General features: G+C 46.0%; 111 protein-coding genes and 1 other RNA gene. 62 read left to right on the top strand and 50 right to left on the bottom strand.

Going from position 1 to position 107,909, the window contains the following annotated elements; all coding sequences use genetic code 11:
• The first annotated feature begins 292 nt into the window (after window positions 1–292).
• The 5 genes from K2Q26_07795 (at window position 293) to K2Q26_07775 (ending at window position 3,446) form a co-directional block, all read left to right on the top strand.
• Complete coding sequence (locus tag K2Q26_07795) at window positions 293–1,066, top strand: PD-(D/E)XK nuclease-like domain-containing protein (GenBank protein ID MBY0315406.1); 774 nt, start codon at window positions 293–295, stop codon at window positions 1,064–1,066.
• Window positions 1,067–1,257: 191 nt separating this feature from the next.
• A complete protein-coding gene (locus K2Q26_07790) occupies window positions 1,258–1,560 on the top strand; it encodes a hypothetical protein (GenBank protein MBY0315405.1) in 303 nt (100 codons plus the stop codon).
• Entirely contained in the window at window positions 1,541–1,750 is a 210-nt protein-coding gene (locus K2Q26_07785) for a hypothetical protein (GenBank protein MBY0315404.1), read from the top strand. Before K2Q26_07790 ends, K2Q26_07785 begins: the two co-directional genes overlap by 20 nt.
• 32 nt (window positions 1,751–1,782) lie before the next feature.
• Complete coding sequence (locus tag K2Q26_07780; GenBank protein MBY0315403.1) at window positions 1,783–2,337, top strand: hypothetical protein; 555 nt, start codon at window positions 1,783–1,785, stop codon at window positions 2,335–2,337.
• A 101-nt stretch (window positions 2,338–2,438) separates the two neighbouring features.
• Window positions 2,439–3,446, top strand: coding sequence for a tyrosine-type recombinase/integrase (locus K2Q26_07775; GenBank protein MBY0315402.1), 1,008 nt, complete (start codon window positions 2,439–2,441; stop codon window positions 3,444–3,446).
• Window positions 3,447–3,550: 104 nt separating this feature from the next.
• Here the strand turns inward: K2Q26_07775 and K2Q26_07770 are convergent, their stop codons facing one another.
• The 6 genes from K2Q26_07770 to K2Q26_07745 form a co-directional block, all read right to left on the bottom strand.
• Window positions 3,551–4,753 carry a hypothetical protein gene (locus tag K2Q26_07770; GenBank protein ID MBY0315401.1) on the bottom strand — a complete coding sequence of 401 codons (1,203 nt, stop codon included), beginning with the start codon at window positions 4,751–4,753 and terminating at the stop codon, window positions 3,551–3,553.
• Entirely contained in the window at window positions 4,741–5,325 is a 585-nt protein-coding gene (locus K2Q26_07765; GenBank protein ID MBY0315400.1) for a hypothetical protein, read from the bottom strand. The genes K2Q26_07770 and K2Q26_07765 overlap by 13 nt, the downstream gene beginning before the upstream one ends.
• Window positions 5,322–5,654 carry a helix-turn-helix domain-containing protein gene (locus K2Q26_07760; GenBank protein MBY0315399.1) on the bottom strand — a complete coding sequence of 111 codons (333 nt, stop codon included), beginning with the start codon at window positions 5,652–5,654 and terminating at the stop codon, window positions 5,322–5,324. The genes K2Q26_07765 and K2Q26_07760 overlap by 4 nt, the downstream gene beginning before the upstream one ends.
• A gap of 283 nt (window positions 5,655–5,937) precedes the next feature.
• Window positions 5,938–6,429 (bottom strand): hypothetical protein, encoded by a 492-nt coding sequence (locus K2Q26_07755; protein MBY0315398.1) that lies wholly within the window; start codon window positions 6,427–6,429, stop codon window positions 5,938–5,940.
• 11 nt (window positions 6,430–6,440) lie between these two features.
• A complete protein-coding gene (locus tag K2Q26_07750) occupies window positions 6,441–7,754 on the bottom strand; it encodes an adenylate/guanylate cyclase domain-containing protein (protein ID MBY0315397.1) in 1,314 nt (437 codons plus the stop codon).
• Between the two features lie 128 nt (window positions 7,755–7,882).
• Complete coding sequence (locus K2Q26_07745) at window positions 7,883–8,389, bottom strand: recombinase family protein (GenBank protein ID MBY0315396.1); 507 nt, start codon at window positions 8,387–8,389, stop codon at window positions 7,883–7,885.
• 134 nt (window positions 8,390–8,523) lie between these two features.
• On the opposite strand from K2Q26_07745, the gene K2Q26_07740 reads away from it, so the two are divergent.
• Complete coding sequence (locus tag K2Q26_07740; protein MBY0315395.1) at window positions 8,524–8,721, top strand: hypothetical protein; 198 nt, start codon at window positions 8,524–8,526, stop codon at window positions 8,719–8,721.
• A 1-nt stretch (window position 8,722) separates the two neighbouring features.
• Complete coding sequence (locus K2Q26_07735; GenBank protein ID MBY0315394.1) at window positions 8,723–9,937, top strand: hypothetical protein; 1,215 nt, start codon at window positions 8,723–8,725, stop codon at window positions 9,935–9,937.
• On the opposite strand, the gene K2Q26_07730 is transcribed toward K2Q26_07735, so the two are convergent.
• Entirely contained in the window at window positions 9,934–10,095 is a 162-nt protein-coding gene (locus K2Q26_07730; GenBank protein MBY0315393.1) for a hypothetical protein, read from the bottom strand. The two genes, K2Q26_07735 and K2Q26_07730, sit on opposite strands and share 4 nt — an antisense overlap.
• Before the next feature lie 595 nt (window positions 10,096–10,690).
• Between K2Q26_07730 and K2Q26_07725 the strand changes: the two genes are divergently transcribed.
• Window positions 10,691–11,827 (top strand): hypothetical protein, encoded by a 1,137-nt coding sequence (locus tag K2Q26_07725; GenBank protein ID MBY0315392.1) that lies wholly within the window; start codon window positions 10,691–10,693, stop codon window positions 11,825–11,827.
• A gap of 43 nt (window positions 11,828–11,870) precedes the next feature.
• On the opposite strand, the gene fghA is transcribed toward K2Q26_07725, so the two are convergent.
• The 3 genes from fghA to K2Q26_07710 all read right to left on the bottom strand — a co-directional run bounded on the left by fghA (window position 11,871) and on the right by K2Q26_07710 (window position 14,472).
• Window positions 11,871–12,707, bottom strand: a complete 837-nt coding sequence (gene fghA / locus K2Q26_07720) for an S-formylglutathione hydrolase (protein MBY0315391.1) — start codon at window positions 12,705–12,707, stop codon at window positions 11,871–11,873.
• A gap of 11 nt (window positions 12,708–12,718) precedes the next feature.
• Complete coding sequence (locus K2Q26_07715) at window positions 12,719–13,828, bottom strand: S-(hydroxymethyl)glutathione dehydrogenase/class III alcohol dehydrogenase (GenBank protein ID MBY0315390.1); 1,110 nt, start codon at window positions 13,826–13,828, stop codon at window positions 12,719–12,721.
• Between the two features lie 101 nt (window positions 13,829–13,929).
• A complete protein-coding gene (locus K2Q26_07710; protein MBY0315389.1) occupies window positions 13,930–14,472 on the bottom strand; it encodes a porin family protein in 543 nt (180 codons plus the stop codon).
• A gap of 279 nt (window positions 14,473–14,751) precedes the next feature.
• On the opposite strand from K2Q26_07710, the gene K2Q26_07705 reads away from it, so the two are divergent.
• The 4 genes from K2Q26_07705 (at window position 14,752) to K2Q26_07690 (ending at window position 21,063) form a co-directional block, all read left to right on the top strand.
• Window positions 14,752–16,158, top strand: a complete 1,407-nt coding sequence (locus K2Q26_07705; protein ID MBY0315388.1) for a hypothetical protein — start codon at window positions 14,752–14,754, stop codon at window positions 16,156–16,158.
• Window positions 16,159–16,161: 3 nt separating this feature from the next.
• The gene (locus K2Q26_07700) at window positions 16,162–19,254 is read left to right on the top strand and encodes an efflux RND transporter permease subunit (GenBank protein ID MBY0315387.1); all 3,093 of its coding nucleotides are present in this window, start codon (window positions 16,162–16,164) and stop codon (window positions 19,252–19,254) included.
• Window positions 19,238–19,843 (top strand): hypothetical protein, encoded by a 606-nt coding sequence (locus K2Q26_07695; GenBank protein ID MBY0315386.1) that lies wholly within the window; start codon window positions 19,238–19,240, stop codon window positions 19,841–19,843. Before K2Q26_07700 ends, K2Q26_07695 begins: the two co-directional genes overlap by 17 nt.
• Window positions 19,844–19,920: 77 nt before the next feature.
• Window positions 19,921–21,063 carry an OmpA family protein gene (locus tag K2Q26_07690; protein ID MBY0315385.1) on the top strand — a complete coding sequence of 381 codons (1,143 nt, stop codon included), beginning with the start codon at window positions 19,921–19,923 and terminating at the stop codon, window positions 21,061–21,063.
• Window positions 21,064–21,102: 39 nt separating this feature from the next.
• Here K2Q26_07690 and K2Q26_07685 read toward each other — a convergent pair whose 3' ends face one another.
• From K2Q26_07685 to K2Q26_07650, 8 genes are all read right to left on the bottom strand, one after another.
• Window positions 21,103–21,471 carry a hypothetical protein gene (locus K2Q26_07685; protein ID MBY0315384.1) on the bottom strand — a complete coding sequence of 123 codons (369 nt, stop codon included), beginning with the start codon at window positions 21,469–21,471 and terminating at the stop codon, window positions 21,103–21,105.
• A 40-nt stretch (window positions 21,472–21,511) separates the two neighbouring features.
• On the bottom strand, window positions 21,512–22,093 hold the full coding sequence (locus K2Q26_07680) for a 4'-phosphopantetheinyl transferase superfamily protein (protein ID MBY0315383.1): 582 nt from the start codon (window positions 22,091–22,093) through the stop codon (window positions 21,512–21,514).
• 11 nt (window positions 22,094–22,104) lie between these two features.
• Window positions 22,105–22,698, bottom strand: coding sequence for a gliding-motility protein MglA (locus K2Q26_07675; GenBank protein MBY0315382.1), 594 nt, complete (start codon window positions 22,696–22,698; stop codon window positions 22,105–22,107).
• A complete protein-coding gene (recR, locus tag K2Q26_07670) occupies window positions 22,698–23,315 on the bottom strand; it encodes a recombination mediator RecR (protein ID MBY0315381.1) in 618 nt (205 codons plus the stop codon). Before recR ends, K2Q26_07675 begins: the two co-directional genes overlap by 1 nt.
• Window positions 23,316–23,334: 19 nt before the next feature.
• Window positions 23,335–23,661 (bottom strand): YbaB/EbfC family nucleoid-associated protein, encoded by a 327-nt coding sequence (locus K2Q26_07665; protein ID MBY0315380.1) that lies wholly within the window; start codon window positions 23,659–23,661, stop codon window positions 23,335–23,337.
• The gene (gene dnaX / locus K2Q26_07660; GenBank protein MBY0315379.1) at window positions 23,658–25,304 is read right to left on the bottom strand and encodes a DNA polymerase III subunit gamma/tau; all 1,647 of its coding nucleotides are present in this window, start codon (window positions 25,302–25,304) and stop codon (window positions 23,658–23,660) included. Before dnaX ends, K2Q26_07665 begins: the two co-directional genes overlap by 4 nt.
• Before the next feature lie 21 nt (window positions 25,305–25,325).
• Window positions 25,326–25,422, bottom strand: an RNA gene (ffs, locus tag K2Q26_07655) — signal recognition particle sRNA small type.
• A 710-nt stretch (window positions 25,423–26,132) separates the two neighbouring features.
• Window positions 26,133–27,047, bottom strand: a complete 915-nt coding sequence (locus tag K2Q26_07650) for a TIGR02147 family protein (protein MBY0315378.1) — start codon at window positions 27,045–27,047, stop codon at window positions 26,133–26,135.
• A 257-nt stretch (window positions 27,048–27,304) separates the two neighbouring features.
• On the opposite strand from K2Q26_07650, the gene K2Q26_07645 reads away from it, so the two are divergent.
• Entirely contained in the window at window positions 27,305–28,177 is an 873-nt protein-coding gene (locus tag K2Q26_07645; protein ID MBY0315377.1) for a DUF1684 domain-containing protein, read from the top strand.
• Here the strand turns inward: K2Q26_07645 and K2Q26_07640 are convergent.
• Window positions 28,140–28,874 (bottom strand): PHP domain-containing protein, encoded by a 735-nt coding sequence (locus K2Q26_07640; GenBank protein ID MBY0315376.1) that lies wholly within the window; start codon window positions 28,872–28,874, stop codon window positions 28,140–28,142. The two genes, K2Q26_07645 and K2Q26_07640, sit on opposite strands and share 38 nt — an antisense overlap.
• 136 nt (window positions 28,875–29,010) lie before the next feature.
• On the bottom strand, window positions 29,011–31,035 hold the full coding sequence (gene metG, locus K2Q26_07635) for a methionine--tRNA ligase (GenBank protein ID MBY0315375.1): 2,025 nt from the start codon (window positions 31,033–31,035) through the stop codon (window positions 29,011–29,013).
• Between the two features lie 110 nt (window positions 31,036–31,145).
• On the opposite strand from metG, the gene K2Q26_07630 reads away from it, so the two are divergent.
• Both K2Q26_07630 and nth read left to right on the top strand, forming a co-directional pair.
• Window positions 31,146–31,634 (top strand): DUF4920 domain-containing protein, encoded by a 489-nt coding sequence (locus K2Q26_07630; protein ID MBY0315374.1) that lies wholly within the window; start codon window positions 31,146–31,148, stop codon window positions 31,632–31,634.
• Window positions 31,634–32,287 (top strand): endonuclease III, encoded by a 654-nt coding sequence (gene nth, locus K2Q26_07625; GenBank protein MBY0315373.1) that lies wholly within the window; start codon window positions 31,634–31,636, stop codon window positions 32,285–32,287. The genes K2Q26_07630 and nth overlap by 1 nt, the downstream gene beginning before the upstream one ends.
• Window positions 32,288–32,413: 126 nt before the next feature.
• On the opposite strand, the gene K2Q26_07620 is transcribed toward nth, so the two are convergent.
• From K2Q26_07620 to K2Q26_07605, 4 genes are all read right to left on the bottom strand, one after another.
• Window positions 32,414–32,692: a metal-sensitive transcriptional regulator gene (locus K2Q26_07620; protein MBY0315372.1), complete on the bottom strand. Its 279-nt coding sequence runs from the start codon at window positions 32,690–32,692 to the stop codon at window positions 32,414–32,416.
• 360 nt (window positions 32,693–33,052) lie between these two features.
• Window positions 33,053–33,334, bottom strand: coding sequence for a cation transporter (locus K2Q26_07615; GenBank protein MBY0315371.1), 282 nt, complete (start codon window positions 33,332–33,334; stop codon window positions 33,053–33,055).
• Window positions 33,335–33,343: 9 nt separating this feature from the next.
• Window positions 33,344–33,961, bottom strand: coding sequence for a hypothetical protein (locus K2Q26_07610; GenBank protein MBY0315370.1), 618 nt, complete (start codon window positions 33,959–33,961; stop codon window positions 33,344–33,346).
• 100 nt (window positions 33,962–34,061) lie between these two features.
• Entirely contained in the window at window positions 34,062–34,655 is a 594-nt protein-coding gene (locus K2Q26_07605) for a hypothetical protein (protein MBY0315369.1), read from the bottom strand.
• A gap of 143 nt (window positions 34,656–34,798) precedes the next feature.
• Here K2Q26_07605 and K2Q26_07600 point away from each other — a divergent pair, with 143 nt between their 5' ends.
• Complete coding sequence (locus K2Q26_07600; GenBank protein MBY0315368.1) at window positions 34,799–35,590, top strand: DsbA family protein; 792 nt, start codon at window positions 34,799–34,801, stop codon at window positions 35,588–35,590.
• On the opposite strand, the gene sfsA is transcribed toward K2Q26_07600, so the two are convergent.
• Together sfsA and K2Q26_07590 are read right to left on the bottom strand one after the other, a co-directional pair.
• A complete protein-coding gene (gene sfsA / locus K2Q26_07595) occupies window positions 35,587–36,324 on the bottom strand; it encodes a DNA/RNA nuclease SfsA (GenBank protein ID MBY0315367.1) in 738 nt (245 codons plus the stop codon). The two genes, K2Q26_07600 and sfsA, sit on opposite strands and share 4 nt — an antisense overlap.
• Window positions 36,325–36,326: 2 nt before the next feature.
• Window positions 36,327–37,061 carry a M15 family metallopeptidase gene (locus K2Q26_07590; GenBank protein ID MBY0315366.1) on the bottom strand — a complete coding sequence of 245 codons (735 nt, stop codon included), beginning with the start codon at window positions 37,059–37,061 and terminating at the stop codon, window positions 36,327–36,329.
• 63 nt (window positions 37,062–37,124) lie between these two features.
• On the opposite strand from K2Q26_07590, the gene K2Q26_07585 reads away from it, so the two are divergent.
• Complete coding sequence (locus K2Q26_07585) at window positions 37,125–38,066, top strand: tetratricopeptide repeat protein (protein MBY0315365.1); 942 nt, start codon at window positions 37,125–37,127, stop codon at window positions 38,064–38,066.
• A 12-nt stretch (window positions 38,067–38,078) separates the two neighbouring features.
• Here K2Q26_07585 and K2Q26_07580 read toward each other — a convergent pair whose 3' ends face one another.
• Window positions 38,079–38,615, bottom strand: coding sequence for a hypothetical protein (locus tag K2Q26_07580; GenBank protein MBY0315364.1), 537 nt, complete (start codon window positions 38,613–38,615; stop codon window positions 38,079–38,081).
• 149 nt (window positions 38,616–38,764) lie between these two features.
• On the opposite strand from K2Q26_07580, the gene lipA reads away from it, so the two are divergent.
• The 4 genes from lipA to lipB all read left to right on the top strand — a co-directional run bounded on the left by lipA (window position 38,765) and on the right by lipB (window position 43,369).
• Window positions 38,765–39,760, top strand: coding sequence for a lipoyl synthase (lipA, locus tag K2Q26_07575; protein MBY0315363.1), 996 nt, complete (start codon window positions 38,765–38,767; stop codon window positions 39,758–39,760).
• Window positions 39,753–41,063, top strand: a complete 1,311-nt coding sequence (locus tag K2Q26_07570; protein MBY0315362.1) for a 2-oxo acid dehydrogenase subunit E2 — start codon at window positions 39,753–39,755, stop codon at window positions 41,061–41,063. The genes lipA and K2Q26_07570 overlap by 8 nt, the downstream gene beginning before the upstream one ends.
• A 147-nt stretch (window positions 41,064–41,210) precedes the next feature.
• Window positions 41,211–42,665: a dihydrolipoyl dehydrogenase gene (gene lpdA / locus K2Q26_07565; protein ID MBY0315361.1), complete on the top strand. Its 1,455-nt coding sequence runs from the start codon at window positions 41,211–41,213 to the stop codon at window positions 42,663–42,665.
• Window positions 42,662–43,369, top strand: a complete 708-nt coding sequence (gene lipB / locus K2Q26_07560) for a lipoyl(octanoyl) transferase LipB (protein MBY0315360.1) — start codon at window positions 42,662–42,664, stop codon at window positions 43,367–43,369. The genes lpdA and lipB overlap by 4 nt, the downstream gene beginning before the upstream one ends.
• Here lipB and K2Q26_07555 read toward each other — a convergent pair.
• Window positions 43,332–45,413 carry a hypothetical protein gene (locus K2Q26_07555; GenBank protein MBY0315359.1) on the bottom strand — a complete coding sequence of 694 codons (2,082 nt, stop codon included), beginning with the start codon at window positions 45,411–45,413 and terminating at the stop codon, window positions 43,332–43,334. The genes lipB and K2Q26_07555 overlap by 38 nt on opposite strands.
• A 173-nt stretch (window positions 45,414–45,586) precedes the next feature.
• On the opposite strand from K2Q26_07555, the gene K2Q26_07550 reads away from it, so the two are divergent.
• The 5 genes from K2Q26_07550 to K2Q26_07530 all read left to right on the top strand — a co-directional run bounded on the left by K2Q26_07550 (window position 45,587) and on the right by K2Q26_07530 (window position 51,223).
• Window positions 45,587–46,210 carry a hypothetical protein gene (locus K2Q26_07550; GenBank protein MBY0315358.1) on the top strand — a complete coding sequence of 208 codons (624 nt, stop codon included), beginning with the start codon at window positions 45,587–45,589 and terminating at the stop codon, window positions 46,208–46,210.
• A gap of 73 nt (window positions 46,211–46,283) precedes the next feature.
• On the top strand, window positions 46,284–47,252 hold the full coding sequence (locus K2Q26_07545) for a TolC family protein (GenBank protein MBY0315357.1): 969 nt from the start codon (window positions 46,284–46,286) through the stop codon (window positions 47,250–47,252).
• A 3-nt stretch (window positions 47,253–47,255) separates the two neighbouring features.
• Window positions 47,256–47,567, top strand: a complete 312-nt coding sequence (locus K2Q26_07540) for a hypothetical protein (GenBank protein ID MBY0315356.1) — start codon at window positions 47,256–47,258, stop codon at window positions 47,565–47,567.
• The gene (locus K2Q26_07535; GenBank protein MBY0315355.1) at window positions 47,564–50,671 is read left to right on the top strand and encodes an efflux RND transporter permease subunit; all 3,108 of its coding nucleotides are present in this window, start codon (window positions 47,564–47,566) and stop codon (window positions 50,669–50,671) included. Before K2Q26_07540 ends, K2Q26_07535 begins: the two co-directional genes overlap by 4 nt.
• Before the next feature lie 9 nt (window positions 50,672–50,680).
• A complete protein-coding gene (locus tag K2Q26_07530) occupies window positions 50,681–51,223 on the top strand; it encodes a hypothetical protein (protein MBY0315354.1) in 543 nt (180 codons plus the stop codon).
• On the opposite strand, the gene K2Q26_07525 is transcribed toward K2Q26_07530, so the two are convergent.
• The 3 genes from K2Q26_07525 to K2Q26_07515 form a co-directional block, all read right to left on the bottom strand.
• Window positions 51,220–51,384 (bottom strand): hypothetical protein, encoded by a 165-nt coding sequence (locus K2Q26_07525; GenBank protein MBY0315353.1) that lies wholly within the window; start codon window positions 51,382–51,384, stop codon window positions 51,220–51,222. The genes K2Q26_07530 and K2Q26_07525 overlap by 4 nt on opposite strands.
• A 158-nt stretch (window positions 51,385–51,542) precedes the next feature.
• A complete protein-coding gene (locus K2Q26_07520; GenBank protein ID MBY0315352.1) occupies window positions 51,543–51,953 on the bottom strand; it encodes a biopolymer transporter ExbD in 411 nt (136 codons plus the stop codon).
• Window positions 51,954–51,957: 4 nt separating this feature from the next.
• On the bottom strand, window positions 51,958–52,662 hold the full coding sequence (locus tag K2Q26_07515; protein MBY0315351.1) for a MotA/TolQ/ExbB proton channel family protein: 705 nt from the start codon (window positions 52,660–52,662) through the stop codon (window positions 51,958–51,960).
• Here K2Q26_07515 and K2Q26_07510 point away from each other — a divergent pair.
• Together K2Q26_07510 and kdsA are read left to right on the top strand one after the other, a co-directional pair.
• A complete protein-coding gene (locus K2Q26_07510; protein MBY0315350.1) occupies window positions 52,661–54,439 on the top strand; it encodes an LTA synthase family protein in 1,779 nt (592 codons plus the stop codon). The genes K2Q26_07515 and K2Q26_07510 overlap by 2 nt on opposite strands.
• Before the next feature lie 159 nt (window positions 54,440–54,598).
• Window positions 54,599–55,450: a 3-deoxy-8-phosphooctulonate synthase gene (gene kdsA / locus K2Q26_07505; GenBank protein ID MBY0315349.1), complete on the top strand. Its 852-nt coding sequence runs from the start codon at window positions 54,599–54,601 to the stop codon at window positions 55,448–55,450.
• Window positions 55,451–55,491: 41 nt separating this feature from the next.
• Here kdsA and K2Q26_07500 read toward each other — a convergent pair whose 3' ends face one another.
• From K2Q26_07500 to K2Q26_07475, 6 genes are read right to left on the bottom strand one after another with little or no spacing between them, the layout of a single operon-like run.
• Complete coding sequence (locus tag K2Q26_07500; protein MBY0315348.1) at window positions 55,492–56,214, bottom strand: hypothetical protein; 723 nt, start codon at window positions 56,212–56,214, stop codon at window positions 55,492–55,494.
• Window positions 56,214–58,199: an FHA domain-containing protein gene (locus K2Q26_07495; protein ID MBY0315347.1), complete on the bottom strand. Its 1,986-nt coding sequence runs from the start codon at window positions 58,197–58,199 to the stop codon at window positions 56,214–56,216. Before K2Q26_07495 ends, K2Q26_07500 begins: the two co-directional genes overlap by 1 nt.
• Entirely contained in the window at window positions 58,180–59,202 is a 1,023-nt protein-coding gene (locus K2Q26_07490) for an FHA domain-containing protein (GenBank protein ID MBY0315346.1), read from the bottom strand. Before K2Q26_07490 ends, K2Q26_07495 begins: the two co-directional genes overlap by 20 nt.
• A complete protein-coding gene (locus K2Q26_07485) occupies window positions 59,199–60,863 on the bottom strand; it encodes an FHA domain-containing protein (protein MBY0315345.1) in 1,665 nt (554 codons plus the stop codon). Before K2Q26_07485 ends, K2Q26_07490 begins: the two co-directional genes overlap by 4 nt.
• The gene (locus K2Q26_07480; protein ID MBY0315344.1) at window positions 60,850–61,191 is read right to left on the bottom strand and encodes a DUF192 domain-containing protein; all 342 of its coding nucleotides are present in this window, start codon (window positions 61,189–61,191) and stop codon (window positions 60,850–60,852) included. Before K2Q26_07480 ends, K2Q26_07485 begins: the two co-directional genes overlap by 14 nt.
• On the bottom strand, window positions 61,191–62,090 hold the full coding sequence (locus K2Q26_07475; GenBank protein ID MBY0315343.1) for a type II secretion system F family protein: 900 nt from the start codon (window positions 62,088–62,090) through the stop codon (window positions 61,191–61,193). The genes K2Q26_07480 and K2Q26_07475 overlap by 1 nt, the downstream gene beginning before the upstream one ends.
• 29 nt (window positions 62,091–62,119) lie before the next feature.
• On the opposite strand from K2Q26_07475, the gene K2Q26_07470 reads away from it, so the two are divergent.
• Together K2Q26_07470 and K2Q26_07465 are read left to right on the top strand one after the other, a co-directional pair.
• The gene (locus K2Q26_07470) at window positions 62,120–62,737 is read left to right on the top strand and encodes a Maf family protein (GenBank protein ID MBY0315342.1); all 618 of its coding nucleotides are present in this window, start codon (window positions 62,120–62,122) and stop codon (window positions 62,735–62,737) included.
• Window positions 62,718–63,533: a pyrroline-5-carboxylate reductase gene (locus K2Q26_07465; GenBank protein MBY0315341.1), complete on the top strand. Its 816-nt coding sequence runs from the start codon at window positions 62,718–62,720 to the stop codon at window positions 63,531–63,533. Before K2Q26_07470 ends, K2Q26_07465 begins: the two co-directional genes overlap by 20 nt.
• A 48-nt stretch (window positions 63,534–63,581) precedes the next feature.
• On the opposite strand, the gene K2Q26_07460 is transcribed toward K2Q26_07465, so the two are convergent.
• Entirely contained in the window at window positions 63,582–64,037 is a 456-nt protein-coding gene (locus K2Q26_07460; protein ID MBY0315340.1) for a hypothetical protein, read from the bottom strand.
• A gap of 159 nt (window positions 64,038–64,196) precedes the next feature.
• Between K2Q26_07460 and K2Q26_07455 the strand changes: the two genes are divergently transcribed.
• From K2Q26_07455 to K2Q26_07430, 6 genes are all read left to right on the top strand, one after another.
• A complete protein-coding gene (locus K2Q26_07455; protein MBY0315339.1) occupies window positions 64,197–65,201 on the top strand; it encodes a hypothetical protein in 1,005 nt (334 codons plus the stop codon).
• A gap of 106 nt (window positions 65,202–65,307) precedes the next feature.
• Window positions 65,308–65,910 (top strand): DivIVA domain-containing protein, encoded by a 603-nt coding sequence (locus tag K2Q26_07450; protein MBY0315338.1) that lies wholly within the window; start codon window positions 65,308–65,310, stop codon window positions 65,908–65,910.
• 51 nt (window positions 65,911–65,961) lie between these two features.
• A complete protein-coding gene (locus tag K2Q26_07445) occupies window positions 65,962–67,197 on the top strand; it encodes an MFS transporter (GenBank protein MBY0315337.1) in 1,236 nt (411 codons plus the stop codon).
• Window positions 67,194–69,878: a valine--tRNA ligase gene (locus K2Q26_07440; GenBank protein ID MBY0315336.1), complete on the top strand. Its 2,685-nt coding sequence runs from the start codon at window positions 67,194–67,196 to the stop codon at window positions 69,876–69,878. Before K2Q26_07445 ends, K2Q26_07440 begins: the two co-directional genes overlap by 4 nt.
• Before the next feature lie 251 nt (window positions 69,879–70,129).
• Window positions 70,130–70,882, top strand: a complete 753-nt coding sequence (locus K2Q26_07435; protein ID MBY0315335.1) for a flagellar motor protein — start codon at window positions 70,130–70,132, stop codon at window positions 70,880–70,882.
• A 2-nt stretch (window positions 70,883–70,884) separates the two neighbouring features.
• Entirely contained in the window at window positions 70,885–71,718 is an 834-nt protein-coding gene (locus K2Q26_07430) for an OmpA family protein (GenBank protein ID MBY0315334.1), read from the top strand.
• A gap of 6 nt (window positions 71,719–71,724) precedes the next feature.
• Here K2Q26_07430 and K2Q26_07425 read toward each other — a convergent pair whose 3' ends face one another.
• Genes K2Q26_07425 through aroF form a run of 3 tightly spaced genes read right to left on the bottom strand, consistent with a single transcriptional unit; the run spans window position 71,725 to window position 74,070 of the window.
• Window positions 71,725–72,525, bottom strand: a complete 801-nt coding sequence (locus K2Q26_07425) for a DUF2799 domain-containing protein (protein MBY0315333.1) — start codon at window positions 72,523–72,525, stop codon at window positions 71,725–71,727.
• Between the two features lie 29 nt (window positions 72,526–72,554).
• On the bottom strand, window positions 72,555–73,286 hold the full coding sequence (gene ubiE, locus K2Q26_07420; GenBank protein ID MBY0315332.1) for a bifunctional demethylmenaquinone methyltransferase/2-methoxy-6-polyprenyl-1,4-benzoquinol methylase UbiE: 732 nt from the start codon (window positions 73,284–73,286) through the stop codon (window positions 72,555–72,557).
• The gene (aroF, locus tag K2Q26_07415) at window positions 73,279–74,070 is read right to left on the bottom strand and encodes a 3-deoxy-7-phosphoheptulonate synthase (protein ID MBY0315331.1); all 792 of its coding nucleotides are present in this window, start codon (window positions 74,068–74,070) and stop codon (window positions 73,279–73,281) included. The genes ubiE and aroF overlap by 8 nt, the downstream gene beginning before the upstream one ends.
• Before the next feature lie 142 nt (window positions 74,071–74,212).
• On the opposite strand from aroF, the gene K2Q26_07410 reads away from it, so the two are divergent.
• The 16 genes from K2Q26_07410 to K2Q26_07335 all read left to right on the top strand — a co-directional run bounded on the left by K2Q26_07410 (window position 74,213) and on the right by K2Q26_07335 (window position 88,570).
• Window positions 74,213–75,265, top strand: a complete 1,053-nt coding sequence (locus K2Q26_07410; GenBank protein MBY0315330.1) for a chorismate-binding protein — start codon at window positions 74,213–74,215, stop codon at window positions 75,263–75,265.
• A complete protein-coding gene (gene menD, locus K2Q26_07405; GenBank protein ID MBY0315329.1) occupies window positions 75,262–76,809 on the top strand; it encodes a 2-succinyl-5-enolpyruvyl-6-hydroxy-3-cyclohexene-1-carboxylic-acid synthase in 1,548 nt (515 codons plus the stop codon). Before K2Q26_07410 ends, menD begins: the two co-directional genes overlap by 4 nt.
• Complete coding sequence (locus tag K2Q26_07400; GenBank protein ID MBY0315328.1) at window positions 76,797–77,522, top strand: alpha/beta fold hydrolase; 726 nt, start codon at window positions 76,797–76,799, stop codon at window positions 77,520–77,522. The genes menD and K2Q26_07400 overlap by 13 nt, the downstream gene beginning before the upstream one ends.
• A gap of 40 nt (window positions 77,523–77,562) precedes the next feature.
• Window positions 77,563–78,390 (top strand): 1,4-dihydroxy-2-naphthoyl-CoA synthase, encoded by an 828-nt coding sequence (menB, locus tag K2Q26_07395; protein MBY0315327.1) that lies wholly within the window; start codon window positions 77,563–77,565, stop codon window positions 78,388–78,390.
• A gap of 11 nt (window positions 78,391–78,401) precedes the next feature.
• Window positions 78,402–79,283 (top strand): 1,4-dihydroxy-2-naphthoate octaprenyltransferase, encoded by an 882-nt coding sequence (gene menA, locus K2Q26_07390; protein MBY0315326.1) that lies wholly within the window; start codon window positions 78,402–78,404, stop codon window positions 79,281–79,283.
• On the top strand, window positions 79,280–80,224 hold the full coding sequence (locus tag K2Q26_07385) for a hypothetical protein (GenBank protein MBY0315325.1): 945 nt from the start codon (window positions 79,280–79,282) through the stop codon (window positions 80,222–80,224). The genes menA and K2Q26_07385 overlap by 4 nt, the downstream gene beginning before the upstream one ends.
• Entirely contained in the window at window positions 80,221–81,378 is a 1,158-nt protein-coding gene (locus K2Q26_07380; GenBank protein MBY0315324.1) for an AMP-binding protein, read from the top strand. Before K2Q26_07385 ends, K2Q26_07380 begins: the two co-directional genes overlap by 4 nt.
• A 93-nt stretch (window positions 81,379–81,471) precedes the next feature.
• Window positions 81,472–81,822 (top strand): hypothetical protein, encoded by a 351-nt coding sequence (locus K2Q26_07375; GenBank protein MBY0315323.1) that lies wholly within the window; start codon window positions 81,472–81,474, stop codon window positions 81,820–81,822.
• Between the two features lie 167 nt (window positions 81,823–81,989).
• Window positions 81,990–84,530 carry a trypsin-like peptidase domain-containing protein gene (locus tag K2Q26_07370; GenBank protein ID MBY0315322.1) on the top strand — a complete coding sequence of 847 codons (2,541 nt, stop codon included), beginning with the start codon at window positions 81,990–81,992 and terminating at the stop codon, window positions 84,528–84,530.
• 57 nt (window positions 84,531–84,587) lie between these two features.
• Window positions 84,588–85,052: a hypothetical protein gene (locus K2Q26_07365; GenBank protein MBY0315321.1), complete on the top strand. Its 465-nt coding sequence runs from the start codon at window positions 84,588–84,590 to the stop codon at window positions 85,050–85,052.
• Window positions 85,049–85,870, top strand: coding sequence for a 1-acyl-sn-glycerol-3-phosphate acyltransferase (locus K2Q26_07360; protein MBY0315320.1), 822 nt, complete (start codon window positions 85,049–85,051; stop codon window positions 85,868–85,870). The genes K2Q26_07365 and K2Q26_07360 overlap by 4 nt, the downstream gene beginning before the upstream one ends.
• Window positions 85,871–86,047: 177 nt before the next feature.
• On the top strand, window positions 86,048–86,227 hold the full coding sequence (locus tag K2Q26_07355; GenBank protein MBY0315319.1) for a DUF1328 domain-containing protein: 180 nt from the start codon (window positions 86,048–86,050) through the stop codon (window positions 86,225–86,227).
• Window positions 86,228–86,303: 76 nt separating this feature from the next.
• A complete protein-coding gene (locus K2Q26_07350; protein MBY0315318.1) occupies window positions 86,304–86,525 on the top strand; it encodes a hypothetical protein in 222 nt (73 codons plus the stop codon).
• Between the two features lie 4 nt (window positions 86,526–86,529).
• On the top strand, window positions 86,530–87,132 hold the full coding sequence (locus tag K2Q26_07345) for a porin family protein (protein MBY0315317.1): 603 nt from the start codon (window positions 86,530–86,532) through the stop codon (window positions 87,130–87,132).
• Window positions 87,133–87,194: 62 nt separating this feature from the next.
• Window positions 87,195–88,025 carry an alpha/beta fold hydrolase gene (locus K2Q26_07340; GenBank protein ID MBY0315316.1) on the top strand — a complete coding sequence of 277 codons (831 nt, stop codon included), beginning with the start codon at window positions 87,195–87,197 and terminating at the stop codon, window positions 88,023–88,025.
• Entirely contained in the window at window positions 88,022–88,570 is a 549-nt protein-coding gene (locus K2Q26_07335) for a superoxide dismutase family protein (GenBank protein MBY0315315.1), read from the top strand. Before K2Q26_07340 ends, K2Q26_07335 begins: the two co-directional genes overlap by 4 nt.
• A gap of 57 nt (window positions 88,571–88,627) precedes the next feature.
• On the opposite strand, the gene K2Q26_07330 is transcribed toward K2Q26_07335, so the two are convergent.
• The 5 genes from K2Q26_07330 to K2Q26_07310 form a co-directional block, all read right to left on the bottom strand.
• The gene (locus tag K2Q26_07330) at window positions 88,628–89,170 is read right to left on the bottom strand and encodes a hypothetical protein (protein MBY0315314.1); all 543 of its coding nucleotides are present in this window, start codon (window positions 89,168–89,170) and stop codon (window positions 88,628–88,630) included.
• Window positions 89,171–89,223: 53 nt separating this feature from the next.
• Window positions 89,224–90,177 (bottom strand): glycosyltransferase family 9 protein, encoded by a 954-nt coding sequence (locus tag K2Q26_07325; protein ID MBY0315313.1) that lies wholly within the window; start codon window positions 90,175–90,177, stop codon window positions 89,224–89,226.
• Complete coding sequence (locus tag K2Q26_07320; protein MBY0315312.1) at window positions 90,174–90,521, bottom strand: DUF1820 family protein; 348 nt, start codon at window positions 90,519–90,521, stop codon at window positions 90,174–90,176. Before K2Q26_07320 ends, K2Q26_07325 begins: the two co-directional genes overlap by 4 nt.
• Before the next feature lie 43 nt (window positions 90,522–90,564).
• Complete coding sequence (locus K2Q26_07315) at window positions 90,565–90,903, bottom strand: hypothetical protein (protein ID MBY0315311.1); 339 nt, start codon at window positions 90,901–90,903, stop codon at window positions 90,565–90,567.
• A gap of 81 nt (window positions 90,904–90,984) precedes the next feature.
• Window positions 90,985–91,566, bottom strand: a complete 582-nt coding sequence (locus tag K2Q26_07310; protein ID MBY0315310.1) for a DNA-3-methyladenine glycosylase — start codon at window positions 91,564–91,566, stop codon at window positions 90,985–90,987.
• Window positions 91,567–91,606: 40 nt separating this feature from the next.
• On the opposite strand from K2Q26_07310, the gene ung reads away from it, so the two are divergent.
• Genes ung through aroC form a run of 5 tightly spaced genes read left to right on the top strand, consistent with a single transcriptional unit; the run spans window position 91,607 to window position 97,362 of the window.
• On the top strand, window positions 91,607–92,320 hold the full coding sequence (ung, locus tag K2Q26_07305; GenBank protein MBY0315309.1) for a uracil-DNA glycosylase: 714 nt from the start codon (window positions 91,607–91,609) through the stop codon (window positions 92,318–92,320).
• Window positions 92,307–93,359, top strand: coding sequence for a 3-dehydroquinate synthase (locus K2Q26_07300; GenBank protein ID MBY0315308.1), 1,053 nt, complete (start codon window positions 92,307–92,309; stop codon window positions 93,357–93,359). Before ung ends, K2Q26_07300 begins: the two co-directional genes overlap by 14 nt.
• Window positions 93,352–94,542, top strand: a complete 1,191-nt coding sequence (locus K2Q26_07295; protein MBY0315307.1) for a 3-phosphoshikimate 1-carboxyvinyltransferase — start codon at window positions 93,352–93,354, stop codon at window positions 94,540–94,542. Before K2Q26_07300 ends, K2Q26_07295 begins: the two co-directional genes overlap by 8 nt.
• Window positions 94,539–96,314, top strand: a complete 1,776-nt coding sequence (locus K2Q26_07290) for a hypothetical protein (GenBank protein ID MBY0315306.1) — start codon at window positions 94,539–94,541, stop codon at window positions 96,312–96,314. Before K2Q26_07295 ends, K2Q26_07290 begins: the two co-directional genes overlap by 4 nt.
• A complete protein-coding gene (gene aroC / locus K2Q26_07285) occupies window positions 96,304–97,362 on the top strand; it encodes a chorismate synthase (protein MBY0315305.1) in 1,059 nt (352 codons plus the stop codon). The genes K2Q26_07290 and aroC overlap by 11 nt, the downstream gene beginning before the upstream one ends.
• On the opposite strand, the gene K2Q26_07280 is transcribed toward aroC, so the two are convergent.
• From K2Q26_07280 to K2Q26_07265, 4 genes are all read right to left on the bottom strand, one after another.
• Window positions 97,363–98,232, bottom strand: coding sequence for a hypothetical protein (locus tag K2Q26_07280; GenBank protein MBY0315304.1), 870 nt, complete (start codon window positions 98,230–98,232; stop codon window positions 97,363–97,365). It lies immediately after the preceding gene.
• 170 nt (window positions 98,233–98,402) lie between these two features.
• On the bottom strand, window positions 98,403–99,011 hold the full coding sequence (locus tag K2Q26_07275) for a hypothetical protein (GenBank protein ID MBY0315303.1): 609 nt from the start codon (window positions 99,009–99,011) through the stop codon (window positions 98,403–98,405).
• A 9-nt stretch (window positions 99,012–99,020) separates the two neighbouring features.
• Window positions 99,021–100,400: a c-type cytochrome gene (locus K2Q26_07270; GenBank protein MBY0315302.1), complete on the bottom strand. Its 1,380-nt coding sequence runs from the start codon at window positions 100,398–100,400 to the stop codon at window positions 99,021–99,023.
• 1 nt (window position 100,401) lies between these two features.
• Window positions 100,402–101,526: a hypothetical protein gene (locus tag K2Q26_07265; protein MBY0315301.1), complete on the bottom strand. Its 1,125-nt coding sequence runs from the start codon at window positions 101,524–101,526 to the stop codon at window positions 100,402–100,404.
• Window positions 101,527–101,791: 265 nt separating this feature from the next.
• On the opposite strand from K2Q26_07265, the gene K2Q26_07260 reads away from it, so the two are divergent.
• The 5 genes from K2Q26_07260 (at window position 101,792) to K2Q26_07240 (ending at window position 107,822) form a co-directional block, all read left to right on the top strand.
• On the top strand, window positions 101,792–102,787 hold the full coding sequence (locus tag K2Q26_07260; protein ID MBY0315300.1) for an extracellular solute-binding protein: 996 nt from the start codon (window positions 101,792–101,794) through the stop codon (window positions 102,785–102,787).
• 24 nt (window positions 102,788–102,811) lie between these two features.
• Entirely contained in the window at window positions 102,812–104,146 is a 1,335-nt protein-coding gene (locus K2Q26_07255) for an imelysin family protein (GenBank protein ID MBY0315299.1), read from the top strand.
• Window positions 104,146–106,350: a TonB-dependent receptor gene (locus K2Q26_07250; GenBank protein MBY0315298.1), complete on the top strand. Its 2,205-nt coding sequence runs from the start codon at window positions 104,146–104,148 to the stop codon at window positions 106,348–106,350. The genes K2Q26_07255 and K2Q26_07250 overlap by 1 nt, the downstream gene beginning before the upstream one ends.
• Window positions 106,340–107,263 carry a sterol desaturase family protein gene (locus tag K2Q26_07245; GenBank protein ID MBY0315297.1) on the top strand — a complete coding sequence of 308 codons (924 nt, stop codon included), beginning with the start codon at window positions 106,340–106,342 and terminating at the stop codon, window positions 107,261–107,263. Before K2Q26_07250 ends, K2Q26_07245 begins: the two co-directional genes overlap by 11 nt.
• A gap of 136 nt (window positions 107,264–107,399) precedes the next feature.
• Window positions 107,400–107,822 (top strand): bacterioferritin, encoded by a 423-nt coding sequence (locus tag K2Q26_07240; GenBank protein ID MBY0315296.1) that lies wholly within the window; start codon window positions 107,400–107,402, stop codon window positions 107,820–107,822.
• Window positions 107,823–107,909: the final 87 nt, after the last annotated feature.

Raw genomic sequence — 107,909 nt, 5'->3', positions numbered from 1 at the left:
GCTCGCTGAAGTATTCATGGATCTATTCTCGGGTATTTGAGAAAGATATTCTAGACGCGGATTACGCAGGGGTTACGCTAAGGATCCCATAAGCATAAGTATAAAAATAAGCATAAGTACAAGTACAAAAATAATAATAATTAAAATTTATTTCCGTTCGATAATTTGCTCAATTATCAGGAATTAAATTTTTGTTATTATTTTATTGTTATTTATGTTCAGCTTATTAAATATATAAAATATTAATAGTTAAATTCCTCTTTTTTGTCATACGGAGTTATTGAAGGATTTTATGGTAAAACTTCAGTTTGGAGAAAATCCAAAATGTTCAAATAAAGATTATCACGCTGACACTGAGTGGCTTAATTCTTCGCGCCTTAAGGCTCTATTTAGAGGGTGGGAAAACTATCGTGAGACATTTTTATCTCCACAAAAGCCAAAGAAAAAATCAACTCAGGATAACTTAGATTTTGGAACACTTTTGCATAGTCTTTTGCTAGAGCCCGAAAACACGTTAAAAGACTTTGCTATTTACGAAGGTGCAGTCAGAAGAGGAAAAAGGTTTGAACGATTTAAATCCGCTCATAATAATAAAATTATTGTAACAAGAAGAGTCTTCCAAAGAGCGAATAGAATCATCCGTAGATATAGGAAGAGGAAAAGTTATAAAAAACATTTTAAGATAGGCAAGGCAGAAGTTACGGTTTGTGCTTATATCAATGGGTGTAAGGTAAAAGCGAGGTATGACTGGCTCGATGTTAAAAGAGGAAGAATTATTGATCTTAAGTCATCAAGGTTTGAGCGAGAGGATCTTCAGTATTTTTATGATGGAGACAGAAGGGTTTGGTGGTACTTCTTATCAGCAGCATTATACTTACAAATAGCAGAAGCGGTGTATAGAAAACCTTTTGAATTTATTATTCTTGGAATTAGCAAGAAATCGGGAAAGCATTTTTATCACATATACTCAAAATATTTGTCATTCGGCAATAGAAGTCAGTTGATTGAGGGGGATCGACGAATATCAGTGGCCATAGAAAATTATAAGAAGCAAACGAATAAATGATTATTTTTTAAGTGTTGTAGATAATGTTGTAAAATTGCGATGTAGATTGAGTTGTTTTTCACAAATCTCATTCGCATTTTCCATATCATGGACGCTTTTTTGTATTACGCCTTAGTTTAGTACAACTAATTGCCTCTCTTGACCCTCTATCTTTGTCAGTCAGTGTGATGTGTACAAATACGGAGGTAAGTGTGGGAATTTTTAAAAAAAATGAAGATACTCAAAAAAGTTCAGAACTTAACAGCCAGCTATCGGATCAGGCGAAACGACTTGGTCTTTCAGTTGGCGATTTGGAGGCACTTGCTGTCGGAAAAAATTGCCCCAAATATGGTACTACTGAGTTGCTTCATGCGCGTAAAGTACGTGGTGGCAAAATTGTCGTGTTTAACATTAGTGAACGGTATCGAGGTGAGAAGATTTCGGAGGGGCGAAAGAAAATTAAAGCCCAGAAGATAGTTGCCGACACCATTATCAATGAAAACAATAAAAAATAAAATTAAAAGCGTAATTAAAGAGTCTAATGGTTATCCAACCTATAGTCAGCGTGAGTATTTGGATGCCATTAGGCTCATTTTAAATGAAGGGTTCTCTAGCAAAGAGCTTGAGTATATTGAGTCAGAAAGTATCGATCTAGATCAGTGGATTATGGAAATCACAGAAGAGGTTATGAGTGACCTATTCTAATAAGCGATTCTGCTTAAAATGTACGATGGGCCGTGATGAAAACACTTACGGTTCATTTAAAAAGTAACAATGATACTTTTTTTAGATTTGGTGGCGTAGCCAGTTCTGAGTCGAGGGACACGCACGGCGAAATAATAAAACAACAAGGTATTAATCTGTCTCTCGTCAGCCAGGGCGAAGTTATCGTCAATGCTGAACATGATAATCTAACTATTGGTCGAATCGAAAACGCAGAAGTAAAAAATGGTAAGTTATACGTTGAAGGCATAGTTTATTTAAAATCTATAAAGGCAAAGCGTTTTTTCAACTTATTAAAGAAGGATGATCCCAGTAATCCTGTCAGTCTCTCAATCGAATTTGTAAATCCAGAATATTCAAAAGCAGATAAAAATACGCTAAATCAGGTTGTCCTTACTGGTATTGCTTTGATTGGACTGAAGGACGAACCGGCAAATAGTGACACTTACGCTGAGTTACTGAAATCTATTTCAAGGGCCGACTTATTTAATGAACTAAAACGGCGATCAGAGCTATCACCAGTATTTAAAAATAGTGTCCAACGCCTGTTATCGAAGTATGGGATATAGCTTGGGACGTATTAAGGTAGTACTGAGCTCAGTGTTCTATTGATAGGTTCAACTATTCAGCTACCGTTCTACTACATAATGGCATTTATGTAGTAGAAAGGTTGGTTCTGGATATGGGCCGAGACTTAGCGATAAAAAATGTAGGTGTATTAGGCGGTACCGAAAGTTCATTTGGTGGGTATGCTTCACAGCTCGAATACGAGTTTTTTGAGAACTTTGATTCAGAACACACGAGGGCCGCATATAAGCTAGACCTATGTCAGTTCTTTCAGTATGTGCAAGTAGAGTTTGGACCAATCAAGCATCCGCAGCAGTTACATAAAATGCATGTCGTTGGGTTTAGAAACACGTTACAAGGATCTAGGTTGGACGGTGGTGGCCAGCCGTACTGTCCAAAGACAATCATCCGCAAGCTCGCGGCCATCGCGAGTTACTGTGCATTTTTGATCGAAAAAGGGCTCATGACTTCCAATCCAGCCGAGCATGTAAAGCGACCGACCGATCAAGTTATTACTCCAACCAGTGATTTAAGTGATGACCAGGTGAAAGCTTTACTGGACTCCGTAGACCTAAATAAAAGATCTGGCCCGCTTCACATGGCAGTATTGGTGTTGTTATTCTCAACTGGTATGAGAAAGGGCGAGCTCATCAACCTAAAATTTACCGATTACCAGGAACATCAGGGGCTCAAAATAATTCAATTTGTGGGAAAGCGCGGAAAAGTATCACGGGTACCGCTTCATCCCGCAGCAATTTTTCATCTAGAAAATTATATTCAGTACATGCGCGCCATTGGTCGCGAACTCACAGGGACTGATTACCTATTTCAAGGATCACCGAATCGGATCTCTTTGGGATCAAATAAGAAACTTCAGGGTACCAGTGTTGACTATATCATCAAGTATCATTGTCAAAAAATTGGAATTAAAACAAAGATTACTCCTCATAGCGCAAGAGCAACGGTAATAGGGTCATTACTTGAGGGCGGTTGTGACCTATATAAAGTGTCTCAGTTGGTGAATCATTCAAATGTGAAGACGACTCAGAGTTATGACAAACGCAGGAAGTCCCTGATCGACAGTCCCGTATTTAAGCTAAAATATTTTTAAAAAAGTTATGCGTTTTCTTTTTCTTTGCTGCACACATGCGTCTGCCTGCGATGATGGTTTTTCATGAATCGAACATAGAGATCTAGGTGGAGGAGATTTGCCTACTACAACTTAGGGATGTTTCTTAAATCAATTTCTATGTTTACAGAGTCTAAATTTAGCAGTTCATTTGCATTTACTTCTAAAGCTAAGAAATTATCAGTTTTTTCCACATAAGGCCGATCATCTTTTATTTTGAAGGGAAGATCCCCTTCTATAAATTTAAATAGAAAACCATATCCAGTTTCGATATCTGATGGGGAAAAGTGCGTGAGAACTCTATTTTTGAATATTCGTTGAGTTTGATCTTTGTATTTAAAGGCGAAGTATATAGTATATTCTTTCGGTAGTGGCCAAATATTTTTTAATGATGAGTGCCATTTGGGCAACGTAATAAATACGATTTTTTTGTCCCCAGTCCAAAAATTAAAGTACGTGCACTCTAAAAGACTGTCTGGAGCCATCCCATATGGAGTATTTTGGGATTGCTTTGCATATCGATCATTACTGAGCAGCTTTTCCATTTCTAAGCAGTACCCCTTACTGCTCTTCTTTTCTGTTTTTACTTTGAATGGTAAAAATATAGTGACGGCATTTTTGTTGTCATTTTCCTCTGCAATTTCTATTTTCGACGTCTCAAATTTAATGCTGGAAATAAAGTTAATGGCATAGCTCAAAAGCTCTTGCTTCGGAATATAGCTATTTCTTTGAGTTATATTTTCAAGTTCAGACGAATAATTTGAGTAAATTTTTTGCTCTATCTTTTTGAAAACAGGTGTTGTTTTAGTTTGCGTAAAAGTAAACGTTTTTGACGGGGTGAAATGGCACTTTTCTATTAAGTTATTTAGCTCGTGGAGTCGATCATTGGCGTATCTATTTATTGTGGCAAGTCTCTCGTTCACATATTCACAGTTTGCGGTATGTATATTTTTTGTAGATTTAACAAGAATTTGAGTAGCAATCTTGTGAAGGTCTTTTATATCGTCATGCCAGGGATTGTATTGTCTCGCTTCAGAAAGTTGTCTAACGGCCAGAGGAGAGTTTCCTGATTTGAGCTCAACCTGCGCTTGGTGATACAGATACATTGCGGCTTGGGATTTTAAATAATCTAAAGAAAAATCACCACTGGAACCAGTTTTTTCCGCTCTTTCCTTCGCACTTAAGTAAACTTCCACTGGCGTTGTATAGTCTTGCGGTGGAGCTGTTGTGGAACAGCCTATTAGAAGCACGATCAATACGATGTTAGTGTAGCTTTTTAGTTCGAGCATTTACTTTCTGGGGCGACATCAACGATAAAAGCCTGTCCGGCAGTGACATAGGCTTCAACGCACATTTTTTGTTCTATAGAATTAATCCATCTTTTTTTAGCATCAATACTTCTCATATCATCGGTACTGTAGAAAATTCTTTTGGCTGTCGTTCCAGGCAATCCACAATTCACCGACGTGGCATTTCTTGGCCCATAGACACAGGCAATAAATGCATACTTTTTCCCGTTTTTAATTTTAGTATTTACTAGTGTGAACCAGTCATCATAAGAGACGATTTCTGGGAGTGTTGCGTTTAGGTAGTCAAGCATTTCGCTAAGTTGAGTTTGTACTTGTTTACCAATGGCATGATGTTTTTTTTGACATTCAGGATACTTCTCACTGACTGAAATCATCTCGGCAATCTTTTTATCAAATGAATGCTTAGCTTCCATAAAGTCCTTTTTTGATTTCTTAAAAGTACTATGTGCTTCTTGAACATCTTTTTTTAAATCATCGCCCACAGTTCCGCAGTTGTCGCTGAGTGCGCTAGTTGTGTGGAGAATAAGGATAACAATTAAGAATATTTTCATGTGATGATGTCCTTCTTCTTTAAAATGGGCTCATTAATGGGCATTTCAATGGTGACTTTGCACCATCCGCTGAAAAGCTCTTTAGTTAGTAGTTCGTTCATGGTTGGAGCGTGCGATGAAGATTCACCAAACACAAGATATTCAACGGAGACGTTTAAAGCTCGGGCGACCTTTCTGGCGTGGGACAAAGATTTAGGCTCTACGCCGGCGCTCCATGTTTTTATAGTGGAAATTGGTACGCTAGAAATCTGACTTAATTTTTTAAAAGTCAGTTTCTTGTCCTTCATCAAATGTTTTAGGATCACGCCTATTTTGATTTCATCACTCATTAATATTTATTATCGACAATAAAAGCGTCTTTAATAAGTAAAAGACGTTGGACTGTACCGTGGTACATCACAACGTCTTTTGGTCAATAAAGGTGAGTAATTTGAATTTAAGTGGTGACTTCGGCGAAGATATTTCTCGGCCATTAGGAGTGAACATTGGGTATGTTAAATGTGATTGTGTCAGCATCATAGTTGCGAACGTATTTTACGCAGCGAAATGTCTTGGTGTCGTGATTGCAGTTGTCGGCAACGCCTTAAGTGGAGCAAGACAAGTTTTTTTGATTTATTTGATCGCGGTCGCTGCGTAGCAAACATACAAGATAACGAACAATATTGCCCACACGTACGAGCATTTGGTCGCGTACTTTAACCATTTAAATTTTCCAACAGCGACAGATGATAGGGTAACATTGTGTTTTAGATATTCGTTGATGAGATTTTTTTCTGACAAGGCGAGGTATGCCTTGGAATAACTTTCGGGAGTCATGCTAGCGATGTCTGGAAACGAAACCAGAGAATGTGCGGGTTTTGCATTTGGAGCTAACGCATTTAACGCACAGATGAGGGTGCCAACAAGTGCGAGGCTCCCGACGACAAGTAATAGCCAAAATAAATAATACCAGCCGTTAATGGGAGTTTCTGCTAACCACTTGTATAAATTTGGTAAGATAAAGCTAGATACGGCAGTGCTGACGGCTACAAAACCGGCCACCTTGGCATCTGCCACCTTGATGTAGCCGGTCACGTAATTGTTAATATCCTTTGCCGTCTGCAAATCTGCCATACTTAATATGCCATTTGAGGAATGAGTCCACGGTTTGGTTCTGGAATGTACTGTTTTTGTGGTGCTGTGGTTGGCAGTTGTTTGGGTTCTGCCCAGTTTGGTCCGACAAACACACCAATTCTTCTTTCCGCAATTTTTCCACTTGGAAACGTGACTTTGCAGATTAAATAATGATGCCCCCAATATGCCGTGTCTCGTTCAACCCAGGTTTTATTTTTCGACTCAGGGACCTCATAGTATAAACATTTGGCTTCGGTCGCCTCATCGCCTCGATTTTCTACATACCATCTAATCGCGCAATTTTTCGGAAGTGGGCCAAGTGAAAACCTTATTGTTTCCCCCTTATTAATAACTTCCATTGAGCTTGGGAAAACACGCTGCAGCTGGCCAAATGAAGAAACTACTTGTGAGTGTAGATGGAACATATTGGAGCCGGTCGTAGCTGGAAGAAGTTTGCCGTTTTCACGTGTAACCCAAGAGAATTTACCCATGTGGTTTTCCCAGTCGAATAGCCACATCCTATAGGTGCCGCGAATGTATGGATCCGTTTTTTCTTTACCATTTTCAATAAAAGTTTTTACGGTTAGAAATTCCTCAGGAAGTTGCAGATTACTTTTGACATTATCGCCAATCATAATTGAGTTGGCACTAGCGCGACTTTGGAGTTTAGCGGCCAGACTCACATAGAGACCACTTGGTGATAATTCATTACAACCATCAATGCCGTTGTGTTTCCAATAGGCATCCTTATCATGGTCTACGCCGACTCTGATCTTAAGGGGGCTTAATCCTAAGTTTTTAAATTTTTCTGTAAGGTAAGTTTCAAGAAAGAATAATGTGGTTGAGGATGCATTCAAAGCATCCAGCAAGCAGTTTTCAGATGAAGCTGTCTTTCTTCCGAAAACTGCAAATATTCCGTCTCCGTGAATACGAACAACGTGGCCATCAAAAGCTTGAATCACATAAATCGCACTTTGAACGATGGCATTTTGCATGAAAAACGCGGTTTCATAGGGGAATTTTTCCCAGAGCTGAGTTGAGCCTTTTATATCAATAAAAATCGACGTTATTGGGCCTTTTGTATCTTGCCCTCTTTTAAGATATTCATAGTCAGGATGGGTGCCGATTTTTGTTGAAAATGGAGCTGTGTTGCGGCCAATTAATTGCCGCAGTTTTGTAACAAACGATTGAACTTCTACGTTTGAGTCGGCATTTTTGACAAAAGCTTCTGCCAGACGAAAGTTCTGGCCAGGCTGTGATAAGCTATCTATTGCCTTAGCGATGGGTAATTGAGAAAAAATATTGCTGTCGTACATATGTCATCCTCCCTTGGTTTTTGTTCTGGCCGAAAGTCCTTCTCGACCTACATTTAGAATGACACAGCATTTTAACGAAACTTTCAAGAATAAAATGATACGATACATTGATTGGGCCAGACTAAGGTCTAGGTAGCTTGATCACTTAAACCCCTTTGAACCGCACCGATTGAGATTTTTAACTGCTGTGCGATCTCGCGGTAAGTGAGCCCCTTTCGTCGTAGCTCAATTATTTGATGATCGTCTCTTGTGGGCGGCCTTCCCACGGTCAAGCCAACATTTTTTCTTTGGCGCAGACTATTTTGAATATGTTCCTTGTGAAGTTCTTTTGAAATCACCCTGTAGGTATTCAATATATAAGAGGCATTAAAAGCTTCCGGCATTGATTCTGTCAGGGATACCAGTTCGATTCGGCTGTGCTCGATAAGGGCGAGAAAACTCAAGAGGTCTTCTGCAGAGTTAAAACACTTATCAAGTGAACGCAGGTCATAAACAAAGAGCTGACCGCCTTTAGAATTCTCTAGAGCCTCGCAAAGTTTTTTAAAGCCATTCCGTTCCTTTGACGTAGAATCATCCGAGAAGAGCCGCAGGTCCTTTGAACTATGTGCGACTAGCTGTGATTTTTGATCAGCCATGCTTGGCCGAAGATTCCCAATCCTAATGTAACAAAAATGGTCTAGCCTCATTGCAAATTCCTTGTAATCAATTTTGTTATACAATAAGTATAAAGTAAAGATAACATATTAAATGACAAGATGTATAACAATTGATGAATAAAGATTTTAAAAAGAAAATAAAAGAACAAGTTGCCAGCAAGAAAGTTAAGAAGTCGGAGTTAATTGCCGTAAGACTTCCGATGGATGTTTATTCTCATGTTCAAGATCTTTGCAAAGATACAGGTGGAAAGCAGAGCCAGATAATTATTCAGGCACTACGTGATTATTTTGGAGTACAGAAATCAAGTTGATATGAGTACGCAAAATCAAAATATCGAAGACGTATTTAATGATTGGAAGGCTAATCCCGAGCGGAAGGTATTTGTTATTGATGAAATCCGTCCGGACAAAGTCGGTGGGCAATATATCATTTACTCAATGGCTTGTTATTTCGCGAAAGATATTTTGATCGCATACGATACATATCAGAGTCTTCTTAAAAAAATTCCGGCTCAAACCGCAAATGCAGCTTTAAAAGGTAAAGACCTTTTTGGGAATAAACCAAAGAGAAGTCATGACCTGATTAGGCAATATGCTTCGGCAATGGTTCTTGGTTGTAGAAGGTTGTTCTCTATGGCTACAACTTCGGCTGCTGTTTTGGAATTCCATATAGAAAATCCAGGAAGGATTAAAGCAAAGCAAGCAGACGGCACCCTTTTAACTCTTGAGTCTCCTGAGTTGCGGCCCGTGCAATTATTCCTGAAGCGAGTTGCTGTTGAAATGCAATTGGGGGATGAACAAATAGACGTCATAGTTGATAATTCCGATCAAATTGGCTTCAAGGATCTTGATAAAGATACAGTTCAGTCTTTGGGTCCAGATCAATTGAATACGGTATTTGGTGGAGGGCCATCCAAGCTCATTTGTGAGTCGTACTTTAGACTACTTTTTGCCTCTGAGGACATGCCGAAATTCAAACATTGCTTAATGGTGCCAGATTCAATTTGTTATTTGGGAGAAAAGGCAGGTTATTTTTCTGACCTGAAGAACGGTTTGGCAAATGACCCGTTTTGGCTTCAAGAGCTGGATGCTCAGGATCTCTATTTAGAATTTGATCTCGCAACAATAAATCAAAAAGTGGATGCCTCAAAAAAAGAAACCCGAACAGTTATTGCTGGATTTTTAAACACACTGAAAAAATTTGGCCTGGTCTCTGAGTTCGAGACTCGGAAAATAGTAAGAAATGTTCTAACGAAACACTTTTCACAAGGCTCGTTGCTGGGACCAAAATATAAAAAGGATGATTTTGTTTCAGTCACGATGAAGAAGGGGGCGAGATATGCCCTTTGCGGGATCATCGATGGCTGTATTAATCCTGATGATAGAAATGGATTCTATAAATATAAAGTCAGACTACTTGACCCTCAAACCTACAAGATTTCAATGAATTCCCATGACAAACCCATTCGAGAAACCCGCCTGACGAAATCATTGGCTGCTGAGATCTTATATAGTGCTGCTGACTAAGCTTCCATATCTTTCAACCATTCCTTGTGTTTCACATATTGGATAAGGGCCGCCTTATATTCCCTAAGAAATTGCTCCTTTTTCTGTTGGTCTTTGCTTTCCATGTGTTTCTGCCACAATTCAACGGCCTTTTTATTCAATCGGTTTAATAAGTCCATTTTCAGACCCTCCATTGCGGTCAACGCTACCGCCTGCTCTAAGGGCATCAATGGAGCTGGCAAAAATCCCACCTGTACACGCCAGTCGTTTTAGAACTTTTTTGTATAATATTGATAACGCAAATAGTCGCCTTTGGACGTTGTCTCGTCCGTCTTTAAATCCTATAAATTAAAGTTAAACTTGGTAGAGCGCCACCCTTACAAGGTATGGGTCGGCGGTTCGAGCCCGTCACGTCCTACCACTTTACTTTCTTTTTTTAGTTGTTTTCATTTTCTCTTTTTCAGGACTTGTTTTGGATGACGGGCGGAGCGCTTTCGCGCTCGTGCTGTCGGCGCTATGCTTCGCTCGCTTCTAAGCACATGCTCCTCACTAAAACGTGGCACTGCCACGTTTTGGCGCGGGCACGACGTCACGTCTGAATTTCATTTTTGAATTTACGTTTTCGACTTTAGTTTTTTTCTCTTGGTTTTTTTTCTGGGGAATTGTACGGGTGTACGTTTTTTTTCGGTGGGCTGCACGTTGATCTAGATTGGTGGGAACTGATTGGCAGGTTTCCATAATTTGGGTTCAATGGGGGTTCAATCAGGAGGATGAATGAAGCAATTTTTGCTTTTAATAAGTTTTGGTATTTTTGGTTTAACTCTTATCCAATGCTCTTCGGGCGGCGGTGGCGGGGGAGCAGCCAGCAGTTCCTTTAACGGGGCTTATCAGGCTTTGAAGCAGAATCTTCCTGGTAGCAGTCAGAGTGCAATGGTGTTAGGGGCTTCGCGAGCCAATCACTCTCACTTTGGAGCGACAGATTGGCCTTTAGTGGGCGGTGGTACAAACAACAATACAGGAGCTCAGTATGTTGCGAGCTTGGTGGATGAGGATCAAGAGTTTTCGGTATTAGGACGGGTGAAAAATTCGATCATGATCGCCTGCTTTCTGGATCTCTATGGGACAAAAGATAGCAGCCGTCAGATAGCTGTGGGTTCGCAGACCATTAAAATGAAACGGTCTTGGGGAAGTTCAAACTGCCCAGGAGCTCAAGCCACCATGGATTATCTCTTTGGCAATGCGCCCAACATCGATTCGGCCGGTGAAATTCCTTTGATCATTACCGTGACCGATATTTCTTCAGATGGTGTGTATCAGCGTCGGATTCAAATGGATGGCGATGACAATCCTCAATTTGGTGGATCGGATCAGGTGATGAGAATTGGGGTGAACGGCGCCAACGTGATCTTCTCTCATGACGAGTCTTCCAGCTCTCCGGCTTCTCGCATGACTTCTTTCTTGGAATACACTTCCTCTCCAGAATTGATTCGTTTCCAACTCTCGAGCAAGAACTCAAACGTAGAACAGGTGTATCGTTTTTATATTAACGATGCGACCAATGCAGCGGCTTTGCTGGCTTACGACTATTATGGATCGGGAAGTACTGTGATCCTTACCACACTCACTTCCAAGGCTAATGATTTGAGCCAAGGAACTGTGAGCCAAACTTACACGAACTATAATGGATCATCGGCCAACGGAACAAATCAAGAAGGATGCTTTAATTTCGATTCCCAAGCGTTTAGCAATACAAATTTTGGTGCCTGCAATGGAATCACCGGCATCAGCTCCAATTCCGCGAGCGCAACAATGTCGACATACACGGGCATCTCCACCGGAGCTATGGAGTTAACGAACACTTTTAGAAAGACGTTCGACGAAACTACGATTCATAATCAATCGGTTCACTAGTTTTCTTCAGTCTGATGATCAAGGCCCTTCTCAGGGCTTTGATTTAAAATTCTTTTAAAACTTCGGCGTGGAAATCGATGTGTTGATCGATAAAAGTCGAAATAAAATAGTAACTGTGATCGTAACCAGGGCGCATATGAATTTGCGCCTTTTGATTTTCATTTTTGCAGGCGGCTTCGAAGTTACCGGTGAGAAGTTGTTTTTCGAGAAACTCATCCGCAGTCCCTTGATCTACTAAAATCGGTTGAGAATGTTTTTTTCCGCGCATCACAAGCTCTGTGGCGTCATACTTTGCCCAAGCTTCTTTATCTTCACCGATATATCCTCGAAACGCTTTTTGTCCCCAGGCGCAGTGAGAGGGATTCACAATCGGAGAAAACGCAGAGACTGAGCGAAACTTGTCGGGAAAGTGCAATCCCAGCACCAAAGCCCCATGACCACCCATGGAGTGCCCCGAAATTGAAAACGCAGAGATCCCGAATTGATTTTGCACCAAATGATAGAGTTCTTCAGAAACGTAATCGAACATCCGATAATGATCTCGATAGCCAGGAGTGGTGGCGTTCACATAAAAGCCCGCTCCGGAGCCAAAGTCGTAGGCGTCATGTTCTCCGGGGAGTTGTAAACCGCGAGGAGACGTGTCGGGACAGATCACCATCAGTTGATTCTGACTCAATTTTCTTTGCGCACCGGCTTTCGTGATAAAGTTTTCTTCGGTGCAGGTGAGTCCCGAAAGCCAAATCAAACAGCCCTTCACCCGTCCCTCGGGGATAAAGGTAGAGAACTTCATTTTCGTTTTCGTCGTTGAAGATTCGTGCTCCCAAAATTGGGTTTTGCCCTCGAAGGTTTTGTGCGTTTTTAATGGTTGCAATGAACTCACGGTGTCCTCACTTACATCTTAATTACGGTGCGAATACTTTTACCCTCGTGCATGACATCGAAGGCTTTGTTGATCTCTTTTAAAGGCATTTCGAAAGTAACCATGTCGTCGATATTGATTTCGCCACTCATATATTTATTCACGTATCCCGGAAGCTCAGTGCGTCCTTTGACTCCACCAAACGCCGAGCCTTTCCACACACGGCCTGTGACCAATTGGAAGGGACGAGTCGAAATCTCTTGGCCTGCGCCAGCCACACCAATGATGATGGATTCGCCCCAACCGCGGTGGGCGCATTCCAAAGCGGCACGCATGAGTTGGACACTCCCCACGCACTCAAAGGAGTAATCGACTCCCCAGCCTGTCATTTCGACGATCACTTGTTGAATGGGCTTCTCATAATTTTTAGGATTAACGAAATCAGTGGCACCTAGTTTTTCGGCCATGGCTTTTTTGTCATCGTTAATATCAATTCCGATAATGCGTTTGGCCCCAGCCATCTTGGCGCCTTGAATCACCGAAAGGCCAATGCCGCCCAATCCAAATACGGCGACCGTAGAGCCCTTCGTGACTTTTGCGGTATTAAGAACCGCACCAATTCCTGTGGTCACTCCGCAGCCCAACAGACAGACTTTTTCGAGAGGAGCTTCGGGATTAACGACAGCTAAGGCAATCTCGGGAACCACCGTATACTCTGCGAAGGTCGAGCAACCCATGTAGTGGTAAATCATTTTTCCGTCTTTAGAAAAACGAGAAGTTCCGTCGGGCATTAAACCTTTGCCCTGGGTCGCACGAATTTTTACGCATAAATTTGTTTTTCCCGATGTACAAAATTCGCACTCTTTGCACTCCGGCGTGTAGAGGGGAATGACATGGTCCCCTTTTTTGATGGAGGTGACACCTTCTCCAACGGCTTCGACAATTCCACCGCCCTCATGACCTAAAATCACCGGGAATAAACCTTCGGGATCTGCACCGGACAAGGTGAACGCGTCGGTGTGGCAAACTCCAGTGGCCACAATCTTTACAAGGACTTCACCTTTTTTAGGAAGCTCAAGATCGATCTCTTCGTAGGAAAGAGGAGCGTTAGGTTTCCAAGCGACGGCCGCTTTGATTTTCATAGTTTTGTTCATGAGTTCTCCCAAGTTATAATTCCCAGAGCCTATAAATAAAAAAGGGAGTATGCACTCCCTTTTTTGAACTCTAAAAATTTTTTTAAAAATTAAAGATCGTACTTCGCGGTGAAGAGCAACGAGGTGTTATCAAAATCTGCATCATCTGCTTCAGTTAAAGTGCGGAAGTGACGAAACTCACCACCGATCGTTGTGCGCTCGTGGATTTTATAGTCCATACCGATGAAAACCTGAAGACCGAGAGCAAAACCATCGATCGTAGGTGCAAGGTCATACTGGCCTAGGGTTCCGCCGACGCCCCCAGTGAGGAAAAGATTGTTCTGGAGAACCCAACTGTTGACGACGTTGAACGCCAGCGCCAGAACTTCGGCGTCTGTGTTTCCCGCGCCTTCGTAATCATTGCTACGATAGGAAAATTCGAACTCGCCCTGGAACTCATCTGTAAGATTGAATCCATAGGCAAAAATAAGGGGAGTTAAGAAATCATCATCGAGGTCCGCTGACAATCCATTGATTTCAGTCTCTCCTCCGAGAGTCAAACCCGTAGATCCTTTGATGTAGTTACCCGTAGTTACGGCGTTGGCGTGAGTGCCGAGGAAAATGAGTGCTGCTGCTAATAGAATACTTTTCATGGTGCTCCTTAAAAAATTGCGAGTTGTTATTTAAACTCTGCAAGTGTTTATGCAAAGGGTGTGCAACAGTGTTAAATGAATTGGGAGCGAAATCCAAGAGAAGAGCGAGGCATTATGACACATTCTCATCAGGGAATTGTCCCGAAACGCCTGCGCTTGAATGTGTAAGCATTATTAATTCTGTTTGTGGGAAGTAGGCCCGCAGTCTATTGCTGCATGAGGTCTTTAAGAGAAAAGTCGTCAGTAAATCGGTTGAATGCTAAAGTCTTAAAATCTTTTATGATGCCACTGTTGAATCTATTACTTGCGTCAGCTTTATCATTCTCTCAGGAGCCCTTGTCGGTAGTTCCGACCAGGACATTTGAACAAACCCTCGGCGAAGTCCAATCTTACTCCAACGAATATCAATCGTCTCAAGATCGTATTGAATCGATCAAATTGGATTTTGATTCTCGGGAACTCGCCCTGGAAACGCGCATCGAGGCGACGGCGGAAAAACTTTTAGACAAACGCGAAACTCTGGCCCCATTTATTCGTCGAGAAGCCAACGCGTACTCGGTGGCCCTGATTCAGCCCTTGGCCACAGGGACCGAGATCAGCTTTACGCCCACTCTTGATGCCTTTAAAGCCAACAGCATCAATAACCCCAAGGTGAACAATCTGGGTTGGGAAGTGGCCTTGACTCAAAATCTTTGGCAAGATTTTATGGGTCGCTCCACCACATTACGCCGCACTCGTGAGTCTTTTCAGCGCCAACAGCAGTTGGCCGAAGCGTATGCTCAGCAATCGCTGATTCTTTATAATTTCGAAGTTCTTTATTGGGATCTAGCGCTGGCTCAAAAAGAAATGGATCTGCGCCAGAAAAATTATGAAATGAGCCGCCAAATTTACTCCTGGGTGAATGATCGCATGAAAAAATCAGCGGCAGAGAGGTCAGATCTACTTCAAGCTCAGGCTTTGGTGACCAACCGGGAATTAATGTTTCTTGTGGCTCAGGATCGGGTCCGTCAAATGCGGGTGCAGATGGAACGTTACTTACCTCAACAAAACTGGAATCTGTATTTAGAGGATTTAATTCGAAGTCGCGACTACAATTCTTTAGTCATTCGCTGGCCCGCAGGAAACTTAGACCATCCTTACAAGCTTGAGCTGCTACAACTGAGAGGCGAGTCCGGAGCCGTGGGAATCACCGCTGACGAACAAAGAGAATTGTTTAAGCCCGATCTTGATTTTAGAGTGGCCTACGCACGCAACGCCATTGAGCCCAATCTCACAGACGCCCGGGAAGAACTCTTTAATCGGGAGCATAAAGCTTTAACGTTTGGTTTAGTATTTAGAACGGGTCTTAACTTTGGATTGCGTCGTAAGAAAACGGAATCGGTACAACTTTTGAACACAGCGGCCGCTAAACGCCTGAAGGCGCTGGAGGCGGAGGCCATGATCAGTTGGCAGGATCTCGAATTAGAAATTAAAAATCTGAAAGCACGGATCGAGCGCGCGACTTCTCTGTATGAAACTCAAGTTAAAAAGGCTAAAGAAGAGCGTCGTCGTTACTCCATGGGAAGAACCACAGCATTCCAAGCCATTACGTTTGAGCAGGAGTCTGCGGATGCGGAATTAACTCTCTGGAACTTGCACGCCTCACTCCGTAAGGCCGAATCCAAAGCGAGACTGTATGCGAGGTAGTCGATGAATCTCATTGAAATTTCTATTCGGCGACCGGTCTTTGCGTGGGTTCTCATGTCTGCATTTATTATTTTCGGAGCCATTGCTGCTAGTCGCTTAGGTATCAGTCAGATGCCGGATGTGAATTTTCCCATCGTAGATGTTTCAGTGACCTACGAAGGGGCCGTTCCGGAAATCGTCGAGACGGAAATTGTCGATCTCATAGAGGCGCGCCTGTTGGGGCTCGAGGGGATCAAAGAGATGCGCTCGGTGGTCCGACAAGGCGTTGGATCCGTTCGATTGGAGTTTGATATCAATCGCGATGTCGATGTGGCCATGCAGGAAGTGCAGTCTGCATTGAGCCAGTTGAGATTGCCCATAGGCATCGATCCTCCCGTCGTGCGAAAAACAAATCCCGAAGAAGAGCCGATCATGTTCGTGGGACTTTGGGCCGATAAGCCGTTGCGCGAAGTTATCATTTTTGCCGAGACATTCTTATTAGATCAATTCCGTTTTATTCCCAATGTGGGCGAAGTATCTATCGGTGGATTTAGCGAAAGAAATTTAAGAATTTGGCCCTATCTCAAAAAAATGGAAAAAGCAGAAATCACCGTGGCCGATATTCTCGACACTTTGACGTCGCAACATATTGAATCGTCGGCCGGTCAATTTGTCGAGGGAGATCGCGAGCTGCGCGTCCGTTGGATGGGTGAAGCGTCATCGGTGGATGAAGTGCGTAAGCTCAGAATTCTTCGACGAGGAAATGCCTTAATCCAAGATACCGCCTACACTATTGGCGATGTGGCCGCTGTTGAAGATGGTCTCTCCGATGTTCGCCGCCGAGCCACGGTCGGGGGATTAGAGGCTCTTTCGATTAGTGTTAAAAAGCAGCGAGGTGCTAACGAAGTTTCTGTGGCCAATGCGGTGGTCGCTAAAATGAAGGAGCTCGAGAGTCAACTGCCCGAGGGTTATCATCTTCGTGTAAATGCCGATTTTACCTTGTCCACGAGAGCGGTTGTGCATTCCACCTTCGAAAAATTGTTTGGCGCAGCTTTAGTGACAATTTTGATTTGCTTTCTCTTTTTAGGAAGCTGGCAAGCGGCGCTGAATATATTATTCAGTATTCCGACTTCGATTTTTGGAACATTTATTATTCTTTATTTTTCCGGTTTTACGATGAACCTTTTTACTTTGCTGGCGCTCACACTTGCGATTTCTATCGTGGTCGATGACTCGATCATGCTCCTCGAGAATATTATTCGGCACTTTAGAATGGGAAAAAACCCCTATCAGGCCGCCTATGATGGCGCCATGGAGATTCTTCCTGCGGCCACGGCAACGACGTTGGCAGTGATCGCTGTGTTTTTGCCAGTGATTTTTATGGATGGAATCACGGGAAAATTTTTCTTCCAGTTTGGAATCACAATGTCTGCGGCTGTGTTGATTTCCCTTCTCGAAGCGGTCACGATCACGCCGATGCGGGCCTCGGCATTTATGGCAGCTTCTCCCAAGATTACTAAATTTGAACACTATTTGGATCAAAAATTCGAAGGCTTTTCTCATTCCTATGGGAGTTTTTTAAAAAGAATTCTTCCTTACTCATTAGTGATTGTTGCGGCGTCGATGATTGGTTTTGCGGCGTCACTCCTTTTAGTCCATCGGATTAAACAAGAGTTTATTCCCCCTCAAGATCAAAACTTTATTATTCTTTCGGCCCAATTGCCCACAGGAGCCTCGTTACCCGCGACCGCAGAATTTGCGTCAAAGATCGAGGCTGTTCTGAAAGATCAGAAAGAGATTGAAGGGTATTTTGTCTCTGCCGGAGCGGGTGGGCCCAGTGCCGAAGTGAATGCGATCTTTATGCCGTTATACCTCACGCCCAAAGAAAATCGCATGGGCCATCTCGAGCTGATGGAAGTTTTGAGAAGTAAATTTAAAGATCTCAAAGGGGCAAAAATAACTTTGCGAGATGTCTCGGCCAGAAACTTAACGACCGGAAGGTTGTTTCCAGTCTCGTTTAACGTAAAAGGTCCCGATCTCGCAGTGCTTCGAGAAAAAGCTGACGAAATGATAAAACGGTTGGAATCCGAAGGTATGGCTCAAGATATGGACACCGATTCTAAAACCGGAGTTCCCGAACTTCAACTACGTCCAGTGAGAAATAAATTGGCGGAGCGAGGGGTCAGCATTGATGTGGTTTCTCGCACGCTGAATTCGGCGATCGCGGGAGCGAGACAAAACCGCTTCACCGCCGATGGACGCCGTTATGATATTCGGGTGAAAATTCCCGAAGCCGAAATCAAATCTAAAGACGATGTCGGAAAAGTTAAAGTGCGCAATCAGTTTGGAAATTTAGTGAGTCTTGCAGACGTCGTCGATATCAAAGAAGAGGGTAGCTTGCAGTCGATCACTCGAATTAATCGTCAGCGTGCCGTCGGGGTCTTTGGTCAACTTCCTCCGGGAAAATCTCAGGCCGTTGTTCTGGCGCGGGCGCAACAGATTGCTGACGAAATTCTTCCCGATGGATATACCTTTGCTCTCGAAGGAGCCGCGGCAGGCTTGTCCGAAAGTTTTAAGAGTTTACTCATTTCGCTACTGGTGGGTGTTCTTGTGGCCTATATGATTCTGGCGGTTCAATTTAATTCCTTTATCCATCCTGTCACTGTTTTGATGGCCTTACCTTTTAGTGTGACAGGCGCCTTAATTGCTCTGTGGGGCGCTGATGTCTCGCTCAATCTTTTTAGTTATATTGGACTGATCGTACTCATGGGGATTGCGAAAAAGAACTCGATCATGCTCGTAGAATTTACAAACCAAGTGAGAGATCAAAATAAGTCTGCCGTCGACGAGGCTCTCGTCGAAGCTTGTCCTGTTCGTTTAAGACCTATCTTGATGACTTCGGCAGCGACTGTGATGGCCGCATTGCCTCTGGTTATTGGCAACGGATTGGGCCACGAGACGCGCTTGCCGATGGGGCTTTCAATTATCGGTGGTACCATTTTGTCCACCATCCTCACATTATTTGTTGTACCTTGCCTCTATAGAGTGCTATCACGGTTTGAAAATCGCAAAGTGATTGATTTTAAACCGCGAGAGTCTCATGCAGGATTCAACTAAATTTTTTTCTGATCTTTTAAAAAATCCCGTACGATTATTGACTCCGGACCCCCAACAGGGGCCCGAGGGTTTTCCGTACCTGTTGGTCACCACCGAACAAGAGGGCGATCATTTTATGGATATTTTAAAATGGTGCGCAGGCAAAGGCGTCGGTATCGTGATCAATCCCACGGAGGAATCCGCCGAGTACATTTTTACTTTCGGAATGATTTGGAATTTTTTTAGCCGCGGAGAATTTATCACCGACGCTTCCAACTCTGCCGCCACTCGAAAACAGCTCGAATTTAAGAATCAAGAAACCGTGATGACGGCAATTCCTAATGAGTCCTACTGGCCGACATCGGCAAGAAAAATTTTTAAAGAATTTTTGTTACAGCAAGGCATTCTCGCCCCCAAAATGATATTGGTTCTCGACCATACCGCAAAGGGAGACGTGGATGTTTGTTTTTCCTTGGAATCCTTAGGGGACCCTCCTCCACCGGAGCATCAAGGAATTCTTGAAGCATTCTCGTGGTTTTTCCCACTGCATTATTCTTTGGCCCTCATCAGCGAGAAGAATTTGGCGACGGCGCAATTTCTAACGCTTTAGATCAGTTGCCTTTTTCCATTCAACATTTCTGCGACTAACGGTAAATCTCTACCTCTGTAATTAAAGGAGAAAACTTTATGAAGTTTATGATTGGTTTTTTATTGCTTGTGACGACATCGACCTCGTTCGCTCAGTATGATCTGACCGGCCGTTGGGGCGTCGGTGTGGGTGCAGGTATCAACTCGGTTCTGGGTCCTGATGTATTTACGGAAGGCGCGACTGAACTTGACGGTGGCTTTCATGGCAGCGCGTGGGCGAGATACCATGTGAGTTCACGTTTTGGCCTGGAGCTCAGTTACAGCCGTATGATGTTTAAATTTAAAGATGAAACTTCTCTCCCACTCAATGGAAGAGATCCCGCCGTCGATGCGATCGATTTTAATTTAGCCTACCGTATGTTTCCTTTGGAGCGTTGGCATGCCTTGTTCCAAGTGGGTGCCGGTTACGCCAGAATTTCCGATGTCGGAGCGGGAACCGATAGCGAAGATGATTTTACGTGGAAGGCTCGGGCCGGTGCTGAGTATATGGCCACTCCCGATTTGATGCTTGCCGTTTATGCGGATTACCGTTTTGTGAACTTAGGAAGCGGTACCGATAGCAAAATCGAAGTTCTCTCTCCGTTACTTGGATTAACCTATTACTTCGGTGGAAAAAGCTCGGCTAAAGCGTCTCCGGACTCTGATGGGGATGGCGTTTACGATGATCAGGACAAGTGCCCGAATACCCCTGCAAACGCGAACGTGGGTGGTGACGGATGCCCTCTGACCACTCAAAAAGGGGATGCCGATGGTGACGGCGTCGCTGATGCCGAAGATAAATGCCCTAACTCTGAGCGCGGCCAACCCGTCACTGAGTTTGGTTGCACCAAGACGGATAAACTTGAGATCACATTGAATGTTCAGTTTAAGCCAGGAAGTGCGATCATTGATCCTAAGTTCACCGAGGATCTAAAGAAATTCGCGGAATTCCTAAAACAGTATCCCGACACGACGACAGAGATCGAAGGACACACGGATAACACAGGTTCTGAAAAGCAAAATTACAGCATTTCGCAAAAGCGTGCGAACGCCGTGATGAACTACCTCGTCAAACAAAAGATTGATAAGAAGCGTTTAACCGCTAAAGGTTATGGTCCATCTCAAGCCGTCGGAGATAACAATACTCCCGAGGGTCGCGAGAAGAACCGTCGAGTTGTGGCTCACGTTCAAAGCACGAAGTAATCACCTCAAGTCTTTCTGAGTTTTCGCTCAGAAAGACGTTTAACCGGCGCGGGGAAGTAAGTCGCAGAGACATTCGCGCCAGTATTCCGGAGCGTCGCTCGAGTAATCAATCCCGATTTCAAATTGTTTATTGGCGAGATATTTTGTCCGCGTCACTAAGCCCGTGATGTCTAAATCCATAATAGGAATATAAAGAGAAATCTCTTCACCGCAAAGGCCGTCTAAGTTCAGGGTGGAACGAAGCTCGGGAGCGGAGAGGTCATCTCGTTTTACGATCAACTTAAAGCCCGTACTTGAGGCCTCGACAATTTGCCCGAAATCACAAACCGGAGTGAGTGAATTGATGGATATCATGCCGTGGATCTCTAGGGGGTCCAGTTCGAATCGTGCTGCGCCTCTTTTGTTCATATGTCACCTCGACTTTCATATCGGCGACTCTCGACCAAAGTTAAGGTCTATGTACAAAAAAAGATAGGGAGTGATCCATTTTGAGACACGAGAATCCAATACCTTTAATGTGTTCCTCTCGATCGCGCCATTTGGCCGTGAAGAACCATTCGGTTTCTTTCTTCGGGCGCCAGTCTAAGATTTCGACATTACTGATCACATTATTCTCGGTTTGAAGCGATTTAAACACGGCCTCTTTTGCGGTCCAGAGATGCGGGACATAGGGGCAGGCCTCGAGTTCCTCTCTCGAGCAAACGCGCTTAAGAACTTGAGCACTTAAGCGCTCAATCACCTCAATATCGACCCCGATTTGTGACGGTTTATCGCACCAACCAAAAGCACTGGCGTTTAAACTGTGGCTCACGCTTAAGCTCAGATTGTCGTGACGGGGACGAAAACTTAAGTCATTCATTTGTTCGGGGACAAGATGGCGGTGAGTTCTCAAACATTCGGAAAACAGCTGGCGGACTTGCAAGCGATAGTTGGGATGAGTGTCGCTGCCGACGTTACTTACGAAAAAAACCTGGGGTTTAAGGCTACGAAATTCAGTGGGAAGGAGAAGAACCTCAGGAGTCGTATGCATGACTTTTATTATTAAACGTTACCGCTTTTTAAAGTAGTAATAATCGATTTCGACAGGGTTTTTAAACTGTCCATCACCCCAATGCCTTGTTCGGCCTCAGCCTCGAAATCAGGAGAGTTATACTTATTCAAGGCAGTGCGCAATTCAGCAATAGATGCCGAATTGGGCAGATCTCTTTTGTTGTATTGAATGATCATCGGAATTTTTTTGATGTCGTAGCCCGCGAGCTCTAGGTTTTTTTCGAGATTGTTTAAAGACAGAATGTTCTCATCCATGCGATCAATTTGTGAGTCGGCCACAAAAATAATTCCGTCCAGATTTTTAAGAATCAATCTGCGACTGGCATCGTAGATCACTTGTCCCGGAACGGTGTAGAGATGAAAACGAACTTTTAAGCCACGAATTTCGCCCACTTCCAGCGGAAGAAAATCAAAGAACCGCGTGCGCTCGGGTGTACCCATGTCAAAATCCATCATCATTGAGCGGTTAGGACCTTGTGTGGCTTGATAAACCCAGCGAATATTGGTCGTCTTTCCTCCGAGCGCGGGCCCGTAGTAAACGATCTTACAGTGCAATTCTTTGGTTTCTTGATTAATTAATGCCATTACAAAGTAATCCTATTTTCCAATGCGCGACTCAACGTGCGGTGATCGACAAAATCCAAATGACTTCCGATCGGTACTCCTTGAGCCAGTCGCGAAACTTTCACCTGAGGTCGGCTCGCCAATACTTTTGCAAGGTACAACATGGTGGTGTCGCCCTCGAGGTCGGAATCCAACGCCAAAAGTACTTCTACGGTTAATTGTGGCTGTTCTGCGAGCAGTTGGTCAATCCTTTCGATGAGCTGCTTGATTTTCAAGTCCTCGGGACGCACTCCCTGAAGCGGGGAAATCACCCCATGGAGGACATGAAAGCGGCCATCAAAAGCGCCTGATGCGTCAATTTGCGAAATATTCTCAGCTTCTTCGACCACGCAAATAAAATGGGAGCGGCGCTGAGGATTTTGGCAGTAGTAGCACTCTTCCGTTTGATCGGTGTAGCTAAAGCAACTGGTGCATAAGCGGATATGACTTTCCACATCCATCAATGCCTCGCGCAGGTTGAGTGAGAAATCTCGGTTTTTTAAAATAAAGTGGATCAATCGCTGCGCCGATTTCGGCCCAATGCCGGGGAGGCGGCTTAATTCATGACGGAGTCGTTCCAGCGTTGGGATATTTAGCATCGGCTCGGCATCCCCTCTATTACGTGAGACCAGGGATATTGAAGTTCTTAGAAAGCGACTGAACTTGTTCGTCGTGATCCTTCTTCGCCTGAGTCAAAGCATCGTTCACTGCGGTGATGATCATGTCTTGGAGCATTTCGGCATCCCCTTCTTTAAAAACGTTCTCTCCGATGGAGATCGCTTTGATTTTATCAGAAGTCACCGTGACTTTGACGGCATCGCCACCGCTCGTCGCAGTGTATTCTTTAAGAGCGAGGTCATCCTGCAGCTTCTTCATGCGCGTCTGCATTTGATTGGCTTGTTTGATAATGGCTTGCATGCTGTGATTTCCACCAGGTCTTTTCATCGGTGCTTCTCCTTGATCGATACGATTTCACTTTTAAAAATAGATTGAGCTTTTTTAACGAGGGGATGTTCTTCCACTTGTTTTTTTTCTTTACTCTTTAAGTCTTGCTCGGCTTTGACGACGGTTTGCTTAGGGGTCATCGAAGCGGTGGCGCCTTTGTTCACGCTCACTTCGACACTGAGTTTTTGTTTCCAGAAGTTTTCTAAAAAGCCTTGGAGGCGTTCTAAATTTTTGGGATCTTTAATTTTATCCACGAGGAAAGACATTTTTTCTGGAAGCCCTAACTTCAAATGGGTCGGCGTTTGTTCAATAATAAATGTGTGCTCAATGAGAGCGGCTAATAAACTATTGGACCCTCGGACCTGTTCGACAAAGCGGAGCCAAGGGTCTGTTGGAAGCTCTTTAGGAGTGATCAGAGGCTCGTCGACAGGTGGCGGGTCCGGCGTAAAAGTGGTCTTTTTGGGTGTGGGCTTCATCAGAGGCACGGAAGTTTTGCTGCCCGCGGACATCTCTCCACTGCCGGAAATGATTTTTTCTAAATCGACCACCCGTGGGGCGGCGAGAAGTTTTAAGAGAAGCATTTCGAAGGCCATGCGCGGCTCGGGAGCGCGTAGAAGATTTAAACTTCCCTTAAGAGTCATATCAAAAAAGAGATGCAGATCTTCTTCGGAAAACTCTTTGACCAAGTCTGTAAGAAATAAGATTTCAGAATCTGGAATATCGAGAGGGAAGTGAGACTGATGGGCGCCGATCTTGACCATCAAAGCATTTCGGATCTGGTCTAAAAAATCTTCGATAAAAAGTTGGGGATCATGCCCCGCTTCGGCAAAACGGGCGATCACACTGATCAACGATTTCTGATCGCGCTGAACCACCGCCGCTAAGGCTTGATTGATCAGCTCTCTTTGCGTCAGCCCTAAAACTTCGGCGACCGTGGCGGTTGTAACATTTTTGTTAGAGAAGGAGATAATCTGATCGAGTAAGCTCTGACTATCGCGCATGGAGCCTTTAGCTTGCTTGGCGATCATCCAGAGAGCTTCTTTCTCGTACTTGACCTGTTCGCTTTCGCAAATCACACCTAAGTGCTTAGCGATTTCTTTTTGCGAAATCATTTTAAAGTCAAAGCGCTGACAGCGAGACAGAATCGTATTGGGAATTTTTTGAACTTCAGTCGTGGCTAAAACAAAGACCACGTGAGAAGGAGGCTCTTCCAAAGTTTTTAAGAGCGCATTAAAGGCACTGGTCGACAACATGTGCACTTCGTCGACGATATAAATTTTGTATTTTCCAGTAGAGGGTAAGTAACCCACGGAATCACGAAGTTCGCGGATGGAGTCGACGCCGTTATTGCTCGCTCCATCAATTTCGATCACGTCGATGTGGCGGCCGAGAGCGATATCTTGGCAGTCGGAGCACACCTGGCAGGGAATAAAATTTTTAGCCTGAGTACAGCGGAGGGCTTTTGCAAAAATACGTGCGGTGGAAGTTTTACCCGTGCCGCGAGGCCCGGTGAATAATAGCGCATGGGGAATGCGACCCGAAGTGAGGGCATTCAGCAGAGTTTGTGCGATATGATTTTGTCCCACCAGGTTTTGGAATTCCTGGGGTCGCCATTTTCTGGCTATCACTTCGTAATGCGACATTAATTTTATTCCCCAAAACTTAAGCGCTGAGCGACCCGTAACACATAGAGCTTTGCTACCGTTGCTTCCTTCCGGACCTGGCGGGTTTTACGAAGCCACTATTGTACGGGGCCCAGCTGCCCCAATCTAGGTTTTGTCCGGTAATTACTCAAGTCTTAATACGCCATTTTTTGATGAGTTTTTCTCTCCATTTTTGAGTTTTTGAGAGCCTCCCTCGGGACACGGGCTGCGGGCGGCCATCCAATATGCTGCCGCATATTCCGCCCTCCTGCCCTCGCCCGTTTCGGCGGTGGGAAGCCCGCCGATCGCTTCACGCTAACGGGAGGTCCCTCCGAAGGCTCTCAAAAACTCAAAAATGGAGAGAAAAACTCATCAAAAAATGGCTACCCCAGAGCATTTCACCAAGGTTCCAGGTTCTTTAAGGTTCCAGCTCCCTGGGTGCACTTGGGCCGGATTTTTTTAGAGTTTGATAATGGGTTTCATTTATTTTTTGGGGAGGGGGGAGCAAATTCTACATTTGTTTGCTGGTTTTCGTGGGTGGAGCGAAGGATGCGTTCGGTTTTTGGGTTCCTTTCACTTGCGCTCAAGATGACGAGTGGGTGGGAAGTGGAATTGGGCTTCAATTCGGCGCTTTTGGTTTGGGAATGGTACCGATTTTTGTTCTATTTACAGGGGGTTACTGGGTGTCGGAGATTTTAGGCTGGACTGAGGGCTGGCACGAGGCTTGCTCAAGTAGAGTTCGTTGTACGTTGGCGGAAGTTGTACGTTGGTTCTATTATCTGAAGCCGGGCACTGGCGAGTCGTTTAAATTATTCTCCCCCCCAAAATTTACGCGTCTTTTTCTCCGGTGCCTTGGCTCTCAGAGCTTTTCTCCAGCCCTCCTTGGGCTTCTGTTTCCCGGGTCAGCGGAAATAACTGAATATTCATTTGATAGACTTTTTTACCTGGCTGCTTTTCTCGAGCCATCATCAATTTGGCCTGGATCTCTTTGCGGACTTTTCTTAACTCGTGGCGGACCCAGCTGTATTCCTCGGCGGTCATCGCCAATGTAAAGCCGCTGATCTCGCGTTCCTTAGGATCGTCACGATATAAAGACTCTAAACCTAAATAAATGAGTTCGGACTGGAGCTTTCGAATGAGCTCGGGTGAAATTTTATCCGCATTGGAGATCATTTTGCTGGAACGATGGGCGACTTTGTTGTCGTCAATGGTGACGTCGTTTCCTTGGACTAATTTATCCAAAGCGATTTGAATTTGCTTTTCGTTGGTGGCGTTTCGTAAATGTTTTTTAAGTACCGCTGGGTCAAAGACGATGCCCTCTTGATCGATCATTGCGTACAGCACCCATGATAACCAGCTCGGAACTTTTTCCCAAGTGCTCTCGTCAATGGAGCCTTGATCGAGAGCATTGGCCGATCTGATCTCTGAGAGTTTTTTCACAAACTTATTACGATTGAGAGGATCTTTCTCCTGGCCGTAAAGGACAAGGACTTCGAACTCGGTGGTTTCGTTTTTATCGAGTTTAAGAGCTCGGGCAAATTTCTTAGCCATATCGGGAGAAAGGTTTCTTTGTCCTTCGATGATCATCTTGAGATAATTCGGTGACTTTATGTCAGCAGCGGCAGAAAAATCCGAATAAGAATAGGGGCGCAAATCTTTTGATGTAAGATGGCGACGATAGGAAAAATAATCTTTGAGGTACTCGCGAAAATCGGTGTAAGCCGATAAACTCGGTTTCTCCATACTCCCCCTTCAAAAAAACAACGTAAGTCACTGAGACGCCTTGATATGTTTTCAACAACCCTTCGAAAAATCAAATTTTTAAACGTCGCTGCACCGCTAAGAATAAGAAATTGCCAAATAAGTCCCAGGATATCTAAATAAATAGGCAGATTGGCTTTGATTTTATGTTGGTCTGCGACAAAGGTGACCGTTCAGTCTCCCGATTTACGGGACATTATTGAACGAATGTGAAAAGACAAATCCAGGAAGGGAACTTTATGATCCAAATTTACTTATTCATTTTCACATTGATGATCGGAGGACACGTGTTTGCTTTTCAAGAGGCTGACGTTCGAAAAATGCGTCGAGAGACTGAAGAGGCCACAAAAAAGAATTGGCTCGTTGTCGTAGGGCTTCACTGGCTCAAAAATGGAGACAACAGTTTAGGGTCCGATCCGTCGTCCAATGTGGTTTTACCGCAACCGGTTCCCGCGAAACTCGGAAACATTCATTTTGAAAAGAACACCGCGAGTCTCACTCTGAATGATTCCAAGGGAGTTAAGATTGATGGTGCGCCGGCACTGGCTCGAAAACCCTATCTCCTCAAAACTGACAAGGCGAAAAAACAGCGCACCGAGATCCAAGTGGGCTCGGTGACCTTTTATTTGATTGAACGACCGAATGGGATCGGCATTCGTGTGAAAAATCTCAATGCGGAAACTCTAAAAAAATTTAAAGGCCTTGAATGGTGGGATCCTCAAAAAGAGTACTACACGGTAGGAAACTGGAAGCCCTACAATCCTCCTAAGGTGATCAATATGCCCGATATTTTGGGAAATTCCTCTGACGAAAAACTCGAGGGCAGTGTGGTCTTTGAACTCAAAGGACAAAAGCACGAACTCTTTCCGGTGAAAAATGGAGATGACTTATTTTTTGTTTTTAAAGATCAAAGCACCGGCAAAACGTCTTACGGGACGGGTCGCTTCCTTGAGACGAAGTTAGGTCGGGATGGTAAAGTTGTTTTAGATTTTAATCAGGCTTACAATCCGCCCTGTGCGCATATCGCTTATGCGACTTGCCCGATAGCTCCTGCAGAAAACAAATTAAACATAGCTATCGAAGCTGGCGAGAAAAAGCCGGCAGGCCATTAGGTATCAGTGACTCTTGAGCCAGTGGAAAATATTTAAGAGTGAAATCTTGCTGGCGGATGGCGCGTTTGATCGATCCCACTTCCCGATCGCCATGGACGTGAGTCTTCCAGGATTCCACCTGGGATGGCTTGTGGAGATCACTATTCGCGATGATGGGTAAACCGCTCATGAGAACTTCATTAAATAATTTTTTACCACTGGCCACTTCCCAAGCATCAATGTGATCCGCGAGCTCCTCCCGATGATCCCAAAGGCGGTAGGTTTGTGACTCGATTTCCCCGGTATAAACAGGGTGGGCCGCAATGGCGAGCCCACCCTGTGCTTTAATGGAATGGATGACATCCAGGATATTAAGGTCGGGGTTAATATATTCCCGAATGTCGAGAGCCAAAATGTGAGCGGAGTTTTTATGCGAAAAAGAATTTTTAGTGATTTCAACTCCGGGAATAACCACCATCCTGTAAACGTTCCAGGCCCTTTCTTTTTCGTAAGCGATCTCATCCAGATAATCTTGAAAATTATCTTTTCCGAGGGATTTGGAAAGCAAGTGTGCACTTTTCCCTAAAAAAGTTTTGTACTCACACAAGTGGTCGGTAATCGCGATCGCGCCGTGGCCAGTCTTTCCCATCAGATCGACCAGTTCTCGAATTGAAAGAACTCCGTCACTGTAAGTCGAATGCAGATGGAAGTCCGCCATAAACATAGTTTAAGTGTAAAGAGATTCCTGCAATAGGATCGACAAGCTTAAGTCAAAAGTTGGTTAAGGAATGGTTGAGAAGTCTAGGTTTATCAAAAGGTTCCAGGTTCTTTTAAGGAACCTGGAACCTTTTGGCTTATTTGACTTTGCTGCCATGGATGGAGTTTGCGGTGTCCGGGCTCATGATGAAGGCTTGGTCGCCATCGCCCGCGCAAAGGACCATTCCCTCGGAGATTCCGAACTTCATTTTGCGAGGAGCGAGATTGGCGATCACTAAAACTTGTTTTCCGATGAGAGCCTCGGGTTTGTAGGATTTTTTAATTCCCGCAAAGATCGTTTTTTTAGTTTCGCCGATGCTCACCGAGAGTTTCAGCATTTTGTCGGTGCCCTCGACATCTTCCGCATTATCGATGCGAGCGATGCGAAGGTCGATTTTTGCAAAATCATCGATCGTGTAAATCCCAGATTCAGAAACAGTCGCGGCTTTTGCGGTTGCAGTTGCGGGGGCTTCGGTCTTTGGAGCGTCTTTTTTATTTTCGTCGAGCATATTCTTAATTTTCTCCGGCTCTACACGCTGTAAAAGGTGAGAGAATGGATTGAGTTTTGTGTTTTCTATGGTTTTGGAAAGATCAGACCACTTGTAGCTTCCTGTCTCGTTAAACAAAGCCGAAACTTTATTTGCCAGTTCGGGAAGAATCGGTGCCATGTAAATCGTAAGAACTCTAAATATATTTAATGCGGCCGTTAGATGCTCGTGAGCCTCTTGCGGATTTTCTTTGACTATTTTCCAAGGGGAAACTTCATCAAAGTACTTGTTGGCCAAATCAGCGAGGTCACGGATTTCTACGGTGGCTTTAGAAAACTGGCGTTTTTCGTAATGGCCGGCAATCGTTTCGGCCTGAGCCAAACATTTTTGATAGACCTCAGCACCGCGGCCTTTGAGTACGCTGGCTTTGCCTTCGAAAGTTTTGTGAATCATCTGTGCCGAGCGAGAACCGAGATTAATAAACTTCCCGACCAGATCCGAATTTACCCGTTGAGAAAAATCATCGAGATTTAAATCCAGATCATCGAGTCCCTCTGACAATTTACAGGCGAAGTAATAACGAAGATGATTCACATCGAGATGATTTAAATAAGTGCGAGCTAAAATAAAAGTCCCGCGCGACTTGCTCATCTTTTCGCCGTTGACGGTCAGGAAGCCATGGACGTGAACGGCGTTCGGCGTGCGATAGCCTGCGGTTTTAAGCATCGCCGGCCAAAATAGAGTGTGAAAATAGACAATATCTTTGCCGATAAAGTGATAAAGCTCGGTGGATTCGCCTTGCCAGAATTTTTTGTAGTCGATCCCGTGTTTATCGAAATAATCTTTGCTCGAGGCGATGTAACCGATAGGAGCATCCACCCACACGTAAAAATATTTGTCGATGTAGCCAGGAATTTTAAAGCCGAAGTAAGGCTCATCGCGAGAAATATCCCAGGCGCGTAAATCTTCCTTAAGCCATTCATTTAACTTCTTAGAGATCTCAGGGCTAGTATGTTGAGGAACCCATTTTGTTAGAAAATCTTTAAACTGGTTGAGTTCGAAGAAGACGTGTTCGCTCTCTTTTAAAATGGGTTGAGTGCCACAAATGGCACAGGCGGCGTTTTTAAGTTCGGTGGGGGAGTAAGTCGCCCCGCAAGCATCGCAGGAATCTCCATATTGATCCGCCGTTTTACAATTGGGGCAAGTCCCCTTAATGAAACGATCGGGAAGGAACATTTTATCATTCGGGCAGTAGGTCTGCTCAATGGTCTTTTTAGAAATGGCGCCATTTTTTTCCATGGCGCTATAAAACTCTTCGCAAAGTTGACGATTGGTGTCGGTGTTGGTGGACGAGTAGTTATCAAACTGAACCTGAAAGTCTTTGTAATCGGCAGTATGGGATTTGTAAGCCTCGGCGATGACGTCCTCGGGCTTCTTCTTTTCCTTTTGGGCTCGCACGAGAATGGGTGTGCCGTGCGTGTCATCCGCGCAGAAGAAATAACAGGTGTTTCCGCGCATTTTTTGGAAGCGAACCCAAAAGTCTGCTTGAAGAGCTTCGACCATATGACCCAAATGGACCGGGCCGTTGGCGTAGGGGAGAGCCATAGTCACGAGAATGTTGCGCTGTTTACTTATCGGAGTTGTCATTTACCGACCATACAGTTTTTAGGCTTCACTGACAAGATAGTAGCCAATGGCCTAAGGACGATTTATAGTTCTAAGATCTTACTCAAAGGAGATGAACTATGCTTTCAGGAATTTTATCTTTATTATTATTGGTGTCCCCTGTATCTGCCAACGAGGAACATCACCATTCACATCCCGCGCGTCCTGCAGACAACGCCACACAATTTGGGGAAAAAACAGGACTTGCCGGAAAGCCAGTACCATTGGCGTCTTTGGTCAAGGATTACGACAAATACAAGTCGCAACAAGTCCTCACGACGGGGACAGTGACAAAAGTTTGCGAAAAAATGGGCTGCTGGGTTGTTGTTAAGGACGGGGAAACTCAAGTCCGCATTACGATGAAGGACAATGGCTTCGCGGTGCCCAAAGCCATTTTAAATAAAAAAGTCGTAGCCATAGGGAATATTCAGCAAAAGGATTTACCTGCGAAAGTTCTTCGTCATTATCTTAAGGACGAGGGTAAGACAGATGCTGAGATCGAAAAAATGAAAATCGATGCTCCGCAAACGGTCTATCTCTTTGATGCGAGCGGCATTAAAATTATCTAATGAATTCGAAAATCGAGCGCGCGGCCTTCGCGCAGAAAGTGCTGGATCGTTTGTATCCAGCACCTCCCATTCCTTTAGACCACAAAGATCCTTACACATTACTGATCGCCGTGCTTCTGTCGGCACAATGTACGGATGTGCGCGTGAATCAGGTCACTCCGAAACTTTTTAAGAGGGCGGATACTCCCCAAAAGATGGTGAAGCTTAAGATTTCTGAAATTCAGGAAATCATACGACCGTGTGGCTTGTCCCCTCGGAAAGCGGCAGCGATTCATGGATTATCTCAAATTTTGATTGATAAGTATGGTGGCAAAGTGCCGCAGGACCTAGAGGCCTTAGAAGAACTTCCGGGAGTGGGTCACAAGACGGCATCGGTGGTGATGGCGCAATCTTTTGGTGTGCCCTCGTTTCCCGTGGACACTCACATTCATCGACTGGCGCAACGATGGCGGCTCACGCGCGGGAAAAATGTCGAACAGACTGAAGCAGATCTTAAAAAACTATTTGCCGAGAACACCTGGAGCAAACTTCATTTGCAGATCATTTTTTACGGTCGTGAATTTTGCCAAGCCCGCGATTGCCACGGCCTCAGCTGCGAAATCTGCAGCACCGTGAACCCCGGCCGTAAATCCCCCATCAAAACCAAAAAATAATGTCCGGCAGGTACGCCGATACTTTTTTAGAACTGCCGCTTTAAACATATTCCATTTGAAATAAAGGCGCTTTAGCAAAATCTAACGCGGGGGTTCTCAAAAAGTATCGGCGTACCTGCCGGACACTTAGAGGCGTTTGGTGAAGAGGTCTAGGAGTTCTTCGATCTTTTTTTGGCTTTCGTTTTTGTTTTTGGCTTCGATGGCGCTGGAGACACAGTGCTGAAGATGGCGCTCTAGAATTGAGGCTTCTAGTCCTTTGATCGCAGAGCCTACCGCCTTGGTTTGCGTGAGAATGTCGACGCAGTAGCGTTTGTCTTCGATCATTTTTTTTATGCCTTCAACTTGTCCCAAGATTCGATTGAGTCGAGCGATGTCGTTAGAGTGATCTGGATTACTTTTCTTCATGGGATCAACCTAGTAAATAGGAAAAAGAAAAACCAATTAAAAAAATACTAAGGGATACTAAGTAAAAAACCAGTCCCCATTTTCGAGAGGTGATGCACATTTGCCGCAACTGGGGATCAATAGGGCAGGGGGCGTTGCGAGCCTGCCACTGCATATAGCCACCCAAGCTCAGCAAAACTCCCGAGACAATAAACAGATAAGTTTTGTTCTCCGATAACCAAACCAGTTGAGGCACTGTGGACATCAGGCTCGCAAAAGTAGAGCCCAGGCCAAGAGTGACAAAGAGTGCGGGGAGCGCGCAGCAAAGCAGTGTGCTCGTCGAAGAAAAAAATGTAATGAAGGTGAGGGCTCGACGATTCACTACTTTCCGCTTTCTTTTTGAATCGACACCACATCGTAGCCAGACGCTTGGATCATCTTTTTGATCTCATCATCGCTCATAATTTTTCCGTCTTTAAATTGGAGATCTACCGTCTTCGTATCGAGATCGACACTGACCGCAGAGATCTCTTCTCGCGCTTTAAACTTTTTCTCGATCCCTTGAGCGCAAAATGAACAGACCATTCCGTTCACTTTGATAACAGTTTTTTCTGGAGCTTTCGCAAATGCCATAATGACAGCAAAGATAAAAATTTTAATCATATTTTTCTCCTAAAGGTGGACCATAAATTGGCCATAAAAATTTCCGCGGGTGCTGGCGCCCGCCTCCCAATACACGTTTTTATAAAAAAATCTTAAAAGTGGCGTGATCTGAACGTATCTTCGCATGTCACCGTTGTAATCTAGTTGCACTAGACTCCAAATGTGCAAATCATTGTATCCCGCAACAAAAGGGGCGAAGCCGGCTTGAATCATGGTCATCCGAGTATCGAGATTTTCGGTAAACCATTCCTGATGCTTTGCCATTACAAAAATCTTTCGTGTTTCGTAATCGATTTGTAAACCCGCTTTTCCGGCCCAGTCCGAATCCTGTCGATCGCGGTAACCGCCCGCCGCCGTCAGTAAATAAATATTTGTTTGAGAGTCTTCGGTGTTAATTCGTAAAGGACGCAGATTCAGTTCGCTCAACATCCAGGTGGTATCCACGCCATTTAAATTAAGAGTGTCCACTTCCAGGCCTGCGGCCATGATTCGATGGAAAGAGTAAGTCAGAGAACTTTCGCTCATGTCGTCGCGAAACATAGATTTGACCATCACGCCATCTTCATAGGTGACCGGATGGGCGTGGGAGAGGGGAAAAAGTAAAAATAGAGCGAGCCAAAGTGTCATGGGCTGAATGTATATACCCCGCAGGGATATGTCAAGAGGGCAAAAAAATACCGGTATTCTGAATATGGTGAGCTGTATTCGGAATACCGGTTTTAGGTTTTTACCAGAATTTCCACCAGGGCTTCTTTTTTTCAAAGATCGTATTTGCATACGTCGATGGGTTTTCGGCCTGCGCCATACTATTAAGTAAGCGGTATGAGATTAAAGAATCGGAGATATCGATTTCGGCGTCGCGAATTTTAAGGATGAGGCGCTTGTACTCCTCAACATCTTTAGATCCCTTCAACTCTGCTAACATATTGTTCAATATATAGAGGTAGGTGTTTTGTTCTCTCAGAAGATCTTTATTTTTTCCGGTTTTCTTTAAACTCGTAAGTCCTTCATCGATAATTTCCTCGAGGGCGTCTAAAAAGTTCTTCTCACCGCGTGATAAATTCCTGAGCTGGGAAAAAATGTCGGATGACACGCGACTTTGGTCGGGCTGCGCTAGGACCAGTTCTAGAGATTGTTTCACCACCAGTTTAACGCCTTCGTCGTCGTCCTCGAGTTTACGCATATTGCGTGTCACGATTTGCTGAAGCTCTTCAACACTCATAGTTTTGATCCGATCGGAGTGAAATTCGATCTGGGCCGTTGCGAATTGAGGGACCCATTGGCCAATAAATAACAAACTGATCACCAAAAACTTGTTCATAATTACCTCGCTTAGTGTCTATTGTGCGGGCGTTCGGCGACCAGGTCAATAATCTCAAGTGTGCGTGATCATTTTTGAATTGGACAAGCCATGGTCGCTCCACTAGGATAAAAAGACGTTGAATTTCAACATGGAGGAAGACCTTGAAGTTAGTTAAACTTTTCGCTTTGTGTGGTTTAGTACTTTCCAGTGCTGGTTGCTCAAAGCTTATCGAAAAAACCATCGAAGACAATCCCGAGATCATTTACAAAGCGATCAAAAAAGATCCAGCTAAGTTTATGGCCACTTTGCGTGAGGCCGCTCAAGAAGCGCAAAAATCCGATTATGAGAATTCTCGCAAAGCCGAGGAAGAAGAGCGTAAAAAGGAATTCGAAACTCCTAAGAAGTTCGCCGTGGATGCTGGTCGTCCTATTAAAGGGAATAAAGACGCAGTGATCACGATCGTAGAGTACTCTGATTTCCAGTGCCCATTCTGCCGTCAGGGTTCAAACACCGTAGACGAAGTTTTTAAAGAGTATGGTGATAAAGTTCGCCTTATCTTTAAGCACCTTCCTTTAGAAGGGAAGCACCCGAATGCTCGCCGCGGGTCTGAGTATTTCGAAGCTATCGGTATGCAAGATCCCAATAAAGCTTTCGAATTTAAGAAGCTCGTCTTCGGACGTCAAAATGAGACCTATGGTTCTGACAAAGATGCGGAAAAGCTTTATCAAGCTTTAGCGAAAGAAGCGAAGGCCGATATGGGTCGTTTAGCTAAAGATCTTAAAGATCAAGCTGACGCGATCAAAACTCGCATCAATGCAGATATGCAGGAAGCTCAAGAGAACGGTATCGAAGGAACTCCAGGTTACCTCGTGAACGGTGTCACTCTCAAAGGTGCATACCCACTACCTGAGTTCAAAAAAATCATCGACGAATGGTTAAAGAGAAAAGGCTAAAACTTTAACGGGAGTGGGACCGCTAAAGGTCTGATCTCCGTTGAGGATAGCTCGCAGGAAAGAGGCGTTATCAGAACGCCTCTTTTTTTTGCCTCACGCAAAAGCTCACCATATTTTTTGTCAATGGCGTCCGCTGGCGAAAAGAAATCACAATCGCTTCTTTGCACTAAAAAAACGATCTCGCAGCTGTAGCCTTTATCCATAAGATCTATCAGTTCGCTCAAATGCTTTTGTCCTCGCTCGGTGACGGAGTCTGGGAATTGTGCAATTTTATTTTCGGCTAAAGTGACATTTTTGATTTCGATAAAGTGGAGAGGTGGTTTTACCTTTTTCCAATCGAGCTTATCTTGAGGGAAGTCTTCACTCTTCCAGAGCGCCATATCCAAACGAGTCTCTTTATTGATTTTAACCTCCATCTGTCCGCGATCAAACGTGTTCCAAGGCGCATAAGTTCCGCTTTGCCAAAGTTCGTAAACGAGTTTGTTGGGAAGGCTGGTATTCACACCCACCCACGTGGACGGAGTTTTAATCATTTCGAGACTGTAGCGGAGTTTACGATTGGGATCTTTCGCGGGAGATACAAGGCAGTGGGAGCCCTCGTCCAGACAGCCTCTAAGGCTTCCGGTATTGGCCACATGAGCCACTTCGACCTTACCGTTAATTTCGATATCGGCAAAAAAACGTTTATAGCGTTTGAGAAATTTAGCTTTGATGAGGGGTGTTTCAAACTTCATATTTATTCAATGACAAAATCAAAAGGTTTATCTTGGGGAGATTCGTTGCGAAGGGTGTAGTGCCACCACTCCTTGGCGTAATTGATAAAGCCCCTGCGGGTCATCGCTTTTTTAAGGAGGGCGCGATTGTCTTGCGCTTTGACAGCGATAAAACCATTCATCGTGTTCGACATCGGAGTAAAACAATCATAGGTCGTGCCCATGTTGAGCTGACCCTTCGCTTCGATATTGACGGATTGGCGGCAATCCAGTCGATCCTCTTGATACTTGAGTTGATCTTTTTGAGGGACGAGTTTGACATCATTTTTTATCAGTGTGAGATCCACCGTATTTCCTCGGCTATGACTGGATTGATTGGAGATATATCCATCTTTCACCAGCTTAGACTTTTCAACATCAGGGTAGAAAAAGACTTTCATCTTTTGATCGTCGTTTTTAGCCCATTCTAAAAAATCGTTAACGGCCTGTTGGGGACGATAGCAGTCGAAGATGAGGAGAGACATCCCCTTTTTTTCCACATCTTTTTGCACGAGAGAGAGTGCGTCCGCCGTGGCTTTTTTAAGAAAACATTTGTTCGCCTTGTAGCCAGCGATGCGGCGACCGATAAAATTCCATTCGGAATTGTAACGAAGTTCGACCTGGATTTGGGGATTGATGGAGGTGATATCGACAAAACTCTCAGGAATTTTTGTCTCAGCAGCATGAATAGATAGAGCAATCAATGATATTAAAAACATGCTCAATCCATATCAAAGTTCTGCGTGTTTGACATTAGTAATATCCATTTTTATCCTTGGGGCATGAATTTAATAATATTTGTTTTGTTGAGTTTTAATGTGTCCCACGCTTGTTTCAACACTCACTCCACATATACTACGCTCAGTGGCGAAAGGGTCCCCAATGTCACGTCTTCACCGGGAAGAGAAATTTGTGTCAAGATTAATAGTAGGGCGGAATCGTTAAATCTGTTTCAAGCCGAATCCGCAGCACAGGCGGCTCTTGCTTCAGCGACGGAAGCCGAGCGCTGGAAGAACGAAGCGGAATTGGCTTCGATTTACATTTATCAAAATAAATTTCGCGAGGCCATTCAGCTGCTCGAGCCCATCGTGGATGCTCACGGTGGCGAGTTGAATATCGCCGCCAACCTAGGAACGGCGTATGAGCTTTCGGGTGAGGACGAAAAAGCTTTTGAGTGGATTAAAAAAAGTTTGGTGCTCCAGCGGCAGGCTCACGAGGGAACCGAATGGTTACATCTGGAAGTTTTAAAAGCGAAAATCACTTTAAAATCCGACCCGAATTGGCTCAAGAAAAATTCTATTCTGGGCTTTGACTTTGGCAGCGAGGGAAAGCCGGTCATTCCGCAAGGGATTTCGATGCGACAGATGGACAATGCGGAACGCGCTTTGGTCTATCAATTGCGTGAGCGCATGTTTCTCATCCCACCTAAAGATCCGATCACGGGCGATCTCCTTTACGATCTCTCGAACATTGTAGCGCTGAAATATGATCTGGAAAGCGCTTACGATGTGTTGGAGCTCGCGCTAAAGTATGGACTCGAGAAGGAAGGGGTTCCTCAGAAGAGACTCAAGTTTTATCGTTCTCAAATTCCGTGGGTGAAAAACTGGATTTCGAACAAGGGAATCAGCGGAGTTCTCTTATTTCAATTGGCTTTAGCCACCATTGGCCTCGCGCTGCTGGTTTTCCTCTTAATTTTTTGGAGCAAAAAGCTTTTTCCAAAATAAGCTCAAAAAAAATTAAAACAGAGGCCGAAAAAAATCAGGCTTATGAAACGCCGCTACTTCTTGGGGTGCGAGATACAAACTCCAATACGTGCGCGGGGAATTTCCGAAGATGCCAAAAAAGTTTCCGCGAATGTCCTTGGGGTTTCCATTCCATCCGAGTTTGTCCAAGGGAATCTTAAATTCGCCGGTCCAGCCCTGTGGAGTTTCTTTAGCAGAGGTTTCTGTTCCCGTCGTGATCCCGAGCTCGAAGGGCTTGGCAAGATCACTGATTTTGACTTCCAAAGTTTGATTGTAGGGAGTCACTTCGAATTCGTAGTAAGGAAGGTTCCCCTCTTTGGACCCATTCACGTGAATGAAGACTTCGACCACATCAAATTCGTAGGGATAATCTCCAGGGCCGTAAACTTTTTTGGCCAACTGCACGGGGATGGTGACGTTGAACTTGACCAGCAAAAATCGCCCGTCGAGCTTCCAACTGACGCGGACGGGCTCTTTGAAGGGAGCCGTGCGAGGAGACACTAATTGGAGTATTTGATTCTCTTGACCCATGATGATCTCCAGTATGTAACCCCTCCCGTAAAAAAGAAAGAGGTCCGCCGATCCTTTCAGGGTGAATGGCCTTATACGCGCAGCATTAAAGAGGGATTCTCCCTCGAGGTTCAGGGGACAGAGGGGGGATCTTCTGCTATGAAGTTGGGATGACAATACCAGCTCAAAAACCTACTCCTGCGGTGGAAGTCACTCCGGTCGATTCGGCTCCAGTGGCAACGCCAACTCCTAAACTTGTTCCGAAGCCCACTTGGCTGAAAGTGAAGGCCCCCAGCGGAGAAAATTACACGCGCATCAAAGCGATGCTCGGAGAATTGAAGCTCGCAACGGTTTGCCAAGAGGCCAAGTGCCCGAACATTGGTGAGTGTTGGTCGGGCGGGACAGCCACTTTCATGCTGATGGGTGAGGTTTGCACTCGCGGGTGCCGCTTCTGTGCGGTCAAAACGGGAAACCCTCGCGGAAAAATTGACAACGAAGAGCCAGAAAAAGTCGGCTGGGCGATCGCGCAAATGGGCTTAGAGTACGTAGTGATCACCAGCGTGAATCGTGATGACCTTGCTGATCAGGGGACCGATCACTTTGCGCGCACAATTCGAACTATTAAAGAAAACGATCCGAAACTGATTGTCGAAGTTTTAACTCCGGACTTCCGCGGAAACTTTGAGCTCGTGAAGCAACTCACAGAATCCAAGCCGGATGTCTTTGCTCACAATATCGAAACTGTTGAGCGCCTCACACCCAAAGTGCGTGATCCGCGAGCGAAGTATCGTCAGTCGCTGGATGTTTTAAAGTGGGTGAAAGAAGTGGACCCCACTCGCTATACAAAAACTTCGGTCATGATGGGCCTCGGAGAGACCGACGAAGAAGTGATCCAGGCTCTGCACGATTTGCGGGCCGTTGGCTGTGATGTTGTCACGTTTGGACAGTACCTTCAGCCCACGAAACGCCATCTCAAAGTGATCGAATTTATCACTCCCGAAAAATTTAAATTTTGGGAAGAAAAAGCTCTTTCCATGGGATTTATGTATTGTGCCAGTGGGCCTCTAGTGCGAAGCTCGTACAAAGCCGGAGAATATTTTATTAAAGGTGTCATTGAAAAACAAAGACTCGCAAAACCTGTTCAAGGGGAGAATAAACATGTCTAAAGAAGTTCAACTACCAGAAATTGGCGAAGGCGTAACCGAGGGTGAATTGGTTCGCTGGCTCGTAAAAGTGGGCGACAACGTCCAAGTCGATCAACCTCTTGTTGAGTTGATGACCGACAAAGCCACTGTTGAAGTTCCATCTCCTGCCGCCGGTACGGTGAAAGAGCTTAAGTTTAAAGAGGGCGATGTGATCAAAGTAGGCGCATCGTTTATGAGCCTTGATGGCGCCGGTGCTCCCGCCGCAAAAAAAGCGGAAGCGCAGACGGAGGCCCCCAAAGCGGCCGCCGCTCCCACGAAACAGCCTGCGGCTCCAGCGCCGCAACAGCGGCCCGCAGCGATGACTGCAGCTCCCGCTCCTTCAGTGCAGCCGCAACAAGTATCGCCTCCTCCGATGAACGAGAATGTTTTAGCCACTCCCTCCACTCGTCGTTTAGCGCGTGAGATGAATGTCGATATAAATAATATGCAAGGAAGTGGGCTCGCAGGCCGCGTGACTCGCGATGATGTGATGAAGCATCAAGGAGCCACCGCCGGTGGTGCTGTAGGAACTTATGCCCCTCCCAAAATCGGTTACACTCCGTCGTTCGAAAGCCAACAGGGGAAGGAAGAGCGTGAGCCTCTTCGTGGGATTCGCAAAAAGATCGCCGAAAACATGCAGATGGCAAAACACGTTATTCCTCACTTTACATTGATGGATGAGGCCAACGTGACCGCTCTCGTTACTATGCGCGAAGAACTTAAATCCGCGGCCGAGCAAAGAGGTGTAAAAATCACTTACATGCCTTTCGTGATGAAGGCGCTCATTGCAACGATTCGCGAATTTCCTAAATTCAATTGCTCAATTGACGATGCCGCTCAAGAAATCGTTCACAAAAAATACTACAACATCGGTTTTGCTGCCGATACTCCCAACGGTCTCTTGGTTCCCGTGATTAAAGATGCCGATCGTAAAACCATCACTCAATTGAGTGCCGAGATCATGGACCTTGGTAAACGCGCCCGCGATGGCAAGCTCAAGATGGAAGAAATGAAAGGCGCAACTTTCACCATCACGAATATCGGAAGCGTCGGTGGAACTTACGCAACCCCGATCATTAATCACCCGGAAGTTGCGATTTTTGGGATGTACAAAATCCAAGAGCGCCCCTACGTTAAAGACGGCAATTTAGAAGTCGCAAAATTTATGAACTTTACGGTAACTTGTGATCACCGTCTCATCGACGGCGCCGAAGCCGCAAAATTCCTAGCCGCTTTCATTAAGCGAATTGAAAATCCCGGAATACTAATGATGGATCTAATTTAAGTAATTTGGCTTTTTGAAGAGCGTTTCTTTTCGGACGCTCGAACCCGAGTTCCGCTTCCTGCGGCTTGTTTGAGCGGTGAGAGTGTCCGAAAAGAAACGCTCTTCAAAAACCGGAGTGCTGTACGTTAAAGTTTGAGGAGAATTTTTATGAGTCAATTTGATGTTTGTGTGATTGGGGCGGGGCCTGGTGGTTATGTGGCGGCGATTCGTGCGGCTCAGCTGGGTTTTAAAACTGTGGTGATCGAGCGTGAGAAGTTGGGTGGAGTTTGCTTGAATGTGGGATGTATTCCTTCGAAGGCGATGATTTCGGCGGCTCACTTTCTTCATCGCATGCAGCATGATGCTCCGACCATGGGGCTTAAATTTACTGGCGATGTTTCTGTGGATATGAAGCAGCTCGTGGGTTGGAAGCAGTCGGTTTGTGATAAAATGTCGGGCGGTGTGGCTCAGCTTCTCAAGGGGAATTCGGTCGAGGTGATTTCGGGAGAGGCTTCTTTTAAGGATGCTAAGACTCTCGAGGTGAAGGCGAAATCGGGGTCCCAAACAATTACGGCTAAAAATTATATTATCGCAACGGGATCTCGTCCGATTGAAATTCCTGGATTTGCTTTTGATGAAGAGACCGTAATGTCTTCTACGGGCGCGCTCGCTATGGATAAACTTCCGGGCTCGGTTGCGGTGATCGGTGGTGGATACATTGGTCTTGAGATTGGGTCTTATCTTCGTAAACTCGGAACCAAAGTTGATGTTTTCGAAGCGATGGACGGTTTACTTAAAGGCGTGGTCGATCCTGAGTGTGTTCAGGTTGTGGCTCGTAAGCTTAAAAAAGATGGCGTGACCGTGCATCTGAATGCGAAGGCATTGGGCTACGTCAAAAAAGGCAAACAGCTCGAACTGAAAGTGAAAAAGACCGAAAAAGAGGAAACTCTCCTCGTTGATAAAATTCTCGTGACCGTGGGACGTAAACCCAATTCAGATCAGATGAATCTGAAGGGTATCGGTCTGCAAATGGATGAGCGTGGATTTATCAAAGTGAACGCTCAACGTAAAACCAATCTTCCGAATATATTTGCCATTGGTGACATCTGTGGCCAGCCCATGTTGGCCCACAAGGCGAGTCACGAGGGAGTTATGGTTGCGGAAATTATCTCGGGTCAGAACCGAGCTTACGACGCGAAAACCGTTCCGGCCGTGATCTTCACCAGCCCAGAGATCGCCTCTGCAGGTTGGACCGAAGACGAATGCAAAGCCAAAGGTTATACTCAGCTTAAAATTGGAAAGTTCCCCTTTGGTGCTAACGGGCGCGCAGTGTCTCTCATGGAGACCGATGGTTTTATTAAAATTATCGCAGATGCGAAAAATGACATTGTTCTCGGTGTTCACATCGTTGGACCAGAGGCGAGCAACTTGATCAGCGAAGCGGCTCTGGCCATCGAAATGGGCGCGCGCTTGCAAGATATGGCTCTGACGATTCATCCTCATCCAACATTAGGAGAAGCGATGATGGAGGCGGCAGAGGCCGCTTTAGGCCACGCCATTCATATCATTCAAAAGCCGTTAAAGACTCCGGCTCCCAACACGCATCTGTCAGGTAAAGCTTGAGTTTAAAGCTCCCCAAGTTTCTCAATGGAAAAGTGGCCCTCGAGGATTGGGGGCTTATTCCTTACCGAGAAGCTTTTGAACTTCAAAAAAAATATGTGGATGAGATCAGCTCTGGGGAAAGACTAGAAACTCTCGTCTTTTGCTCCCACCCCGCGATCGTGACCCTTGGCCGAGGCACTCAGCCCGGAGATCTCGCGGGCTGGACGGGGGACACCATCGAAGTCAATCGCGGTGGGCGAGCCACGTACCATGGTCCCAGCCAAATCGTCTTCTATCCTTTAATTTCTGTGGCCGAGGGCGTGGCAAAAAAAATAAAACCCAGGGACCTTCACGGTTTTTTTAGAGAACTGGAACTGGCCGTCGTCGATGCGCTTCAAGATATCGGTATCACTTCGCAAGGACATTCGGTGCAAAAACAAGTGGGCGAATCCAATGAACAGGAAGCCACCGGAGTTTGGATTGGATCACAAAAGATCGCCGCCATCGGGATTGCGGTTCGTAAGTGGATTGTCTCTCATGGCTTAGCTCTTAATTTTGATGATGATCCGCAGGCCTTCCAAGGAATTCTTCCTTGCGGCTTTCAACCCTCGCAGGTCACCTCTGTAAAAAAAATCAAGCCCACCGCATCTGCGAGAGACGACTTTAAGCAGATTATTCTCGATAGGGTTACTGGGCGATTTTTTTTGAGCTCGTCAGAAGAATAAACCCGACCACTAAAAATAGAACACTCGATGTGAGTAGTAGGGCCTGAGATCCCCACTTCACTTGAATCCATATGGACAGCGGTATCGCGGCGAGATTTCCAACGTGCTCCAAAGCGTTGGCCCAGGATCGAGTCTTATTTTCGAACACTCTGAGTCCTAGAATGTAAGGGATTTCAGCAGTAAAAGCGAAAAGAGAGGCGATCATAATACATAGAATAATTCTCAGTTCCATGGACGGAATGTTGAGAAGACCGGTCGACCAATAATGATAAAGCAACGCCCAAACCGTAACACTCACCGAAAAGAACATCGTAAGAAGCGCTCCAGTTCTTTTTTTAGATTTTAACACCCAAAGTCCACTGACCAAACTCATCGCATACAATGTGATGTAAAGTACGGGGGTGACTCGGCCAGGATGACCGAGCCAAAGCGAAAAGGGTCCGCTGAGCCCAAAAACAAACATCATGTAAGCGATGCCTGTCAAACTCAACCATATGGATTCCGCTGCTCCCAGAAAAGGTGTGGTTTTATAAATTAATACGAGTAGAAGAAATAAACAGACCATCGATATAGAGGAGAGTTGATCAAGTACCGAGCGTTTGACTCGAAAGTGAGGATTATTGTCTGTCAAACTTTCATGATGAAGCGGGTTCATCGCTTCGATCGAAACACCATTCTTTGCCAGCAGCGACTTAGACTCATCACTGACACTCAGGGGCTTTTTACTGATGAAAACTGAGCTTCTATTTTTAATTTCTCCAGCTCGTGATGTCGGATCACTTTCCGAATGGCTATAACTTAATAAAAGAATTTGCTCTTCAGGCAAGTTGAGAGTGTCTTTGGCTTGCTGAGCAATGATCTGTGGCAAATAGTTGAATCCCTTTCCGGTATATTCATCGTACATGATGAGGCCTTCATCTGTGAGACAATCCCAAGCCGCTTTCACCGCCTCCCGCGTAAACAGAAATGACTCTATCAGCACTGGCGAGGTTGTCGACGCGGCAGAGCCAGTTTGTACTCCCTGCAATGTGATCAGATCAAACCGTCTCGGGCACTGTTCGAGAAAATAGCGGCCCTCGGCGACGACGATTTGGACTTCCGGTCGAAAGTAAATGAGATGGCCGACGTCGGGGAGCGACGTTCTAAAAAGTTCAAATACATCAGGGTTAATATCTAGTGCCCAAATGTCTTTCACTCCGTTGGCCAGTGCCGAGATCACATTGCGACCTTCCGCCGAGCCGACAACGAGGACGCGCTCGGGCTGGGTAAATAGATAAGGCAAGTCATAAGGTCGATTAAATTGTTTCGTTGTCAAACGAGAATGGGTTTCTTCGTAATCAGGAATCAAACCAAAGCGACTACCGTTGATCGTAAATATATACTGGCCGATCTGCCGTTTAAAAAGTTCGGTAATAAATAGAGGATTCACTTTTTTTTCGCTAACCACCACCGAGAACTCATCGTCTTTGAATCTTTTTTTAATGATAGAGGGTGGATGATGGACGTCCCAATTTAATATTCCCAAGATTATAAATATAAAAACACCATGGGGAATCCAATGAAAAATTTTATTCTGGCGATCAGCAAGAATCCCGGCTAAGACCGGGAAAAGAAGAGTTGCTAGTGGTGATGTGTCGGCATAAATTTCTAAAAGCCATTTGTAACTCAGCGAGACGATAATTCCAGAAATTCCCAGACTTATTATAAGTTCTTTGAGTGAATACTTTGAGAACAAGTACGTCATTAGTACGCCGTAGCCAATAAAAGGTAACGCCAGCCATACTTGGTAGTGGGGGACATACTTGAGCCCGAGATAGGTGATCGCTTGTAGAAAGAAAACGATCCAGCATTGCGAGCGGAGAGAAAGCTTAAATATTTGCGGGTGGAGACCCACAAGATTACCCACGGCGAGTCCGCCAAAGATTGCGATGGGTGATAAAAAATTAACGTAATCTGAATAGCAATAATTGGAGAGGACACTCATGTGGATTTCGGCGAAGAGTAAGCCGCAGGTGATTAAAACGAGCTGGAGAAGCGATTGCATATTCGTTCTCAAGTAAACTTGTAAAACCTTAAAAATGCGAGGGATTAGCAAGTTGGCCACGTGCATAAATGACCGAGATGTGGGGCGCTCTATTTTGGAGGCTTCATTGAGATTCTCTTGATCTCTTTTTTGCTCAGGAGTAACCCTTATATTAAGAACTCAAAGGGGGATCCATGAACAAAAAAATGATTTTATCGTTAGTCGTCATGATGACTGTAGGTGTATCGGTCGCGTTTTCTAAATCCAATTCAAACATTCAGCAGTTGGCGGATCAGTTTCTCGTTGATCAGCAAATCATGAAACACAAAATGAGTCAGATGAAGGGCTCTGCGCAGGATCTCTTCTCAACAAAACATGCTCATCCCAACTGTCCTCCCGAGGGGGCGTCTGGATCTTGTATTGATAGTGTTTGTACAAAACTGGGTCAATTTGGTTGCGACACTCAAAGCGAAATCTCTCAAGTCGCCAATATCTGTAAGGGGAATGTCGATGGCGACTGTGTGGAAGCCTCTTGCACTAAATTAGGTCAGTTCGGCTGTGATACGATCAGTGAAGTGACGGAAGTGGCTGTGATGTGCAAAGGTCAGGCGAATGGTCAATGCGTTGAGATCGCTTGTCAAAAGCTAGGGCAGTTTGGTTGTGATACTGTGAGCGAGCTCTCAGCAGTTCAAAAAACAGTTTGTAAACCTGCGGTGGATCCGGCGTGTCTGGAATCGGTTTGCAATAAACTGAGTACCTTCGGTTGCGATACGCTCAGTGAACTCCAAGAAGTTTCCAATTCCTGCGCCGGTTTGTAGTCTCCCATCTCTTTTTATTCTGCATAGCATAAGCCCTGGTATCAATCAGGGCTTCGTATAATTTACAGGTGCTATGAAATCGAAAATTTTTAATTCTTCTCTCCTTCTGGGGGGCCTCCTTTTAGGATCGCCTGCGTCTGCTATTAACTTCAAAGAAGCATTACGGGCGACTCTTCAAAAGAGTGAACTCTTAGCTCAACGTCAGGAGGGAGTGAGTCAGGCCGAAGAACAGATCGACCAAGCTCGCGGAGCGATTCTTCCGAACATTTCTGCAAACGCTTCGCACTTTCGACAGGATCAACCTACAGATCCTTTTGCACGATCATTTTCTCCGGCGTCGCAAGACTCGGCTCGTTTAACTCTCGAGCAGCCGATATTTCGGGGTTTAGGTGAGTTCGCGGCCTATCGCCAGCGGCGTCGAAATTTAGAGTCTCAGGAATTTAATAAAGAAAACACTCGGGTGATTTTGTATCAAGACATCGCCTCGAACTATTACAACATTCTTTATCTCGAGCAGGACATTCGAAATTTGAAGGAACAACTCGAGCTTTTTAATCAGCGTGTGAATGATTTCCAAATTCGAGCTCGTCGGGGAGAGTCTAACGTGACGGAACTTCTGGCCGCCCAATCGACTCGCGCATCCCTAGAAGCGACCGTCCAGCTTGTCAGTGGACAGTTGGCTTCAGCGCGAGAGCTATTCTCGTTTTTGACAGGACTTGCCAACGACACGGTTCTCGAAGACGAAACCAAGAGAGAAGATAAAAAAACTTTAATCGTGAGAGGAATAGAGGATTACACCGCTCGCGTGGAAGAGCGACCTGATATTTTAAGCGCCATTCAAAAAGTAAAAATGGCGGAAGAAGAAATTCGTATCGCTCGCTCTGGGTACTGGCCCACAGTTGATGCAGTTGGGAATTACCACTTGAAGCGACCAGTGGCTTTCCTTGAGGACATTCGTTGGGATGAGGAGTTTCGCTTAAGGCTCCCGCTGTTTGAAGGGGGCGCTCGGCAAGCCAAAGTTCGCGAAGCCGCCTCAAAGTAACGCGTGGAAGATTTAGAGCTGGCCCGACTTCGACGTCTTGCCATTCAGCAGATTCGATCACTTCATGAAAGTTTAAAAGTTCGTATGAATCAAGTGGCGGCGCTCGAGAAGACCATGGCCTTGGCCGAAAAAAACTACAAGACGTTTCAGAGAGAGTTTCGCAATCGTTTGGTCAATTCGATCACCTCTCAAGTGGCAATGACCGAGTATTTAAATGCCCGCCGAACTTACGATCAGGCTCGATACGCTGCTCAGATTGATCTGATCAATCTCGAAGCGGCGTCTTACATTGTGCCAACTGAGGTGAAAGAATGACGCTTTCGGATTTATCGATCAAAAAGCCTGTATTTGCGTGGATGCTCATGTTTGGTCTCATCGTTTTCGGTGCGATCAGTTTCAATCGCATGGGTGTGAGCGAAATGCCTGATGTGGATTTTCCATTTATCTCGCTGGGCGTACGCTATGAGGGTGCGGCTCCAGAGGTAATGGAAGCTGATGTCATCGATCCCCTCGAAGACGCAGTGATTAGTATTCAAGGTGTTAAAAACGTCACCTCGAAAGTTCGTGTGGGTGTGGCCGAGGTCACCATCGAGTTTTCCTTAGATCGGGATGTGGACCTTGCCTTTCAGGATGTTCAGGCCAAGATCGCCCAGGTGCAAGAGGCGCTTCCGAACGGAGTGGAGCCGATTTCGTTGATGAAAATCAATCCGGAAGATTTTCCGATCATGTGGTTGTCGGTCTCCAGCGACAAGATGTCCCCCCAAGAACTCATGCTGTTCGTCAAAAACGAAATTCGCGATCAGTTAACCACGGTGCCGGGAGTGGGAAGTTTATGGATGCCAGGCTATCTCGAGCCGAATTTACGGATTTGGGTGGATAATAAAACCCTTCAGCAATATGCGTTTTCGGTCTCGGATGTGGTGGCGACCATTCAAAACGAACATCGTGAGCGGCCGTCAGGTCGGGCCGAGTTTGATAAAAAAGAATACAGTCTTCGCACCATGGGTGAGGAAAAGTCTGTGGACGACTTTAAAAAGATCCTTATGAATACGCGTGGGGGCATGCCCAACTACAATCCCATTCCTCTCGGCAAAATTGCTCGGGTCGAAGAAGGAACTGTGGATATCACTCAGTTTGCTCGCGTCAATGGAAAAGCCGCCGTCGGTTTAGGAGTGGTGAAGCAGCGCGGTTCCAACGCGGTGTCGGTGGCCCAAGCGGTGAGAGCTCGAGTCGACAAAATTCAAAAAACGATGCCCGAGGGAACGACCGCATTGGTGAACTTTGATGGAACTAAATTTGTGGAAGAGGCCGTTCACGAGTTGATTCTTACCTTGATTCTTGCGGCGCTATTAACTTCTTTAGTGTGTTGGATTTTTATTGGATCTTGGTCCTCGACACTCAACGTGCTTTTAGCCATTCCCACGTCGGTTTTGGGTAGCTTTATCATTCTCTATTTTTCGGGATTCACGCTGAATATTTTTACCCTTCTCGGACTGAGCTTGGCGATTGGGATCGTCATTGATGACGCAATCATGGTTTTAGAGAACATCACGCGCCACTTCGAAATGGGGAAGAGTCGCAAGCAAGCCGCATTGGTGGGAGCACGGGAAATTACTTTCGCGGCGGTGGCGGCCTCGATTTCCCTCGTCGCCATTTTTTTGCCGATCGCTTTTATGGAAGGGATCATCGGTGCGTTCTTGTACCAATTTGGTGTGACGATGAGCGCGGCAGTGATGATTTCTCTGCTCGAGGCCCTCACGCTCACTCCGATGCGGGCCGCGCAGTTTTCCGGATCGCACGAAAGAACTTCTCGCTTTGGAAAGTTTTTCGAAACGTCCTATGAAAAATTGCGGGTCAACTATCAAAAAAGTCTAAAGTGGACTTTAAATCATCGATGGACTGTACTCGCTGTCTCGCTGGTGTTCTTTATTTTGAGTTTCGCCTCGGTCGCCCTGTTGCGGGGAGAATTTCAGCCGCCTCAAGATCAAGGCTTCATGATGATCCAACTTAAAAATCCTCCTGGCTCCGGAATTTCTCTGACGAAAGAGAAAGTCATGAAGGTCGAGGAATTTCTTGCCACTCGCACTGAGGTCCTCTCCACATTTATTGCTGCCGGTGGATTTACGGGGGGTGAAACGAACTCGGCCATTATTTTTATTGATTTAAAACCTCGCGGACAGCGCGGGATAGACTCTGTAAAAGGGAAAGAGCTGACTCAGCAAGAATTGATTGAAGTCACTCGCGAAGCGCTCAATAAATCCATTCCCGAAGCAAAGCCACAAGTGCAGGATCCATCCACTCAGGGCTTTGGCGGCGGTGGAGGCAGTGGATTCCCCATCGAGTTTACGATTCAGGGACCGGATTGGTCGGAGCTTTCAAAAATCTCCGAAAAAATCGTGGCCGAACTTAAAGAAAAGAAAATCCTCAACGATGCAGACTCGGATCTTTTAGCGGGAGCTCCAGAATTGCGAATCTATCCCGATCGACAAAAAGCGGCCGACCGGGGAGTGGAAGTTCTAAAATTAGGCGCCGTGATCAATGCGGCTATCGGTGGAGCCATTGCCGGCACCTACGAAAAGGGCGGGCACCGTTACGATATTCGAGTGAAACTGGACGAAGAAGATCGTAACCCGGGAGAGCGAGTGAAGGAACTTTTCGTCCGCAACAACCGAGGAGAATTGGTTCCGCTTTCGCAGGTCGTATCGACGAAGGAGGAACCAGTGGCCTCGACGATTTCGCGCAAAAATCGTGAGAGAGCGATTAGCATTTACGGAAATCCCGGCACCGGCTTAAGTCAGCAACAGGCTCTCGATCAGGCCGAAAAAGTTGCGCGAAATTTACTTCCAGAAGGTTACAAGTTTCAATTGAGTGGATCCGCCGAAGAGATGATGCAGAGTTTTATGAGTCTAATGTTCGCTATGGTCCTTGGTTTTGTGGTGGCTTATATGATCTTAGCCTCGCAGTTTAATAGTTTTATTGATCCGGTGACGGTCTTTGTGGCGCTCCCCTTTAGTTTTTCCGGAGCGTTTGTGGCCTTGCTCATCACGGATCAATCTCTAAATCTTTTCAGTATTATCGGTTTGATTTTATTAATGGGGATCGTGAAGAAGAACTCCATCTTGCTTGTGGACTTTACAAACCAGCGTCGCGATGAAGACAAGCTTCCGGTTTTTGATGCCTTGATTGAAGCGTGTCCTAGTCGTCTCCGACCCATTCTTATGACTTCGATTGCTACGATTGCCGGTGCTCTTCCGGCAGCCCTGAGTTTAGGCGCCGGCGCCGAATCCCGTCGTCCAATGGCAGTGGCCGTTATCGGAGGCGTTTTTGTTTCGACTCTGCTCACATTGTATGTTGTACCGGTGGTCTACAGTTTATTGGCAAGATTTAGTCGGCGTGAAGAGTTTGCCGAAGAAACCTAGGGGAGATGTATGAAAATTTTAAGTGTTCTCGCTTTGTCTTTCGTCGTTGTCAGTTGCTCGAGTGCACCTAAGGACGAGGAAATTCCCCATAAGGGTCCTAAGATCTCCGCTCCGGTGTTTAGAGACGGCTCTACTTTGATCGTCGCTAAAGAAAAAGGAGTGGTGTTTGAGAAAGGCTCTCGCGATATTCCATTTAAATATAAAAATGTATCTTGCGAACTGACCTCTCAGGCGCTGATTGTCACGGATGACACGGAAATTCATTATCCTGTCGGTCGTATCTACAAGTATCGTAACCATTTGCCGATCTATGATCGTGTCACGGGTAAGTTTAAAGGAGTCGCGTCTCACTTCTATGGACCGGATAAGAAGCATACTTTTAGTTTGTTTTGTGAAATGGAAAAAAGAGACTCCAATAATAAGCAGCAGTTTAAGACCGAACAAGATGCCTATGTGAGTTTCATCAGCGTCTACTTTGAGGCGAAGGATCTCGCATTTACCAGTGAGGCATTTCCGGAAGATAATCCCCACTTTCTTAAAGACGAAGACTAAGCCGTCTTCATCTTTTTTCGCATTTTTTCCCGAAGCAAACTCTCAAAAGAGTCTTTGTAGTTATTTGCAGAGGTGTCTTCCGTCTTAGTGGGTCGGCGAGAAGGCGTGTTGTTGTTCATTGCACTTTTGTAAGAGCCAATGACTTTTTGTACAGAAAGCATAATTCCCTCCCAGTGAGTCTTGCCTTAATACATAGCAATGCTGGTTCCAGGGTATTGGCGAATGGATTGTTTATAGGATCAAAGAGAGACCAAATTTCCACAGGGTCGGGTCGAGTCCTGTAGCTTTGCGCTACAGGATGACGGCCTCATATTTTGAATTACTTCTTTTGAATTTGGAAGGCGAGTTTCTTGATTCCAGCAAGTTTGATCGTGTCGATCACTTCTGTCAGACGCTCGAGAGTGACCGCTTTATCCGCGTTAAGAATCGCTCCAGAGTCCACTTTCTTCATCGAAACATTGCCAGCTTCGTTCTTAAGTTCGTCCATCGAAGATGGCTTACCGTTAAGATAGATGTCACCATTGGCGGCGATCATCACTTCCATATTTTTTTCTTGTTCTTTGACCTCACCCGAACTTGCCTGTGGCAAGTTGATGTCAATGGCCGGCTTCATAACTAGCGGTGCTGTCACCATGAAGATGATCAGAACCACGAGAATGATATCGACGAACGGCACGATATTAATATCTGCCATGGGTTCGTCGTTATTACCTCCGAGAGATGCGCCCATAAAATTATCCTTTCTTCACTTTCGCGTAGGAAAGACAAAGTTCTTTTGCAATTTCAATCGTTTGTACAGTTTCACGAACCATCTTCTGATAGTAGTTGAAGGCGATAACCGCAGGAATAGCCACGAAAAGACCGATCGCCGTAGCGACAAGAGCGTGCGCAATACCTAACATAACGACTTCGTTACCCGCAGCCGAGTTTTGTGCGAGATCGTTGAACGCCTTCATGATCCCCATGACCGTTCCAAGAAGACCTACGAAAGGTGCGTTGGAACCGACGGTGGCCAAAAAGTTTAAGTATTTATCGATTTTTGGTTTTTCGATCATCACGAAACTATTGAACATTTCGTCGAGACCTTTATCGCCGTGAGCTTTCGTGTGCTTTAAGCCGTAACGAAGTGCTTTTTGCGGAAGCGAATCGTCTTGAGCCAGAGCATCCAGCTTATTGAGATCTTGAGTCATGAGGATCTCTTTCGCTTCAGCGCGGAACTTGCGGTTCTGGCGAGTGAGTTTAGAAAGAGAGAAGAATCGCTCGATGATCATAGCCACGCTGACGACGCTGGTGAACAATAAGATCCAGAGGATTGTTTCTGCGAAACCTTGTGCGAGATTGAATAAACCTTGAAAAGACACGGTGTTTAACTCCTTTGTATTTGTAGAGCAAAGGTATGTTATAAAGGCTGTGGTAAATAATGCAAATAAAAGAAACATGATGCAACGATTCGCGCCCCTCAGAAACACTATTTTACTTCTCAGCGGGACTCTTCTGACGAGTTGTCAGTTTTGGCAGCAGGATTTACAAAAAAAACCCCATGTCATCGTGGTGGCGGTCGAATCTTTGAGCTTCGAAATGGCCTCCTGTCTCGAAGACTCCGACGACAACGACGGATTTTCCACACTTTGCCAAGATTCATTGCGATTTACTCACGTTTACACGCCCTCAACCTTGTCCCAAAGCAGTTTGGCGAGCCTTTTATCAGGAAAACCCTCCAAGGATCACAGGGTTTTCCACAACGGAAATCAGTTTATACCCCCTCACATACAAACCGTGGCGGAGCAAGCACTGCAGCAAGGCTATCAGACGCTCTTTTTGAGCGGTGGACCGCCGATTTTAGCGAAATCAGGGCTAGCTCAGGGATTTGAGATTTTTAATGACGAATTTTTATCCGATGGAGGGCTGTATCGCCCGGCTCAGCAGCTTTTTAAAACGGCGGTTCAAACTCTCAAGCAAAACAAAGAAGAGTCCCAATTTATCACCATTTTTGTATCTGATTTGCAATTTCCATTTCTATCGACCAAATCGGATGAGGGTCGTGAGCGTGAAAAAACTTTAAATGCTCAGCGGCTCGAGGTGGGAGAGTCCCTCCACGCCTTTATTCAGGATCTTAAAAGTGCAAAACTCTGGGATAACTCCTATCTGGTTGTCTTGGGCCTCAACGGAGCCCCTGATCAGGTTCGCCGAGGCGTCTTGTGGCGCGAGAACTTGTTCCGAGAGAATGTCCATGTTCCCGTCTTTATAAAAACACCTAAAACCGATCCGATCGCTTCCACCGAATTGGTGGATCAGTTGATGAGCCTCGAGGACATTGGTCACGTGTTAAACCAGCTCATCGCGACCCAAATTAAAACCGAATCCTCCGTGAAGGACTGGTTGGCGCCGGCGGAGTCTCGCAAATATATCGAAGTCCGTTCGGATTGGGGAGCATGGTGGTTCTCGCGGCCTTCGGTATTAAGTCTCCGCACCTATGAATATTTAATTTTCCCTTACGAGAGACTGCGAATTTATAATTCCATTGAGGATCGAACCGAAAGCGTCGCGCTGAGTGCGACACAGATCGGAACGCAGCACTTTAAATGGCTCGATTTTCGAATGCCCGAATTGATCGAAAGTAAAGAGACCATCGCTCGCGAGATCCCTGATCTCTACGTCGTTTTGCAAAAAGTGCACTGGAATCGCTACTCCAAGGGCTCGGCGTCGGGCGACCAAATTAACGAAGGTCGCGGCAGTGAAGTTTCGACGGCCATTCTCAATGATCAAATGGTATGGAAAAAAAACTGGCAAAATCTAATGCGTACAAGTGATAAAGACTCGCTCATTTATTATGTCGCTTCCAAAAATATGGGAAATAAGAACCGTCATTCGACAACGAACGCTTGCGAGACCTATTTTAATTTTCAGCGCAAAGGTCGTGGAAATTCTCGTTGCTCCGACGAGCTTTTTTTAAGTCTACTCGATTGGGAAAATTCGATGGAGGACTCCGAGGAGGCGGTGGCGATGGAAAAGAATTTCATGCGCAAATTCAGAACGTTTCTCATCAACAAAAAGCTGGCCTACGCGAATCTGATTAACGAGCTCAACTGGGATATAAATACTCTTAAGTATTACGGCCCGTCCTACGCCGAACTTTATCTGAATCTCCCGGAAAAAGCCCCCCTCCGCAAAAAGGTCGAAGGCTATAAAATTTCCCTCACCGGCGAATTCCTCTAACAACAAAAGGAACAAAAGGTACCCGGTACCTTTTGCGGAAGCGATGTGTAACATTTCGAGGTTCCGTTTTTCACCGGGTCCACGGAACTCTTTAAGTGTCATCCTAAGCGCAGAGAAGGATCTTTGACAGCCTATTGAGGAGTCTGCTACCTTCCGTCAATGGCCTACAAATACACTTCTCTACCTAATAAAGTTTCCTTTGATTTTAACGGCACTCAATTTACTTGGGGCGACCTCAAAAGTTGGGTCCTCTTTGCGGGTCCTGACCTTGCGGAAGACGAAGGCTTGGTGATGGAAGTGGCGCAGGAGCTTAAAAAAATCACCACCGAGCATAAAGTTCAGTGGATTCTCAAATGCTCCTTCGATAAAGCGAATCGCACGAGTCGCGGAAGTTTTCGCGGCCATGGCCAAAAAGAGGGCTTAGATATCTTACGCAAAGTCAAAGCGAAGCTCAATGTGCCTGTGCTCACCGATGTTCACGAAACCATTCAGATGCCCATGGTGGCCGAAGTGGCGGATGTCATTCAAATCCCGGCGTTCCTCTGTCGCCAAACTGATCTCTTGGTGGCGGCCGCAAAAACTGGAAAAGTCATTCATGTGAAAAAAGGGCAATTCCTAGCGCCTTGGGATATGAAGACCGTGGCCGAGAAAATCGCCGAAGCCGGCAACAACAAAATTCTTCTCTGCGAGCGCGGAACCACTTTTGGCTACAACCGCTTAATCAACGATATGACTTCACTCGTAGAAATGCGCAACTTAGGATACCCAGTGATTATGGATGCCTCTCACTCCACACAACTTCCTGGATCTTCAGGAACATCGAGCGGTGGTCGTCCCAATATGATTCCAGTATTGGCGAAAGCCGCGATGGCCATCGGAGTCGACGGAGTCTTCATCGAAACACATCCTCGTCCTGACGAAGCTCTTTGCGACGGACCGAGCAGTCTTCCGCTGGCCGAAATGTCAGAGCTTTTGGGAACACTCAACAAACTCCGAGTGATCCATTATTAATTCGTGATTTTAACTTTGATGGAGACTGGCTGCAAAAGTGGCTAGTATTCCCCGAGGGCGATCCAGAAGGGCATGTCTTCGTTGTCTTTGGCGAGAGTCAGAGTTGCGGAGTCGAGGGTGATTTTTGAGGCGTCCATGGCTATGAGTGAGCCTGGCACATAGCTGCGGCTAATAAATAAAAAGCGATCCCCTTTGGACACACGCAGAGTTCCTGATTCAACATGCAGTTGTTCGTGAGTCCCCAGCATATGCTTGGGTAACGGTGCAAAGGGGGGTTCGGGGAGAGGATCTTTGCGAGGGATATTGATCCCTGGAAGTTGTTCGGGAATTAAATAATCAAAGCAGTAATCGACAGGGTGGTTGAGTGGCATGATGGTTTTGTCGCGAATAATGCAGAAGAAGGGGGCGCCCACTTTAAACCACGTGATGTTGGGTCCGTTTTTTAGAAAACAAATAAATTCCACACCGGCACTGAGCACTTGATCATTAAATTTTTCGAGAACGTTGTCGTGGGCTTTAAATATCGCTTTCCGCAGCAGAGTTTCACTGACGTTGAGTCCCTCGATTTGCATGGAGACGACGTTTTGATCACTGCTTTCGTTGCTGGCTCGGAGTTGGGTGGAAACAGTTTCGATAAAATCCGTGGCCGCCTGAGGATTTCCCCAAGGCGTCGCGATGATTAATAGCGTGGAGTTCTCCGCCATGTGGAACTCAGGTCGAGGTCTAAAAAGTTTTCCACCGTAGGAGCGCTCTTGGAAGTTCATTACTGAAACCCGTACTGCTGGAGCTTGCGTCGCGCTTTATGATAGTATTCGCCGTTAGGAACATCTTTCGTGATGATTTCTTTCCAGAGATTCTTGCTCAGTTCCACGTTCCCAAAGCGCTCTTCGATCACACTGTTTTGATAAACCGTGCGCATACGGTTTTGAAGTTCGTTTTTGTGTTGTTCGATAAAGTTCGCGATGGCGTAATCATAGGGATCCACTAACCGTGCTTGTTCGGCGGCGAGAATAGCGGCTTTGGTGTTTCCGATTTGCAAGTTGTACCGGGCTTTGCCCATGAATCCATTTTTTTGCGAGGAGATGCGCTTTTCGATAGAAGCTAAACTTCTCTTTGACGCATTTTTAAGATTATCTGGATCTGGCAGGCTCGAGTTCATATGAGACGAGAAAGCGTTCATAGCCTCCTGGTAATCATTGTTCTGAAGAAGGTTTCGAGCTTTGTAGTACATGTCGCGGCCCCGAGCTACGGCCTCGTTATACTCTTTAAGTTTTTGTTCCTCGAGCTGGGCCTGGCTGATGCGCGACTCAATGCCCGCAATGAGACCTTGGCCGTCGGTGTTTTCGGGATCCAGCTCTTGCGCGACCTTTAAACAATCTTTAGCCCCGTCGAGATCCACAGAATCTTTATATTTTTCCGTACAGTCGGAAATAATGGTCTCGACCTGTTTACGATTCTCTTCCTGACGTTTCAATTCCTCTTGGACGAAACGCTTCTGCTCGATAGTCTCTAACGTCTGACGAAATTTGACTTCCAATGTTTTGGAGTCTTTATAGCTAGGAATAATTTTATGAATGGACTCAATTTGACTTAATGCACTTTCGACTTTCGCGTCGTCGGCCTCATACAGAGAGTTTGCCATTTTGTAGGCATTCACTATAAACTTTTGCTCCTCGGGGGATAAAGATTCGAAAGTCTTCGGGAGATTAGGGTCGGCCGCCACTTTTCGTGTGGGCGTGCTATTCATAAAATAAGCGGTAACAAAAACCACCGCCACAATTCCCATAAGAACCATGCGGAAAATATTTTTTGGTTTTTCGAGGCGTTCTACTTGGCCAGACAGTAAGGCCAATTCTTGATGAGAGAGACGGGCCGGAAGCTGACCGTGAACTCCAGGAGGAGCGGCCGCAGCGGAGTCCCAATCCTGAGACGTTAGAATCATCGGGCCGGAGTAAGCTTGCAAAGGAAGATCTTTTAATTTTTCGGAGAACGCTAAATCCCGAAGTTCGAAAATCATGGTGAGCTGATTCACCGTAATGATATCACCACTCTTGAGAGGAACTCCCTCGTTGGGTTTTAACTCTTGACCGTTTAATAGCGTACCGTTGGCACTTTTTAAATCTTTGATAAAAAACTCATGCCCCACTTTTTCGATGGAGAAGTGTTGGCGGCTTGCTTTTTTATCATTGAGCGTAATTTGCGCGATATTATCACGGCCCGCGGTCCATCGATTCCCTTTGAGGCGAATGGACTCGGAGTGAGAGGAATACATAAATTTGAGGTAGGGGTCACCTTCGAGAAATACATCCGAGGTTTTCTCTTCGCTTCCCACAAAAGACAACTCGTCATCGATGTTGGGATCTTTTTTGTCTGCCCCGGGATCGGGCTGAGCAAGATCCTCAGACGCCACTGCGTTTTCCATAGGCGGAGCATCAGTTTGTAGGGGAGCAAATTCTTGGGTGAGGTAAAAGTCGTAAGGACTGACAGAGAATTCGTGAGTGGGACGAATGCAAGTGAGGATTTCGTAGGAGCCATCGATGTCGGTGATCGGAAGATGGGGTGAAAGATTTTTAATCACCCATTGCTTAAATTCGTTTTGGTAAACTTCGAGGTGTTCTCGCGAAATGCCTGGATCTGGCTGTAAAACGACCGCACAGCCGTCCTTACGGCCGATCTTATAGCTCTTCCCGTCCTCGAGTTCGAGGGTGAAGTAGTCGTTTTGATTTCGTCTAATTTTGAGACGTGCCATTCACTTCCTTCTTTTTATTCTCCGGAGAACATTGTCCACCTTGGCATAGACGGCATTCTTTAATTTGTTCTTTAGCTAATATGTACTTTTTATCGCTCGGCTTATTAATAATCTGTAAAACCTTGGCAAATGCGGCCACACAAAGCCTATATTGGTTTTTGTCCTTATACTTAAGTCCAAGGTCCATCTGTTGATCCACCTGCTCTTGGCGTTTTTTATCGGCAAGACGATAGTACCTCCGGGCGTTCCCATGATTGGGATCCACCGCCAAAGTTGTTTGGAAGGCCTCCATGGCGCGAGAGTATTTACCATTTTGGTAATCCCTAAAACCGCGAATATAATTTTTCTCTGCCGTGTAGTGATTGTAGTAGCCCTGACTTTTATCATCCGCCAGCTCGCCTCGAGCGCTTTCGAGGCGCTGTTGCTGCTCGATGACCTTTTGAATTTTTTCGTCGAGAACTTCGTTGGTTGTTACTTTCGCGGTAGAATTTGTTTTTGCTGCAGTCGGAAGTAAAAAGAAGACGAGGGCTCCGAGGGCAAGAACGCCACCGATAATCATATAACCCTTGTAGGATTTTTTCGGACCCGAGTATTGTGGCGCGGGAGCACTGTAGGGGGTCGGAGGTTTAAATCCCCCCTCGGTGGCCGGGCGAAGCGCGCCGGCCGTTTTATCGCTGATGACCTCAAAGGTAAAAAAAGTGTCACCCATTTGAATTTCGTCGCCGCGATTGAGCTCATGAATTTTTGTAAGGGGAGTGCCGTTCACTAACGTGGTTGATTTTCCACTGAGATCTTCAATAGAGATACCCTGCGGGTGGAAATCAATACGACATTGCTGTCGACTGACGCGAGGATCTGACAGAGCGATTTTACAAGTGAGAGAATCCCGACCGATCAATAGCCCCGGGGGAGATATTCTAAAAATATCACCTTTATTGGGACCTGCGGTCACCTTTAGGACAAATCGAATGTCGGGGGATTGCACCTGTAAGGCTGCACTCATGCGGCGGCCTCATCTGCAATTTGCATCACGGTAAAGAGAAGGTAGGAGAGTCGACCTTTTTCCGAAATCGCTTTGACGGTGATTTCGTACTCGACTTTTTCTTGTGTTTTATATTGTTGAGAATGAGTGGTGTTGGGAGCTTCCACCGCGGTCATGACTAAAGTGCGGAGAACTTCATTGAGAGACGACTCCGCAATTTCATCTATATTTGTATTGAGGATCTCCGTGGAATTAAACCAGGAGTGTTCATAAAAGTGTTGATTGACGGCAATAAAGCGCGTCGACACCGGATCTACGGCGAAGGCGAAGACGGGGAAAAGGTTGACCACGTCCGACGCTTCGACACTCTTGTCGGCTTGAGAGGAAAAAGCTTCGTTGTTTTCAAACTCCTTCGGGAGTTGCGACAGGGCACTATTGATTTTAACAATCAAATCCTGGAAGGGTTTTAACATAAAAGGAACATGAATATCGTTGGTGCGGGCCTTTAATGCATCATCCATTTGATCGTTGAGAGTTTGTAAGGGACGCAAAAACATTCTGTATTGAACAAAATAGATCAACAAACCAATAAGGGTCGAAATAAAAAAGACCTGGATAAATAAGCTCAACGTTCTTTTGAAGTCGACGGCTTGGGCGTCAATATTATAAACCACGACGGCATAGGCTTTCACCACGGTATCGCCAGTATCGGGGTCGTAGAACTTACTGGGAACGCTGGCACCAATTTGTTTATCGTTAATTTCAGTGGTTTTAATTTCGTCTGTCTTTTTCAAACTCGCGATAAACGGATCATTGATATATTTTCCCGAGTGAGTGGATGGAGCCAATATTCCACCCCTTGCGGAGAGAATGAGAGCTCTCTCCACTCCCGGCTCTCGAGTGACAAAATCGACATTGAGAGTTAAATCGGATTCCTCTGCAAGGGCCTTGCGATTGAGCTGTTCGAGATTGCGCGCGAGAGAAATGGCCCGACGTTTACTCTCCTCGAAAACGCTGTCGCGAGCGATCTTCGAGAGGGGCACGATCGACAGGAAGGTGACGATAAACACAAAAGCCAAGGTAAACATCATCAGAACATACTTGAGCTCAAACTTTTCGGTGGTGCGGTAGATGGGTGGCAAAGCCACGTTATCAATATAATTGTTGGCTTTGTGAATGACCTTTTCTAGACCCGTGTGCTGCGAAATCACAGGGGTGATGGCCATTTGCTGTTGGTGCTGGTGTTGTTGTTGCAGAACATGGGGAGATAAGCCCGTCTCGCCCTGAGAAAATGGCGTGATCGAGGCGGGTTGAGGCACGCTCAACGAGTTATGTTTTGACCCTTGCCCCGCTTTGCTACTCAAAAGAGGCTTATCGGAGAAGACCACATTGTCAGGCAACTGAAAAATCGTGATGACAGTCTGATTGATTAATATCTTATCGCCGGTCTTTAACCCGTGATTTTGAACTTTGACACCATTAACGAATGTTCCATTGCTCGATTTTAAATCGGAAATGATGGCTTTGTCGTTGGTGACAAAAATCTGCGCATGGTTTTTGGAGATGCCACTATCGGCAACTCGAATGTCGGCTTTTTGTGAGCGGCCGAGAATGTTATTCCCCTTTTGCAGAGGAAAAACCTTACCCTGTTGTGGCCCATTGAGGATTTTAATCGCCCACATGTAAAGCGTCTCCTACTTTAATCTTTTTTTCCTGAGCGAGTCCCGCCGGTAGTTCGAACACGGCTTTCGCCGAAAATACCGGGGCGGGAAGGCGCCAAGGACGTAATCCCGATTGGACTTTCTTTACGACTAAGTCGTCGTCCACATAAAGAACGTCGATAGGGATGGACATAAAAAATGTATGGATCCAGTTGCAGCCGGCAATAAATAAGGCCGAGTCATCGAAAGTTTTAGTTCCGATAAGACCCTTGCTGCGCGCCCCAAAGGAGTCGGCAGTGATCACGCGAGAGCAAATTTCATTTTGTGAAGTTTTATTGATCAGCTTCACTACTTGCCTCCATAGATAAATTGCAGAGCAACCGGAGCAAACACGATGATAAATACTGCTGGTAAAATAAACATCATCATCGGAATCAACATCGCCTGCGACGCCCGAGCCCCCGCTTTTTCGGCGCGTACAAATCGTTCCATCCGCATCTGTTCGGCGTGATCTTTCAGAACGCCACTGACACTGGCGCCCGTCGCGCCGGCATCGTTGATCACGTTGACGAAGCTTGTGACCTCCGGGATGTCGAGACGGTAGGCCATGTCCTTCATGGCTTTTTCGCGAGAGGTACCCAGGTTATTGTCTTGGAGAACTCGGTTGAGCTCTTCAGCGAGAACACTGTTTTCTGCCTTTTCGATAATTTTTTTAATCGCAATAAAGAAATCGGCTCCGGCCTGTGTGGATAGCGCGAGAAGTTCGATGAAAAATGGCAGATCGATAATCACTTCCGCCGCACGCTTTTTCTTTTGGGCGTTGGCGTGGAAATCGGGAATCATATATCCAATAGGGGCGAGAATAAAAACAATCGGCCATGGATAGCCCAACTGTAGGGCAAAGTTTAAAAGGATAAGCACGATGGGAAACATAATTCCCCAGAGATATTTAAGTCCGATGAATTCATCGACGTTGAGCTCGGATTGTAGACCGCCCGTGATAATTTTGTACTCGATGTTGCTTCGAATCTTTTCGCTCTTAATTCGCTGCGCATATTTGAGAGTGAATTGATGCACCAGCGGCCGCGAAAAGTTGATGATCGGAGATTTAGATTTTTTAGGTTCAGTTCCCGTGGCCCAAGACAAAGCCTTGCTGTCTTCATTCGCAGCAAAAAGGGAATAGACGAACCAATAGATCGACGCTCCCGCCAAAAACATACCTAGATAAAGTAATATATCCATAGCCATAAATTTTTTTTTGTGTTTACACTACCCACATGTTCAACCTCGTCCTTGCTTCCAAATCGCCACGACGAAAATTCTTTCTTGAACAGTGGGGTTTTGTGTTCGACACAATCCCTATTGAAATATCGGAAATTCTTGATAAAAACCTGAGTATTGAATGTGCAGTTGAGGACTTGGCTCAGCGTAAAGCACAGGCCTTGGTCCAGTCGGGAAAACTTGAGGGTGCAGGGACCTATTTAATCCTTTCTGCCGACACGATCGTCTACCAAAACGGCCAGGAGATCGGTAAGCCCAAGGACCAGGAAGACGCCTTTAGGACTCTCAAAAAACTTTCGGGAACCCATCATCAGGTGATTACCGCCTACTGCTTGTGGCCCTACAATACCCCTCCAGTTGTGGGGCATAGTGTTTCCGACGTCAAATTTAGACCCCTCTCCGACCAAGAAATTCGTGACTATATCGCTACCGGTGACCCCATGGATAAAGCCGGCTCCTATGGAATTCAAAGTTTAGGTCGCCACTTTGTCGAAACTTTTACGGGAACTTTGGAAAATATTGCGGGATTACCTATACAGCAAATCGACCAAGTGATAAAAAACAAGGGTTGGGTTTTGGCCACAAAGGGGAAAAATGTTTCTAAAAAATCGTAAAGTAGGCATCATTGGTGCCGGTAACATGGGCCAAGCCATTATCAAAGGTTGGATCGACTCTGGGACTCTGACCCCTGCGCAAATTAGCGTTACTAATCGCTCTGCGGGGAAGCTAGAAAAGCTCACAAAAAATTACCCGATTCAGATTGCTCACAGCAATGAAGAGCTGGCCGAACAATGCAACATTATTCTTCTCGCGGTAAAGCCTCAAGATTTGCAAGAGGCGGCCGAGCAGTTTTCAAGTTCAATGGTTCCGGAAACAATTCTAATTAGTCTCGTAGCTGGTGTGGATCTATCTTCGTTGCGAAAATTTTTTCCCGAGGGAAGTTTACATCGCGTGATGATGAATACAGCAGTGAATGTGCAAAAGGGCGTGATCGGGTTTGTCAGTAAAGACTCAGTTTACGACGGTCTCATGCAAGAATTATTTTCTCCGATTGGTCTGACAATCTCTCTGGAAGAGGGTGATCCCTTCGAAGCGTTCACCGTGGCGAGCTCCAGTGGGACTGGTTTTGTTTTTGAGTTGATGTCGTACTGGCAAGAGTGGATCGTAGAGCATGGCCTCGAGCCCGAGCTCGCGCGAGCCATTGTCACTCAAACATTTTTAGGGGCCGCACAGCTCGCTGAAAATTCAGTGGATTCCTTCGAAGATTTACAAAACAAAGTTGTTTCCAAAAAGGGAATGACGGCCGCAGGATTGGAGTCCATGCGGTCGCTCGAAGTTGAAGGTTTGATGCGAATGAGTTTTAACAAAGCGGCGCTCCGCTTTCGCGAACTGGGTAACGGTAAAAATTAAAAAGGAAGCTCTCGGCTTCCTTTTTTTCGTCTCAATTGAGTTTAATTTTTAGTGTCTGTATTGAGGTTTAGTGACGCGATTACAAGGGCGAACGAGGTACTCAGTTTCGGCAGGCGCGCCGAAGGCGTAAGGACTAGGAACAAGAACTTTCATTCCCTCGACCACACTTGGATCGCCGACGCTCGTATAATCTACAGCAATCTTTCCAGACTTAACCGTGATGTCCAAACGATTCGATGCTTTCGCCATTGCAACGACGATATCAAAAACGTCTTGAGCATATCCGTTGAAACAAACACCGACGGGCACGCCTAAATCCGCAATCAACCAGTCAATGTGTTGAGGGTTGGTGACCGTCGATACCACATTTTGGTCGTACTGACCGGGGCCTTGATAGTTCACGCGAAATACCAGTTGCGTTTCCTGAGGGTAAGCCACCTGATCGAAGTGGGCAGAGGCCAAAAATGAAGTCAAAATAACGGCGAAAAATGTGAGGGTTTTCATACGGGGGATCTCCTTTAAACCTTGGGGGTGAGGTCTTTTTGTTGGCTCAAGTTAATACCTCAGTTGAATTGGCGATCATCAAATAAGCGGAGAATTGTAAAATTTTCGAGGTCGGCTCTCGTTTTGACTCTCTCAAAAGCCACAACTAAAACAGTTTGTATGAACATTGTCGCCTCCTCTTGTTTACATATTTTTCTGTCCGTGACGTCTCCTCCAATGACAACGGCCGAGACTCAAACCGCCGAGGCTTGGGCCCGACAACGCAGTTCTCGAGCCGAGCCCCAGTTCATTTTTGATTTTTGGCAGCGAATGAAAAACCCCACCCTTGAGAAAAGGTCCAATTATTTAAGATTAGAACTCTCTAAATTGAGAGCGACTCCTGAACTCGCTAGCTTCGATCCGGTCCAAGTGCTTAACGAACTCAGTATTAAAAATGTAGAGAATTACAAAGGTGTTCTCAACTCAATGTCTACAAGTTCACCTATCACCCCGAAGGAGGTTGAGTTTTTTTATGTTCGACCTTACCTGGATTTTGGGAAAGGCGTCTTTCCTCCGATCGTGAATTCAAGGGATATGGTTCGTCACGGCTTCCCTCAAGAGGCGAGTTTCTATACGACCCTAGTTCAAGAAAGTGGGACCGTTGGGTTTAAGGTCATTATTCATGATCGCTCCTCGGTCCCTTTTGAACATTCTCCTCAACGCTTCGGCTCGCAATTGGTGCTCTCCTCTAAAAACCGCAGCGAATTCGACCTTATTGTTCCGCGCTTTTGGAGCGCCCATGAAATGATTTCTTTTTTTGCGACGTGGAAACCTCAATTGATTGAGGATTTTGTCAAAATGAATCGATTTAATCTTCCGTCACGGATTAAGACCGCCGGTGATTTCCTAGACAATTTAGGTTCTGTCGCGACCACCGGCCTCAATTTAGACGTCCTTCATCGGGCACTCAAAGAGTGGATTTTAACGCCACCTCATTACGAATCGCTCTATCGATGGGCGTTGACTCAAGGCCTTGAAGGTCGACTGCCTGAGTTTGAGCGCCGTGTTCCCTATGGTGTCGATGCCACTCAATTTTATTTTCTGCCCGATCATTCGAGCGGAATGTGGGATGTCAGTTTTCCCCTGGGTCGGCACCACCGCGCTCACGACCCAACGCCTCCGTAAAACCTCGCATCTCGGGTTATCGACCTTGGTCCTGAAACCCCGCTTTAGTCCTATATTCCCTCTCGTCTTTCTTGTTATGTTATTGAGAAGGCCAGGGAGGGTCGGGATGAGAATAGCTCCATTAGACATTACACATAAAACGTTTTCCAAAAAAATGATGGGTCTGGATCCCCAGGAAGTTTACGACTTTTTGCGAGATGTGGCCGATCAAATGGAAGAACTGGTGCGCGATAAAGAAAAACTCAAAGAAGATATCGCACGCAAAGATAAAGAAATGGTGGAGTATGTCGAGCGAGATCAAGCTTTGCGACATACGATTCAAGCCGCTTCTAAAATGTCGGATCAATTCCGCGAAGATGCTGAGCGCGAAGCTCAATTGATCATTGGCGATGCCAAACAGCGCGCCGAGATGATGGTGGTCGACGCCCGTGATGCCCTGAAAAGAATGTATCATGAGATCTCGGAGCTCAAGCGGGCCCGCATGCAGTTTGAGACCAACCTCCGTTCGATGATGGAGGCTCATATCCATCTCCTTGATCAAGGCCATAAAGTTTTTGCAGACCCTGTGGTCGCCGACAAGGAAACACATCGCGAGCCTCGCCGCGAGAGCCGTAGAGACTCTAACGCAGAAGCCGGCGTGGAAGCTGGCCGAGACGTGGTGATCGAGGACAAAGACATCATGACTCCTTACACGTTTGGCACCGCATAAAAACCCCACTCAAGTAGGCTCGGCGGCTAATATGGGATACAACCGACGCTGATGAAAAATCAACGTCCCGAGTCTCATTCTTCTGCAAAGAAAATCATATTTCTAACGGTCTTCATTGATCTCATTGGTTTTGGGATTTACATCACGCTCAGTCCGTTCATAGCCAAATATTTTGAGGCTTCGGCTCTGCAAATTGGTTGGCTGATGTCGATCTACTCCATCATGCAGTTTATTTTTGCGCCAATTTGGGGGAAATTAAGCGATCGTTATGGTCGTCGTCCCATTTTATTGTTGAGTCTTTTGGGCGGAAGCCTCTCTTACTTAGCGATGGCCTTCGCTCCCAACCTGTGGTTTCTCTTTATCTGTCGAGCTGTCGCGGGAGTCTTTGCGGCCAATATCTCAACCGCTCATGCTTACATGGCGGACATCACCACCGAAAAAGACCGTGCGAGCGGTATGGGACTGATCGGAGCGGCGTTTGGAATTGGTTTTATTATTGGCCCGACTTTAGGGAGCGCTTTTGGTTATGCGGGGAAACTTCTGGGCGATCAACCTCCCTTTGGAATCTTCTTTCCGAGCCTGATGGCGTTTTTAATTACATTCCTCAATTTCGTTTGGGCCGACTTCTCTCTTCCCGAGACTTTAAACCATGGGGAAAAAACTGTAGCTCATCACGAGCCGTTGCGTTGGTGGCGTGGATCTTTCGGTACGCGCACTGTGAATCGGTTGATTTTTGTTTTCTTCGTGACCAACGTGGCGATGCCTTTAATGGAAGTGATGCTGTTTCCCTTTGTCGCCGATCGTTTTGGTTGGGGGCTGATGGAGTCGGGTGTTGGTTTTGGTGTGGTCGGTTTGATGATGGCTTTGACTCAAGGTCTTTTGGTTCGGAGATTCATTCCTTTGTGGGGTGAGCGTCGAACACTGATGTTAGGATTAGCGGGCATGACCATCGCTTTTGCTATGATCTCGGTGGCGACTTCGATTCCTTGGTTGGCCGTGGCCATGACTTTTCTCGCGGTGGGGAATGGTTTTGTTCGTCCTTCGCTCTTAGGAATGGTCAGCTTACTCACGAGCGCCAAAGATCAAGGGGCAGTGATGGGATCTTCGCAAAGTGCGGCCTCTCTCGGGCGAATTATTGGGCCGGTGGTGGGTGGCTGGCTCTACAGTCATTACAGTATGGGCAGTCCGTTTTTAGCCGCTGCGTGTTTTACAGTCATAGGAATATTTGCTTTAATTTTAGAATACTCATTTTTGCCAGATCAGTTATCTGAAAGGACTCCAGCATGAGCGAAAACCAACTCTCAGATCGTTACTCACCTCAAGAGGTGGAAGATCGCATTTATCAATGGTGGATGAAGAAAGATTATTTTCGTGCCGAAGATAAATCGACGAAAATCCCATTCTGCATTATTCTCCCTCCGCCGAACGTCACAGGCTTTCTCCACATGGGGCACGCGCTAGATCATACGATTCAGGATGTTTTGATCCGTTGGAAAAGAATGTCGGGATACAATGCTCTTTGGGTTCCGGGGACGGATCATGCGGGAATCGCCACTCAAGCTGTTGTTGAAAAGCTCATTTACAAAGAAGAAAAAAAGACTCGACACGATTATGGGCGCGAAGCTTTCGTCGAAAAAATCTGGCAATGGAAAAACACTTATGGCGAGCGCATCTACGAGCAAATGAAAAAGCTCGGTGATTCGGTGGATTGGGATCGTAAGGTCTTTACGTTAGACGAAGGCGTATCTCAAGCGGTAAGAAAAGTATTCGTTCAGTTATATAAAAAAGGTCAGATCTATAAAGGTGAAAAGTTAGTCAATTGGTCATCGCCTCTTCAGTCGGCGATTTCGGATCTCGAGGTGGTCCATAAAGATGTCAAGAGTAGCATCTGGCACATTCGTTATCCGATTGATGGCAGTGATGAGTTTATTACTATTGCCACAACTCGCCCCGAGACGATGTTAGGGGACACCGCGGTTTGTGTGCATCCCGAGGACGAACGTTATGCACATCTTGTCGGTCGACCCATTATTGTGCCACTCGCTCTTCGTAAAGTTCCGATCATCGCCGACGCTTACGTGGACAAAGAGTTTGGAAGTGGGGCCCTCAAAGTGACTCCGGCTCATGACTTTAATGATTATGAGTTAGGTAAAAAGCACAAGCTTCCTTTTATTAATATTCTCAATAAAGACGGAACACTTAACGATACCGTTCCTAAGTATGCTGGTCTTTCTGTTCAGGAGGCTCGCAAACGGATTCTCATCGAATTGGAAGAAGGTGGCTTTCTGGTGAAGACCGAGCCCATCTCCCACTCCGTGGGATTTTGTGATCGCACAGGCGCGGTGGTCGAACCCTTCATGTCGGAGCAGTGGTTTGCGCGCATGAAAGACATCTCGGCCCCGGCTCGTCACGCGGTAGAAAACGGATCCATCCAATTCGAACCCGAGATGTGGGTGAAAACTTATTTGCACTGGATGAACAACATCCAGGATTGGTGCGTGTCTCGGCAGTTGTGGTGGGGGCATAGAATCCCGGCGTGGAACTGTTCGGACTGCCAACACATCACCGTGGAAGAAAAAGATCCAACCCAGTGTGAGAAGTGCGGGAGCAAAAATATTTCTCAGGAGGAAGACGTCCTCGATACATGGTTTAGTTCTGCTCTATGGCCTTTTAGTACGCTCGGTTGGCCGAACAAAACGGAAGCGCTCAAAACCTTTTATCCTACGGATGTTTTAGTGACCGGCCACGATATTATTTTCTTTTGGGTCGCTCGCATGATCATGATGGGTGTCGAAAACATGGGTGATGTGCCGTTTAGGAAAGTTTACGTGCACGGGTTGATTCGTGATTCCGATGGACGAAAAATGTCTAAATCTTTGGGTAACTCCATTGATCCCGTAGAACTTATCAATGAATCGGGTGCGGATGCTTTACGATTTACTTTAATGGCGCAGATGGCGACAGGGAAAGATCTTAAATTTTCCATGGAGCGCTTAGAGGGTTACCGTAATTTTATTAACAAGCTTTGGAATGCGACGCGCTTTAGTTTGCAGAACATGGCCGATATGCCTGATCTCAAATCGTACAAAGCGTGGAACCCGAATGATTTCTCGACGGCCGACAAGTGGTTGATCTATCGCACTCAGGAAGTCACCAAAGAAGTGGATACAGCTCTTAACGAAATGCGCATCTCAGATGCGGCGAATGCCCTCTATTCGTTTGTGTGGCACGAACTCTGCGACTGGTATCTAGAGTTTTCAAAACCCGTTCTTTACAAAACTGAAGGGCAGCAAAAACAAATGACTCAGCTCGTGCTCGCGCAGACTCTGAATCGTGTTGTGCGCCTGTTGCATCCATTTATTCCGTTTGTGACCGAAGAAATTTATCAGAAGCTTCCGAATAAAGGTGAGGCGTGTATTATCGACGATTACCCGACGGTGAAGAATGATTCGGCATGGCTTTCACTCGGTTCCGAGACAGCAGCGAACGAAATGAAGTTGGTGATGGAAATCATCACGACTTTGAGAAATATTCGCGGTGAGAATCAAATTAAGCCGGGTCTTAAAATGAAAACTTGGGTAGTTCCTTCAGATGAGCAAAGCCAAAAGATCATTCTGCACAATCAAACGGAAATCATGCGCTTGGCAAATCTCGAAGAGCTCCACGCTAAGCCGAAAGATTCTCTGGCGAAATGCGCTGTGGCTCCTTTGCGTCTTGGTGACATTCACATCGATGTGATAGTACCTCTCGAGGGTCTAGTAGATATCGAAGAGGAAATTAAGCGCCTTAAAAAGGCCATCGAAAAAGTAAATAAAGACGTCCAGGTCATCAATAATAAGCTCGGCAACGAAAAGTTTATGAAAAATGCCCCGGCCGATATCGTGGAAAAGGATCAAGCTCTCCTCGTCGAATTGAAATCGAAAATCACCGGTATGGAAGCTTCTTTAAAGCGTTTAGGCGTTGTATAAAAACTGTATCAAGGTCTCGAAACTCTATCGGTAGTTAGTCTTGCATTCCATAGAGTTTCGGGATTTTTTATTGGTTATCCCTATTTACGCCCTCTGCCGATCTAGCTCGGCTATTCCCTTAGTCTATAGGCCAGAATGTCTCTTTGAGAAGTCCAGACGAATTGATTGGGCAGTGATATGAGAGAGAGATTCGGGTAAATTAAGGGGAGTAAACATACTAAATTTTTAATCTCAAACAAGTTGGAAACATCATGGATATAGCGTCGATTCTAGGGGTTGTGATTGGTTTAGGAGCCATTCTCGGTGGAAACATCATGGAGGGTGGACATACGGAATCCCTCATGCAGCTCACGGCAGCGATCATCGTTCTCGGTGGAACGGCTGGTACGGTTTTCATTTCGAACACGATGAAAGAGATCAAGGGTGGCCTCAAGTATTTCGGAAGAGTTTTCTTTGATAAGAAGCATGATATCGAACACGATCTGCAAGAAGTTCTTGAGTGCGCGCAAATCGCAAAAAAAGAATCTATTTTAGCTTTAGAGAAGCGCCTCGAAAAGATCGGTAATGGTTTTTTTCGAGACGCCATTGCCGCTATCATTGACGGTATTGACGCAAATAACGTTCGGGAAATTTTTGAAACACGCATTCAGCTCGAAGAAGACGAGATCAATGCGGGCGCAAAGGTGTGGACGGATGCCGGTGGTTTCGCCCCGACGATTGGAATTATCGGTGCGGTTTTAGGGTTGATTCACGTGATGAATAACCTTTCCGATCCGTCTAAATTAGGTCCCGGGATTGCGGTCGCGTTCGTGGCTACGGTCTATGGAGTGGGAGCCGCGAATTTGTTTTTCCTTCCCGCCGGGAATAAAATTAAGAAGAAAGCTCATCACCACGTGATCGAGCGAATGGCCCTCCTTGAAGGCGCATTAATGATCGGTGCGAATATCAATCCGAAAATTATCGAACAAAAACTTCGCGCCTTTACCGGCACTAAAGCAGGCTAAAAATGGCGTTGAAAAAGAAACACGAAGAGCACGAGAACCACGAACGGTGGCTAGTGTCTTACGCCGATTTTATTACTCTGCTTTTTGCATTCTTCGTGGTGTTGTATGCAACCTCCAACAAGGATCAGTCGAAAGCGAAGGAATTTGAAGATTCGGTGCGCGAGCACATGAATCTCAGCGGCCCCGGAGAAGGGGGCTCTAAGATTTTCAGTCACCAAACTCATCTGGGGACCAGCTTCCTTAAAAAAGGTGTATCGACCTCAGGAACATCGGTGGGAATTGATACCTCCGCCGGTTCTATCAAAGACCCCACCATGGAAGCGATCAAAAACGAAACCGATCGCAATCGTAAGATCCAGCTAGCCATGGAGGAAAAACAGTTCAAAAAGAACTTAGCAACCATCTATGCTGCCCTAAAAGAAGAGATCGAAAACGGAAAAATTAAGATCGCCCGGACGGAGCAAACTAAAAGTATTATTATTCGTTTCGAGGAGAATATTTCATTTCCCGTAGGCAAAGCGGATATTCAAGACAGCTTTCAGCCGATTCTCAAGAAACTCGCCTCCGTCCTTTTGGATGTTAAAGGGCGGATTCAGGTGGCGGGACACACTGACGACCAAAAGCTCCCACCGGATTCGGAATTTAAGAACAACTGGGCTCTCTCATCGGCACGAGCTAACGCGGTGGTGGAGCAGCTCGTGAGGTATGCGAATACGTTAGAGGAACGCGTGATTATTGAATCTTATGGCGCGACCAAGCCGATCGCTAAAAACGATTCGATCTACAATCGTGCTAAAAACCGTCGGATTGAAATCATCGTCACTTATGGTCTTTAAGTCGTCTTAGTTGACGCCTTCTAATTCATTGCGAAGTTTATCGGAGTCGGCGCGAAGCTGCCCCTGTTGATTGATCTTTTCTTGAATTCGTTGATTGATACTGCGAAGTTCCCATTCCAGCTCCTCTCGCTGGCGCTGAATATTAGGATCCTCCGTCACCACCGTTTGTTCCTTGTAGGAGTTCGTTGCCGGATCAAAGTGCTTATTTTTAGTAACGACTTGGCTTCTTGGAAGCATTGCCTGACGATGCAAAGTATTTTGCCGCAGATTTTGTTGCTCGCGAATTTCGTTATCGAGAGCTTGAACTTGAGACTGGTTAGAGGCGAGTTTATTCTTTAAATAAATTTGGCGACCCTTTTTATATTTGGCCATAAACGCCGGTTCGCTCTCTTTATTGCATTGATTTTTATAAGGGATTCCCTGGGTGCCGATCAAATAACCGTTCTCGGGAGTGCAGAATTTTTTAATTCCATCGCCATGGCGAACTTTCAGTTTGGTGAGCATGTTATAATCGCAAAACTCGAAATTAAATCCTTCGCCGGTGGAGCCCTTGGAGTAAGCTGTTTCGAGTTTGCAGTAGTTTTCCATGCCTGATTTAAAACCACGATCGAGCTCTTCTGAATTGATTTCCGTCTCTGCTTTTTCGCATTCACGGATGCGTGGATCTTCCTCGAGGCGTTTTCCATCCATCGCCACGTTGTGGGCATGCTGAAACCAATTTACTTTTTCGCAACCTTTACGAGTGAAGTAGCTCGAGCAGCCAATGACAAAAACAAAAGAAGTGAGAATAAAAATAAATTTCTTCATAAGAACTCCCGTCAAACTCCTATTATTATTTATTGCAGCGAACTCTTCTTTGCTGCGAGCGGAATACCCTCGTAAAGATAGGCAACGCCAAATGATAATGGAGAACAGCTCATAGTTTTATACATGTCCGTAGACATGGCAACATCAATGAAGTTCTGCGAGCAGGGGAATGATTCTGCCGATTGGTTCAAATATTCATAAGCGGACGTGTGTCCCGAAACCCAGCCGCCGATTTTAGGAAGCAGGTGGCGGGAATAAAAATTGTAAACGTCCTTAATCACCGGAATCTGCATTTGTCCAAACTCTAAAATCATAACTTTGCCCGTGGGCTTCGTCACTCGCGCAAGTTCGCTCAAGGCTTTGCTCAGTTGACCGACGTTACGAATTCCAAATGAAATACTGGTGGCATCAAAGTGATTGTCCGGGTAAGGCAATTGAGTCGCATCGGCCACTTCAAATTGTATTTCCAGATTTAATTTTTCAGCTTTAGGTGGGCCTAGATCTAAAATATCTTTGCAAAAGTCGGTGGCGATCACTTTGCCGGTCGGTCCCACTTTTTGTTTAAACAAGATCGCCACGTCACCGGTGCCGGTGGCGCAGTCTAAAACAGTGTCTCCCGGTTTAACACCACTGCGATGGACTAATTTCTTTTTCCAAAGTGTGTGAATTCCAAGGGACAAAATGGAGTTGGCCGAATCATAGGAAGGTGCAATTTCAGAAAACATTTTTCGAATGATGTCCGGTTGGGGTTCTTTATACATGAGTCACCAACGTCTTACCGGCCGCTTCAACAAAAGGTTTTAAGCGAACCATTAAATGTTTAAACGCCTCGAAGTCTAAAGCTTGAAAACCGTCAGAGAGAGCTTTGTCGGGGCGGGGATGCACTTCCACCATAATTGCGTCAGCCCCGGCGGCCACCGCGGCGCAGGCCATGGGGGCGATGAGTTCCGGAGTGCCCGTACCGTGAGAAGGGTCCACGATCACTGGGAAAGACGAGTGGGCCTTAAGGTAGGCCACAGATGCGAGATCTAAAGTGTTCCGTGTTTTTGTTTCGAAGGTACGAATTCCGCGTTCACACAAAAACACATTCGTGTTGCCGCCTTGGGTGATGTACTGGGTGGCTTTGAGCCATTCGTCTAAAAGTGCAGAAAAACCACGCTTTAAAATGATGGGCTTCGGAGAGCGAGACAGCTCTTTTAAAAGTTCGTAATTGTACATATTGCGACTGCCCACCATGATCCCGTCGAGAACTTTTTCGAGGGGTTCTTTCTGGCGAGGGTCGGTGATTTCCGAGATCAATGGCATCTTCAGTTTATTTTTAACATCGGCGATCCAATCCAGCGCGGCTAAGCCCACGCCTTGGAAAGTATCGGGGTTTGTGCGCATTTTGAAAATACCGCCGCGTAAAATAGCAGCTCCATGCTCTTTGACGAAATGGGCCGTCTCATCGAACTGAGATTGAGATTCGATGGAGCAAGGTCCAGCAATGACCGAGAACTGATTTGAAGTGAACTGTACGTTACCAATGGAAAATTTTGCATTCATTGAGAGGGAAAGTAGCAGAAATTTAGAGCTTTGTAAGGCTTAAAAGGGGCCTGGAATGTCCACATTACTCAATGCGTTACTATTGAAACTCATAGGCACATGTCTCAGCCCTCGATAGAAGATGAGGTACAAGGTGAATCCCATGGAATTTGAGTTTTCTCAATGGTTAAAACAAGGCGCCATCATCGGCAAAGTCGGCAAGTGGGTCGAAGTCTTCTGGGGAGACCTGGAATGGCATTCTTCGCCCGAAAATTTGAAGTGTCCTGTTCTTTATCGCAATACTTTTTTCCTCGAATCTCAAAAACCTTGGTGCTCTTACTCCCATCATCAGCGGCTCGAGTGGAAAGAGTGGAAAAAACGCCTTACCCCCTTTCTCAAAGCCGCGCCGGTTTCCGAAACGGAGCTGGAGTGGCAAGAGCCCGATAAAAAAGAATTTAAAAAACTCTTCACTCTGATTCAAAAAGAAATCAAAAGTAAGACCGTTCAAAAAGCCGTTCCCGTCGTCTACGGAAAAGCGGTTAAGGCTGTTGACCCTTCAGAGGCGATTATCAATTCTTTAAAACAGGCTCCGCAAAATACTTTTATTTACGGTCACTGGGATCGGAACGAGGGAGAGTTTGGTTTTACTCCAGAAATTTTATTCTTAAGCGAGACGCCAAAAAAAATTAAAACGATGGCGCTCGCAGGCACTCAGAACCGCGAGACGTACACCCTCGATCCGGAAAAATTTCTTTCGGATCCCAAGGAGCTCAAAGAGCATCAAATTGTGATTGATGATATCTTAGAGAGACTTAAGCCTTTTGGGAAAGTGCAGGCGAGTAAAACTGCGTGTTTGGAGCTCAATCACTTGGTGCATCTTTACACGCCGATTCAACTCACAAGTTCCGAGCAAATGAGTTTTACGGAACTCATCGAGCGCCTCCATCCTACTCCGGCGCTAGGAATTTCTCCGCGATCACAGCAAGAATTTTTAAAACAGTGGCGCACTCCCCACGAAATCCTTGGGGCGCCCTTTGGGGTGCTGTGGTCACCGACGGAATACTTGGCCTTGGTTGCCATTCGCCATATCAGCTGGGATAAAGAATTTATCTACGTCGGAAACGGTGTGGGTGTGGTGGCAGAGAGTAACTTTGAGGAAGAGTGGAAAGAACTTAAACTCAAGCGTGAGTCCGTCAAGCGAGTATTTAAAATATGAACTCCCTGCAAAAAGCTCAAGCGATTTTGGTGGAATTGGCCGCTCTCAATGTTCAAGACATTATATTATGTCCCGGCGGGAGAAATGCACCCTTTGTCCAATTACTGAGTGAGCCCACGCCATTTCGAGTGAAGACATTTTTTGACGAGCGTGCCGCTGGATTCTTTGCGCTTGGATTATGCCAAGTGCAAGAGCGACCGGTGGCCATCATCACCACCTCAGGAACTGCCGTGGCCGAGCTTCTACCGGCGGTGATCGAAGCGGAATACACTCAACTCCCTTTGATCGTCGTGAGCGCGGATCGTCCTCGCAAATTGCGCGGCACGGGAGCTCCTCAGACGATCGATCAATTGAGTTTTTTAAAAGGCCATGTCGAAGCGGCGTTGGATTTAGAAACTGCAGAGGAATTCGCGTCACCCCTTTTAGAAGATTTTAGTTTACGTCGGCCCTTACATTTGAATGTGTGTTTCGAGGAGCCGCTAGTCGATAAAAATTTTTCAGCGCTTCCACTTAAATTATCTCGCCGTGAAGCGAAGCCGATCCTGACGGAAAACGGCGCTAGGGTCCAAAAATTTCTTTTCGCCCAGCGTTCGACACTTTTAATTTTATCGTCGCTCAAGCGGAGCGAAATTCCATGGGTCGATGAGTTTTTGAGTCGCTGGACGGGTGCCGTCTATGCCGAAAGCACTTCCGGTCTACGTGAAAGGGATCATGCGGGAATGTTAAAATCGGGTGATAAGATTTTGCAGCAGGCGCTCAAGCACCAACTGTTTGATAGCGTGTTACGCATTGGCGGTGTTCCTACCGCCCGTGTCTGGCGGGATTTCGAAGAGTCTCAAATTCCAGTGCTCTCTGTTTCGTCCCTCCCATTTCCAGGAATGTCTCGCGGGGAACTTGTTCATGGCGAAATGAGCCTCCTTAAGAACGTCGAGATCCCTTCTCACTTGTCGATGGCATCGGATTTAATAGATAACGATCATAAAAAATCCCAACAACTGTTACAGCTCATTGAAAAGTACCCACAGAGTGAGCCTGCGTTGATCGAAAAAATTTCGACTCAGACATCTTCAGAAGATATCGTCTATATCGGTAATAGTTTGCCAATTCGAGAGTGGGATTTGGCGGCCTCGAGAAAAAATCCCCACGCGGTTCGGGCTAATCGTGGTGTGAATGGAATTGATGGTCAAATTTCATCGGCTTTGGCCTACACCCATGACGGAAGATCCCTAACAATTGTCGTTGGAGACCTGACCGCCCTTTATGACATGAATGCGCTCTGGGCATTAACGAAACAGGCCGCTGTTAAAATTTATGTGATTAACAATCAAGGTGGTCGAATCTTCGAGCGCCTGTTTAATATGCCCTTATTCTACAATCACCATCAGCTTGAGTTTTCAGGGTGGGCCAAGATGTGGAATATCCCCTACGTGCAATGGCCGAATTCCGCGCTGCCGAAGGAGAAAACCTTTATCGCCGAAGTGGTGCCTAGCGTTCAACAAACGCAAAGTTTTTGGAAAGAGTACGGTGAGCTGTGGCGCGATTAAAGTTTTGCTTTGTGCATGGCTTTTTAGGAAAGCCTAAAGATTGGGATCCGCTCATCGCAGAACTCACGCGTTTAAATCCAGAAGGTTTTGAGTTCATCACCTATGATATTTGGAGAGACCTTGATCGGCTTCCGCAGAATTCCTCCATGGAAGACTGGGGACAGCGTTTTGTAAATGTGATCGGTGACGGTCCTTACACGATGGTGGGTTACTCGCTAGGAGGGCGACTACTGCTCCATGGACCATGGACAATAAGTCCAAAGATCGAAAAATTAATTCTTATCTCCTCAAAAATTTCGTTGATCCCGGAAACGCAGAGAGCCCGTCGATTAAATGCTGACGATATTTGGAGTCAGAAATTTCTCAACGAGCCTTGGGAAAAGGTCATGCATGACTGGGAATCTCAAGAGATTTTTAAAAAAGATTCGGTTCGACCTCTCCGTCGGGAGAGTGAATTTTCGAGAGTTTCGTTGGCGCGGACGCTGACGGATTGGTCCTTGGGTCATCAGCGTCTCAATTTGCAGGGTCTAAAATCCTGGAAGTTTCCGGTGCTTTGTATTCATGGCAAAGAGGATGTTTCACAGCTCCCGCAAAAACCCATTATCAATGATCTCGGGAGGAACTGGTCCCTGGCCGAAGTCTCGGGAGGCCACTCGCCGCAGTTCAGCCACCCCTCGGAAGTTGCGGTTGTGATAAATAAATTTGTGAGGTAAAAGTCCTCAGACTGTGTTCACGAACAAACTGTGAGGTTGTATGAGTAGTACTGAGAAGTGGATTCCGATAAAACAATATGAGGATATTCTTTTTGAGCGCACCGAAGACGGTGTGGCCAAGATTTCCATCAACCGTCCCGAAGTCCATAATGCTTTTCGACCTAAAACTGTAATGGAGCTCAAAGAGGCCTTCGATATTGCTCGTGATGATTCCAAAATTGGTGTGGTGATTCTGACGGGAGTGGGTGGCAAAGCCTTCTGCTCCGGCGGTGACCAAAAAGTTCGAGGCGAAGGGGGCTATGTTGGTGGTGACGGGCTTCCTCGATTAAACGTTCTCGATTTACAAAAACAGATTCGTAGCCTTCCTAAACCGGTGATCGCGATGGTTGCAGGTTATGCGATCGGCGGTGGACATGTGCTCCACGTGGTTTGTGACTTGACCATCGCGGCGGAAAACGCTCGCTTTGGACAAACAGGTCCTCGCGTCGGATCCTTCGATGGTGGGCTTGGAAGTAGTTACTTGTCCCGTATTATTGGTCAGAAAAAAGCTCGTGAGATTTGGTTTTTATGTCGTCAGTACGATGCCAAACAAGCTTTGGAGATGGGTTTAGTGAATACAGTCGTGCCATTAGATCAGCTCGAAACCGAGACGCTCAAGTGGTGTCGGGAAATTCTCGAACTCTCTCCCATGGCGCTTCGTTTTTTGAAAGCTTCGATGAATGCCGATTGCGATGGTCAAATTGGTTTGTTAGACCTCGCGGGCAACGCCACTCTTCTTTATTATTTATCGGAAGAAGGTCGCGAGGGCAAAAATGCATTTATTGAAAAGCGTGCTCCCGATTTTTCAAAATTTCCCCGTTACCCGTAAAGGAAGGCGAGATGGCATCAGTGACGCGATCCTGGCTGTTGGCATTTCGACCTAAGACATTGCCCGCGGCCGTAGCTCCGGTAATGACGGCGACAGCGCTCGCTCACTTCCTGCACTATCCTATTGATTTCTATCTCGTGAGTTTGCTTGTCATCGCCATTCTTTCTTTACAGATTGCGACGAATTTGTTTAACGACGCCATTGATTTTAAGAAAGGTGCGGATCACAAGGATCGCATCGGTCCCGTGCGAGTGACCCAATCGGGACTCTTTACGGCGAAAGCCGTAACCGTGATGGGTGTATTTTTTTGTGCGGTCACTGTGATCGCCAGTATTCCGCTGGTTATTACAGGTGGGCCTCCGATTCTCCTTTTGGGAATCATATCGGTGGCTCTCACTTATGGATACACGGGTGGGCCCTATCCTTTGGCTTATAAGGGCCTTGGCGATATTTTTGTGGTTTTATTTTTTGGCCTGATTGCCGTCGGTGGCTCTTTTTACGTTTTGACTCACATCTGGCGCTTGGAAGTCCTAATCCTTGGTTTGCAGATGGGATTTCTTTCGACGGTGCTCATTGCGATTAATAATCTTCGCGACAGTGAGAGCGATCGGCTGGTGGGCAAAAAAACTCTCGCCGTGCGCTGTGGTGATGATTTTGTTAAAAGAGAGATCGTTGCTTTAGCGATTCTTCCGTTTATGCTGCTGTTCTATTGGTGGATCACCTTTAGAAGCTATTACTTTTTTATTCCTTTGCTCGCCTTCCCGTTGGCGCTTTCCATTGCAAATCAAGTGATGAGGGTGAACGACAAAAGGGAGTTAAATGGGTTATTGGCTCGTGGTGGCCTTTTACTTTTGCTCTTTGCCTCTAGCTTTACCCTGGCGTGTTGTTTATGAAGGATAAATTTTGGTATTCTCCATACGAGCTTAAGCCCAAATCTAATCTCAATCGACAGACCTCCAATGGTCCCAAGGGGTTTTTGATTCGCTGGCAATCTGCGGATTTTGAAAGCGGTTTTGCCGACTGCCTTCCTTGGACGATGTTTGGCGATGAGGATGTCAATACTCAGATCGCCTTGTGGCGCCAAGGGAGGATCAGCGCTCTTCTTCAGCGAAGTTTGTATTATGCCCACCTTGATGGTGTGGCTCGCTCTCTCAAGCAGTCTTTATTTGATGGTGAGGTTAAAATCAAAAGTCACTACACCGTCACCGATCTCGAAGATCTGACGGCTGAAAGTTTGGATGAAGTATTTCAAAAGGGTTTTACGAGTTTAAAACTAAAACTCGGTCGTAGTCCCAGCGAGGAAGCAAAGCTTCTGATGAGCAAAGCCCGATATCTTGAGCCGTTTAAATTACGTTTAGATTTTAACGGTCATGGCTACGAGGAATTTATGGAGGGAATTAAGGATCATTCTCTCTGTTCGCACATTGAATTGGTTGAGGATCCATCGCCCTACTCGCACACCCGTTGGAGCAAATATCAATCGGATTTTTCAATTCCTATTTATTTAGATCAGGCGGCGCCCTCTCGAGAAATCGATGCGCCCTTTCCGCGAGTGATTAAGCCGGCTCGACAAAGTTACGAACTTCGGGAGCGCGACATTATCACCAACTCCATGGATCATCCGGTAGGGCAAAGTTTTGCTTACTGGTATGCGCAGCAAGCTCTTAAAGGGGAGCCGCAGACATTGGATTTTGGACTCCAAACCAGTCATTTGTTTGAAAGTGACATCTTCTTCCAAGAGATTGAAAGTGCTTCGTGTTTTTTTAAACCGAGCGAAGGCTGTGGAATCGGATTTGACTCCCTCTTTGGAAAAATCACCTGGATGCCGTTATGATGAATTTTGAAGATCTTTTTAAAAATCCCCAATGGAGTCTGCGCCTCCCAAAGGACACCCAGGAGTCTGTGCGCCGAGCGATTCCAGCGGCGAGTGCAAAAATTCCGTCAGTGGCTTTGGATCATTTGTGGGTGATGAGTTCGGGGACTGAATCTCAAAGAGGGTCTCGGGTGAAAGTGGTGGCTCTTTCTCGGGACGCACTACTGACGGCGGCTCGTGGGGTGAGCGAGGTTTTTGCGCTGAATTCGCAAGATGTCTATCTCAACCCCTTACCGTATTATCACATAGCGGGTGCCGCCGTACTGGCTCGTCAACACGTGGCCCAGTTTAAGTTGATCTCTTTTTTTGAAAAATGGAATGCGCAAAAATTTATCGATGTCATCCATCGTGAGGGGGTGACTTGCACCTCTGTAGTGCCGACGCAGATTTACGATTTGGTTCAGGAGCAAATTCACGCTCCAAGATTTTTGCGCGTGGTTTTCGTAGGGGCTGGACATGTGTCTGAGGACCTCTTTCAAAAGGCGAAAGCTCTCGGATGGCCCCTTGTTTTGACCTACGGGATGACAGAAACTTGCGCCATGCTGGCATTTAAAAGAGATGTCGCCGAGGGGTATTCGCGATTTCCCCATATTGTTGATTGGGCCTCTAGAAAAGTAGACGACAAGTTCCGCTTGGCTTTTTCTTCCCGAAGTTTACTGAGTGGCTTTTTATTTGTGAACGGTACGGAGTGGGAATTTACAGATCCTAAGGAAAATGGTTGGTATATTTCCGACGATCTGGGTGAGATTAAGCAGGACCAACTTTGGCTGACAGGTCGGAGTTCGGAGTTAGTGAAGATTCTAGGGGAAACGGTAGCGATCGGGGATATCCAACAGCAGTGGTCGCGATTCCATCAGTCCGTAGAGACCCCAAGCTCTCACGAGTATCTCGTTGTCGCTGTTCCAGAAGTACGAAAGGGGCACGAGCTCGTGATGGTCACGACCGATGGGCAAGTGGGCTCCCGACTCTCCCAATTCAACCAACAGCTGTTGCCGTTTTCTCGACTGCAGCGTTGGTATCACGTCGATCAAATTCCTCGCTCCCCTCTAGGGAAGATTTTGAGAGGTGATTTGGTCGATTCTTTATCACGACGTCCCTCTCTGCCCATTATTTAATCATTATTAAAACAGATGGGTGTAAATAATATCTTATAATTTTTACTTATTTTTTAATTGGGGTAGTTTGCATTCAACGCAAGGGAGGAGAATATGAAATTTATCATTATTCAAACTATCGCTACTGTCCTAATGTTTTCAAACCCCGCCGGTGCAGCCGTGACCATCACTGAAGCTCGCCTCGGCTCGAACTCTATCCAGTTAGATGTTGTTTATCCTGGGGGCTGTAAAGAACATACCTTCTCCATCAAAAAAACAATTTGTACTCGCACTACACCGATGTCTTGCAGTTACGAATTGGTGGATCATGTTCAAGATGATCAGTGTCGCGCATTTATCGAAAAAACAATTGAGCTTCCATTAGGTGAAGAAGTTTTAAGCGGCCTGATTGATCAAATGATCTTTGTCGACGCCCAAAAGAATTTGACTGTCGTAGAAATTTAACGCCTAGAGATCTAATGCTTAGAAATTGAGGCTCGAAAATTTAGATTTCAAAGGTTTAGATTTTATATTTCTCAAGTGAATCACTGATTCGGCTCGTTCAGTGTCTGCTCATCAGCACTGAATTTACTTGTGTCCTAAGACTCCTCTCTTTAAGATGTAAAACAGATATGCAAACTCGACTTTACATCCGCTTTAATAGACTTGTGATTCAGACCATCGATTTGCCTGCGGGCACTTACGAAGTCGGTCGCTCCGAAGAGTGCGACATTCAAATTCAGCATCCCACAATTCATCGCCGTCACGGTCAACTCCAGATTGCGGAAAAGGGGTGCTCATTTACTGAACATGGAACTCATAAGGTCCATTCGATCAATCAAGACTCTCCTGTTCAACTCAGCGATGAGATCGAAATCGTCACCGAAGATTTTATGAGTGACGAAAAGACAGACGACATCGATATTAAACGTAAAAACTGGCAGAAGATAAAAAAGCGAAAAACCATCTACGGCAGCTTAGGGATACTCTCTTTTATTCTCATCGTGGTTGGTGCTTATCTTTTAGTAAAGAGTCAATTTAAGTCGGATCCCAATGAGCTTCTCACGCAGGTGCGGTCGAAGATTGTAGAGTTCGAACGCATCAAAGATCCGACAGCGATCGCGGAGTATAAATCCTACGGTCAGTACACGGACGAAGATTTTAGAGATCAATACGGTTACTGCACGGGTTTTCTTGTCGCACCGAACGTCGTGCTTTCGGCCGCCCATTGTTTATGGGGAAGCGATTTTTTAGATCTCTATACCAGTTTTGAAATTCGAGCCTTTGATGACAAAAAGTTTAAAGTAAAGAGAGTGTTGGGATTCGATGCGGTTCGAGATTTTGTATATCTGCAAATGGAGGGAATGGAGTCCTATGGTCACCTCAACTTTGCGGATTCATTTAATGTGGGTCAGACCGTATACACTTTAGGAAACGCCCACGGGCAGGGAATTGCCATTCGCGAAGGGATTATGGCGAGCGAAACGGCAGATCTCAACGACCCCACAATTAAGTACATTCGTTACTCTGCGGGTGCGAGTCCCGGAAATAGTGGCGGCCCCCTGTTGGACACTCAAGGCCATATTGTGGCGTTGGTTTTTGCGGCCACCGGAGCGGAAAACTACAATTTGGGGACATCGGTCAAAGATCTCAAAGTCGGATTTGAAAAGTTTGTGACCGATCAGAAGCCGAAGAGTGTGAGTATCGTCCTTCGTCGTTTACTTAACTTTAATGGATACCAGTTTCTCCAAAAGCAATTAATGCCGTTTTTGCCTGACTATGGTGAGTACCCTGAATTAATTCAAAAAATTAATAATCAGCAGCTTGAATTTAAGATGCCTCTGGTTTTCGAGGATGTGGCTAAAGAAACGATGGACGAAGTTCATAAAAAATCCTTGGAAGTGATCAGCGAAATTGAGACAGAATTGCGTGCTAAAAACGAAACGATTTTAGACTGGACATCTTACGTCACCGAAAAGACACCGGCGATTCTTCCCTCGCAGTTTGATCAAAGTCAGAATAATTTTTACCTCCATAACAACCGCTATTACATGAACGTGTCCGGCTTTTTGGATAGCCCGAATCGTAAGGACTTCCGCTCTTACATTGAAACCTTTGATAAAGAGAAGAAGTTCGATTTTCAAGCCTATGGGATGAACACCGATTTGGTTATCCCGGAAAAAAAGAGTCAGATTATTTATTATCTTCCCAAAGACGTTTCCAAAGGGAAAAAGATGCTCGAGGATTTGTCCCAAGGAGCTATCTACTCGCAGACTTGGATCACGAAAGAAAATCTGGATGATGAAAAGGTCGTAGATACATTTATCAAAAAGTACTTAGGGGATGATGGAGTTATTTCTGGTTCTTACTCGGCGTTTATTAAGCCCCAAGCCTACAAAAATTTTACGATCTCAAAAATTGATAAACCCGCCAAACTCGAAAAAGTGGTCGACGGGAGCGGTCGATCTTGGAATCGGTTCCATCTCAAATTGTTTGATCAGATTCATATCTATATTTACTGCACTTCACTTCCCGAAGGCCTGACCTGTGTGTCTCGAATGCTTCCGGTCGACGACGATTATCGACGGGAAATCACGGAAGGTTCGTTTCGTCAGCGAATTCTGGCGCACTTTCTGGAGAATCCTTACTTCTGGGAGCCCAAAGCTTTGTTTGAATTTTTAGCGCAGCAGTCGAGCCAAAGCTTTTCGAGCTTTAAGGGTGTGGCCCTCAAAGAAGCGGATTCTGCGTACAAGTTGAATCTTCAAGGATTCCATCTCCAACTCGATATCCCTAAAAACGCCCAGTCGGTTCGGTTGCAGACGGGGATGTACTTAAATCCTCAGAAAAAAGTGATTTGGACAGGTTATGGAGCGGAGTGGATCGAAGCTAAAAGTAAACAGCTTTGCGGAGTTGGGGTAGAGCCCCTTCCCACTCAGTCTATATATATACTTAATTTTATGCGGGATTCTTTAAAGAAGCTCAAGCTGAAGGAAGATCAAAAAGATATAGAAGTGCCTAAACTGTGGACTGAAAAGATCTCTAACAAAGAGGGAGTGTCGTTTCAACTCTATGGATACTGCGCACCCATCCGAGAGAATCCCATGGAAACCGGTTACTTCTTTGCCGATCTAAAAAAGGCAAAACCCCATAAAGTTGTTTTTAAGAAGCTTTAGACCGAGTCTGGTGCCGTGTATCTCGACAAATAACAGAAGAATGCTACTGTCGGGGTTATGAGAATGTTTTTATTGTTGGTACCACTGACTTTGATTTTGGCCCGCTGTTCTCCCTCCGGAGGTGATGGTGGTCCAACAGATATTCCTAATGTTCAGCACACATGTACGACCAGTAAATGCACTTCTGCACCGATGACTATGTACAATTCAGTCACAGTGTTTTCGGTTGCCGGATGTAGTCAGTCCTCTATTGATTATCAACCCGTCGCTTCGGGGACAACCACGGTCAACTGCAATGGGACAAACTGTAACGGGATTGTCAGCACTTGGCGTGATCCGGAGGGGAACGTTATCACTTCGATACCAGCGAGACCTTACTATATTTGCAGTTGGATTGATTTCAATCAGAACTCTATCAAAGATGCCGCCGATGAGTTTTCGGTTCTTAATGAATCCGTGAATTCCGCTTCGGTAAGAACAATTAATCAATGGGGAGCTACGGCTTTTTTGAGTGATCTATGAAACTATTCCACGCTGTTAAAAATCTGACATTCTCGGGTGCGTTGATCGCGAAGTTCTTAGTTTTGGCATCTGCCAATAAGATTTTTCAGAAGGACGAAATTAAAAAGAGGCAAAGAGCTGTGGAATTAACCACAGAGCATTGCCGGGCCCTGCTGCGAAATTTAAAATTCGAAGTGAAGTACACCTATTCTGACCCTCATCTTTTTACCGGCGGCAAAAATTACTTTATGGTCTGTAACCATATGTCCTACATGGACATTATATTTTTGAGTGCCGGTGAGCCAGCGGCTTTTGTGACCTCCGTCGAGATGAAGAACACACCGTTTCTTGGAGATCTCTCGGATCTTGGTGGAAGTTACTTTGTGGAACGTCGGGATCGAACGAAAGTGGCCGGCGAAGTCAAAGATCTCGCGAAGATACTTCAGCAGGGATTTAATGTTTTTGTATTTCCCGAAGGTACGAGCACGAATGGCATGAAGATCCTTCCTTTTAAACGCGCACTATTCAACTCCGCGATTGAGGCGGGAGTTGATGTCTTGCCCATTTCTCTCCGTTACGAGTTTATCGACGGCGAACCCTTCTCAGAGAAAAATAAAGACCGCTTGTGTTGGTACGGTTCGATGCCTTTTACAAAGCACTTCATGCAAATCATTTCTTTATCGTCGCTGAAAGTAACGGTAAATTATTTGACGCCGATTTCTGTAAAGGAGTTTCCCGACAGACATCCTTTGTCGGATCGCGCCTATCAGCAGATCTCCAGTAAATATTTTGAAGGCCGTGCGTTCAAAGACGACGAGCGTCTCACTTTGTCCCATTAAATCGCGTAAGTTCTTTTTTATCGCTAAAGTTCTTTAATGCCCCAGAGGTCACCGGTTACTGCCATTCAATTCCCATATATTTGATTTCGCGCTTGGGATTGCGGGCCCCGCTCTTGCTACTCTTTGAAGTCAACAACTGGGGTCGGCAATCACGTCGGCCTCCTAGAGGAGGATTTTATGTTAAGAGCGTCTATCGCATTTTTTGTATTGGCCCTTGTTGCCATTCTTTTCGGTGCTACAGGTATCGCAGGTGTATCTATGGATATCGGTAAAGCATTGCTCATCGTGTTTCTAGTTCTAGCTGTGATTTCTTTTATCGGCAGCATGGTGACTGGACGTCGTACTCCGCCTCTGTAAGTCAAGGTTGGTGAAACCCAACCGCTTTCGCTGGAAAGTAAAGTAATGGATAACACTGTTTACTAAAGGATGAGTTATGAACAACAAACCAATCGATAGCGAATTCAGAGAAAATTTGAAACGCGTAAAAGTAATAAAGCCACAAAAGTCGAACAACAAAAAGATCGACAATGAGTCGGTGGCTCCGACTGCACTGGAATCGCTCGGTAATGAAGATGGAAAAATTGGATATCTTGTTGCCTGGCTCGTCGGTGTCCCTGCATGGGTTTTGCTGATCTTATTTATGGTTAAAGGATAATTATATGTTTAAGAAAATAGTTCTATGTGCAAGTTTTGTTTTAGGATCTCACATTGCTTTTGCAGAAGATGATGGCGGTTTATTTGTTGAGCCTGCTGTCACCTACGAGACGAGTAAGTTTGATGTCAACTACCCCGGCACGTCGTCCGATGGAAAAACCAATGGTTTCGGTCTGGGCGCCCGTTTAGGATTTCACGTGAGTGAAGTTTTCTTTGCCGGATTGGATGGTCGTTATTCCATGTTGAAAATCGAAGATAACAATTCGGTATTTAACTACGATACCGACGGTGCCGCCTACAATTGGGGTCCCGTTGTCGGTGTACAGATGCCAGATCTTGGACTTAGAGTGTGGGCGAGCTATATCGTCGATGCTCGCTACAATCCAGACGCCGATGGCAATCTTGATTTCCAGTTCAAGAAAGGTACAGGATATCGAGTGGGCGCCGGTTTCCGTTTGGCTTCTGTCAGTTTAAATCTTGAGTACCAAGATTTGACGTATGATCAAACAGACGCACAGCAAATTGGTCCATTCACTGGATCCTTTGACGACGTAGAACTTAAAAATAAGACTTGGATCGCAAGCGTAAGCTTTCCGATCGAGATCTAATACGTAAAATGTATCAAGTTTGTGCGGGATCCCCGCACAAACTGTTTGTGAGTTGGTGAGTTATGTTAACTTGGAATTTCTATCCTCAATTAAAAAATTCGAAATCAGAAGTGAGAGAGACTATTATTTTTCTTCACGCGTTCCCTTTCTCAAGCCAGATGTGGAACGAAATTGTCGAGAAGGTTTCGCGCCATTATTCCTGTCTCACCGTCGACCTCCCCGGTTTTGCGAGTGACGAAGTGGAACACGCGCCGTGGACTTTCGCCATGGTCACCGAAGAGATCTGCAGATACATGAAGAACCACCAGATCGACAAAGCCGTTTTATGCGGTTGCTCGATGGGTGGATATTCCGCTCTCGATTTCGTCTTCAGATATCCCGCACTTTGCTCTGGCCTGATACTGATGAATACTCAAGCCATTGGCGATAGTAATGACGCCAAAGATAAACGGAGCGAAACTCTACAAAAGGTTCTCTCGTCGGGAACTTCGGACTTTATCAAAGGATTTTTAGCTTCGGCCCTTGCTCCTCATACTCAAAAACATAACCCGTCCCTCGTCGACCGATTGTCCGTCAGTCTTCAACAGCAGAGCCCTTTGTCGCTGGCCCACGGCCTACTGGCGATGAGCGCTCGTAAAGATTTTTCCTCCCAATTGACAGAAATCACAGTGCCGACACTAATAGTGTCGAGTTCCAACGATCAAGCGATTCCGTTTTCTCAGTCCGAAGAGATGGCCACAAAGATTCCAGTGGCTCGTTTGGAAAATATTGCAGACGCTGGCCACTTGACTCCTTTAGAGCAACCGACAATATGTGCAGATCGTATTCTTAATTTCATGAACTCCCAGCGGACGATGGAAGTTCATCACAGTTTACACAAGGAGCTGATATGATACGTTTTACTCCCTTCATCGCTCTTCCCTTTGCATTCTTTATGAATGCCGAAGAGCCCAACCAAAAGTTAATGTCGCCGAAGCCGAACTACATACTTAAGGCGAAAGCAGAAATGAAAAAAAAGAACAACTCCAACGTCACCGGCACAATCGAGTTTTTTGAAAGTACCGAAGGGCTCGCAGTGAATTACGATCTTAAGGGACTTCCTAAAAATTCAAAGAGCGGCATGCACATTCATGAGCACGGTGATTGCTCATCCAACGATGCGAAATCGGCAGGCGGCCATTACCTTAAAATGGAGAAGACTCATGGTAAGGGGACATCTAAAGATAATCCCGACAAATACATGGGCGATCTTCCAGAAATTACCGCGGATGCGCGCGGGAATGCCAAGGGCAGTATTATTGTAAACCATCTGTCATTAAGCAAAGAGAATCCGGTAATGAATAAAGCCGTCATCGTTCACGGTGGACCTGATAATATCACTGAGAAGTCTGCTCCGCGAGTCGCCTGCGGTGTAATTACTGGCGAAGAGAAAATTTAGTTTCGCACGAATTTGTGTGAAGGGAAAAGGGCAGAGAGATTTTCTGCCCTTTTTTATTTAGAATCCAATTCCTAAAATTCCTTTAAAATAGAGACCGTCCAACTCAATGGTTCCTCCATTGGAGCTCTGCCGTGCTTCTCCAAACATTTTACCGACCTCTACTCCTAGGGAGAAAAGGGCTAGGTTAACACCGCCCTCAACGCCAATAGTATAAGTGGCTTTGTCATCAAGATCTTCGGAAAAGCTACCGGCAACATACTTCATATCGTTGGTGAGTGCGTAAGTTCCGATAAATCCAAGGTAGGCCAGAAAGTCGATCACACGATAGTTGATGAGGAGGGAAAGACGATCCATCTCCACGTCCGCTCCAAGACCTTTGAGCTCCATCTCCATGGTCTCATATCGAAGACCAAATCCAAGATCAGTAATCAGCGGCGGCTCTATGATAGCATCAAGGTTAAAACCTTTCAGCTTCCCAAACTCGGAGGTGAGATAAGCATCTTCATCTAAAGTATTGCTACCGTAACCGGCGCGAATTTCAAACAGCGCCTGAGATTGAAAAGAAAAACACATCATCAACAAAACCAAAAGTTTTTTCATAAGACTCTCCTTGGAAACTCCATTTAAGAAGACTTCCTGCGGGAAATCAATCACTAATGGGTGGAATTGGGGAGTTGAAAAAGAGCGGAGGCGACTTGCTGCGGAGAGGTGAGATCCAGAGTAAATACTTGAACAAAGGGTCCTTGGGGTCCCCAACGTTGGGCACTTTCAACTTTAATTGAACTGTAAAGTCCGAAGGTGGGAACCGCCAACGAGGCCGCAATGTGCACAACGCCTGTGCTCGGAGCCACTAATGCGCGAGCCTGTGAGGCGAGTGTTATCAATTCGCGCCCGCTGAGCTTTTCACTGAGCCAGAGGATATTCATATTATCGCTGAGAGCTTTTTTGAGCGGGTCGACAATAAAGCGATCGGCCTTAGTCCCGGTCACTACCACTTTAAAGCGCGAAGAAACGAGACTGATGAGGTCGCGATAGTGTTCCATGGGCCAATTGAGAGCCGACCCTCCCATCCCGGGATGAACGATAATAAAAGGAGAATCAATCGCCACCGGAGGCTCTGCACTGTTTTTAAGGACGAGGGGGGAAATGTTGTGAATTTGAGATTCGCCAAAGCCTTCATAAACTAAGCGATTGTTGTACTCCATCTCATGAAACAAACATTCGCTGCGCTTTTGCCGAACGCCTCGACTAAGAAACAAATAAGAGTGCCATTGGCTGAGCACTCCGATGCGCAGGGGTATTCGAGCTAAAAATAAAGCCAAGTTCACCCACCATGGGACGTGGAAACTGACCGACACATCGGGCTTTGATTCGCGAATAGCTTTTAAAAATTCTCGAAACTGTGACCAGCTCCATTCTCTTTTCCACTCGCGATAAGTGCGGACAGGTGAGCTACAATCGGCGATAAACCCAAGGCCTTGGGTAATAAACCAGGTGCAGTCATAGTCTTTTAGAATGTCATTTTGATCAACCGGTAGCGTGAGAATGAGATCGCCCATGCGATCCATTCGAACCAGTAGAGCTCGCTTTTTAGGATTAGGTTTCATTCCGGATGCTTATTGTTGTGGGGATCCGTCGGCAAAACAAAAAGATTTGATTTATCCTTTTTAAAAGCAAGTTTAGGTGTATCAGCTCCGACCTCGGCAATGGAGATCACCGAGTAAATCGAGAGATGCAGAGTTTTAATTTTTTCAAAGTGCTGACGTTTCGTTTCTTCTTCGGGACGAACAATGATGCCCTCGGTTTCGAAAATAAAACCTGATAAAGCAATAAAACTAAGACCCAATGAAGAGTCTTCGATGTTGCGAACTTTAAGTTCGTGAATCGAATTGTCTTTATGATCGCGGTAAGTCACTACGTAACAAACCGCTGTAGAAGATTTACTCGCCATGCTGACTTTTTAAAAGACAGAGACAGCCATCGTCAATCTAGGATTAGTGAAGTGGCTCTTTTTTCTGAGTTAAAATCGTATTGATCTTATCGTCACGCACGTCAGGTTCCATCGTATCGTTCATCTCGGCGATACATTGAACGAGAGCCTCTTTGGCTTTTGAGAGGGCTCCGAAGATATCTTCACCGATTCCTTGTGCCTCAATATCACCCATCTCGTGAGAGGCCGACATCTTAACCACGTAATCCGTCCCCGAGGACGTCATCTTTATTCCGATAGGGATTTCGCCCAAGTGCGATTCGATGTCGTGAAGTTGTTGATAAATATAGGCTTTTAATTCAGCTTCGCTCACGTTGAGCTTATCTAAGTTTACAGCAAACATAAGCCTCCTTCGGTTATGAGGCGGCTTGCGACACGCCACAGTATTGATTCTAACATAAATCTGGGCCGAAAAAACACGAAGTCAAGGTCGAGAAATATAAGCATTACCTTTGAGATAATAACGAATTGGCCAGTGGCTGCTGTCGCAATAGGGGTTTAGCCCGACTCGAGGACGGTCGACGATGTCCCGTTGTGAGACATTTGGCCTGTCCTGAACGCCAAGCCCAGAGCCTATGAGCTGGTTGTTGTCTTTTTTATCGATGTGAAAGGCCTGCGCCAATTTTCCGGGACCGTTGCAGAGATCGATTTCATTTTTGGCGTTTCGAAACAACTTCATGGTCTCAATCCCGCTCAGGGGTTGCAAAGCTCGAATCAACACCGCTTCGGGTGTTTTCTCATCGGCAGTGATAAAGTTCAGACAGTGGTGAATGCCGTAAATTTTATAAACATAGATGTAGCCGCCGGGGCGGTAAAACGCCTGGGTCCGTTCCGTGATTTTCCCATGGAAAGAATGGCAGGAGGGATCTTCAAAACCCAAATATGCTTCTGTCTCGACGATCATGCCCGTCAGGAGTTGTCCGTCGATCTTGCGCACGAGAATCTTGCCTAAAAGTTCGCGCGCTACAGTGATCGTATCTCTCTGAAAAAACGAAGGTTTTAACATGTCATTGACCCTACCAATATTAGGCTTTAAAAGATGGGACATGGACACGTCTTTGGCACATTCCGATGACAAAGTAAAGTTAGACCCCTCTTGGAAAAAAGCTCTTCAGGAAGAGTTTAGTAAGCCTTATATGAATGATCTTCGCAAATTCCTGGCGGAGCAAATCAAAATGAAAAAACCTATTTTTCCAAAAGGGACCGAATACTTTACGGCCTTAAATAAGACTCCGCTGGATAAAGTCAAGGTAGTGATCTTAGGTCAAGATCCCTATCATGGCCCCGGGCAAGCTCACGGTTTATCTTTTTCAGTGCCTAAAGGTGTTCCGCAGCCACCTTCGCTTAAAAATATTTTTAAGGAACTAAAAACGGATGTGAACGTCACTCCGCCTAAACACGGAAATTTAATCTCGTGGGCCGAGCAGGGAGTTTTGTTACTCAATAGTGTGCTGACGGTTGAGAGTGGACTCGCGGCCTCTCACAAAGGGCGAGGCTGGGAAACTTTTACGGATCGAATTATTGCCGTTCTCAATGAGCAACCTCGGCCCATTGTTTTTATTCTTTGGGGAGCCTACGCCCAAGCTAAAGGCCAATTTATCGACCGCAAAAAACATTTTGTCATTGAATCGCCACATCCTTCACCTTTGTCAGCCACGCGCGGTTTTTTTGGAAGTAAGCCTTTCAGTAAAGCGAATCAGTTTTTAGCTTCTAAAAAATTGACTCCCATCCGATGGGAAATCGCCGATGACGTCCACTGATTATTCTCCTCAGTTTAATTCGCCCTTAAATTTCTCTCAGAAGTTTCCAATAGAGCTTTTTGATGTCGATAAAGATATTCTGATCTACGACAAATTTTTATTGAATGTCGGTGCGGGTTCGACCATTCAAAAATTCAAATATTCTTATGGAGTCACGGCCGGGGAGTCCCTCAAACAGTTATCTTCGCTCGAAGGACATCTCCAACACATTTTAGCTTTGGCACACCCTACCTTCACCCGAAATCATCGCCTCGTCGCTTTGGGAGGAGGCTCGGTGGGAGACTTCGTGGGGTTTGTGGCCTCGATTCTTAAGCGAGGTGTTCCATGGGTCGGTGTTCCTACGACATGGTTAGCCGCTTTAGATTCGGCCCACGGGGGGAAAACCGCACTGAATTTCTCGAACACGAAAAATCAGTTGGGAACTTTTTATCCCGCGCAAAGAGTTGTTCTGGTGGAAGAGATTCTATCGCGCCAACCTGAGGCTCGCGCTCGTGAGGCTCTCGGCGAACTTTTAAAGATGGCATGGATCTCCGGAGAGAAGTTATACAGCCAGCTTGAGGTGTCGTCGACGCGTAATCTGACCGAACTTCTATGGTCCGTTCTCCCTGAAGCCATCGCGGCGAAATATAAAGTGGTGATGCAAGACCCTTACGAAAAAACCGGCGTGAGAAAAATTTTAAATTTGGGCCATACACTGGGGCATGTGATCGAAGCGCATTTTAAATTGGCGCACGGAGAAGCGGTCCTTCAAGGACTGCTCTTCGCCGTCGAATGGTCGCAGTTTTTGGGCCATATCTCCGAAAGTGAAAAACAAAGTTTTTTAAAAGTTGTTGATTCTTTAGTAGGTCAGCGACAGCCTACGTTTGAACCAATGAATGAAGCTCAGCTGACCGGTCTTCTCTTGGCCGATAAAAAAATCGAGCAAGGTCAGACGATCGACTTTATTTTAGTTCAAGGAATGGGGCGGCCCTTCATTGCCAAGTTCTCTGTGAGTCAAGTGTGTGAGGAAGCTCGACGGCAAGGGTGGCTTCGTGACTAAAGATTTTTATTTTAAAGGATCTCTCAGTTCCTCAAAATCGATTTACAATCGCGCCTTGATCATCCAGTCTTTTGCTCCTGAAATCAAAGTCGTGGGCTATTCCGAAGCCGAGGACGTCATCGCTCTTAAAGCCGCATTGAGTGCGTTTGCTCGCGGAGAAAATCGTTTAGAGTGTAAAGAGGCGGGAACCGTGATGCGATTTTTGATGGCGAGAGTGTCTCGTCATCCTGGATTTTATATCTTAACAGGGAACGGGCGACTTCTTCAACGCCCCCACGACGGATTGATCGATGCGATGCGATCGTTAGAGGTCCAAGTCACTCGACATGAGGGCCATCTGGAAGTTCAATCTCGAGGTTGGACCGCTTCGGATGTACCTTTGAGAGTGGACAGCAAGACTTCGAGCCAATTCCTGAGCGGCCTCCTCTTAAGTGCCTGGGGACTGCCTTTCGACTTACGCTTAGATCTTTCGGAGACCATGGTTTCCCGCGACTACTTTTTAATGACTCGTAGAGTTTGCGAGGACTTCGGAATGCAGTTGATCGACGGCGCTAGTGGTGAAGTGAAGGAACTTCTTGTTCCGAAGAACCAACGCCCGAAATTAGATCATTACGTTGTTGAGCCCGATATGAGCTCCTGCTTTGCAATCGCTTCCATCGCGGCCTTATCGGGTCTTGCCGTGTTTGACCAATTTCCGATTGTGTCAGTGCAGCCGGATTATGAATTTATAAATATTCTTCGATCGATGGGAGTTCCCGTGGAGTGGCGAGGCGAAGATTGTATTTTCTCTCGTACGGATTCGCTCAAACCCATTGACCTGGATTTGTCTTCCACCCCGGATATGTTTCCGGTGCTTGCAGTTCTTGCGGCGATGGCTCAAGGCCCGTCGAAATTTAAAGGCCTCTCTCACCTTAAATATAAAGAGTCCGATCGATTAAAAAATACCGTCGATCTTCTCCAACGTTGCGGACGCACTGTCGACGTCCAAGGTGATGAAGTTCATATTCACGGAAAAGCAGAGGCTTTGTCGGGACGGGGTGAGTTTTTCCCTGATGGAGATCATCGCATGGCCATGGCCGCGCAAGTTGCAAATTTTGCCGGTGCCGAGTTTGTTATTCGAGATCGGCATGTGGTGGACAAAAGTTTCCCAGAATTTTGGCTTTTGACTGAGGGTTATCTATGAAGCTCAATTTTCTCATCGGTCATCGTGGGATCGGTAAGACATCTCTACTCCATCGCATTCAACGGTATTTGCCCCGCACGCGTTGCATTGATTTGGACGCGGAAATTATAAAAACAAACGGATCCATCAAAGAAATTTTTAAAGACAAGGGTGAACCCTACTTTCGGCAATTGGAAATCGAAACCCTCGCGGATATTTTAAAGTCCCTCGAAGACGAAAAGAACGACGTCTACATCGTTCTCGGAGCCGGGTTTTCAGGCGAACTTCCAGAAGAGAGCGAAAAATTATGGGTGCAGAGAGATAGTGATATTCTTGGAAACATTTATAGCGATCGACCCAGTCTCAATCCAGACACTAACGAAATGCAAACTCCTCTGGAGCGTTGGCAGGCCCGCACCGCACTTTACGAAGATTGGGCCACCGAAGAGCTTATTTTGCGCGAGGGTCACTACGATTATTCCGAAAGCGAAAAAGACTTTTTTCAGGAGACCCTGCGGAATGTTCGGGGTGGTTTTACTCTCCTTCCTCGGCAGGTGGATTGCAGTTGTTATGGCCGTTGGATTCGCGAGCGAGCCCAGTGGGGTTTGGATTTTGTAGAAATTCGCGACGACCTTTTAAGTTTAGAGCAAATTCAAAAAGTACTCGAAACTTTCCCTCGGCCTTCTCTGCTCTTTAGTTTTCGTGATAAGAATAAAATCGAAGCCTCTTTGCCGTTGGCACTCAAGTGCGAACAAGTGGATTGGCCCCTCGAAATTTCCTTTGATCCCCCTCAAGAGCTTTTGGATCGTCGTTTGACTCTGTCTCTGCATTCTTCTTCCGAATCGTTTCTCCATGATCTCAAGTTGATTTCTGGTTTTGATCAGGAGATCAAGTGGTCGCCGGAGATCGATCAGCTCAATCACCTCGAGCTGGCCCACGAATGGCAACAAAAGAGCCCACTGCAGCGGAGTTTGCTTCCTCGATCCCCGTCGGGAAAGTGGAATTGGTACCGATTGTTGATGAAAAATCGAATGCCCTTGAGTTTTTGGCGAGAGGGAGAGGGGTCGACCAGTGATCAGCCGTTTCTTTTGCAATGGCACGAAACGGCAGCCCATGTTTCGTCCTTTGCGGCCGTTCTAGGATCACCCGTACGTCATAGTGAGTCTCCGAGCTTCCACCAAAGTTATTTTTCCAAACTCGGCACGTTCTTGATTGCGATCGATGTGACGGAAAAAGATCTTCGAGAAGGCGGCTGGGAATTTTTAGGAAAACTGGGTTTAAAATGGGCGGCCGTCACGAGTCCTTTAAAAACCTGGGCCAGCCAATTCTCTCCGACCGAAGCCAGTGTGAATACACTGAAACTCGACGGCGTTTGGCGGGGAATGAGCACCGATCGTTTCGGCCTTCAGAGATTATTTTTAGAATTAGATCGCGCCGATATTGATCCGCAAAAAGTGGTGGTTTGGGGCGGAGGGGGATTGCTCCCGGTGATTAAAGATTTACTGCCACAGGCGACATTTTATTCTCACCGTGCCGCCGCTCCGTTAGATCAGAACCCTGTAGAAAATCCCGAAGCCGTCATTTGGTGTGTCGGGCGTTGGAACTGGGAAAAAGCGGCCCACTTTCCTCCCATCGAATGGTCTCCGGAGATGGTGATCGACGTCAATTATAAGCTGGACTCTCCGGGAATCGCCTACGCCCACAAGGTAGACGCCCAGTACATTTCGGGGTACATTTTATTTGAAGCTCAAGCGGCTCAGCAGCAAGAGTTTTGGAGTATGGATGTCATGTAATTCGTTTGGACAAATTTTTAAGTGGACGACCTATGGTGAAAGCCACGGTCCGGCGATAGGCTTGGTGCTTGAGGGATGCCCTGCGGGGGTCCATTGGATTCCCGATCTCTTACAAAAAGATTTAGATCGCCGGCGTCCTGGGCAGACATCTCCCGGTGGTGAAGTTTTAGTGACCAGTCGTGATGAGGCCGATCGCTGCGAAGTTCTCAGCGGAGTTTTCGAAGGGAAAACTTTAGGAACTCCCATCGCTTGCCGTATTGAAAACACAAATCAGCGCTCTCAAGATTATTCTCAGATGACGCCTCGTCAGGGCCACGCCGACGAGAGTTGGAAAAATAAATTTGTAAATACGGACCTCAGAGGTGGTGGAAGATCCAGCGGGCGAGAGACCGCATCGCGAGTGATCGCAGGGAGTATTGCTCGCATGATGCTCAAAGATCTTCAACCCGAACTCAAAGTGGCCGCGTTTGCTCGCCGAATTGGTGAACACGAACTGGATTCCACAGAGTTGACCGACTTATCCACAAAGCTCGCGGCCCTCTCGCAGAACGATATCCACAAGATGGTGGATAAGTCCTCTGCGAGATTTCCGTCAAAAAAAGTCGACGTCGCCGACTATTTACTCAAAGCCAAATCCAATGGTGAAAGCTACGGCGGAGTGGTGGAAGTGTGGATCGAAAATTGCCGCCCCGGTTTAGGCGAACCCGTGTTCTATAAAATGAAAAGTGCACTGGCCAATGCCATGATGAGTATTGGGGCCACGTGCGGATTCGAAATCGGCGAAGGCTTCGCTCTCACTCAAGAAAAAGGCACTCGTGTCCACGCCCAAGGGCGAAAGGAGCCCTACGGAGGAATCCAAGGCGGAATTACCACCGGGGATCGCATCGTCTTTCGAGTGGGCTTCAAACCCACGTCCTCCATCCTCGACGTCGCCAAAGCCGGCCGTCACGATCCTTGTATCGTTCCGCGCGCCGTCCCCGTCGTCGAAGCCATGACGTGGGCTATTTTGGCCGACATGTCGCTGGTGCAGCGACTCAACAATGTTTAATTATTCCATTCTCAAGCGGTCGAAGAGACCGCTGTCCACGTTAAGAATGATTTGATATTTCATCTCGAGGCTGTCTTCTTTTTCGCGAGAGGAGCGGACAAAGCCCATTGGGGAGCGTTCCACAGGCTCGGTGTCCGTGTTGGTCTTCGGCGAGCGTATAAAGCCAATTTGTTCTTTAGGCGTCGCCGGCTCTTGTTCCGCAGCGGATCTGGATCTTTGATTGGTAAAGCCTATGGTTTTTTTCTCGGCGGAAGAAGCAGTACTAGCTTCAAACATCTGGCGGACCGTTGCGACGAGCGTTTCGAGATTGAGATTTGTGGCGGAGCTTTCCGCGCGGGGTGCAATAAAGCCGATAGGTCGTCTTTCTTGAGCCGCTTTACTGAGAGCATTTAATTCCGCGGCTAGGGCTTCGACTCGGAGGATGATCACTTGATATAAGATCTCGGGAGGAAGTTCGAAGGCGGTCATGAGTTGCCGCGCTAAAACCACTGAAACTTGGTTTATGGCGTTGGCCTGCGTGGGTGCTATTTGCGGATGCCGGGAGCGCAATGAGTTTTGCACGATAATATCGAGGAGATGATTCCCTGTTAAAACAACGGAGTACTGATGATCATTAAACTCTTTTTGGGTTTTGGCCGTTCTCATATTTATAATGGCGCCACGGAATTCGGCAATGGCTGAGGCCACCGCAGGGGGAAGCATGGCACTGCCGCCGTTATTCACTCGCACATTATAGCCCGCGGCCGGGACCGGGACATCGGCTCGTGCGAAAATATCGGTGCAGCGCAATTGTGCGTCTGCAGCGCGCGCGAATGATAAAGAGAAAAAGATCGCCACGAAAGCCAATCGAAGAGGATTTTGATTTTTCATAAGCCCCAAAAAGTAAGAAGTCCCCAATTCGACAATGGATACCCCATCCAATGTCACAGCCCACTTGTACCAAATAAAGAAACAAATTCACGGCAAGAAGAGGCGAGCTGAAGGATTTTCTAAACCGTGAATTTTTTTTATGGCTTTTCTTATAGAGTGAGCGAAGAGAATTAGTCGGCGTCGCCCTGGTAGACGACACCGGTGATGCCGAGAGCGTTTTTGCAGCGAAGCATTTGTTTTTCAAAGTTTCCGAGGCAAATCATACCGGCGGTATCACGGATTAAAAAAGACCCATCATTTGTTCCAGGAATCATTTCCAACTCCGTCACTTTCTCTACGGGATATTTAAGGACGTTCATAAAATTAATCGCTACTTTTTGACTATGATCGAGGATTAGAGTGTCTCGGCGAACAAACTCATTGTACAGGTCGGACTTTTCAGTCGCTTCGATATTAATCTCTTTTTCATTCAGCTGAAGTGGGTCGAACCCAAGTTTATTTTTGCACCGCAGACCTTGAGCCTCCACACTTCCCACACAAATCAAACCATCAAGATCCTGGAAGATAAAGGATCCCGTTGTCGATCCCGGCATAAGTTCCAGTGCCGTGATTTTCTCGGTGGGCACTTTAAGAAGGCGCAAGTAGTTCATGACATTTCCCTGATTTGCATCGAACTTAATACTATCTCGACGGTTGAATTCTTTGTAGAGATCGCTCACCTGTTGAGCGCCAACGGTGATTGCAAAAAAGTATGTCGCGAAAATAGAAAATGGTCGCATGGATTCTCCTTAAAGGTTTTTGATAAATTCAACCAGTTCGTGGCGTTGATCTTGAGTTAACTTTCTAAACATCTCGCGAGATGCGGACGCTTCGCCGCCGTGCCAAAGAATCGCTTCTTCGACACCGTTCGCACGTCCATCGTGCATCAGCTCTTCGTGGCCGTTGACTTTTTGGAGCAGTCCAATTCCCCAAAGGGGAGGTGTGCGCCACTCGCGGGCCAGTTCGTAGGCGGAGCTCGATGATTTCTTCAACGGCTGCGCTCTCACCTCCGAAAGTTCCTCTCCCATATCGTGGAGTAAGAAATCACTAAACGGATAGATCTTTTGCTCGCGAAGGACATCAAATTCCGCATCGGCCGTTGTGGTGTAGGAGGGAGTGTGGCAGTTGGCGCAACCGACGGACTTGAAAAGCTCAAAGCCTTTTTGAAATTCAATTTCGTCAGCATGTCGTGCGGCGGGGACAGAAACGAGTTGGGTGTAAAGAGTTAAACGATTTTCGATAGTGCTATCCACTTCGGGCTTACCACCACTGAGGCTTGCGAGGCATTCTATCTGAACTAACGGACAGTTCTCCTCGGGGAATAATGACGACGTGATCCCTATATCCCCTAAAAAAGCCGCTAGATTTTGTTGTCGTAAATTCGGTTGCTCCGATTTCCACCCAAAGCGACCGATGGTCACTCGTTGCCGAGCCATATCATAGGCCCACGGTATTTTTCCGGAGATACCATCTTGGTTACTATCGTTTTCGTCAGCCTGAGACGTGATGTCCGTTTCGTTGATCGAGTCGATGAGACCTAATCCAATAATTTGCTGAGGAATACGAGGGGAAATAAACGTGTCCTCATCGAGTTCGCTTCGAGAGACATTCACAAATGTGAATTGTGGTTTTCTCAATGTGTAGGAGGACCCATCGGGATATGTTTCAGATTCCTCTAGGAAACTCACCACCGGCTGCATTTCTCCGGGAACGCCTTGAACTCCATTGGGATTAATTTGTCCTCCATATTCCGGATGGTCTCCCCAATGATTCTTCGAAAAAGTTTTTAACCGAATGAGCAGCGAGAGTCCGACTTTAATTTCTACGCCGTTATCCAAGTATGCGGAAGTCCGCCCATCAAAAGCGTGGCAAGCGGCGCAGGCTCGCGCATTAAACGTCGGACCTAAACCATCTCGTCCTTCGGTGGTGGCGGGCGCTTGAACCCAGGCGGCTTTAAAGAAGGAGTTTCCCACAAAGAATTGGTTTTTTTGTTCAACCGTGATTCCGTTGAAGGGATGACTAAAAGCATTTTTGGATAAATCTTTGGTGGTGCCGGAACCTCCCGGCAACAGAGGGTTCGCCCAACTTGCAAACCCTAATAAGACTAAAGATAAAAAGTAAGTTCCCATTTTATTTCAACGTAATTCCTAAAGAGTTGGCGACGTCCAAAGTGTCTGCACCCAAAGCTTCTAAGGCGCGGATGATCTCTAAAATTTGAGGGCGTTGTTGCTCGTTGAGAATAGCCTGATCGAAAGGTTTTGGCATCGCTTTAATTTTTTGCTCCAAGGTGTCTAAAGCGGCGCTGACTTTTTGAGCCAACATCGGGTTTTTTGAATTCACCGTGGGTAAAACTAGATTCAACACATTTCTAATACCTATAAAGTTATCATAGATGTCCATATGAGTCGTATCACTAAAACAAGAGTGTTCCTCCTCCTGCTGTTGAGTATCGTAGGCCACGAACATTCTTTCCTGAGACAATTCCTCGGCGGACATGCTGTAAACTGCTTTTAATAAATTGGTCAGAGACTGTTGTGTGTTCTCAGGCTTAATAAACTGTGATCCGTAGGATTCAGGATTGTTTTGATCCCAGTCGGTCACCAAAGACTCGAGATCATCGACGAGAATACGTGCGACCACGGTTATGTATTGCCCGCGACGTTCGGCATTCTTTCCTTGTCCCTTAACGTAGTCGGTGTATTTTCGTTTTCCGGGCCCATTCAAGCTGAGATCTTGACCCCATAAAAGAAACTCAATCGCATGGAATCCCGTGGAGATATTTTTTTCGCCCTCTTTTTCATTAAGGGCTTTTAAGAGTTCAGCGGTGATTTGCGGATAATTGGCCAGATCATTTATGATGCCCGAATTTGGAGATCCGACCACATAGTCGATGTAAACTTCGTCCAGAGGCCAAGCATTGAGCGAACCCTCTGGGCCATCATCGTCATCAATGGGTCCGCCGTAAAAACGATAGATTTCGGTGGGTGAGTATGCGGTTCTCGCAGCGATCCAAGCATTTTTGGCCGCTGTGTGAGTGGCTTCGTTCGGTTTTTTAATAAACTCTTGAAGAGCTTTCTCTAAATCTCTTCCGGCTTTGAGAGCGTTGGCGTAGGTTTCTGAAACCATCTTGGCGTAGGCGACGACGATCTGTTGGCCTGGAACTGGCGGTAACTGGGTCGATTTTTGAGCGAGAGACGCATTTCCTATAAGAAGGGTGCACGCCACTAGACTCACAAGCATTGTTAAATTTTTCATGAATTTCTCTCCTGTGTGGGGCTGGGATATAGGTGAATGGCCTGGGGGTCAAAGATTGCGCGATTAATTTTTGTTGTGAAAAACCAATGACATAAATTTGAAAACTAACTGAGAACTGAGGCTCATAGCCTTTCGATTTTCATATGCTTTTCATTTGGAAAATCATTGGATTTTCAATTGATGCTTTTAACCTCGATTCTTTGACCTTTCAAATTCGCTCGAGCTAAAACCAAGTCATCAACAATGCAAGAGAGAGGGCCATCTTATGAAGTTTTTAATTTCCGTATTCACGCTTCTTTTCACAATGAACGCTACGGCAGATCTGGTACTTTACACCGATCGTCCTGCAGCACGTATGCAAGTGATCGCAGACCAGTTTAAGGCAAAGACGGGGACCACGGTCCAAATCGTCGAGTTAGGTTATGGCGACATGCTAAAGAAACTGCAGTCCGAGGGCGCCAACAGCCCGGCGGATGTGATTTTCGTGAAAGACTTAGTTTATCTTACCGATCTCGCAGCGAAAGGTTTCTTTGCACCGATGACCTCTCAGGTGGTCAAGTCGCAAGTTTTACCAGCCATGAGAGATCCTCAAAATCTTTGGACTGCCATCACATACCGTGCACGCACCTTAGTTTATGAAGCGGGTGTGGATGTGAGCTCCATCAATAGCTACGAAGATCTGGCTCATCCCAATTGGGCGGGAACTCTTTGCATTCGCACCAGTAAGTCCGCTTACAACGAAGCGTTTGTCGCCAACATGATCGTGACCGACGGTTACGACAAAGCCAAAGAAATCGTAAAAGGTTTGGTCGCGAACCGAGCCCAGGATAAGTTCTATACCAGCGACAATCAGATTTTAAATGCCATTGGAATGGGGCAAGACGGTTGTCTCCTTGGGATCACCAACAGCTACTATCTCGGACTTCTTTTAGGAAATCCGCAAACAGCAAACCTTCCGATTAAGATTAAATATTTAAACCAAGACAAAACAGGTGTTCACACCAATGGGACTGGTGCGGGTATTAGTCAATCGACCAAGCAACAGGCGTTGGCCACTCAGCTCGTCGAGTTCTTTCTGTCGGATGACGTCCAAATCTTTTTAACCAAAGAGCATTTCGACTTTCCTGCAAAAGCCAACTTAGTCCCGCCAACTTTGGTTAAAGATTTCGGAACTTTTAAGGCGGACACCACTCCTTGGACGGTGATGGGTCAGAAAGTGGAAGACGCTCGCAAATTAATGATCGAAGTGGATTACCTTTAATGAATTAAGGATTCGAGGTTATTTATGAAGTTGCAGTCATTTTTAAAATTGATTTTAGTCGTCAGCATGAGCAACTTGTCCTCTTGCAGTGATTATACCAGTGACCAAATGGCCGCACTTCCCCCAGCGGTTCCCAGTAAGCCTGGGTTCGGGTTCCAAGATGTAAAGAATCCTCTCCCTGCGAATCTTCAGAATCCTAATGAAGGGGAGTTTAGCGAAGAGAAGATGTTGGTGAATATTGGTATCAACATCATCGCGAAAAATGTTCGTGAATTTAATCTCCAGGCGGCTCTCCTTAAAAGTCGTTTGTCGGATTACTGCGATGAGCTGGAGAATGGCGTTGTCAACGCGGCTTCGGAGACTGCTGTCAAAAACCAGTGGACACAGGCGATGCTGGCCTATCACTTGGTCGATGCGGCACCCATCGGTCCACTAACGGATAATGGTCGTTACTACGCCGATAATATTTACTCTTGGCCTTTCATAAATACGTGCAGTATCGATAACGATGTTGCGACTTTAGCGCTGACGAAGCAACAACCTTTGCTGACGATCAATAACCGGAAGGGGTTAGGCGCTTTAGAGTATCTATTGTTCACGCCTCCTCAGTCCGAAAAGTGCAATCTCAAAATTCCTTTAAATAAAAATGTCGTTGAGTGGTTAAAAAGAACTCCTCAACAACGCACGAAGGATCGCTGTGATCGGGCTTTAGCTCTTGCCGATGATGTCTATCAGAAGTCGCAGGAACTTTGGGCGGCGTGGGATCCCGAGAATGCGAATTTTACGAGAACTCTCGTTGAGAATTCGCCGGGGGCTAGATACCCTTCCGCGAAGGCAGCGGTAAATGCCTTAACCGATTCTTTGTTTTCCATCGAAAAAATTAAAGATTCTAAACTTGGAGTTCCGCTCGGAAAGAATAAAAAAGAATGCATCGCTGCCGAACAAAAATGTCCCGATGCTGTGGAGCATATTTGGTCAGGTTTAGCTTTCCCTGCGATTTCAACCCAGCTCGCCGGATTTAGAGCCATTCTTTATGGATCCACGAACAAAAGCAAAAAGGCCTTTGGCTTCGACGACTATTTGGCGACAAAGGGCCATCCCGAAGTGGTCGCCAAAATGGATTCGATTCTTCTTAGCAATATCGATGAAGTTCAGAAGGTTTCCCAACAAGGCAATTTGTGGGAACAGATCCTAAAGATGGACGTGGGAGCTTGTGCGGCCACAACTATAGATAATCCCGTCGAGCCTCTTTGTCATCTCTACGCCAATATTCGGTCCGTAGCCAATACGTTTAAGATCGATGTCCTGACGATTCTGTCGCTCGATGCCCCTCTCACGCATCAGGGAGATAACGACTAATGCGGTCTTTGGCGCAAATATTCCTTTTAGCGACTTTATGGTCCTGCGTCTCCGGAGCTCAAGACGCAGTTCGCACTTCGTTAAAGGATCTCAGCAGCGATCAAAGTGATGAACTGAGCCGCGTAGTGATTACGGGCGAAATGGAAGATTTTGTTGTGAATACTTCCACTCCTCAAAAGATCGGTAAAGAGAAAATGGAACTCTTTAAATACACCGATATCAATCGCGTCCTCAAGCAATCCGCGGGTGTTTACATTCGCGAAGAGGATGGCCAAGGTTTACGACCGAACATCGGTTTGCGTGGAACAAATCCTGATCGTTCCAAAAAAATCGTTTTTATGGAAGATGGCGTATTGATTGGACCAGCTCCTTACTCCGCACCGGCCGCCTACTATACCCCGTCTTTGCTTCACACAGAATCCATGGAAGTTTACAAAGGGTTTACAGCAGTGCCCTATGGTCCGAACTCGATTGGGGGAACATTAAACTACCTCTCACAAAGTATTCCCGGTCAGCAAACCACACAGATGGAAGCGTCCGCGGGAGTTTTTAATACTCAGCTCTATAAGTTGTCGAACGGCGGCCGTGTGGGAAACATCGGTTACAATGTATTCGCGGGTCGAAACTCGTCCGACGGATTTAAACAGCTTGATGGTGGTGGTGACGTCGGTTTTGTTAAAAATGACATTCAGGGAAAATTACGTTGGTCTTCGGGAAAAAACTCTGTGGAGTTCCGGTTGGGTTACGAGGACGAGGATTCCAATGAGACCTATCTCGGCTTATCGGCCCAAGACATCAATAGCACTCCCTACCGCCGATATGCTTCGTCCGCTCTCGACGAGATGACGTGGCAGCATACCAAAGTTCATTTAGAACATGTTTATCAATCGAGTCCAGAATCTCAAATCAAATCGACGCTATATCGCCATGATTTTGAGCGACTGTGGTTTCGCGCGGATAGTTTTCGCGGGAGTCAGGCCCCCAATTTTTTTAACACCATTAATAATCCAGCGAACAACCAGCAGTACTTTAATATTCTGGCGGGCGTGGAAGATTCTGCCTCGGCGCTCAACGGTGCCGGCGATATCGTGATCCTGGGCAACCAGCGCACTTTCTACAGTCAAGGAGCTCAGACGCGTTGGAATGCCCAGTACGAATGGGGCGAGACCCGTCACGATATCGAAGTGGGTCTCCGCTTTCATCAGGATCAAATTAAGAGAAATCACACTCGGAATCTCTTTCAAATGTCTGCGGGGGCGTTGGCTCCGACGGGGGATCCGGTAACGATGAATGCGATCAACAGAAACTCGGCGACAGCGCTAACGGCCCACGTCGTAGAGAATCTCAGTTGGGGCAAGTGGGTATTCACGGCTCTGGGTCGAGCCGAAAAAGTGGATTATAGATTCCAGGACGCACTCAATGGTGCAGATATCGAGCGAAGTAGTTCTGTTTTTGCTCCGGGAACGGCAGTTCTTTATAAATTGACCGACTTATGGTCTCTCAAGGGAAGTGTGAATCGCGGTGTGAGTGTTGCTGGCCTCAATGACAATGGCAGCGAAGCTCAAGAGCGAAGTGTAAATTACGAAGTCGGAATGAAATTTATCTCTGCCGATGCCGACTCACAGGCAGAAATGGTCGCCTTCTACAACGATTACAGTAATATCACCGGAACCTGTACGGCCTCCACGGGTTGTGCCGCCAACCAGTTAGACCAACAGTTCAATGGGGGTCAGGCGGCGATCCGAGGGCTTGAAGCTCGGCTTTCTCAAAGATTTCGCATTCAAAATCTGCAAATTCCTGTGCAGTTGAATGCTACACTTCTCAATGCAGAATTTAGAAATAATTTTAATTCAAACACTGCGGAATGGGGTGTGGGAGCTGTGCGCTCTGGGGATCCGCTTCCCTATGTCCCTCAGATTCAGTACACATTTACCGCGGGAACCGAATACAAAAAATTTAAACAAGAACTCGCTTTTATTTATCAAGGCGAGTCTTTGGATCAGAGCGCAGCGGAAGGTCGCCGTAGCATTGCGGCTTACGGGATCGTGGACTGGGCCGGTCGTTACCAGGTGGACAAACACAGCCAAATTTTTGCTCGAGTCGACAATCTTCTGAGTAGAGATTATCTTGTCTCGTTAAGACCATTTGGAGCCCGACCTGGAAAGCCGCAGAGCTTTATGGTAGGCTTCTCCTATGTCTTCTAACTCGATCTCTCAGTGGTTTGATCGCTTTCTCGTTCCGATTGATGATCCCGGCTCTCGACTCTTTCATTTAAATCTTTTATTTTCACTTTTTTTTATTGTCGTTGCGATTTGTATAGAGGCTCGTGAACTTGACCTTCGAAAGAATATAAAACGCGCTTGCAGTTTAGTTTTTCGTAAACGGTACTGGTGGAACCGATCGACCCAGCTCGATTACAAAGTTTATTTTTTTAACAGCATTTTAAAGGTCTTGTTATTTATTCCGTTTTTAGATTTTAGCTTTCGTTTCTCTCAAGGAACGGTGGGCTTACTTTTAAAATTGAATGATCAAGAGATGATTGGTCTCCCTTCTAGTCCCATCAATTTGCTTTGTTTTACAATTCTAGCTTTCGTGTTCGATGATTTTTTAAGATTCTTTCATCACTTATTAATGCACAAGATTCCCTTTCTTTGGAGATTTCATAAAACTCATCACTCGGCTCGTATCTTGACGCCGATCACGTTATACCGCGCCCACCCCCTCGAGTCCGCCATGTCCGCGGTGAGGAATAGTTTTTCTGCCGGGGTGATGATTGGGATTTTTATTTTTTTATTCGAAAGTCAGTTCAACGTTTTTACAGTTTTAGGAATTAATTTTTTTGGATTTACCTTTAATATTTTAGCGAGCAACCTCCGTCACAGTCATATTCCACTTTCTTTTGGTCCGTTGGAAAAAATATTTATCAGTCCAAAGCAGCATCAGATTCACCACTCGACAGATCCCCGGCATTACGACAAAAATTTTGGAGTGTCGCTATCGATTTGGGATCGAACTTTGGGAACTTTGGTCGAATCCAAAACGGTTCAGACTCGTCTCAAGTTCGGTTTGAGTGACGGACACCGTCAGTCTTTTTCTGAGAAAATGCTGGGGAAATAATTAGCATTTTGTGGCTCAGATCGTTTTAAACGTAGTTATTTAGTGAAATGCATTCTCAATGAAAATGAGTTGAAAATGAATTGATAATCGCCAGGTATGCTTTTACTATGATCGGGTAAAGACACACGGAGGACCTATGGAAGAGAAAATCATTAAACTGTTGAACAACATCCTCGAGCACGAGCTGGCCGGAGTGATTCGTTACACTCACTATTCATTAATGGTTTACGGCAACAACCGTATTCCCATCGTTAAATGGCTTCGTGATCAGGCGCACGAGTCCTTGCAGCATGCGGAAGAGGCGGGGGAGCACATTACTACCCTTAATGGTCATCCTTCCTTAAAAATTGCCAAACTTCTAGAAACTGAAAAGCATTCGGTCTCTGATATCCTTAAGGAGAGCTTAGAGCACGAAAAGATTCAGCTTTCTCATTACTACGAACTTTTAAAAGTCGTAAAAGACGAGCGCGTGGCCCTCGAAGAGTTCGCTCGCAAGATGATCACCGAGGAAGAGGCCCACATCTCCGAAGTCGAAAAAATGCTTCGCTCCCCCAAATAGCTAGGTTATTAAGGTTCCAGGTTCCTAAAAGACAAAGGCAAATCACCAAGTGATTTGCCTTTGTCTTTTAGGAACCTGGAACCTTAA

The sequence above is a fragment of the Bdellovibrionales bacterium genome (assembly GCA_019750295.1).
Lineage (GTDB): Bacteria > Bdellovibrionota > Bdellovibrionia > Bdellovibrionales > JAGQZY01 > JAIEOS01.
Note: the sequence above shows the minus strand (reverse complement) of the source record. Positions and strands in the feature narration are given on the sequence as shown.

What these genes read in the sequence shown, in the direction of transcription:
- K2Q26_07685 (MBY0315384.1), bottom strand. Translation starts at nt 21,471, where the DNA reads ATGAACAAAAGAGGCGCAGCACGATTCGAACTGGACCCCCTAGAGATC.
- K2Q26_07425 (MBY0315333.1), bottom strand. Translation starts at nt 72,525, where the DNA reads ATGAAGAAATTTATTTTTATTCTCACTTCTTTTGTTTTTGTCATTGGC.
- K2Q26_07245 (MBY0315297.1), top strand. Translation starts at nt 106,340, where the DNA reads ATGTCTTCTAACTCGATCTCTCAGTGGTTTGATCGCTTTCTCGTTCCG.
- K2Q26_07340 (MBY0315316.1), top strand. Translation starts at nt 87,195, where the DNA reads ATGTTAACTTGGAATTTCTATCCTCAATTAAAAAATTCGAAATCAGAA.
- K2Q26_07515 (MBY0315351.1), bottom strand. Translation starts at nt 52,662, where the DNA reads ATGTTTCTTTTATTTGCATTATTTACCACAGCCTTTATAACATACCTT.
- K2Q26_07735 (MBY0315394.1), top strand. Translation starts at nt 8,723, where the DNA reads ATGAGTACGCAAAATCAAAATATCGAAGACGTATTTAATGATTGGAAG.
- K2Q26_07525 (MBY0315353.1), bottom strand. Translation starts at nt 51,384, where the DNA reads ATGCTTTCTGTACAAAAAGTCATTGGCTCTTACAAAAGTGCAATGAAC.
- K2Q26_07435 (MBY0315335.1), top strand. Translation starts at nt 70,130, where the DNA reads ATGGATATAGCGTCGATTCTAGGGGTTGTGATTGGTTTAGGAGCCATT.
- menA (MBY0315326.1), top strand. Translation starts at nt 78,402, where the DNA reads ATGGCATCAGTGACGCGATCCTGGCTGTTGGCATTTCGACCTAAGACA.
- K2Q26_07730 (MBY0315393.1), bottom strand. Translation starts at nt 10,095, where the DNA reads ATGGACTTATTAAACCGATTGAATAAAAAGGCCGTTGAATTGTGGCAG.
- K2Q26_07610 (MBY0315370.1), bottom strand. Translation starts at nt 33,961, where the DNA reads ATGACACTTTGGCTCGCTCTATTTTTACTTTTTCCCCTCTCCCACGCC.
- K2Q26_07410 (MBY0315330.1), top strand. Translation starts at nt 74,213, where the DNA reads ATGGAATTTGAGTTTTCTCAATGGTTAAAACAAGGCGCCATCATCGGC.
- K2Q26_07555 (MBY0315359.1), bottom strand. Translation starts at nt 45,413, where the DNA reads ATGCAATCGCTTCTCCAGCTCGTTTTAATCACCTGCGGCTTACTCTTC.
- K2Q26_07310 (MBY0315310.1), bottom strand. Translation starts at nt 91,566, where the DNA reads ATGTTAAAACCTTCGTTTTTTCAGAGAGATACGATCACTGTAGCGCGC.
- K2Q26_07770 (MBY0315401.1), bottom strand. Translation starts at nt 4,753, where the DNA reads ATGCTCGAACTAAAAAGCTACACTAACATCGTATTGATCGTGCTTCTA.
- K2Q26_07250 (MBY0315298.1), top strand. Translation starts at nt 104,146, where the DNA reads ATGCGGTCTTTGGCGCAAATATTCCTTTTAGCGACTTTATGGTCCTGC.
- K2Q26_07665 (MBY0315380.1), bottom strand. Translation starts at nt 23,661, where the DNA reads ATGAAAAGACCTGGTGGAAATCACAGCATGCAAGCCATTATCAAACAA.
- K2Q26_07740 (MBY0315395.1), top strand. Translation starts at nt 8,524, where the DNA reads ATGAATAAAGATTTTAAAAAGAAAATAAAAGAACAAGTTGCCAGCAAG.
- K2Q26_07380 (MBY0315324.1), top strand. Translation starts at nt 80,221, where the DNA reads ATGATGAATTTTGAAGATCTTTTTAAAAATCCCCAATGGAGTCTGCGC.
- K2Q26_07695 (MBY0315386.1), top strand. Translation starts at nt 19,238, where the DNA reads ATGCAGGATTCAACTAAATTTTTTTCTGATCTTTTAAAAAATCCCGTA.
- lpdA (MBY0315361.1), top strand. Translation starts at nt 41,211, where the DNA reads ATGAGTCAATTTGATGTTTGTGTGATTGGGGCGGGGCCTGGTGGTTAT.
- K2Q26_07530 (MBY0315354.1), top strand. Translation starts at nt 50,681, where the DNA reads ATGAAAATTTTAAGTGTTCTCGCTTTGTCTTTCGTCGTTGTCAGTTGC.
- K2Q26_07240 (MBY0315296.1), top strand. Translation starts at nt 107,400, where the DNA reads ATGGAAGAGAAAATCATTAAACTGTTGAACAACATCCTCGAGCACGAG.
- K2Q26_07320 (MBY0315312.1), bottom strand. Translation starts at nt 90,521, where the DNA reads ATGGCGAGTAAATCTTCTACAGCGGTTTGTTACGTAGTGACTTACCGC.
- K2Q26_07385 (MBY0315325.1), top strand. Translation starts at nt 79,280, where the DNA reads ATGAAGGATAAATTTTGGTATTCTCCATACGAGCTTAAGCCCAAATCT.
- K2Q26_07640 (MBY0315376.1), bottom strand. Translation starts at nt 28,874, where the DNA reads ATGGCGGACTTCCATCTGCATTCGACTTACAGTGACGGAGTTCTTTCA.
- K2Q26_07325 (MBY0315313.1), bottom strand. Translation starts at nt 90,177, where the DNA reads ATGAAACCTAATCCTAAAAAGCGAGCTCTACTGGTTCGAATGGATCGC.
- K2Q26_07370 (MBY0315322.1), top strand. Translation starts at nt 81,990, where the DNA reads ATGCAAACTCGACTTTACATCCGCTTTAATAGACTTGTGATTCAGACC.
- K2Q26_07645 (MBY0315377.1), top strand. Translation starts at nt 27,305, where the DNA reads ATGATCCAAATTTACTTATTCATTTTCACATTGATGATCGGAGGACAC.
- K2Q26_07460 (MBY0315340.1), bottom strand. Translation starts at nt 64,037, where the DNA reads ATGAAAACCCTCACATTTTTCGCCGTTATTTTGACTTCATTTTTGGCC.
- K2Q26_07615 (MBY0315371.1), bottom strand. Translation starts at nt 33,334, where the DNA reads ATGATTAAAATTTTTATCTTTGCTGTCATTATGGCATTTGCGAAAGCT.
- recR (MBY0315381.1), bottom strand. Translation starts at nt 23,315, where the DNA reads ATGCTAAATATCCCAACGCTGGAACGACTCCGTCATGAATTAAGCCGC.
- K2Q26_07765 (MBY0315400.1), bottom strand. Translation starts at nt 5,325, where the DNA reads ATGAAAATATTCTTAATTGTTATCCTTATTCTCCACACAACTAGCGCA.
- K2Q26_07300 (MBY0315308.1), top strand. Translation starts at nt 92,307, where the DNA reads ATGACGTCCACTGATTATTCTCCTCAGTTTAATTCGCCCTTAAATTTC.
- K2Q26_07545 (MBY0315357.1), top strand. Translation starts at nt 46,284, where the DNA reads ATGAAATCGAAAATTTTTAATTCTTCTCTCCTTCTGGGGGGCCTCCTT.
- menD (MBY0315329.1), top strand. Translation starts at nt 75,262, where the DNA reads ATGAACTCCCTGCAAAAAGCTCAAGCGATTTTGGTGGAATTGGCCGCT.
- K2Q26_07620 (MBY0315372.1), bottom strand. Translation starts at nt 32,692, where the DNA reads ATGAAGAAAAGTAATCCAGATCACTCTAACGACATCGCTCGACTCAAT.
- aroF (MBY0315331.1), bottom strand. Translation starts at nt 74,070, where the DNA reads ATGAATGCAAAATTTTCCATTGGTAACGTACAGTTCACTTCAAATCAG.
- K2Q26_07275 (MBY0315303.1), bottom strand. Translation starts at nt 99,011, where the DNA reads ATGCGACCATTTTCTATTTTCGCGACATACTTTTTTGCAATCACCGTT.
- ubiE (MBY0315332.1), bottom strand. Translation starts at nt 73,286, where the DNA reads ATGTATAAAGAACCCCAACCGGACATCATTCGAAAAATGTTTTCTGAA.
- K2Q26_07760 (MBY0315399.1), bottom strand. Translation starts at nt 5,654, where the DNA reads ATGAGTGATGAAATCAAAATAGGCGTGATCCTAAAACATTTGATGAAG.
- K2Q26_07675 (MBY0315382.1), bottom strand. Translation starts at nt 22,698, where the DNA reads ATGGCATTAATTAATCAAGAAACCAAAGAATTGCACTGTAAGATCGTT.
- K2Q26_07350 (MBY0315318.1), top strand. Translation starts at nt 86,304, where the DNA reads ATGAACAACAAACCAATCGATAGCGAATTCAGAGAAAATTTGAAACGC.
- ung (MBY0315309.1), top strand. Translation starts at nt 91,607, where the DNA reads ATGGACACGTCTTTGGCACATTCCGATGACAAAGTAAAGTTAGACCCC.
- K2Q26_07680 (MBY0315383.1), bottom strand. Translation starts at nt 22,093, where the DNA reads ATGCATACGACTCCTGAGGTTCTTCTCCTTCCCACTGAATTTCGTAGC.
- K2Q26_07475 (MBY0315343.1), bottom strand. Translation starts at nt 62,090, where the DNA reads ATGGCTATGGATATATTACTTTATCTAGGTATGTTTTTGGCGGGAGCG.
- K2Q26_07455 (MBY0315339.1), top strand. Translation starts at nt 64,197, where the DNA reads ATGAACATTGTCGCCTCCTCTTGTTTACATATTTTTCTGTCCGTGACG.
- K2Q26_07335 (MBY0315315.1), top strand. Translation starts at nt 88,022, where the DNA reads ATGATACGTTTTACTCCCTTCATCGCTCTTCCCTTTGCATTCTTTATG.
- K2Q26_07715 (MBY0315390.1), bottom strand. Translation starts at nt 13,828, where the DNA reads ATGAAAATCAAAGCGGCCGTCGCTTGGAAACCTAACGCTCCTCTTTCC.
- K2Q26_07700 (MBY0315387.1), top strand. Translation starts at nt 16,162, where the DNA reads ATGAATCTCATTGAAATTTCTATTCGGCGACCGGTCTTTGCGTGGGTT.
- K2Q26_07465 (MBY0315341.1), top strand. Translation starts at nt 62,718, where the DNA reads ATGTTTCTAAAAAATCGTAAAGTAGGCATCATTGGTGCCGGTAACATG.
- K2Q26_07785 (MBY0315404.1), top strand. Translation starts at nt 1,541, where the DNA reads ATGAAAACAATAAAAAATAAAATTAAAAGCGTAATTAAAGAGTCTAAT.
- nth (MBY0315373.1), top strand. Translation starts at nt 31,634, where the DNA reads ATGAATTCGAAAATCGAGCGCGCGGCCTTCGCGCAGAAAGTGCTGGAT.
- K2Q26_07585 (MBY0315365.1), top strand. Translation starts at nt 37,125, where the DNA reads ATGAATTTAATAATATTTGTTTTGTTGAGTTTTAATGTGTCCCACGCT.
- dnaX (MBY0315379.1), bottom strand. Translation starts at nt 25,304, where the DNA reads ATGTCGCATTACGAAGTGATAGCCAGAAAATGGCGACCCCAGGAATTC.
- K2Q26_07355 (MBY0315319.1), top strand. Translation starts at nt 86,048, where the DNA reads ATGTTAAGAGCGTCTATCGCATTTTTTGTATTGGCCCTTGTTGCCATT.
- K2Q26_07605 (MBY0315369.1), bottom strand. Translation starts at nt 34,655, where the DNA reads ATGAACAAGTTTTTGGTGATCAGTTTGTTATTTATTGGCCAATGGGTC.
- K2Q26_07745 (MBY0315396.1), bottom strand. Translation starts at nt 8,389, where the DNA reads ATGGCTGATCAAAAATCACAGCTAGTCGCACATAGTTCAAAGGACCTG.
- K2Q26_07550 (MBY0315358.1), top strand. Translation starts at nt 45,587, where the DNA reads ATGAACAAAAAAATGATTTTATCGTTAGTCGTCATGATGACTGTAGGT.
- K2Q26_07265 (MBY0315301.1), bottom strand. Translation starts at nt 101,526, where the DNA reads ATGAAAAATTTAACAATGCTTGTGAGTCTAGTGGCGTGCACCCTTCTT.
- K2Q26_07290 (MBY0315306.1), top strand. Translation starts at nt 94,539, where the DNA reads ATGAAGCTCAATTTTCTCATCGGTCATCGTGGGATCGGTAAGACATCT.
- K2Q26_07270 (MBY0315302.1), bottom strand. Translation starts at nt 100,400, where the DNA reads ATGGGAACTTACTTTTTATCTTTAGTCTTATTAGGGTTTGCAAGTTGG.
- K2Q26_07650 (MBY0315378.1), bottom strand. Translation starts at nt 27,047, where the DNA reads ATGGAGAAACCGAGTTTATCGGCTTACACCGATTTTCGCGAGTACCTC.
- K2Q26_07535 (MBY0315355.1), top strand. Translation starts at nt 47,564, where the DNA reads ATGACGCTTTCGGATTTATCGATCAAAAAGCCTGTATTTGCGTGGATG.
- K2Q26_07470 (MBY0315342.1), top strand. Translation starts at nt 62,120, where the DNA reads ATGTTCAACCTCGTCCTTGCTTCCAAATCGCCACGACGAAAATTCTTT.
- K2Q26_07360 (MBY0315320.1), top strand. Translation starts at nt 85,049, where the DNA reads ATGAAACTATTCCACGCTGTTAAAAATCTGACATTCTCGGGTGCGTTG.
- K2Q26_07365 (MBY0315321.1), top strand. Translation starts at nt 84,588, where the DNA reads ATGAGAATGTTTTTATTGTTGGTACCACTGACTTTGATTTTGGCCCGC.
- kdsA (MBY0315349.1), top strand. Translation starts at nt 54,599, where the DNA reads ATGGCCTACAAATACACTTCTCTACCTAATAAAGTTTCCTTTGATTTT.
- K2Q26_07490 (MBY0315346.1), bottom strand. Translation starts at nt 59,202, where the DNA reads ATGAGTGCAGCCTTACAGGTGCAATCCCCCGACATTCGATTTGTCCTA.
- K2Q26_07485 (MBY0315345.1), bottom strand. Translation starts at nt 60,863, where the DNA reads ATGTGGGCGATTAAAATCCTCAATGGGCCACAACAGGGTAAGGTTTTT.
- K2Q26_07520 (MBY0315352.1), bottom strand. Translation starts at nt 51,953, where the DNA reads ATGGGCGCATCTCTCGGAGGTAATAACGACGAACCCATGGCAGATATT.
- K2Q26_07280 (MBY0315304.1), bottom strand. Translation starts at nt 98,232, where the DNA reads ATGAAAAATCAAAATCCTCTTCGATTGGCTTTCGTGGCGATCTTTTTC.
- K2Q26_07630 (MBY0315374.1), top strand. Translation starts at nt 31,146, where the DNA reads ATGCTTTCAGGAATTTTATCTTTATTATTATTGGTGTCCCCTGTATCT.
- K2Q26_07430 (MBY0315334.1), top strand. Translation starts at nt 70,885, where the DNA reads ATGGCGTTGAAAAAGAAACACGAAGAGCACGAGAACCACGAACGGTGG.
- K2Q26_07705 (MBY0315388.1), top strand. Translation starts at nt 14,752, where the DNA reads ATGATGCCACTGTTGAATCTATTACTTGCGTCAGCTTTATCATTCTCT.
- K2Q26_07580 (MBY0315364.1), bottom strand. Translation starts at nt 38,615, where the DNA reads ATGGGTCAAGAGAATCAAATACTCCAATTAGTGTCTCCTCGCACGGCT.
- sfsA (MBY0315367.1), bottom strand. Translation starts at nt 36,324, where the DNA reads ATGAAGTTTGAAACACCCCTCATCAAAGCTAAATTTCTCAAACGCTAT.
- K2Q26_07345 (MBY0315317.1), top strand. Translation starts at nt 86,530, where the DNA reads ATGTTTAAGAAAATAGTTCTATGTGCAAGTTTTGTTTTAGGATCTCAC.
- K2Q26_07725 (MBY0315392.1), top strand. Translation starts at nt 10,691, where the DNA reads ATGAAGCAATTTTTGCTTTTAATAAGTTTTGGTATTTTTGGTTTAACT.
- K2Q26_07375 (MBY0315323.1), top strand. Translation starts at nt 81,472, where the DNA reads ATGAAATTTATCATTATTCAAACTATCGCTACTGTCCTAATGTTTTCA.
- K2Q26_07500 (MBY0315348.1), bottom strand. Translation starts at nt 56,214, where the DNA reads ATGAACTTCCAAGAGCGCTCCTACGGTGGAAAACTTTTTAGACCTCGA.
- menB (MBY0315327.1), top strand. Translation starts at nt 77,563, where the DNA reads ATGAGTAGTACTGAGAAGTGGATTCCGATAAAACAATATGAGGATATT.
- K2Q26_07495 (MBY0315347.1), bottom strand. Translation starts at nt 58,199, where the DNA reads ATGGCACGTCTCAAAATTAGACGAAATCAAAACGACTACTTCACCCTC.
- K2Q26_07440 (MBY0315336.1), top strand. Translation starts at nt 67,194, where the DNA reads ATGAGCGAAAACCAACTCTCAGATCGTTACTCACCTCAAGAGGTGGAA.
- lipA (MBY0315363.1), top strand. Translation starts at nt 38,765, where the DNA reads ATGACAATACCAGCTCAAAAACCTACTCCTGCGGTGGAAGTCACTCCG.
- K2Q26_07315 (MBY0315311.1), bottom strand. Translation starts at nt 90,903, where the DNA reads ATGTTTGCTGTAAACTTAGATAAGCTCAACGTGAGCGAAGCTGAATTA.
- aroC (MBY0315305.1), top strand. Translation starts at nt 96,304, where the DNA reads ATGTCATGTAATTCGTTTGGACAAATTTTTAAGTGGACGACCTATGGT.
- K2Q26_07590 (MBY0315366.1), bottom strand. Translation starts at nt 37,061, where the DNA reads ATGTTTTTAATATCATTGATTGCTCTATCTATTCATGCTGCTGAGACA.
- K2Q26_07570 (MBY0315362.1), top strand. Translation starts at nt 39,753, where the DNA reads ATGTCTAAAGAAGTTCAACTACCAGAAATTGGCGAAGGCGTAACCGAG.
- K2Q26_07690 (MBY0315385.1), top strand. Translation starts at nt 19,921, where the DNA reads ATGAAGTTTATGATTGGTTTTTTATTGCTTGTGACGACATCGACCTCG.
- K2Q26_07710 (MBY0315389.1), bottom strand. Translation starts at nt 14,472, where the DNA reads ATGAAAAGTATTCTATTAGCAGCAGCACTCATTTTCCTCGGCACTCAC.
- K2Q26_07750 (MBY0315397.1), bottom strand. Translation starts at nt 7,754, where the DNA reads ATGTACGACAGCAATATTTTTTCTCAATTACCCATCGCTAAGGCAATA.
- K2Q26_07445 (MBY0315337.1), top strand. Translation starts at nt 65,962, where the DNA reads ATGAAAAATCAACGTCCCGAGTCTCATTCTTCTGCAAAGAAAATCATA.
- K2Q26_07450 (MBY0315338.1), top strand. Translation starts at nt 65,308, where the DNA reads ATGAGAATAGCTCCATTAGACATTACACATAAAACGTTTTCCAAAAAA.
- K2Q26_07510 (MBY0315350.1), top strand. Translation starts at nt 52,661, where the DNA reads ATGATGCAACGATTCGCGCCCCTCAGAAACACTATTTTACTTCTCAGC.
- K2Q26_07255 (MBY0315299.1), top strand. Translation starts at nt 102,812, where the DNA reads ATGAAGTTGCAGTCATTTTTAAAATTGATTTTAGTCGTCAGCATGAGC.
- K2Q26_07795 (MBY0315406.1), top strand. Translation starts at nt 293, where the DNA reads ATGGTAAAACTTCAGTTTGGAGAAAATCCAAAATGTTCAAATAAAGAT.
- K2Q26_07330 (MBY0315314.1), bottom strand. Translation starts at nt 89,170, where the DNA reads ATGAAAAAACTTTTGGTTTTGTTGATGATGTGTTTTTCTTTTCAATCT.
- K2Q26_07260 (MBY0315300.1), top strand. Translation starts at nt 101,792, where the DNA reads ATGAAGTTTTTAATTTCCGTATTCACGCTTCTTTTCACAATGAACGCT.